Annotated in this window: 117 protein-coding genes, 1 tRNA gene, 3 pseudogenes and 2 riboswitches (1 of these 123 running past the window's edge); of the genes and pseudogenes, 66 read left to right on the forward strand and 55 right to left on the reverse strand. The window is 59.7% G+C overall.

Annotation, left to right across the window (positions count from 1 at the left end):
- Positions 1-831, forward strand: an 831-nt coding sequence (locus ACIOWL_RS17185; protein ID WP_400387840.1) for an HNH endonuclease, incomplete at its 5' end; no start/stop codon positions are given.
- Position 832: 1 nt separating this feature from the next.
- Here ACIOWL_RS17185 and ACIOWL_RS17190 read toward each other — a convergent pair.
- Positions 833-1,663, reverse strand: a complete 831-nt coding sequence (locus ACIOWL_RS17190) for an HAD family hydrolase (protein WP_400387843.1) — start codon at positions 1,661-1,663, stop codon at positions 833-835.
- A gap of 125 nt (positions 1,664-1,788) precedes the next feature.
- Complete coding sequence (gene serS, locus ACIOWL_RS17195; protein ID WP_400387846.1) at positions 1,789-3,066, reverse strand: serine--tRNA ligase; 1,278 nt, start codon at positions 3,064-3,066, stop codon at positions 1,789-1,791.
- Positions 3,067-3,104: 38 nt separating this feature from the next.
- On the opposite strand from serS, the gene ACIOWL_RS17200 reads away from it, so the two are divergent.
- Entirely contained in the window at positions 3,105-4,151 is a 1,047-nt protein-coding gene (locus ACIOWL_RS17200) for a diacylglycerol/lipid kinase family protein (RefSeq protein ID WP_400387849.1), read from the forward strand.
- On the opposite strand, the gene pheA is transcribed toward ACIOWL_RS17200, so the two are convergent.
- Complete coding sequence (pheA, locus tag ACIOWL_RS17205; RefSeq protein ID WP_400387852.1) at positions 4,148-5,071, reverse strand: prephenate dehydratase; 924 nt, start codon at positions 5,069-5,071, stop codon at positions 4,148-4,150. The two genes, ACIOWL_RS17200 and pheA, sit on opposite strands and share 4 nt — an antisense overlap.
- Positions 5,068-5,394, reverse strand: a complete 327-nt coding sequence (locus ACIOWL_RS17210; RefSeq protein ID WP_400387855.1) for a rhodanese-like domain-containing protein — start codon at positions 5,392-5,394, stop codon at positions 5,068-5,070. Before ACIOWL_RS17210 ends, pheA begins: the two co-directional genes overlap by 4 nt.
- A gap of 66 nt (positions 5,395-5,460) precedes the next feature.
- Here ACIOWL_RS17210 and ACIOWL_RS17215 point away from each other — a divergent pair, with 66 nt between their 5' ends.
- On the forward strand, positions 5,461-6,813 hold the full coding sequence (locus tag ACIOWL_RS17215) for an amidase (RefSeq protein WP_400387858.1): 1,353 nt from the start codon (positions 5,461-5,463) through the stop codon (positions 6,811-6,813).
- A gap of 52 nt (positions 6,814-6,865) precedes the next feature.
- Positions 6,866-8,323, forward strand: a complete 1,458-nt coding sequence (locus ACIOWL_RS17220) for a peptide MFS transporter (RefSeq protein WP_400387861.1) — start codon at positions 6,866-6,868, stop codon at positions 8,321-8,323.
- 60 nt (positions 8,324-8,383) lie between these two features.
- Here the strand turns inward: ACIOWL_RS17220 and ACIOWL_RS17225 are convergent, their stop codons facing one another.
- The 3 genes from ACIOWL_RS17225 to ACIOWL_RS17235 all read right to left on the reverse strand — a co-directional run bounded on the left by ACIOWL_RS17225 (position 8,384) and on the right by ACIOWL_RS17235 (position 9,748).
- Positions 8,384-8,593: a helix-turn-helix domain-containing protein gene (locus ACIOWL_RS17225; protein WP_400387864.1), complete on the reverse strand. Its 210-nt coding sequence runs from the start codon at positions 8,591-8,593 to the stop codon at positions 8,384-8,386.
- Between the two features lie 3 nt (positions 8,594-8,596).
- On the reverse strand, positions 8,597-9,352 hold the full coding sequence (locus ACIOWL_RS17230) for a hypothetical protein (RefSeq protein WP_400387867.1): 756 nt from the start codon (positions 9,350-9,352) through the stop codon (positions 8,597-8,599).
- 66 nt (positions 9,353-9,418) lie between these two features.
- A complete protein-coding gene (locus ACIOWL_RS17235; protein ID WP_400387869.1) occupies positions 9,419-9,748 on the reverse strand; it encodes a DUF4190 domain-containing protein in 330 nt (109 codons plus the stop codon).
- 55 nt (positions 9,749-9,803) lie between these two features.
- Between ACIOWL_RS17235 and pgm the strand changes: the two genes are divergently transcribed.
- Complete coding sequence (pgm, locus tag ACIOWL_RS17240) at positions 9,804-11,402, forward strand: phosphoglucomutase (alpha-D-glucose-1,6-bisphosphate-dependent) (protein WP_400387872.1); 1,599 nt, start codon at positions 9,804-9,806, stop codon at positions 11,400-11,402.
- On the opposite strand, the gene ACIOWL_RS17245 is transcribed toward pgm, so the two are convergent.
- From ACIOWL_RS17245 to ACIOWL_RS17255, 3 genes are all read right to left on the reverse strand, one after another.
- Complete coding sequence (locus tag ACIOWL_RS17245) at positions 11,399-12,847, reverse strand: amino acid permease (RefSeq protein WP_400387875.1); 1,449 nt, start codon at positions 12,845-12,847, stop codon at positions 11,399-11,401. The genes pgm and ACIOWL_RS17245 overlap by 4 nt on opposite strands.
- Before the next feature lie 79 nt (positions 12,848-12,926).
- Positions 12,927-14,360, reverse strand: a complete 1,434-nt coding sequence (locus ACIOWL_RS17250; RefSeq protein WP_400387878.1) for an aldehyde dehydrogenase family protein — start codon at positions 14,358-14,360, stop codon at positions 12,927-12,929.
- An 86-nt stretch (positions 14,361-14,446) separates the two neighbouring features.
- Entirely contained in the window at positions 14,447-15,112 is a 666-nt protein-coding gene (locus ACIOWL_RS17255; protein ID WP_400387881.1) for a GntR family transcriptional regulator, read from the reverse strand.
- A gap of 81 nt (positions 15,113-15,193) precedes the next feature.
- Between ACIOWL_RS17255 and ACIOWL_RS17260 the strand changes: the two genes are divergently transcribed.
- The 8 genes from ACIOWL_RS17260 (at position 15,194) to ACIOWL_RS17295 (ending at position 22,973) form a co-directional block, all read left to right on the forward strand.
- Complete coding sequence (locus tag ACIOWL_RS17260; RefSeq protein ID WP_400387884.1) at positions 15,194-15,910, forward strand: fumarylacetoacetate hydrolase family protein; 717 nt, start codon at positions 15,194-15,196, stop codon at positions 15,908-15,910.
- A gap of 3 nt (positions 15,911-15,913) precedes the next feature.
- A complete protein-coding gene (locus ACIOWL_RS17265; RefSeq protein WP_400387887.1) occupies positions 15,914-16,672 on the forward strand; it encodes an SDR family NAD(P)-dependent oxidoreductase in 759 nt (252 codons plus the stop codon).
- Positions 16,673-16,718: 46 nt separating this feature from the next.
- The gene (locus ACIOWL_RS17270) at positions 16,719-18,332 is read left to right on the forward strand and encodes a hypothetical protein (RefSeq protein WP_400387890.1); all 1,614 of its coding nucleotides are present in this window, start codon (positions 16,719-16,721) and stop codon (positions 18,330-18,332) included.
- Positions 18,329-18,694 (forward strand): GntR family transcriptional regulator, encoded by a 366-nt coding sequence (locus ACIOWL_RS17275; RefSeq protein ID WP_400387892.1) that lies wholly within the window; start codon positions 18,329-18,331, stop codon positions 18,692-18,694. Before ACIOWL_RS17270 ends, ACIOWL_RS17275 begins: the two co-directional genes overlap by 4 nt.
- A gap of 37 nt (positions 18,695-18,731) precedes the next feature.
- Positions 18,732-18,826: riboswitch (TPP riboswitch) on the forward strand.
- Complete coding sequence (gene thiM, locus ACIOWL_RS17280) at positions 18,816-19,610, forward strand: hydroxyethylthiazole kinase (RefSeq protein ID WP_400387895.1); 795 nt, start codon at positions 18,816-18,818, stop codon at positions 19,608-19,610. It overlaps the preceding riboswitch by 11 nt.
- Positions 19,603-20,244, forward strand: coding sequence for a thiamine phosphate synthase (thiE, locus tag ACIOWL_RS17285; protein WP_400387898.1), 642 nt, complete (start codon positions 19,603-19,605; stop codon positions 20,242-20,244). Before thiM ends, thiE begins: the two co-directional genes overlap by 8 nt.
- Positions 20,241-21,668 carry a bifunctional hydroxymethylpyrimidine kinase/phosphomethylpyrimidine kinase gene (gene thiD, locus ACIOWL_RS17290; RefSeq protein WP_400387901.1) on the forward strand — a complete coding sequence of 476 codons (1,428 nt, stop codon included), beginning with the start codon at positions 20,241-20,243 and terminating at the stop codon, positions 21,666-21,668. Before thiE ends, thiD begins: the two co-directional genes overlap by 4 nt.
- 33 nt (positions 21,669-21,701) lie before the next feature.
- On the forward strand, positions 21,702-22,973 hold the full coding sequence (locus tag ACIOWL_RS17295) for a uracil-xanthine permease family protein (protein ID WP_400387904.1): 1,272 nt from the start codon (positions 21,702-21,704) through the stop codon (positions 22,971-22,973).
- On the opposite strand, the gene ACIOWL_RS17300 is transcribed toward ACIOWL_RS17295, so the two are convergent.
- From ACIOWL_RS17300 to fepB, 5 genes are read right to left on the reverse strand one after another with little or no spacing between them, the layout of a single operon-like run.
- Positions 22,970-23,800, reverse strand: a complete 831-nt coding sequence (locus ACIOWL_RS17300) for a siderophore-interacting protein (protein WP_400387906.1) — start codon at positions 23,798-23,800, stop codon at positions 22,970-22,972. The genes ACIOWL_RS17295 and ACIOWL_RS17300 overlap by 4 nt on opposite strands.
- A gap of 15 nt (positions 23,801-23,815) precedes the next feature.
- Complete coding sequence (locus ACIOWL_RS17305) at positions 23,816-24,631, reverse strand: ABC transporter ATP-binding protein (protein WP_400387909.1); 816 nt, start codon at positions 24,629-24,631, stop codon at positions 23,816-23,818.
- 8 nt (positions 24,632-24,639) lie between these two features.
- Complete coding sequence (locus ACIOWL_RS17310) at positions 24,640-25,677, reverse strand: FecCD family ABC transporter permease (RefSeq protein WP_400387911.1); 1,038 nt, start codon at positions 25,675-25,677, stop codon at positions 24,640-24,642.
- Entirely contained in the window at positions 25,677-26,720 is a 1,044-nt protein-coding gene (locus ACIOWL_RS17315) for a FecCD family ABC transporter permease (RefSeq protein WP_400387913.1), read from the reverse strand. The genes ACIOWL_RS17310 and ACIOWL_RS17315 overlap by 1 nt, the downstream gene beginning before the upstream one ends.
- Positions 26,721-26,723: 3 nt before the next feature.
- Positions 26,724-27,722 carry a Fe2+-enterobactin ABC transporter substrate-binding protein gene (gene fepB / locus ACIOWL_RS17320; RefSeq protein WP_400387915.1) on the reverse strand — a complete coding sequence of 333 codons (999 nt, stop codon included), beginning with the start codon at positions 27,720-27,722 and terminating at the stop codon, positions 26,724-26,726.
- A gap of 84 nt (positions 27,723-27,806) precedes the next feature.
- On the opposite strand from fepB, the gene ACIOWL_RS17325 reads away from it, so the two are divergent.
- Positions 27,807-29,219: a helix-turn-helix domain-containing protein gene (locus ACIOWL_RS17325; RefSeq protein WP_400387918.1), complete on the forward strand. Its 1,413-nt coding sequence runs from the start codon at positions 27,807-27,809 to the stop codon at positions 29,217-29,219.
- Positions 29,220-29,309: 90 nt separating this feature from the next.
- On the opposite strand, the gene ACIOWL_RS17330 is transcribed toward ACIOWL_RS17325, so the two are convergent.
- Together ACIOWL_RS17330 and ACIOWL_RS17335 are read right to left on the reverse strand one after the other, a co-directional pair.
- A complete protein-coding gene (locus tag ACIOWL_RS17330; RefSeq protein WP_400387921.1) occupies positions 29,310-29,870 on the reverse strand; it encodes a hypothetical protein in 561 nt (186 codons plus the stop codon).
- Positions 29,854-30,159: a type II toxin-antitoxin system prevent-host-death family antitoxin gene (locus ACIOWL_RS17335; protein WP_400387924.1), complete on the reverse strand. Its 306-nt coding sequence runs from the start codon at positions 30,157-30,159 to the stop codon at positions 29,854-29,856. Before ACIOWL_RS17335 ends, ACIOWL_RS17330 begins: the two co-directional genes overlap by 17 nt.
- A gap of 1,126 nt (positions 30,160-31,285) precedes the next feature.
- Between ACIOWL_RS17335 and ACIOWL_RS17340 the strand changes: the two genes are divergently transcribed.
- Positions 31,286-31,690 (forward strand): NUDIX domain-containing protein, encoded by a 405-nt coding sequence (locus ACIOWL_RS17340; RefSeq protein ID WP_400387927.1) that lies wholly within the window; start codon positions 31,286-31,288, stop codon positions 31,688-31,690.
- A gap of 131 nt (positions 31,691-31,821) precedes the next feature.
- Complete coding sequence (locus tag ACIOWL_RS17345) at positions 31,822-32,511, forward strand: M24 family metallopeptidase (RefSeq protein WP_400387930.1); 690 nt, start codon at positions 31,822-31,824, stop codon at positions 32,509-32,511.
- A 114-nt stretch (positions 32,512-32,625) separates the two neighbouring features.
- Here the strand turns inward: ACIOWL_RS17345 and ACIOWL_RS17350 are convergent, their stop codons facing one another.
- Positions 32,626-33,405 (reverse strand): PaaX family transcriptional regulator, encoded by a 780-nt coding sequence (locus ACIOWL_RS17350; protein WP_400388205.1) that lies wholly within the window; start codon positions 33,403-33,405, stop codon positions 32,626-32,628.
- The gene (locus ACIOWL_RS17355) at positions 33,405-33,989 is read right to left on the reverse strand and encodes a GNAT family N-acetyltransferase (RefSeq protein ID WP_400387933.1); all 585 of its coding nucleotides are present in this window, start codon (positions 33,987-33,989) and stop codon (positions 33,405-33,407) included. The genes ACIOWL_RS17350 and ACIOWL_RS17355 overlap by 1 nt, the downstream gene beginning before the upstream one ends.
- A gap of 35 nt (positions 33,990-34,024) precedes the next feature.
- Here ACIOWL_RS17355 and ACIOWL_RS17360 point away from each other — a divergent pair, with 35 nt between their 5' ends.
- Positions 34,025-35,035, forward strand: coding sequence for an alpha/beta hydrolase family protein (locus ACIOWL_RS17360; RefSeq protein WP_400387935.1), 1,011 nt, complete (start codon positions 34,025-34,027; stop codon positions 35,033-35,035).
- 146 nt (positions 35,036-35,181) lie between these two features.
- Positions 35,182-35,625: a GNAT family N-acetyltransferase gene (locus tag ACIOWL_RS17365; RefSeq protein ID WP_400388208.1), complete on the forward strand. Its 444-nt coding sequence runs from the start codon at positions 35,182-35,184 to the stop codon at positions 35,623-35,625.
- Between the two features lie 321 nt (positions 35,626-35,946).
- On the opposite strand, the gene ACIOWL_RS17370 is transcribed toward ACIOWL_RS17365, so the two are convergent.
- Positions 35,947-36,375, reverse strand: coding sequence for a GNAT family N-acetyltransferase (locus tag ACIOWL_RS17370; RefSeq protein WP_400387938.1), 429 nt, complete (start codon positions 36,373-36,375; stop codon positions 35,947-35,949).
- 387 nt (positions 36,376-36,762) lie between these two features.
- On the opposite strand from ACIOWL_RS17370, the gene ACIOWL_RS17375 reads away from it, so the two are divergent.
- From ACIOWL_RS17375 to ACIOWL_RS17425, 11 genes and pseudogenes are all read left to right on the forward strand, one after another.
- Positions 36,763-37,071, forward strand: coding sequence for a hypothetical protein (locus ACIOWL_RS17375; protein ID WP_400387941.1), 309 nt, complete (start codon positions 36,763-36,765; stop codon positions 37,069-37,071).
- 1,230 nt (positions 37,072-38,301) lie between these two features.
- Positions 38,302-38,538 carry a hypothetical protein gene (locus ACIOWL_RS17380; RefSeq protein ID WP_400387944.1) on the forward strand — a complete coding sequence of 79 codons (237 nt, stop codon included), beginning with the start codon at positions 38,302-38,304 and terminating at the stop codon, positions 38,536-38,538.
- 243 nt (positions 38,539-38,781) lie between these two features.
- On the forward strand, positions 38,782-39,879 hold the full coding sequence (locus ACIOWL_RS17385) for a fatty acid desaturase family protein (RefSeq protein ID WP_400387947.1): 1,098 nt from the start codon (positions 38,782-38,784) through the stop codon (positions 39,877-39,879).
- A 467-nt stretch (positions 39,880-40,346) separates the two neighbouring features.
- Entirely contained in the window at positions 40,347-40,550 is a 204-nt protein-coding gene (locus ACIOWL_RS17390) for a cold-shock protein (RefSeq protein ID WP_400387950.1), read from the forward strand.
- A 275-nt stretch (positions 40,551-40,825) separates the two neighbouring features.
- On the forward strand, positions 40,826-41,143 hold the full coding sequence (locus ACIOWL_RS17395) for a hypothetical protein (RefSeq protein ID WP_400387952.1): 318 nt from the start codon (positions 40,826-40,828) through the stop codon (positions 41,141-41,143).
- Between the two features lie 159 nt (positions 41,144-41,302).
- On the forward strand, positions 41,303-41,998 hold the full coding sequence (locus ACIOWL_RS17400) for a fasciclin domain-containing protein (RefSeq protein ID WP_400387955.1): 696 nt from the start codon (positions 41,303-41,305) through the stop codon (positions 41,996-41,998).
- 148 nt (positions 41,999-42,146) lie between these two features.
- Entirely contained in the window at positions 42,147-42,419 is a 273-nt protein-coding gene (locus ACIOWL_RS17405; protein WP_400387958.1) for a sigma factor, read from the forward strand.
- 129 nt (positions 42,420-42,548) lie between these two features.
- Complete coding sequence (locus ACIOWL_RS17410) at positions 42,549-42,695, forward strand: sigma factor-like helix-turn-helix DNA-binding protein (RefSeq protein WP_400387961.1); 147 nt, start codon at positions 42,549-42,551, stop codon at positions 42,693-42,695.
- Positions 42,696-42,724: 29 nt separating this feature from the next.
- On the forward strand, positions 42,725-43,531 hold the full coding sequence (locus tag ACIOWL_RS17415; RefSeq protein ID WP_400387964.1) for an anti-sigma factor domain-containing protein: 807 nt from the start codon (positions 42,725-42,727) through the stop codon (positions 43,529-43,531).
- 506 nt (positions 43,532-44,037) lie between these two features.
- Positions 44,038-45,228, forward strand: coding sequence for a molybdopterin-dependent oxidoreductase (locus ACIOWL_RS17420; RefSeq protein ID WP_400387967.1), 1,191 nt, complete (start codon positions 44,038-44,040; stop codon positions 45,226-45,228).
- Positions 45,229-45,236: 8 nt separating this feature from the next.
- Positions 45,237-45,409 (forward strand): annotated as a pseudogene (locus tag ACIOWL_RS17425) (cold-shock protein); the annotation flags it as partial.
- A gap of 242 nt (positions 45,410-45,651) precedes the next feature.
- On the opposite strand, the gene ACIOWL_RS17430 reads toward ACIOWL_RS17425, so the two are convergent.
- Positions 45,652-46,788 (reverse strand): ferrochelatase, encoded by a 1,137-nt coding sequence (locus tag ACIOWL_RS17430; RefSeq protein WP_400387970.1) that lies wholly within the window; start codon positions 46,786-46,788, stop codon positions 45,652-45,654.
- A 142-nt stretch (positions 46,789-46,930) separates the two neighbouring features.
- Here ACIOWL_RS17430 and ACIOWL_RS17435 point away from each other — a divergent pair, with 142 nt between their 5' ends.
- The 5 genes and pseudogenes from ACIOWL_RS17435 (at position 46,931) to ACIOWL_RS17455 (ending at position 50,348) form a co-directional block, all read left to right on the forward strand.
- On the forward strand, positions 46,931-47,179 hold the full coding sequence (locus ACIOWL_RS17435) for a type II toxin-antitoxin system Phd/YefM family antitoxin (protein WP_022876888.1): 249 nt from the start codon (positions 46,931-46,933) through the stop codon (positions 47,177-47,179).
- Positions 47,176-47,442, forward strand: a pseudogene (locus tag ACIOWL_RS17440) (Txe/YoeB family addiction module toxin). Before ACIOWL_RS17435 ends, ACIOWL_RS17440 begins: the two are co-directional and overlap by 4 nt.
- A gap of 489 nt (positions 47,443-47,931) precedes the next feature.
- The gene (locus ACIOWL_RS17445) at positions 47,932-49,032 is read left to right on the forward strand and encodes a fatty acid desaturase family protein (protein WP_400387973.1); all 1,101 of its coding nucleotides are present in this window, start codon (positions 47,932-47,934) and stop codon (positions 49,030-49,032) included.
- Positions 49,033-49,483: 451 nt separating this feature from the next.
- Positions 49,484-49,864: a hypothetical protein gene (locus tag ACIOWL_RS17450; RefSeq protein ID WP_400387976.1), complete on the forward strand. Its 381-nt coding sequence runs from the start codon at positions 49,484-49,486 to the stop codon at positions 49,862-49,864.
- Positions 49,865-50,117: 253 nt separating this feature from the next.
- Positions 50,118-50,348, forward strand: coding sequence for a lipopolysaccharide assembly LapA domain-containing protein (locus tag ACIOWL_RS17455; protein ID WP_400387978.1), 231 nt, complete (start codon positions 50,118-50,120; stop codon positions 50,346-50,348).
- A gap of 50 nt (positions 50,349-50,398) precedes the next feature.
- Here ACIOWL_RS17455 and ACIOWL_RS17460 read toward each other — a convergent pair whose 3' ends face one another.
- Entirely contained in the window at positions 50,399-50,875 is a 477-nt protein-coding gene (locus ACIOWL_RS17460) for a PGPGW domain-containing protein (protein ID WP_400387981.1), read from the reverse strand.
- A gap of 274 nt (positions 50,876-51,149) precedes the next feature.
- Between ACIOWL_RS17460 and ACIOWL_RS17465 the strand changes: the two genes are divergently transcribed.
- On the forward strand, positions 51,150-52,121 hold the full coding sequence (locus ACIOWL_RS17465) for a diacylglycerol/lipid kinase family protein (protein WP_400387984.1): 972 nt from the start codon (positions 51,150-51,152) through the stop codon (positions 52,119-52,121).
- 253 nt (positions 52,122-52,374) lie between these two features.
- Positions 52,375-52,942: pseudogene (locus ACIOWL_RS17470) on the forward strand (recombinase family protein).
- Between the two features lie 38 nt (positions 52,943-52,980).
- Here the strand turns inward: ACIOWL_RS17470 and ACIOWL_RS17475 are convergent.
- Positions 52,981-53,214 carry a hypothetical protein gene (locus ACIOWL_RS17475; protein WP_400387987.1) on the reverse strand — a complete coding sequence of 78 codons (234 nt, stop codon included), beginning with the start codon at positions 53,212-53,214 and terminating at the stop codon, positions 52,981-52,983.
- Positions 53,215-53,546: 332 nt separating this feature from the next.
- Positions 53,547-54,089 carry an RNA polymerase sigma factor gene (locus tag ACIOWL_RS17480; protein ID WP_400387989.1) on the reverse strand — a complete coding sequence of 181 codons (543 nt, stop codon included), beginning with the start codon at positions 54,087-54,089 and terminating at the stop codon, positions 53,547-53,549.
- Positions 54,090-54,202: 113 nt separating this feature from the next.
- Here ACIOWL_RS17480 and ACIOWL_RS17485 point away from each other — a divergent pair, with 113 nt between their 5' ends.
- The 9 genes from ACIOWL_RS17485 (at position 54,203) to ACIOWL_RS17525 (ending at position 60,479) form a co-directional block, all read left to right on the forward strand.
- A complete protein-coding gene (locus ACIOWL_RS17485; RefSeq protein ID WP_400387992.1) occupies positions 54,203-54,709 on the forward strand; it encodes an Asp23/Gls24 family envelope stress response protein in 507 nt (168 codons plus the stop codon).
- Between the two features lie 38 nt (positions 54,710-54,747).
- On the forward strand, positions 54,748-54,924 hold the full coding sequence (locus ACIOWL_RS17490) for a hypothetical protein (protein WP_400387995.1): 177 nt from the start codon (positions 54,748-54,750) through the stop codon (positions 54,922-54,924).
- A 5-nt stretch (positions 54,925-54,929) separates the two neighbouring features.
- Complete coding sequence (locus tag ACIOWL_RS17495) at positions 54,930-55,301, forward strand: Asp23/Gls24 family envelope stress response protein (RefSeq protein ID WP_400387998.1); 372 nt, start codon at positions 54,930-54,932, stop codon at positions 55,299-55,301.
- Complete coding sequence (locus tag ACIOWL_RS17500; protein WP_400388001.1) at positions 55,298-55,849, forward strand: DUF6286 domain-containing protein; 552 nt, start codon at positions 55,298-55,300, stop codon at positions 55,847-55,849. The genes ACIOWL_RS17495 and ACIOWL_RS17500 overlap by 4 nt, the downstream gene beginning before the upstream one ends.
- A gap of 2 nt (positions 55,850-55,851) precedes the next feature.
- On the forward strand, positions 55,852-56,442 hold the full coding sequence (locus ACIOWL_RS17505) for a hypothetical protein (protein WP_400388003.1): 591 nt from the start codon (positions 55,852-55,854) through the stop codon (positions 56,440-56,442).
- Positions 56,443-57,702: 1,260 nt separating this feature from the next.
- Positions 57,703-57,909 carry a hypothetical protein gene (locus ACIOWL_RS17510; RefSeq protein WP_400388006.1) on the forward strand — a complete coding sequence of 69 codons (207 nt, stop codon included), beginning with the start codon at positions 57,703-57,705 and terminating at the stop codon, positions 57,907-57,909.
- Between the two features lie 9 nt (positions 57,910-57,918).
- A complete protein-coding gene (locus tag ACIOWL_RS17515) occupies positions 57,919-58,341 on the forward strand; it encodes a transposase (RefSeq protein WP_400388211.1) in 423 nt (140 codons plus the stop codon).
- Between the two features lie 417 nt (positions 58,342-58,758).
- Positions 58,759-60,159, forward strand: a complete 1,401-nt coding sequence (locus tag ACIOWL_RS17520; protein ID WP_400388007.1) for an IS1380 family transposase — start codon at positions 58,759-58,761, stop codon at positions 60,157-60,159.
- The gene (locus ACIOWL_RS17525; RefSeq protein ID WP_400388010.1) at positions 60,156-60,479 is read left to right on the forward strand and encodes a hypothetical protein; all 324 of its coding nucleotides are present in this window, start codon (positions 60,156-60,158) and stop codon (positions 60,477-60,479) included. Before ACIOWL_RS17520 ends, ACIOWL_RS17525 begins: the two co-directional genes overlap by 4 nt.
- Positions 60,480-60,486: 7 nt before the next feature.
- Here ACIOWL_RS17525 and ACIOWL_RS17530 read toward each other — a convergent pair whose 3' ends face one another.
- Positions 60,487-63,675 (reverse strand): HAD-IA family hydrolase, encoded by a 3,189-nt coding sequence (locus tag ACIOWL_RS17530; protein WP_400388013.1) that lies wholly within the window; start codon positions 63,673-63,675, stop codon positions 60,487-60,489.
- 95 nt (positions 63,676-63,770) lie between these two features.
- On the opposite strand from ACIOWL_RS17530, the gene ACIOWL_RS17535 reads away from it, so the two are divergent.
- Positions 63,771-64,748: a hypothetical protein gene (locus ACIOWL_RS17535; protein WP_400388016.1), complete on the forward strand. Its 978-nt coding sequence runs from the start codon at positions 63,771-63,773 to the stop codon at positions 64,746-64,748.
- 76 nt (positions 64,749-64,824) lie between these two features.
- Here ACIOWL_RS17535 and ACIOWL_RS17540 read toward each other — a convergent pair whose 3' ends face one another.
- The gene (locus ACIOWL_RS17540; RefSeq protein ID WP_400388019.1) at positions 64,825-66,138 is read right to left on the reverse strand and encodes an ABC transporter substrate-binding protein; all 1,314 of its coding nucleotides are present in this window, start codon (positions 66,136-66,138) and stop codon (positions 64,825-64,827) included.
- Positions 66,139-66,320: 182 nt separating this feature from the next.
- Positions 66,321-67,340, reverse strand: coding sequence for a LacI family DNA-binding transcriptional regulator (locus ACIOWL_RS17545; RefSeq protein ID WP_400388021.1), 1,020 nt, complete (start codon positions 67,338-67,340; stop codon positions 66,321-66,323).
- A 143-nt stretch (positions 67,341-67,483) separates the two neighbouring features.
- Here ACIOWL_RS17545 and ACIOWL_RS17550 point away from each other — a divergent pair, with 143 nt between their 5' ends.
- Genes ACIOWL_RS17550 through ACIOWL_RS17570 form a run of 5 tightly spaced genes read left to right on the forward strand, consistent with a single transcriptional unit; the run spans position 67,484 to position 74,080 of the window.
- Complete coding sequence (locus ACIOWL_RS17550) at positions 67,484-68,650, forward strand: Gfo/Idh/MocA family protein (protein WP_400388024.1); 1,167 nt, start codon at positions 67,484-67,486, stop codon at positions 68,648-68,650.
- Positions 68,647-69,900, forward strand: a complete 1,254-nt coding sequence (locus ACIOWL_RS17555) for a dihydrodipicolinate synthase family protein (protein ID WP_400388026.1) — start codon at positions 68,647-68,649, stop codon at positions 69,898-69,900. The genes ACIOWL_RS17550 and ACIOWL_RS17555 overlap by 4 nt, the downstream gene beginning before the upstream one ends.
- Positions 69,897-70,805, forward strand: coding sequence for a sugar phosphate isomerase/epimerase family protein (locus tag ACIOWL_RS17560; RefSeq protein ID WP_400388029.1), 909 nt, complete (start codon positions 69,897-69,899; stop codon positions 70,803-70,805). The genes ACIOWL_RS17555 and ACIOWL_RS17560 overlap by 4 nt, the downstream gene beginning before the upstream one ends.
- A 33-nt stretch (positions 70,806-70,838) precedes the next feature.
- A complete protein-coding gene (locus ACIOWL_RS17565; RefSeq protein WP_400388032.1) occupies positions 70,839-72,956 on the forward strand; it encodes a DUF6807 family protein in 2,118 nt (705 codons plus the stop codon).
- 5 nt (positions 72,957-72,961) lie between these two features.
- Positions 72,962-74,080 carry a M24 family metallopeptidase gene (locus ACIOWL_RS17570; RefSeq protein WP_400388035.1) on the forward strand — a complete coding sequence of 373 codons (1,119 nt, stop codon included), beginning with the start codon at positions 72,962-72,964 and terminating at the stop codon, positions 74,078-74,080.
- A gap of 890 nt (positions 74,081-74,970) precedes the next feature.
- On the opposite strand, the gene ACIOWL_RS17575 is transcribed toward ACIOWL_RS17570, so the two are convergent.
- The 4 genes from ACIOWL_RS17575 to ACIOWL_RS17590 form a co-directional block, all read right to left on the reverse strand.
- Entirely contained in the window at positions 74,971-75,888 is a 918-nt protein-coding gene (locus ACIOWL_RS17575) for an NAD-dependent epimerase/dehydratase family protein (protein WP_400388037.1), read from the reverse strand.
- A 2-nt stretch (positions 75,889-75,890) separates the two neighbouring features.
- Positions 75,891-77,246: a Gfo/Idh/MocA family protein gene (locus ACIOWL_RS17580; protein ID WP_400388040.1), complete on the reverse strand. Its 1,356-nt coding sequence runs from the start codon at positions 77,244-77,246 to the stop codon at positions 75,891-75,893.
- A gap of 86 nt (positions 77,247-77,332) precedes the next feature.
- Positions 77,333-78,313 carry a carbohydrate ABC transporter permease gene (locus tag ACIOWL_RS17585; RefSeq protein ID WP_400388042.1) on the reverse strand — a complete coding sequence of 327 codons (981 nt, stop codon included), beginning with the start codon at positions 78,311-78,313 and terminating at the stop codon, positions 77,333-77,335.
- Positions 78,306-79,232, reverse strand: coding sequence for a carbohydrate ABC transporter permease (locus ACIOWL_RS17590; protein WP_400388045.1), 927 nt, complete (start codon positions 79,230-79,232; stop codon positions 78,306-78,308). The genes ACIOWL_RS17585 and ACIOWL_RS17590 overlap by 8 nt, the downstream gene beginning before the upstream one ends.
- 274 nt (positions 79,233-79,506) lie before the next feature.
- On the opposite strand from ACIOWL_RS17590, the gene ACIOWL_RS17595 reads away from it, so the two are divergent.
- Positions 79,507-80,718, forward strand: coding sequence for a mandelate racemase/muconate lactonizing enzyme family protein (locus ACIOWL_RS17595; RefSeq protein WP_400388048.1), 1,212 nt, complete (start codon positions 79,507-79,509; stop codon positions 80,716-80,718).
- On the opposite strand, the gene ACIOWL_RS17600 is transcribed toward ACIOWL_RS17595, so the two are convergent.
- The 9 genes from ACIOWL_RS17600 to ACIOWL_RS17640 all read right to left on the reverse strand — a co-directional run bounded on the left by ACIOWL_RS17600 (position 80,715) and on the right by ACIOWL_RS17640 (position 87,798).
- Positions 80,715-81,440 carry a glycerophosphodiester phosphodiesterase family protein gene (locus tag ACIOWL_RS17600; RefSeq protein ID WP_400388051.1) on the reverse strand — a complete coding sequence of 242 codons (726 nt, stop codon included), beginning with the start codon at positions 81,438-81,440 and terminating at the stop codon, positions 80,715-80,717. The two genes, ACIOWL_RS17595 and ACIOWL_RS17600, sit on opposite strands and share 4 nt — an antisense overlap.
- Positions 81,437-82,231, reverse strand: a complete 795-nt coding sequence (locus tag ACIOWL_RS17605) for an HAD family hydrolase (protein WP_400388054.1) — start codon at positions 82,229-82,231, stop codon at positions 81,437-81,439. The genes ACIOWL_RS17600 and ACIOWL_RS17605 overlap by 4 nt, the downstream gene beginning before the upstream one ends.
- On the reverse strand, positions 82,232-83,131 hold the full coding sequence (locus tag ACIOWL_RS17610; RefSeq protein ID WP_400388057.1) for a carbohydrate kinase: 900 nt from the start codon (positions 83,129-83,131) through the stop codon (positions 82,232-82,234).
- Positions 83,132-83,141: 10 nt separating this feature from the next.
- Complete coding sequence (locus tag ACIOWL_RS17615; protein ID WP_400388060.1) at positions 83,142-83,807, reverse strand: alpha/beta hydrolase; 666 nt, start codon at positions 83,805-83,807, stop codon at positions 83,142-83,144.
- 2 nt (positions 83,808-83,809) lie between these two features.
- Positions 83,810-84,598, reverse strand: coding sequence for an enoyl-CoA hydratase/isomerase family protein (locus ACIOWL_RS17620; RefSeq protein WP_400388063.1), 789 nt, complete (start codon positions 84,596-84,598; stop codon positions 83,810-83,812).
- 53 nt (positions 84,599-84,651) lie between these two features.
- Positions 84,652-85,374, reverse strand: a complete 723-nt coding sequence (locus ACIOWL_RS17625; protein ID WP_400388066.1) for a LysR family transcriptional regulator substrate-binding protein — start codon at positions 85,372-85,374, stop codon at positions 84,652-84,654.
- Positions 85,375-85,472: 98 nt separating this feature from the next.
- On the reverse strand, positions 85,473-85,904 hold the full coding sequence (locus ACIOWL_RS17630; RefSeq protein WP_400388069.1) for a universal stress protein: 432 nt from the start codon (positions 85,902-85,904) through the stop codon (positions 85,473-85,475).
- 57 nt (positions 85,905-85,961) lie between these two features.
- Positions 85,962-86,660 (reverse strand): dienelactone hydrolase family protein, encoded by a 699-nt coding sequence (locus ACIOWL_RS17635; RefSeq protein ID WP_400388072.1) that lies wholly within the window; start codon positions 86,658-86,660, stop codon positions 85,962-85,964.
- A gap of 154 nt (positions 86,661-86,814) precedes the next feature.
- The gene (locus ACIOWL_RS17640; RefSeq protein WP_400388075.1) at positions 86,815-87,798 is read right to left on the reverse strand and encodes a nucleoside hydrolase; all 984 of its coding nucleotides are present in this window, start codon (positions 87,796-87,798) and stop codon (positions 86,815-86,817) included.
- Positions 87,799-87,936: 138 nt separating this feature from the next.
- Here ACIOWL_RS17640 and ACIOWL_RS17645 point away from each other — a divergent pair, with 138 nt between their 5' ends.
- Positions 87,937-88,986 carry a LacI family DNA-binding transcriptional regulator gene (locus ACIOWL_RS17645; protein ID WP_400388078.1) on the forward strand — a complete coding sequence of 350 codons (1,050 nt, stop codon included), beginning with the start codon at positions 87,937-87,939 and terminating at the stop codon, positions 88,984-88,986.
- 2 nt (positions 88,987-88,988) lie between these two features.
- Positions 88,989-89,144 (forward strand): hypothetical protein, encoded by a 156-nt coding sequence (locus tag ACIOWL_RS17650; RefSeq protein WP_400388081.1) that lies wholly within the window; start codon positions 88,989-88,991, stop codon positions 89,142-89,144.
- A gap of 4 nt (positions 89,145-89,148) precedes the next feature.
- On the opposite strand, the gene ACIOWL_RS17655 is transcribed toward ACIOWL_RS17650, so the two are convergent.
- A complete protein-coding gene (locus ACIOWL_RS17655) occupies positions 89,149-89,685 on the reverse strand; it encodes a YdeI/OmpD-associated family protein (protein ID WP_400388084.1) in 537 nt (178 codons plus the stop codon).
- A gap of 127 nt (positions 89,686-89,812) precedes the next feature.
- Between ACIOWL_RS17655 and ACIOWL_RS17660 the strand changes: the two genes are divergently transcribed.
- Together ACIOWL_RS17660 and ACIOWL_RS17665 are read left to right on the forward strand one after the other, a co-directional pair.
- Positions 89,813-90,574, forward strand: a complete 762-nt coding sequence (locus ACIOWL_RS17660) for a Pr6Pr family membrane protein (RefSeq protein WP_400388087.1) — start codon at positions 89,813-89,815, stop codon at positions 90,572-90,574.
- 39 nt (positions 90,575-90,613) lie between these two features.
- Positions 90,614-91,210, forward strand: a complete 597-nt coding sequence (locus ACIOWL_RS17665; protein ID WP_400388090.1) for a hypothetical protein — start codon at positions 90,614-90,616, stop codon at positions 91,208-91,210.
- A 131-nt stretch (positions 91,211-91,341) separates the two neighbouring features.
- Here ACIOWL_RS17665 and ACIOWL_RS17670 read toward each other — a convergent pair whose 3' ends face one another.
- Entirely contained in the window at positions 91,342-92,265 is a 924-nt protein-coding gene (locus ACIOWL_RS17670; protein ID WP_400388093.1) for a DMT family transporter, read from the reverse strand.
- Between ACIOWL_RS17670 and ACIOWL_RS17675 the strand changes: the two genes are divergently transcribed.
- The gene (locus ACIOWL_RS17675; RefSeq protein ID WP_400388096.1) at positions 92,264-93,670 is read left to right on the forward strand and encodes a PLP-dependent aminotransferase family protein; all 1,407 of its coding nucleotides are present in this window, start codon (positions 92,264-92,266) and stop codon (positions 93,668-93,670) included. The two genes, ACIOWL_RS17670 and ACIOWL_RS17675, sit on opposite strands and share 2 nt — an antisense overlap.
- Positions 93,671-93,711: 41 nt before the next feature.
- Here the strand turns inward: ACIOWL_RS17675 and ACIOWL_RS17680 are convergent, their stop codons facing one another.
- The 7 genes from ACIOWL_RS17680 to ACIOWL_RS17710 all read right to left on the reverse strand — a co-directional run bounded on the left by ACIOWL_RS17680 (position 93,712) and on the right by ACIOWL_RS17710 (position 98,301).
- Entirely contained in the window at positions 93,712-94,965 is a 1,254-nt protein-coding gene (locus tag ACIOWL_RS17680; protein WP_400388099.1) for an MFS transporter, read from the reverse strand.
- A gap of 77 nt (positions 94,966-95,042) precedes the next feature.
- On the reverse strand, positions 95,043-95,738 hold the full coding sequence (locus ACIOWL_RS17685; protein WP_400388102.1) for a TetR family transcriptional regulator: 696 nt from the start codon (positions 95,736-95,738) through the stop codon (positions 95,043-95,045).
- Between the two features lie 341 nt (positions 95,739-96,079).
- Entirely contained in the window at positions 96,080-96,214 is a 135-nt protein-coding gene (locus tag ACIOWL_RS17690; protein ID WP_400388105.1) for a hypothetical protein, read from the reverse strand.
- Positions 96,207-96,548, reverse strand: coding sequence for an RNA polymerase sigma factor (locus ACIOWL_RS17695; protein ID WP_400388214.1), 342 nt, complete (start codon positions 96,546-96,548; stop codon positions 96,207-96,209). The genes ACIOWL_RS17690 and ACIOWL_RS17695 overlap by 8 nt, the downstream gene beginning before the upstream one ends.
- Positions 96,549-96,743 carry a hypothetical protein gene (locus ACIOWL_RS17700; RefSeq protein WP_400388107.1) on the reverse strand — a complete coding sequence of 65 codons (195 nt, stop codon included), beginning with the start codon at positions 96,741-96,743 and terminating at the stop codon, positions 96,549-96,551.
- Between the two features lie 284 nt (positions 96,744-97,027).
- Positions 97,028-97,945, reverse strand: a complete 918-nt coding sequence (locus ACIOWL_RS17705; protein ID WP_400388110.1) for a DUF1963 domain-containing protein — start codon at positions 97,943-97,945, stop codon at positions 97,028-97,030.
- Positions 97,946-98,217: 272 nt separating this feature from the next.
- Positions 98,218-98,301, reverse strand: a tRNA-Leu gene (locus tag ACIOWL_RS17710).
- A gap of 279 nt (positions 98,302-98,580) precedes the next feature.
- Between ACIOWL_RS17710 and ACIOWL_RS17715 the strand changes: the two genes are divergently transcribed.
- From ACIOWL_RS17715 to pknB, 7 genes are read left to right on the forward strand one after another with little or no spacing between them, the layout of a single operon-like run.
- Entirely contained in the window at positions 98,581-99,414 is an 834-nt protein-coding gene (locus ACIOWL_RS17715; RefSeq protein ID WP_400388114.1) for an FhaA domain-containing protein, read from the forward strand.
- Positions 99,411-99,890, forward strand: coding sequence for an FHA domain-containing protein (locus ACIOWL_RS17720; RefSeq protein ID WP_400388117.1), 480 nt, complete (start codon positions 99,411-99,413; stop codon positions 99,888-99,890). The genes ACIOWL_RS17715 and ACIOWL_RS17720 overlap by 4 nt, the downstream gene beginning before the upstream one ends.
- A gap of 3 nt (positions 99,891-99,893) precedes the next feature.
- The gene (locus ACIOWL_RS17725) at positions 99,894-101,288 is read left to right on the forward strand and encodes a PP2C family protein-serine/threonine phosphatase (RefSeq protein ID WP_400388120.1); all 1,395 of its coding nucleotides are present in this window, start codon (positions 99,894-99,896) and stop codon (positions 101,286-101,288) included.
- Positions 101,285-102,682, forward strand: a complete 1,398-nt coding sequence (locus tag ACIOWL_RS17730) for an FtsW/RodA/SpoVE family cell cycle protein (protein ID WP_400388122.1) — start codon at positions 101,285-101,287, stop codon at positions 102,680-102,682. The genes ACIOWL_RS17725 and ACIOWL_RS17730 overlap by 4 nt, the downstream gene beginning before the upstream one ends.
- Complete coding sequence (locus tag ACIOWL_RS17735; protein ID WP_400388124.1) at positions 102,679-104,139, forward strand: peptidoglycan D,D-transpeptidase FtsI family protein; 1,461 nt, start codon at positions 102,679-102,681, stop codon at positions 104,137-104,139. The genes ACIOWL_RS17730 and ACIOWL_RS17735 overlap by 4 nt, the downstream gene beginning before the upstream one ends.
- A complete protein-coding gene (locus ACIOWL_RS17740) occupies positions 104,136-105,971 on the forward strand; it encodes a protein kinase (RefSeq protein WP_400388127.1) in 1,836 nt (611 codons plus the stop codon). The genes ACIOWL_RS17735 and ACIOWL_RS17740 overlap by 4 nt, the downstream gene beginning before the upstream one ends.
- Positions 105,971-107,875, forward strand: coding sequence for a Stk1 family PASTA domain-containing Ser/Thr kinase (gene pknB / locus ACIOWL_RS17745; RefSeq protein ID WP_400388129.1), 1,905 nt, complete (start codon positions 105,971-105,973; stop codon positions 107,873-107,875). Before ACIOWL_RS17740 ends, pknB begins: the two co-directional genes overlap by 1 nt.
- 57 nt (positions 107,876-107,932) lie before the next feature.
- Here pknB and ACIOWL_RS17750 read toward each other — a convergent pair whose 3' ends face one another.
- Genes ACIOWL_RS17750 through ACIOWL_RS17760 form a run of 3 tightly spaced genes read right to left on the reverse strand, consistent with a single transcriptional unit; the run spans position 107,933 to position 109,529 of the window.
- Positions 107,933-108,577, reverse strand: a complete 645-nt coding sequence (locus ACIOWL_RS17750) for an anthranilate synthase component II (protein WP_400388132.1) — start codon at positions 108,575-108,577, stop codon at positions 107,933-107,935.
- Positions 108,574-108,744, reverse strand: a complete 171-nt coding sequence (locus tag ACIOWL_RS17755; protein WP_400388135.1) for a hypothetical protein — start codon at positions 108,742-108,744, stop codon at positions 108,574-108,576. The genes ACIOWL_RS17750 and ACIOWL_RS17755 overlap by 4 nt, the downstream gene beginning before the upstream one ends.
- A gap of 8 nt (positions 108,745-108,752) precedes the next feature.
- Entirely contained in the window at positions 108,753-109,529 is a 777-nt protein-coding gene (locus tag ACIOWL_RS17760) for a class E sortase (protein ID WP_400388138.1), read from the reverse strand.
- A gap of 220 nt (positions 109,530-109,749) precedes the next feature.
- On the opposite strand from ACIOWL_RS17760, the gene ACIOWL_RS17765 reads away from it, so the two are divergent.
- Positions 109,750-110,004: a cell division protein CrgA gene (locus ACIOWL_RS17765; protein WP_400388140.1), complete on the forward strand. Its 255-nt coding sequence runs from the start codon at positions 109,750-109,752 to the stop codon at positions 110,002-110,004.
- Positions 110,005-110,010: 6 nt separating this feature from the next.
- Here ACIOWL_RS17765 and ACIOWL_RS17770 read toward each other — a convergent pair whose 3' ends face one another.
- A complete protein-coding gene (locus tag ACIOWL_RS17770) occupies positions 110,011-110,328 on the reverse strand; it encodes a DMT family transporter (protein WP_400388143.1) in 318 nt (105 codons plus the stop codon).
- 14 nt (positions 110,329-110,342) lie between these two features.
- Positions 110,343-110,410: riboswitch (guanidine-III (ykkC-III) riboswitch) on the reverse strand.
- Between the two features lie 3 nt (positions 110,411-110,413).
- Positions 110,414-111,298 carry an ArgP/LysG family DNA-binding transcriptional regulator gene (locus ACIOWL_RS17775; protein ID WP_400388146.1) on the reverse strand — a complete coding sequence of 295 codons (885 nt, stop codon included), beginning with the start codon at positions 111,296-111,298 and terminating at the stop codon, positions 110,414-110,416.
- A 71-nt stretch (positions 111,299-111,369) separates the two neighbouring features.
- Between ACIOWL_RS17775 and ACIOWL_RS17780 the strand changes: the two genes are divergently transcribed.
- Positions 111,370-111,987: a LysE/ArgO family amino acid transporter gene (locus ACIOWL_RS17780; RefSeq protein ID WP_400388149.1), complete on the forward strand. Its 618-nt coding sequence runs from the start codon at positions 111,370-111,372 to the stop codon at positions 111,985-111,987.
- Positions 111,988-112,468: 481 nt separating this feature from the next.
- Here ACIOWL_RS17780 and ACIOWL_RS17785 read toward each other — a convergent pair whose 3' ends face one another.
- Positions 112,469-112,643: the 3' portion of a rhomboid family intramembrane serine protease gene (locus ACIOWL_RS17785; RefSeq protein ID WP_400388151.1), read on the reverse strand. It continues 683 nt past the right edge of the window; only the last 175 of its 858 coding nucleotides appear in the window; its start codon lies beyond the right edge, outside the window — the gene reads right to left on this strand; the stop codon is at positions 112,469-112,471.

Raw genomic sequence — 112,643 nt, forward strand, 5'->3', positions numbered from 1 at the left:
GTGAACATCAGCGGCAAACTCCCCCTGGCCACCGGCATCGCCCTGCAACAAAGCCTGCGCAAAAGAGCCCGCAAACTCCGCCAACACGGCGACCCACGCACCCTCGCCCAACTCGAAGCAGACCTGTTCATCGGCCACGCCGTCCAAGGACACCCCGACAAACTCCCCCTGAAACTGGACATCCGGCTGATCATGACCGACAAAACCCTGTTCCTGGGCACCCGCACCCCCGCCTACCTCGAAGGCTACGGAAACATCCCCGCCCAACACGCCAGGGAACTGATCGCCGCCGCCGAAATCCGCAACGAGAACTACTTCCACCAATACCCCAAGGACCACGACGACCTCGCCCGCCGCATCGAGTCCTTCCCCGAAATCCAACGCCTCTACACCGCCCCCGGAGACACCGAACTGATCGCCATGGACTCCAAAGCCAGGATCTTCCCCAAATCCCTGCGGGAGTTCATCAAGATCCGCGACAAGCACTGCCGCACCCCCTACTGCGACCAACTGGTCGAAGAAACCGACCACGTCATCCCCCACCACCTGGGCGGACCTACCAACGTACTTAATGCTGATGGTCGCTGTAGTCTGTGCAACAAGGCCAAAGAATCCCCGAACTGGATCGAAGTGCCCATCGAAGAATGCTTCCCCCTGCACACCATCAGGATCAACCCCGGCACCGGGGCGTACTATCAATCGGTCGCTCCACCGGTGACCGGGTACCGGCACCGGAAATTCCCGGAGTTGCTAGCTCGCTCGAAGTGGGTCCGCGGGAGAAAACTGGTCCGTGAAGTGTTTATCGATCCTCACCCGGACCCAGAAGACTAACTCACCGTTGCAGGAGTTCCTCGAGGACTACCGCCAAGCCATCGTCGTCAACACCATCGGTAATTGCATCCGCGACGTCCTTGACCTCGTCCGGAGCCTGCCCCATGGCGACGCCGAGCCCGGCCCACTGGAGCATCTCAATATCGTTGCGCCCGTCGCCCACGGCCAAGGTGTCATCGGTATCGAACTTCAGGATGGCCCTCAGCCGTTCCAAGCTGCTGGCCTTGGTCGTTCCCTCCGCGGCGATGTCCAGCCACGCGGTCCAGCCGACCGAGTACGTGACCCCGGAGAGTCCCAGGCCCTGCACCGCACGCCCGAAGTCCTCCGCCGTGGCATCGGTTGAAAACACCACCACACGCACGGCCATGCTGTTGACCAGCTCGTCGAAGTCCACCACCTGGGCTTGCGCCCCGAAACTTGCATCGGTGAAAACATCGCTGGACAGAAATTCTCCGCGTTCATTCTCCAGCGCGTATTTGGCGTTCGGCAGCGAGCGCCACAGCGCGGCCAGAGCCAGCGAGGGATCAAAAACTTCGCGGTGGAGTACTTCTACTTGCTCGCCGCTGACCTTGGCCAGGACGCCGCCATTGCTGGCCACCACGTAGCCGTGGTCTATGCCCAGCTCGCGGACGATGGGCAACGCGGCACCCAGCGAACGTCCGGTGGAAATCACCACCTCGTGTCCGCGGTCCACCACCTGGCGGGCACTGCGGCGCACGCGCTCGCTCATCTGTCCCTGATGGTTGACGATCGTTCCGTCAACGTCGAGGCAAATCATCAATTTTCGTGTGTTCAACCGGTCATCGTTGCCGGTTCTAGTTAAAACTGTCATGTCCCCAGTGAACCATCACCGGAGGAATAATGCGATGATCCGCAGCACAAGCGCGGGTGAACAACAGGTGAAACACCACCTGCCTTAAGCAGAAAAGCCGGCCCGAAGGCCGGCTTTCCCGTTTTTTACTTGAGGACTTCCAGCCCACCGAGGTATGGCTGCAGCGCCTTCGGCACGTTCACGGTGCCGTCCGCGTTCTGGTGCGTTTCCAGGATTGCGACGATCCAGCGGGTGGTGGCCAGCGTGCCGTTCAGGGTGGCTACCGCGCGGGTCTTGCCTGGCTTGCCGTCAACGATCTCGCGTTCGCGGATGTTCAGGCGGCGAGCCTGGAAGGTGGTGCAGTTCGAGGTCGAGGTCAGTTCGCGGAAGGTCTCCTGAGTCGGAACCCACGCCTCGCAGTCGAACTTGCGGGCGGCGCTCATGCCCAGGTCGCCAGCGGCCGTGTCGATGACACGGTAGGCAAGCTCCATGCGGCCGAGCATGTCTTCTTCCATGGCCAGCAGCTTCTGATGCTCCGCCTCGGCGTTTTCCACCGCGGTGTAAACGAACATCTCAAGCTTGTTGAACTGGTGCACACGGATGATTCCGCGGGTGTCCTTGCCTGCCGAACCGGCCTCGCGGCGGTAGCAGGAGGACCAACCGGCGTAACGGATCGGTCCGTCGGACAGGTCCATGATCTCGTTGGCGTGGTACCCGGCCAGGGCCACCTCGGAGGTGCCGACCAGGTACAGGTCATCACGCTCCAGCTTGTAGATCTCGTCGTCGTGCTCGACGTCGAAACCGGTGCCCTGCATCGTTTCCGGGCGAACCAGGGTCGGGGTGATCATCGGAATGAAGCCGTGCTCCATGGCCACGTCCAAGGCCATGTTCATCATGGCGATTTCCAGGCGCGCGCCAATGCCCTTGAGGAAGTAGAAGCGGGAGCCGGAGACCTTGGCGCCGCGTTCCATGTCAATGGCGTCGAGCTTCTCTGCGATCTGCAGGTGGTCAAGCGGTTCGAAGCCCTCTGCGGCAAAATCGCGCGGGGTGCCCACGTGTTTGACCACGGTGAAGTCGTCCTCGCCGCCGGCAGGAATGCCGTCGATGATCAGGTTCGGAATTGAGCGCTGCAACGCCACGGACTTCGCACCTGCCTCATCGGAGGCGGCCTGCGCGGATTTAACCGACGCGGCAAGTTCTTTAACCTCAGCAAGCAGCGCGGTGCGCTCCTCGCCCTTGGCCTTGCCTACCTTTTTGGAGAACGCGTTCTGCTCTGCACGCAGGCGCTCAAAGGTGGCGATGGTCTCTCGACGGGCTGTGTCAGCTTCAATGAGCTGGTCGATCAGCGACTCGTCGGCACCGCGGGCACGTTGCGAAGCGCGGTACAAATCCGGATTTTCGGTGAGCATTTTCAGGTCGATCACACATTAAGCGTAGCAACCATGAGTACGATGAGAGCACTATGCAGACAAATAGGGCGATCATTTTCTCTGCCGCGGCCGCGGCCGCTGCCGCCGCGGCGACCAGCTGGTATTCGGTGCGCAAGCTTTCGCAGTCGAATAAACCCCTGAGCAGGCCTGCCGAGGCGGTCGCCCAGGCGGAGCCCCGCAAGGTCGCGCTGATCATCAATCCCTCCAAGTCAGGAGGGGAGAATGCGACTCAGGCGGTCGCTCGGGTGTGCGCCGAAGCGGGGCTGGACGAACCGCTGATTTTTAACACCACCGTGCAGAACGCCGGGCAGGATGCGGCGCAGAAAGCGCTGGCAGCCGGGTGCGACACAATTGTTGCCGCCGGCGGCGATGGAACCATTCGCGCCGTGGCCGAAGCCCTGGAAGGCACCCAAACCACCTTGGGAATCATCCCGCTGGGCACCGGAAACCTGCTGGCGCGCAATGTCCAAATCCCCCTCGACGACCTGCAAACCGCCGCCTTTGTGGCGGTGCGCGGCACCGTGCGGCGCATCGACGTCGGCCACATGAAACTGAATCTGCTTGACGGCAGCACCGCGGATCACGCATTTTTGGTGATTGCCGGGGTGGGAACCGACGCCGACCTGTTTGACGACACCGATGAAGAGATGAAGTCCAAGGTCGGCTGGCTGGCGTACTCGCAGGCGGGTTTGCGCCAGCTGCCGGGCCGGCGCAAACGGGTGCACTTCAAGCTCTCCGGGGACTCCAATTGGCAGACCCGCAAGGTCCGCTCGGTGCTGTTCGCCAACGTGGGCAAACTGCAGGGGCTGGACTTCGTGCCGGATGCGAAACTTGATGACGGGGTGCTCGACGCGGTGGTGTTATCGCCGCGGTCGGCCGCCGGGTGGACCTGGATCTTCCTGAAGACCGCGTTCCGGGCGAAAAACAAGATCCCGGTCATGAGTTTCTACCAGACCAGCGGGATCTCCCTGCGCTGCGCTGAACCAATGAACACGCAGATCGACGGGGATCCCACCGGCCAGGTCAACGAACTTGAGGTGTCGGTCAGCCCCGGTTCGTTGCGCCTGCGAACCCCCTAAAGGCGATCGCGCAGCGCCTGCACCCATTGGCGCGCTTCGATAAACGCGTCATCCGAGTTGTGCGTATCGATGAACGGGCGGGTACCCGCGGCGGCCGGGTAAGACCCCAGGAACCGCAGTTCCGGGCACAAGCGGTGCAGCCCGGACAGGGCCGCGGAGACACGTTCCTCGGCGACGTGGCCTTCCACATCCACCGAGAAGAAGTAGCTTCCCAGCCCCTGGCCGGTCGGACGGGATTCGATCCGCGAGAGGTTGACCCCGCGCGCGGTGAACTGCTCCAGGATCCCCATCAGGGCACCCGGGCGGTCCTCGGTCAGCGGCAGAATCAATGTTGATTTATCCACCCCGGTAGGTTCCGGGATTTGCCCCGGGCGGGTGACCAGGATGAACCGGGTGACCGCGCCGAGGTTGTCTTCAACCCCGCGCACCAGCACGTTGAGCCCGCGTTCGTCGGCGACCAGGGGGCTGCAGATGGCCGCGTCGTGGTGCTGCTCGGGATCCAGCAGTCCCAGCGCGCCGGAGGCGGTGGAGGAGGCCGGGGTGAAAACCGCCGCCGGGATATTGGCTTCGGCCCACAGCCGGCACTGCGCCCAGGCGTGGCCGTGGGTTGCCACCTGTTTGATCTGGCTCAGCTCGGTAATTCCGGCGCGCGCCGCGAGCACAAAGGTGATCGGCACCAGGATTTCGGCCACGATCTGCAGCGAGTCTCCGGTGGCAATGGAGTCAAGTGTCGCCGAGACCCCGCCCTCCACGGAGTTCTCGATGGGCACCACGGCCGCGTCCACGTCCCCCTCGCGCACCATTGACAGGGCGACGTTGACGTTGGCGGCGGGAATCCGCTCGGCCTCGCGGGCACCGTCCAGCTGCAGCAGCGCGGATTCGGTGAAGGTTCCCGAAGGACCAAGATAGGCGTATTTCATCGAACGCTAGGCTCCTGACCATTTTCTGATTCCATGGGCAAATTGGCTTCGATCCAGGCGTCGGATCCGCCGGCAATGTTGAACGCGGTGTAACCCAAACCGGTCAGCCAGGCGGCGGCCTGCGCCGAACGCCCGCCGGTGCGGCAGATGACGTAGGTGTCCACGTCCGGATCCAATTCGGAAACGCGCTCGGGAAGCGTGCCCAGCACCACGTGGGTGGCTCCCGCGGCATGCCCGGCTTCCCACTCGAAGTCCTCGCGCACATCCAAGATAAATGCGTCCTTGGGGACGTTGTTCACTGTGACGGTTTCGAAGTCGCTCATGGCTGGAATTCCTTTTCGATTGGGTGTTTGCTTTAAAGACTAGTCATTCCTGCGTCGAAAGCTGATATGTTGCCCTCAAGCGCCGTGAGATTGCGTGATCAGTTGGCCAGCGGTGAAATCTCCAGCCGCGAGGCCACCGCGCACTACCTGCAGCAGATCGACAAGCAGCGCGCCCTGGGCGCCTTTGTACATGTCAGCGACGCCGCCATGGATGCGGCCGCGCGGGCCGATGAGGTGTTTGCGAAACACCCCGAGCAGCTGGGCAGGATGCACGGGATGCCCACCGCGCTCAAGGACCTGAACGACGTGGCGGGGATGCCCACCAGTTATGGCTCGGCGGCGGTGGAACACGTGAGGGCGCCGCGGGATTCGGCGCTTGCCGCCCGGCTGCGCGCCGACGGGGTGGTGTTCCTGGGCAAAACCCAGGTGCCGGAGTTCGGGTTGAGCAGCTATTCGGAAAACCTCATTGCCGCCCCCTCGCGCAACCCGCACGACCCGACCCGATCCTCCGGCGGGTCCTCCGGCGGGCAGGCGGCGGCGGTGGCCGCGGGCCTGATCCCGCTCGGCCCCGGCTCGGATGGCGGGGGCTCGGTGCGCATCCCGGCCGCGGCCTGCGGGCTGGTGGGGCTCAAACCCTCGCTGGGCCGCGTGCCCAGCGATGTGCTGGAAGGCTACAGCGACAGGTTTGGCGCTCCCAAACTCACGGTTTCGGGTCCCTTGGCCCACGACGCGCTGGATGCGGCCCTGCTGCTGGACACCATGCGCGGGTCGGATCACTACCTGCCGTTGCTGCGCGGCGGCTACCCGCAGGAGCTGGCAAATCTGCGGATCGGCTACAGCACCCATTCGCCCTTCCAGAGCGCCTATGAGATCACCGTGTCCCCCGAGGCGCAGGAGGCGTTCACCGCGGGGCTCACCCGGCTTGGACAGGCGCACCATGTCGAGCTGGCGCGGCTGGCCTATGCCGAGGACTACCCGGAGGCGTTCGCCGCGGTGTGGACCAACGGGCTGAAGGACCTGGTGCTGGATGATGAATCGAAGTTGGGTGTCCTGGCGCGCGACTTCCGGCGCCGTTCGCAGGAGCGCAGCGCCAAGGACAGCGCCCAAGCGGCCACCCGCATCAGGCAGATCGCGGCCGACTTCATCCGGCAGTGGTCGGCGTACGACGTGATCGCGACCCCGGCCCTGGCTGGAGTCCCGCCGCTGGTGGGGCACTATACCCAAGGTTCGGCGCAACGCGATTATATGTTGCAGTGCCAATACTCCCCCTTCAGCTCCATGGTGAACGTCGCCTCGGCCGCCGCGATTACCGTACCCGTGGGTACCAGTAAAGAGGGCCTCCCACTGGGGATTCAGCTGATTTCTCCGCGTTCGGATGAGGGGATGCTGCTGGCTTTAGCGTTGCAGATCTCAATGTGAACTTTCCGACAGAAGTAGGTACTCGCCTGTCGAAAGGCGAAAAATATTACGTATGTCTACTGCAACACCGAGCACTCAACGCCCGGCCAAAACCTTTTTTGGCCATCCGGGCACGCTCGCAAACCTGTTCAGCGTCGAGATGTGGGAACGTTTCTCCTTCTACGGCATGCAGGGTTTGCTGGCCTACTACATGTACTATTCGGTCACCGATGGCGGCCTCGGCATGGAGCAGGGCCTGGCCCTGTCCCTGGTGGGAGCCTATGGCGGCGCCGTCTACCTGTCCACGATCCTGGGCGCCTGGTTCGCCGACCGCCTATTCGGTTCGGAGCGGGTCTTGTTCTGCTCGGCCGTGGCCATCATGCTCGGCCACATCGGCCTGGCGGTGCTTCCGGGCTACGTCGGTCTGGTTGCCGGCCTGGTCCTGGTGGCAGTCGGTTCCGGAGGCCTGAAGGCCAACGCCGTCGCCCTGGTCGGCTCGCTGTACGCCAAGGACGATCCGCGGATCGACGCCGGGTTCTCGCTGTTCTACATGGGTGTGAACATCGGCGGGTTGATCGGCCCGCTGCTCACCGGCTGGCTGCAGGTCACCTACGGCTTCCACGTGGGCTTCGCCGCCGCGGCGATCGGCATGGGCATCGGCCTGGGCATCTACGCCGCCGGCCGCAAGAACCTGCCCGGGGCCGGGCGCATCCCGAACAACCCGCTGCCGGCGTCCGAGCGCAAGCGCTACGTGGTGATCTACGCCGCGGTTCTAATCCTGATCATCGCCGCATTCGCCAGCAAGATCGTGACCCCGGAAAACTTGGCCAGCACCATCGCCTACGTTGTCATCGGCGCCTCGGTCATCTACTTCGCACTGATCCTGCGCAGCAAGAAGGTCAATGCCACCGAGCGCAAGCAGGTCTGGGCGTTCATTCCGTTCTATATTGGTTCGGCCGCCTTCTGGGCCCTGTTCCAGCAGCAGTTCACCTTCATCGCCGCGTACTCCGATCAGCGGCTGGACCGCCACCTGGGCGGCTGGGAAATGCCGCCGAGCTGGGTTACCTCGATCAACCCGGTCTTCATCATCATCTTCGCCGGCGTTTTCGCCGCGTTGTGGACGAAGCTGGGCAAGCGCCAGCCGCGCACCTCGATTAAGTTCGGCCTGTCGCTGGTGATCGTGGGAGCCGCGTTCCTGCTCTTCATTCCGCTGGAGTCCTTCGAGAAGACCCCGCTGCTGGCGCTGGTGGGAATCCTGTTGCTGTGCACCTTCGCCGAGCTGCTGCTTTCACCGGTCGGCCAGGCCATCGCCACGAAGCTGGCTCCGGCCGCCTTCGGCACCCAGATGATCGCCCTGTTCTTCCTGTCGGTATCGCTAGGCACCACCCTGTCCGGGGTGCTCGCCGGCTACTACACCGAGGGCAACGAGATCCCTTACTTCATCGCCATGGGCGGCACCGCCGTCGTCCTGGGTCTCGCCATGATGGCAGCCACCCCAGGCCTGAAGAAGCTGATGGGCTCGATCCACTAGGCTCTAAGAACAGCAATACCGCGGCGCGGACCTTCCTGGAGGAGGTCCGCGCCGCGGTTTTTAACGCAGCACCAGCAGGTCGCCGATCTCGCAATCCAGCGCATGGCAAATGGCGATCAGGGTACTGAACCGGATCGCCTTGGCGCGGTCATTTTTCAGGACCGACAGGTTCACCACCGACACGTCGACCAATTCGCTGAGCTGAGCCACGGTCATCTCGCGTTCGGCAAGCAGTTCGGTCAACCGGCAATGCACACCGCGAAGTTCCACCAGCTACACCAACCCGTCGGTATCGTGCTTCAACCGCTCGTTCTGCCGAGCCAAGCGCATTCCAGCATTCACCAGCTCAACCACGACTAAAATGGCCAGGGCCATAAACAACGGCCCGAATTCATAATTGATGGAGAAGGTCGGCTCCGGCCAGGGGGAGGAACCGGGAAATTCTTGCTCGCCCACACTCGCATACCCGTCGACCCTCAGTGTTTCTTCGCCCACCCGGTAAGTGCCAATACCGGTAAGCGTCTGGCCGAGCAGGGTTCCAAAGGCCAGAGCGCCGGCAGAGAGCCTGCCCATTCGCAGCAGGGAGCCGCTGAACGGCTTGGCGGAAATAAGTTTGTTGCACAGGGTGATGACCGCCGCCAGCACCGCGGCCGCGGCCAGCCCGGAGACCAGCATGCCTGCGGCCAACAGTCCACGCGTTGCAAAGCTCAGGTTCGTTGCGGTGACCGAGACCGTCGTGATTTCGCTGTGCACGGTTCCTGCATGGTCAGGAGTGACGCTGATGACCGAAGGATACTGCGGCCAGTAGGGCTCAACCGGCACCTGGACGTTCATCTCCCCATTGGCAAGCGCGGTCACGATGCCAAGGAGCGCCGAACCGCTGATCAGGATCAGCCCGATCCATGCGATGACCCTGGTGAAGGCGAGAACACCGCCCGCGCTGGATGCCCTGCCGCGCAGCGCGTAAGCAATTCCGAGAACGACTAGCACCGCCAGCAGGCAAAGTATCAGCAGCGATGAAAATAGCATGATCGCAACAGCCCTATCGATATTCGTTAACAACGATTATCGATAAGATAGCACACCGCGGTCTTTTTAGGTGTAGTCCAGATCTTCGTACACGTAATCCGAATACTCGTAGAACGTCTCCGGCACCCAGAAGATCAGCCAGATGATGAACGCATAAACCACCACCGCGATCACCAGGGAAATCCAGGAGGTGATCAGGCCTCCCAGGGCCAGGCCCCGAGAGGCCGGTTCCCGGCGGTAACCTAGGTGCCCGGTGATGACTCCAGCCAGCGGAACTAGGATAATAAAGGCGAAGCCCAGTATCGAGAGGATGCCGAGCACCAACGACGCCACCGACAGTCCGGAGGATTCCGGAGGTCGCTGGTAGGGGTTTTGCGGGTATGGGTAGTAGCTCATCACTTTCTATTGTCTATGAACTTGTGGACATCGCACCAGCTAGGAGAGACACACAGTGGCACACGAACGAGCCGGCCTGCCGGCGCAGGAAACCGATCTGATCGACCTCGACGCGGTTCTCAAGGCCTACGCGGACATTGTCCCTTCCTCCAGCAACCCGGATCAGGCAGTTATTTTCGGTACCTCCGGCCACCGCGGCAGCTCGCTGAACGGCACGTTTAATGAGGCGCATATCGCGGCCATCACCCAGGCGGTGGTGGATTACCGCACCGCGGCCGGCATCACCGGACCGATGTATGTGGGCAAGGACAGCCACGCATTGTCCGAACCCGCCTACCGCACCGCGCTTGAGGTGCTGGCCGGAAACGGGGTCCGGGTGCTCGCCGAAGACGGCCTGACCCCCACCCCGGCGGTGAGCCACGCCATCTTGGTCCACAACGCCCCCAGCGGCGAGCAGGCGGACGGGTTGATCATCACCCCGTCGCACAATCCTCCGGCCGACGGCGGCATCAAGTACAACCCGCCGCACGGAGGGCCTGCCGAATCCGAGATCACCGGCCCCATCGCGGCGCGCGCCAATGAACTGCTGGGAAGCGAGCAGATCAAACGCGGAACCCCGGATGCCACGGCATTCGACTTCCGCGAGCTGTATATTGCCGATCTGGCGCAGGTGATCGATTTCCAGGCGATCGCCGACTCCGGAATCTCCATCGGCGCAGATCCGCTGGGCGGCGCCTCGGCGTACTACTGGGGTGAGATCGGCCGTCGTTACGGGCTGAACCTAAGTGTGGTCAATGAGGCGGTGGATCCGCGTTTCGGTTTCATGTCCCTGGACAAGGACGGCAAGATCCGGATGGACTGCTCCTCGGCCCATGCCATGGCCTCGCTGGTCGCCAACCGGGAAACCTACGACATTTCCACGGGCAACGACGCGGATGCCGACCGCCACGGCATTGTCACCCCAGATGCCGGGCTGATGAACCCGAACCACTTCTTGGCGGTGGCCATCGACTACCTGCTCACCCACCGCCCGCAGTGGCCGGCGGATGCGAAGATCGGCAAAACACTGGTTTCCTCGGTGCTGATCGACCGCGTGGTGGCGGCCCAGGGGCGCGAGCTGTTGGAAGTCCCGGTGGGCTTCAAGTACTTTGTGGAGCCGTTGGCCTCCGGCGACGTGGCTTTCTGCGGGGAGGAATCGGCCGGGGCAAGCTTCCTGGACCTGGCCGGGCGGGCCTTCAGCACGGACAAGGACGGCATCATGCTGGCCCTGCTGGCCAGCGAGATCCGCGCGGTCACCGGAAAGAGCCCAAGCCAGATCCATGCCGAGCTGGTCGCCCGCCACGGGGGAAGTTTCTACGACCGTTTCGACGCCCCGGCCAACCGCGAGCAGAAGGCCCTGCTGGGCAAGCTGAACCCGGCAATGGTCAGCGCCACCGAGCTTGCCGGGGATCCGATCACCGGCAAGATCACGCAGGCCGCCGGTTTCGAGATTGGCGGGCTGAAGGTTTCCAGCGAACACGCCTGGTTCGCGGCGCGCCCCTCGGGCACCGAAGACATCTACAAAATCTATGCAGAGTCGACAAAATCACCCGAGCACTTGGCGCAGGTGCTGCGCGAGGCCCGGGTGATTGTTGATGCGGCGTTGAACGCCTAGTTCAGCTTCGTGCTCCAGGGGTCGATCTTCACGGCTGGCTGCTTGCGGGTAGCCAGCCAGTGCCCCAGCCACAGCAGCAGGAACAGCGGCAGGCCAATGTAGCTGGAGGCCATCTGCAAAAGATTTCCATCGAGCACCGCCTGGTAGTTCTGGCCGGCGATGACAACAATCAGGATCACAAAGGCCAAGATCGGCCCCAGCGGGAACAGCGGCGCCTTGTAGGGCAGGTTGGCCAGGTCCTGGCCACTGGCAAGATACTGTTTGCGGAATTGATAGTGGCAGACCGCGATCCCCACCCAGGCGATGAATCCGGACAGGCCCGAGACATTCAGCAGCCAGGTGTAGGCCGCGCCCTGCCCGATGATCGCGGTCAAAAAGCCGAAGAGCCCTACCGAGGCGGTCATCAGCATGGCCGGCAGCGGCACTCCGCGGCGGTTCAGCTTGGCGAAAATCTTGGGCGCCTTGCCGTCGAGGGCCATCGAATACAACATGCGCGACGAGGCATATAAGCCAGAGTTGCCGGCCGAGAGGATGGCGGAGAGGATTACCGCGTTCATCAGCGCCGCCGCGAAGGCGATGCCTGCACGCTCGAACACCATGGTGAATGGCGAGGCCGCGATGTCCGTCGCCTCGGAGGACAGCAGCGTCGGGTCGGTGTACGGAATCAGCATGCCGATGATGAAGATCGCGCCGATGTAAAACAGCATGATGCGCCAGAAGATCGCCTTGATCGCCTTGGGGATGTCGCGTTTGGGGTTTTCCGCCTCGCCGGCGGCCACGCCAACCAGTTCGGTGCCCTGGAAGGAGAAGCCGGCGATCATGAAGACCGAAACGATGGACAGCCAGCCCCCGACGATCGGCGCCTCGCCCTGGGTCCAGTTGCTAAAGCCCGGCGACGTGCCGCCGAGGATGCCGAAAATCATGGCCACACCGCAGATCAGGAACACGATCACGGTGATGACCTTGATCATCGCCAGCCAGTATTCCCCCTCGCCGAAGGCCTTGGCGGACAGGGCGTTCAGCCCCGTGAGCAGCACCAGGAAGAGCCCGGCCCAGATCCAGCTGGGTGAATCCGGGAACCAGTAGGACATGATGATGCCGGCGGCCACCAGCTCGGCCGCCACAGTAATGGCCCAGTTGAACCAGTAGTTCCAGCCGATCGCAAACCCGAAGTGGCGATTGACGAAGACCGTGGCATAGGTCTGGAAGGAGCCAGCCACCGGCAGCCGCGCGCTCATTTCCCCCAGCGACTGCATCAGCAGCAGCACCATCAGGCCGATCAGGCCATAGGCGATGAGCGATCCTCCCGGACCAGCCTGGGCGATGGTGCCGCCGGAGGCGACAAATAATCCGGTTCCGATCGATCCGCCAATTGCAATCATCTGCAAGTGGCGGGCCTTGAGACCACGCGTCAGACCGTCCTTGGACGGTGCGGGCTCACTCATGCGTTACAGCTCCTGGTGCCTAGAAAATTTCAACCTTTCAATCCAAGCACCCTGGCAAGCTAAAACGCTATGAACCGCGCTACAGTAAGCGATCAATAATCTTTCGCTTAGCCCATGAATATGGAGGATATATCGCGCTCAAGGTGTCAACCACCGTAGTTTTGCTCAGTTCTGAGCGCATTTGCGAAAGACGGTCGAATCCATGCTTGCCATGGTAGGAGCCCATTCCGCTGGCCCCAACACCACCGAAGGGCAGGGATGGAACAATCATCTGGGCCAGCGGCGCGTTGTGCACGATCGCCCCGGCGCGCACCCGGTCGGAGAAGATCGACTGCAGGCGCGGGCTTTCACTCATCAGGTACGCGGCCAGCGGGGTGGGTCGGGCCGCGATGAATTCAAGCGCCTCCTCGAAGGACGCCACCTGAATCACCGGCAGGATCGGGCCGAAAATTTCCTCGTGCATCAGCGTGCCGTCCAGCTCGACGTTGCGCATGATGGTAGGGGCGATCCGCAAGGTCGCCTCGTCGAATTGGCCGCCGTGCACCACCTCGCCCTGCTCGAACATGTCCAGCAGGCGTTGGAAATGCCGGCGGCTGGCAATCCGCCCGAAGTCCGGGTGGGTCAGCGGCTCCTTGCCGTAGAAGCTGGTGATGCTCTGGCCCAGGCGATCAATCAGCGGCGTCGAATCCCCGATGCTCAGCACATAGTCCGGCGCCACACAAGTTTGGCCCGCATTCATGAATTTTGCGTAGGCCAGACGTTTGGCGGTGGCCGGCAGCTGATTGTCCACCACGGCCGGGGACTTGCCGCCCAGCTCAAGGGTGGTGGGGGTCAGGTGTTTGGCGGCCGCGGCGGCAACCACCTTGGCGACCTTCTCCCCTCCGGTGAAAAAGATGTGGTCCCAGCGCGCGGCCAGCAGCTCGGTGGCGGTGTCCACCCCGCCCTCGATCACCGCGAACACCCGGTTATCCAAGTACACCGGCAGGAACTTGGCCAGTGCGCCGGAGGTTGCGGGGGCGATTTCCGAGGGTTTGAGAACCGCCGCGTTTCCGGCGGCGATGGCCGCGACCAGCGGGGCCAGCATCAGCTGGAGCGGGTAGTTCCAGGGGCCGATGATCAGCACCACACCCAGCGGGCGCGCCTCGATCTTGGCCATGGCAGGCTGCAGGGCCAGCGGCACCTTGACGTTGGTGTGATCCATCCACTCGGCCAGGTGGCGCAGCGCAAAATCGATCTCCGCGCGCACCACGTCGACCTCTGAGAATTTGGCTTCGGTGGCCCCCTTGCCAAGATCCTCGTTCAGCGCGGTGAGGAAATCATCCAGGTGCTCGTCAAGCATCTTTTCCAGGGCGCGCAGCTGTTGCACACGGAAGCGCCGCGGATGGGTAATGCGGCTGTCGGCCGAGTGCCGCAGGTGGCTTAGCGTGGCGGCGATTTTTGACGGATGCTCATCCACCGGCGGCGCGAAGTCGCCGACGGGATCGGGCAGCGGATTGGAAGTAAACAGACCCATAAACCGAGACTACGTCAACGGGCCGAAGATGACCCGCTTGCAACCGGTTTTCTTGGTTAACAACCATCGATTCGCGCGGGGAGAGGTCACTGCCCGGCGGAATCCAATGCCGCGGTGATGTGTTCCAGGCTGGCACCCAAGTGGCTGCGAATGGCCTGGTCCGCCGCCTCGGGATCATTGTTTTTGCAGGCATCCAGGATGTTTTGATGCTCTTGGGCAATCCGCGGCGAAGCGCTGTTGGTGCTTGCGTAAATCTGCAGGTACGCGCTGGAGGAGACACGCAGGTTGTTGATGAGGGCCGCTAGCTGATGCATGCCCGACAGCCCGTAGAGGCCGGTGTGGAATTGGTTGTTCAGCTCCACGGTGCGCGCCGGATCCGCGCAAACCGCCAATTCGGCCAGGATCGCCTCCAGGGCTGGCGCGTCGTGCGGGGTGAAAACTTCGGCGGCCTGGCGGATGGCCAGCGCTTCGAGTTCGATGCGGATCAGGTATTGCTCGCGGACTTGGGCGACGGATGGCTTGAACACCGTGGCTCCGCGCTGCGGTTCGAAACTGACCAGGCCTTCGATGCGCAATTGGGCGATTGCCTCACGCACGGGTGTGCTGCTGACTCCAAAACGTTTGGCCAACTCGTTTTGGCGTAATTTTTCCCCGGCAGGGATCTGCCCCGAGGTGATCTCGGCTCGCAATTGCGCCGCAATGCTTCCGGCGATTGTTCTCGCTAATTGCGGGGCAGGGAGGGTTTCGGCCATACAAAAATCCTACCGCGCTCGGCATCAGGCTCTCGCGACGAGGTATTGACGCGAAATATCGAATATGCATATTATTCTTCCATGACAAAATATGCATATTCTGAGCTTCAGGCTCCGAGCCTTGCCCTCCAGCAGCAGAACCTGCCCATCACCCGCCCCTCCAAGGTCATCTGTGTCGGGTTGAACTACCTGGACCATGCAATCGAGGCCGGAGTGCCAGCACCGGCTTCACCGTTGCTGTTCGCCAAGTGGCCGAACACGCTGATCGGCGACGGGGCGGAAATCCACATCCCCGAGGGTATTCGCACCGACTACGAAGCCGAACTGGCGGTGGTGATCGGGCGGACCGCACGGAACGTCGCGGAAGAAGAAGCGCTGGACTACGTCGCAGGGTACTTGTGCGCCAACGACATCTCGGCGCGCGATCTGCAGTTCAACGACGGGCAGTGGGTTCGCGGAAAGTCGCTGGATACCTTCTGCCCGATCGGTCCGCAGCTGGTTCCCGCCGCCCGGATCCCGGATCCGCAGAATCTTGTTATCACGCTGCGGCTCAACGGCGAGGTGCTGCAGAGCTCGAACACCTCCCAGATGATTTTCTCCGTCGCCCAGCTGATCAGCTTCGCCTCGCGCACCGCCACCCTGGAGCCAGGAGACGTGATCCTCACCGGCACCCCGGCCGGGGTGGGAGTCTTCCGCAATCCGCCGGTCGGCTTGAAGGAAGGCGATGAAGTGAATGTCGAAATCCAAGATATCGGCACGCTGTCCAATACCGTGCGCATCGTTACCCAAGGAGCCTAGAAAATGAAATTGCAGGGAAAAATTGTGCTGGTCACCGGCGGCGGGCAAGGCATCGGCCGCGGCATCGTTGAACGATTCCTGGACGAAGGTGCGCTGGTGGCCATCGCGCAGCGCAACATCGCGAGTATCCAGGACCTCCCCGCCGACCGGGTGCTGCTGGTGAAGGCCGACCTGAGCAACACTGTTTCCATCGCCTCGGTGGTAACAGAGGTTGTCGAGCACTTTGGCGGGCTCGATGTCCTGGTGAATAATGCGGGAATCATGTTCGAACGGAGCGTGGATGAGATCAGCCTGGATGAATGGAACCAGATGATGTCCGTGAACCTGACCGCGCCGCTGTTTTTGGTCCAGGCCGCCCTGCCCCACCTGAAAAACAGCGGGGAGGCAAGCATCATCAACATCGGTTCAATCGAAGGAATAGCCGCCAACCCCGAGCATGCGGCCTACTGCGCGTCAAAGGCGGCGATCCATGGCCTGACCAATGCCCTGGCGGTGGATTTGGGTGCGTTCGGCATCCGCTGCAATGCCATCGCGCCGGGCTGGATTACCTCCGCCTTGAGTGAAAACTACATCCAGGCGCAACAGAATCCAGCCCAGGCCCAGCAGGAATTAATCAGGATGCATCCGGTAGGTCGCGTGGGGAAGCCGCACGACATTGGCGACCTGGCGGTTTTCCTCGCGTCGAGCGCCTCGGCATTCATTACCGGGCAGATTATCGTGGCAGACGGGGGACGCACCTCAAAACTTCCGCTGCCGTTCTGATGGCGGATCGAGGCTGGAGGTCCGGCATCACCCGTGAGGCTCGGCGGTGGGTGGCGGCGGTGCCCGTCCTCCTGCGAATACCTTTCTTTTGTATCAATTAGTTGATACATTAACGAGCATGCAGGATATTTCGTCGACCACTTTCGGGCTAGCCCTCATGGCCGGAATCATCTACGTCTGGCTCAGAGCTGTGGCTCGTAACAGGAATTCACCCCCACTGGCTCGCGCCAAATCGCATTCTTTCTGGTGCGCCCTGATCGCGTTCTTCGCCAGCACCTCGACCTCAGGTGAGTCCTTCTGGTCGACCACCGCCGAAAATTCTGCCCAATTCTCCACGCCGGGTTTCTGGCTCGACGTGCTCAGTCCGGCCCTCTGGCTCGGGACCGTGTACCTCATCGGACTCTACAGCTGGCCGCGTGAACTCAAAAGCGTGCGCAGCGCGTCGCTTGAGTCGCGTTCGTTGACCACCCCGATACCCAGACGCTTGCTCGCTACCGTGAGCGTACTCGTCGCATTATCGGTAGCCAGCTTATGGCCCATGCTTCACCAACCGGGTTTCGCACCGGTACCTGCCGTTGAGATTGTCGTCGCCGGACAAATAATGACAATGGAGGCCCAGAGCGGCGTCCTGTCCGGTGAGCGGACACTGCTCTGCTCGGCACTGCTGATTGTTGTGCTGATAGCTACCATGGCGATTCTGGCACTGGTGACCCTGCGCCGCCGACCGTTAAACGGAATCACCCATCACGATAATCAGGTGATACGTTCACTGTGGCTGAACCGGTTGTTGCGCACCGGCGGGTTCCTTTTAACAGTGATCATCGCAGACAATCTCCGTTTTGCCGCGACATCCCCCTGGGCGGAAGTTGCCGACAGCAATTTGATGAATCTCGCAAATGTCGTCATGCTGGCAGTCAGCGCGGTGATGTTCTTTTGGGCGCCGAAATCATCTTTTGAAGGTGAACGTCAACGTGCCGCACGCAACGGGTTCGGACGTGCTCGCGACCACCTTTTGGCCTTGGCTTTTGTCGCCACCACGGTAGCCTTGTTGTCCGTGTATGTTTTCGGTGTGTCCATTACCTACGTCTGGGAGACCGAGGAGTTTTGGGAACGCCCGGTCATCGGCGAATATGCATTCTCCACCCTGCTCGTCATGCTGCTTGCCTCCCTGTCTTACCTGCTGACCACCAGCGCACTGACCTTCTATGGACACTTCATGGCCGGGGCCGCGCGGGATCTTCCACGGCACTCCCGCGCACTGCCCCGTTACCTCTACTGGGTTGCCGGGATACTGGCAGCAACTGGAATCTATCTTTTATTCGCCCCGCCACACGATCCGCAGACGCTGCTGCTCACCGCAACACCAGGGGCAACAGCTGGCGTGATCACGGCGCTTGCAGCCGGCGCTATTGCCGCGATCTGGTGGGTTCGCCATTGCGCGATCCCATGGAAACTCAGTTCGGAGGAAGAGATCTGGTACCGGCAGGTCCTTGAGTTCCGGTTCCTTCGCACGATGTGCAGCGTACTGTTATTGATGCCCACCTGGACTTACGATCTTGGCCCATTGCTCACGGCAATCGGGCTGATTCCCTTCTGCATTCCTTCTATGGTGGTTCTGAATAAACCCACGGCATCAATTCCTTACAGGCAATTTGCATGAGCGCCCAGATCACCGTTGATCTGGACTCGGCGCTGCCGCCCTATGAACAGATCCGCACCCAGATCGCCTCGCTGATCTCGCTGGGCGAGCTGCGCGCCGGAGACAAACTTCCAACGGTGCGCGCGCTGGCCACCGACCTGGGGGTGGCCGCCGGAACCGTGGCCCGCGCCTATAAGGAACTGGAAGCCGAGGGGCTGATTTCGTCGCGGCGCCGCGCGGGAACCGTGGTTAATGAGCTGGCCGGAAGCCAGGTGCTGAACGAGGATCTGGTGCAGGCGGTGGACCGGGTCTGGGAATTAGCCGCGAGCCTGGGGGTGGATGCGGCGACGGTGAAGGCGCTGGTTGAGCGTCGGGCGCGTTAAGAATTTGTTCTTGCGCGCTAACCTGCGTACCCTCGGGAACAGTGACACGGGGTGTCGGAAAAGCCGACTGAGATAAAACCCGTTGAACCTGAACTAGGTCAAGCTAGCGGAGGGATGTCGCATGACTCTACCTGTTGTTGCCCGTAAATACCGGGAAAACTCCCCCTTGGTGTTCTGCCTGACGAACGCCGTGGTCACCAATTTCACCGCCAATGTGCTGCTTGCCTCCGGCGCCGCACCGGCCATGACCGACCTTCCCGGGGAAGCCGGGCCCTTTGCCGCGGCGGCGTCCGCGGTTTTGGTCAACCTGGGCACACCGACCACCGAGCAATTGGCGGCCATCGAAGAAGCCGTCGAGTCGGCGAGCGCCGCCGGAACCCCGTGGGTGCTGGATCCGGTGGCCGTCGGCGCATTGCCGGTGCGCACCGAGTTCGCCCGACGCATCGTGACCCAGCGGCCCACCCTGATCCGCGGCAACGCCTCGGAGATCATGGCGCTGGCCGGGTGGGAGTCCGCAGGGCGCGGGGTGGACTCGCTGGACAGCGTGCATCAGGCTATTGCCGCCGGACGCGAGCTGGCCGTGAAATACGGTTCGGTGGTTGCGATTTCCGGTGAGGCCGATGCGATCATCGATGCGCGGCGCACCGTGCTGGTGCACACCAACGGCATCGGGCTGACCCGGATCACCGGGGGCGGCTGCGCCCTGGGTGCGGTGTGCGCGGGAATGCTTGCGGTGCATGAGGACCCCTTCGAGGCCGCCGTGGCGGCTCACGGGTTCTACGGCCTGGCCGCCGAAAAGGCGTTGCAGGCAAGCACCGGCCCGGGCAGTTTTGCCGTGGCATTCCTGGATGCACTGGCGGCCGTTGAGCCCGCCGACCTTGAGACCCTGAATTGTGAGGAGAAGAACCATGCGTGATCTTGGAGCCTACCTGGTGGCGAACACCGCCAGCTGCACCCCGCACAGCACCCTTGAGGTGATCGAAGCCGCCGTGGCCGGCGGGATTCACTGGGTACAGCTGCGCGCCAAGGACGAAAGCGCGCGCGAATTCTTCGGGCTGGCGCTGGCGGCCGCGAAGCTGACCGAAGGCAAGGCGGAACTGCTGATCAACGACCGGATCGACGTGTTCCTGGCGGCCCGGGCCGCGGGTGCCGCGGTGAGCGGCATCCACATCGGGCAGAAGGACGTGCCGGTGCGGTTGGCCCGCGAGCTGATCGGCCAGGGGATCATCGGGCTCAGCGCCTCCACACCGGAGCAGATCGCCCAGGCAAACGCCGACGCGCAGTTCATCAACTATCTGGGGGTTGGCGCGGTGCGCGCGACCCCCACCAAAAAGGACCACCCCACGCCGCTGGGTCTTGACGGGTTCGCCCACCGGGCGTCGTTAAGCGACCTGCCCTGCGTGGCGATCGGCGCGGTGACTGCGGATGACGCCGCGGCTATTCGCACGGCCGGCGGCGCCGGGCTGGCCGTGGTGCGTCCGGTGTGCCAGGCCGATGATCCGCGCGCCGCCAGTGCGCTGCTGGTGTCCGCGTGGGAGGGGGCTAAATGAAAAACATCCTCTCCATTGCAGGCTCCGATCCGTCCGGCGGCGCCGGGATCCAGGCTGATCTGAAGTCGATCGCCGCCAATGGCGGTTACGGCATGGCGGTCATTACCGCGCTGACCGCCCAGAACACCCACGGGGTCAGCGGGGTGCAGGCAATTGGCGGTGAGTTTGTCACCGCGCAGCTGCAGACGGTTGCCGCTGATGTGCGCATCGACGTGGTGAAGATCGGGATGCTGGCCAACCAGGAGATCATCAACGCGGTGGCCGACTGGCTGGATACCCTCAGCGTCCCGGTGGTGCTCGACCCGGTAATGGTGGCCACCAGCGGCGATGCGCTGCTGGAGGACGCCGCGGGACTGCACCCGTTGCTGCAGCGGGCCACGGTGATCACCCCGAATATCGCCGAGCTCGGCGCCCTGCTGGGTGCCGCCCCGGCGCAGGACTGGGATGCGGTGCTGGAGCAGGCCGAACGTTTGGCCGCCGAGCATCAGGTGCTGGTGCTGGCCAAGGGCGGGCACCTGTCCGGGCTCCAATGCCCGGATGCGCTGGTGGCGGCAAGCGGGGTGCTGGCCCAGTTCAGCTCGCCGCGGATCGCCACCGAGAACACCCATGGCACCGGGTGCACCCTTTCCAGCGCGCTGGCAACCCATTTCGCCGCCACCGGGGACTGGGTCCAGGCCCTGGCCGCGGCCAAGGGCTACCTTGAGCGGGCCATCGGCGGAGCCGATGAACTCCAGGTCGGTACAGGGCACGGCCCGGTGAACCACTTCATCGATTTTTTCCCTGGCGCCGATCCGATGGCCGCCTGGTGGGAGGACATCGCGGTGCTGCGGGCGGGAATCGATGAGCTGCAGTTCATCACCGAACTGGCCGACGGCAGCCTGGAGCGTGAGAAGTTCGACTACTACCTGGCGCAGGATGCGTTGTACCTGCAGCGTTACGCGCAGGTGCTCGCGCAGGCCAGCGCGCTGGCTGACGAGCTGGATTCCCAGCGTTTCTGGGCCAAGGGCGCCGGGGAAATCCTGGAGGGCGAGCTGCAGCTGCACCGCAGCCACCTGGGCCAGGGTTTGGCCAACCCGTCGGCCACCACGCTGAATTACGTGAACCACCTCTCCTCCTGCACCGGGAGCTACCCGGAGCTGATCGCCGCGATCCTGCCGTGCTACTGGCTGTACCAGGACATCGGCAAACGCCTGGCCGCGGCCAATCATGCGGGCCACCCTTACGGGGACTGGCTGAAGACCTATGCCAGCGTGGAGTTCGATGAATCCACCGCGCAGGCAATCGAGCTGGTGCGCGATGCCTGGAAACGTGCCGATGGTGCGCAGCGCGAGCGGATGCGCCAGGCGTTTATCCGTTCTTCCCAGCATGAGCTGGCGTTCTTCGCGCAAGCCCATGAGCACAGCGTAGAATTCTCTACGGCCTAAAACCCGTTGGGGCCGCGATATCTGGAGGAACGCATGAGTTGGCGCATTCACGGTGACGGCAAAAGAATCACCCCTGGTGAAGTTGTTGCCCCGGATGAGCGGCTGCATTGGCCGCAAACCATCTCCATTGGCACCCAGCACATCCTGGCGATGTTCGGCTCCAGCATCCTGGTGCCCACCCTGACCAAGTTCCCGGTAACCACCACGTTGCTGTTCACCGGGGTGGCGACCATCTTGTTCCTGCTGATCACCCGCAACAAGGTGCCCAGCTACCTGGGTTCGTCCTTTGCGCTGATCGCCCCGGTCCTCGCCGCCACCAAGGCGCATGATATGTCCGCGGCGCTGGGCGGCATTGTGATGACCGGGGCGCTGCTGTTCATCGTGGGTGTGGTGGTCGCGAAAACCGGCACCGGCTGGATCCATTCGTTGATGCCTCCGGTGGTGATGGGCACCATTGTGGCGCTGATCGGCCTGAACCTGGCCGGTTCCACCCTGAAGCCGATGCAGCACTATCCGGTCACCACGTTTTTGACGGTGATTGCCACGGTGCTTGCCACCGTGGTGTTCAAGGGCCTGCTGGGACGCCTGTCCATCCTGGTGGGTTTGCTGGCAGGCTATGCGATCGCGCTGGCGCAGGGCCAGGTCAACTTCGCCAAGGTTGGCGAGGCGGCCTGGTTCGGCCTGCCGGTCTTCAACACCCCCAGCTTCCACCTGGACACCGCCTTGCTGTTCCTGCCCGCGGTGTTTGTGCTGATCGCGGAGAACATCGGGCATGTGCGCACCGTGGGGGTGATGACCGGACGCGATTTATCTTCCTTCAACGGCCGCGCGCTGATGGCCGATGGCGCCGCCAGCATGGTGGCGGGTTTCGGCGGCGGCTCGGCCACCACCACCTATGCGGAAAACATCGGGGTGATGGCCGCCTCCCGGGTGTACTCCACGGCCGCCTACTGGGTGGCGGCGATCGCCGCGATCGCGCTGGCGTTCATGCCGAAGTTCGGCGCGCTGATCGGCACCATCCCGGAAGGGGTGATCGGCGGGCTGGGTATCGTGCTCTACGGCATGATCGGCATCGTGGGTGCGCGGTTGTGGATCGAGTCAAAGGTTGATTTCAGCAACCCGATCAACCTGATGACCGCGGGCACCGGGTTGATCATCGCGATCGCGGTGACCGGTGCGCTCACCTTCGGGCAGTTCCAGCTCGGCGGCATCGCGCTGGGAACCATCGCCACCCTGGTGGTGTTCCACCTGATGAGCTTCGCGGCCAGACTGCGCGGAAACACCGAGGTGCAGCACTCCCGCTAGATCTGAAGCTCCAGGTCGTCGAGTTCCGCCGAGCCGGACCCGGCGGCCAACAGCTTGGAATACGCCTCGAGGCGCACCTGGTCGATGCGGGTGTTCGACACCCCGCGTTTCCAGTAGCCGAACACCGCGACCCGGTCCTTGCCCAGCTGGGCCCGCTGCCGGAAAAACGAGCGGACCTCACGCATGTCATCACGTTCCCCGGCGCCCCAGACCACCAGCGATTCGGGGTGCTCAAGGCTGCGCAGCTCGCGGCCGAACCCCTTCCCCGGTTCGATTCGCTCCAGGATGAAGTGCTCCAGCTGCGGCAGCTCGTCGAAGGCCAGCTGATCGGTGGTGGCGACCCACCCGCGGCCGCGAAGCTGCGCCGGGGCTTGGGCCAGCAGCGAATACAGCGCGGGGATCGCGGTGGAATCGGCGAAAACCACGGTGTCACGGCCCTCCGCCGGCGGGAAGTGCACGTGGGGGCGCGGACCGATGATATTCACCTGGTCGCCAAGCTGCAGGGAATCCAGCCAGCGCATCATGGGGCTGTGCTCGCCGTGGCGAACGATATCCACCTCGATGTCATTGCTTCCCTCGATCACCCGGCGCACGGTGTAGACCCGGGCGGTTTGCTCGAATCGTTCATCCAGCAGGAAACGGAATGCCACATTGGGGCGCAGCCACAGGGGTTCCGTGTCCAGCCCCGGCAGCCGCAGCACCAGCCGGGTCAGCTCTTCACTCACCGGCAGGATCTGTGTCACGCTGGCCGGCACGTGCTGCAGGCCTTCGCGGTGATCGGCTGATTTCAGCGCTTCATGCTCGATCAGTGGGGTGTTCTCGCTCATCGTGTTCTCCTCGGGTTATGAGTTGATTGGTTCGGTAATCCGGGCACGCGGAATGACCAGCGGCCTTCCGGTTTCCGGGTCTTGGATGATCCGCGCGTCTAGGTCGAAGACCTCGCGCAGGGTTTCTTCTGTCAGCACCTGCTGCGGGGTGCCGCTGGCGATGATGCGCCCATCGCGCATGGCGATCAGCTCCGTGGCGTACCGCGCGGCCAGAGCCAGGTCGTGCAGCACCGCGATCAGGGTGCGCCCGCTGCCGCGCAATGCCTGGCACAGCTCAAGCACCTCCAGCTGGTGGGAAATGTCCAGATAGGTGGTGGGTTCATCAAGCAGCAGCACCCCGGTCTGCTGGGCGAGCACCAGCGCGATCCAGGCGCGTTGGCGTTGGCCGCCGGAGAGCTCCTGGACCTGGCGGTGGGCGAAGCCGGTCAACCCCACGGCGGCCAGAGCGCGGTGGACGATGTCGGCGTCTTCGCCGGAGAACTGCTGGAACAGCCCTTGGTAGGGGGTGCGCCCCCGCAGCACCAGATCCGCCACCGTGATCGAGTCCGGGACCTGCGGGGATTGGGCCAGCAGGCCGATACGCTGTGCCACCTGCTTGGGCTTGAGCCCCGCCAGATCGGCGCCGTCGAACATTACCTGCCCGCCCTGGGGTTTCAACAGGCGGCCCAGGGCGCGCAGCAGTGTCGACTTTCCGCAGCCGTTGGGTCCGATGATGACGGTGAAGCTTCCCGGGGTGATGCTCAGCTGGACGTTGCTGACGATCTGCCTGGTTCCATACCCCAGGCTCAATCCGGCGGCGCTCAGGATCGGTTCATTGTGTTGTTTTTCCATGTGTTCCCCTAGATTCTGCGGGCCAAGAGCCACAGCAGGTAGAGACCGCCCAGCACGCTGGTCACCAGGCCGACGGGTGTGCGCACCGGCAGGCTCAATGACTGCGCCAGCAGGTCAGCGGCGCATAGCAGCACCGCCCCACCCAATGCCGATAACCAGATTTGGGTTTCCGGGCGCGGGGCCAGCCGGCGGATGATCTGCGGACTGGCAAAAGCGATGAATGCGATCGGCCCGGTGGCCGCGGTGGCGGCGGCGGCCGCGGTCACCGCCAGCAGCACACTGAGCATCCGCAACCGCTCGATGGGCAAACCCAGCGCCAGCGCGGTGTCATCCCCCATTTCACCCAGCGTCGCGCCGCGCCCCATCACCGAGAGCAGCGGCAACAGCGCCAGCACCGCGACGCCGACCGCCACGGCATGCGGCCAGCCCCGGCCGGTCAGCGAACCGGCGGTCCACAGCGTGGCAAGGGTTGCGTCCTGGGTGTTGGCGCGCAGCAAGATCAAGCTGGTCGCCGCGGTGGCCAGGGCCCCGACCCCAATGCCGACCAGGATCAGGCGCAGTCCCCCGGTCACCGCATCGCGCAGCGAGAGCAGGTACACCAGCAGGGCGCTGAACACCCCGCCGGCCACCGCGGCCAGCGCCGTGGGAAGCACCCCGCCGCCGAATAGCACAATCTGCGCCACCGCGCCGGCTGCCGCACCGGAGGTCAAGCCGATCACGTCCGGGGATCCCAGCGGGTTGCGGGTCAGCGATTGGAACAACGCCCCGGAGGCGCCCAGAAGCATTCCGACCCCGGCGGCGGTCAGCACCCGCGGCAGGCGGCGGCCCAGCACCGAACGCTGGGCCGAGTCCGAACCGCGGCCGGCGAACACCTCAAGCAGCGCGCCGAAATCCATCCGGATTCCGCCGAACATCAGCGACGCGGCAATGAGAGCCAGCAGCAGCCCGGCAAGGGCGGTGCCCAGCAGCAAGATCCGGCGGTGCAGGCGTACCGAGCGGGTTCCCACCCGCAACACCCGTTCCCCGGTAAGCAGTCCCTGATCCATCACACCCCCGCACTGCGCGAGCGCACCACGGCGATGAATACCGGAGCCCCGAACAGGGCCGTCGCAATGCCGGTCTGCAGCTCGGCCGGCGCCACCAGCCAGCGGCCCAGGGCATCAGCGCACACCAGGCACGCCGCCCCGAAGACCGCAGAAGCCGGAATCAGCCAGCGGTGGGCCGAACCTACTACGCGGCGCGCCAGATGGGCCGCGGCGAGCCCCACAAAACCGATCGGCCCCGCGGCGGCGGTGGCCGCGCCGGCCAGCAGCACGGCCGCGAGGATCGCCAGGGCGCGGACGCTTCCGGCCCTGGTGCCCAGAGCACGCGCGGTCGTATCCCCCAGGACCAGGTTGTCCAGCGGGCCGCTCAGGGCATAGGCGAACAGCAATCCGGCCACCACCAGCGGCAACACCGCGGCACTGGTTTCCAGGCCGCGCCCCTGCAAGGAACCCACCGCCCAGAAACGAAAACTCGCAAAGGAGCCCTCATTGCCAAGCAGGATCATCTGCGTGAGCGCGCCGAGAACCAGGCTCAGCGCGGTGCCGGCCAAGGCGATCCGGGCCCCGGTGGCCGCCGCGCCGCGGCTTGCCCCCAACAGGTGCACCGCGCCGGCGGCCAGCGCGGCACCGAGCAAAGCGAAAACCAGATAACCCTTGACGCTGGTGATCCCCAGAAAGGCGATGGCCACGCACACCAGCAGGGAGGCCCCGGCGTTGATCCCCAGAATGCCGGGGTCGCCCAACGGGTTGCGGGTCACCGACTGGATGAGCGCACCTGAGACACCCAGCGCCACCCCGGCGATGAGCCCCAGCACAATTCGCGGCAGCCGCGAGGAGATCACAATCAGGTGCTCGTTCTGCGTGGGGTCGTAGGCAAAAACTGCCTGCAGCGCTACCCTCGGCTCCACCGGGTGGGAGCCCACCCCCAGCCCCAGCACGCTGACCACCACGGTCAGCAGCAGCACCGACAGGATGACCACCGCGCCGCGGCGTTTCCCCGCCAGCGCGGCGGCCGGCGGGGCGGCAAGGTCTTGGGCGATGCTCACCTGCTACTTCCCAAAGGTTTCGACCAGGCCGGACACGGTGTCCTTGGCGCTGTAGTAATCCAGGCGGAAGGAGGTCGACCCCAGGTCGTAGACCCGGTGGTTTTCCACGGAGGGGAGGTTTGCCAGCAGGGCGTCGGAGCTGAACGCGTCGATCGGGGCCGCGGTACCGGTGCCCACCAGGAAAGCGGTGTGGGTATCGGCCAGCGCAGCTGGGACGTTCTCGCTGCTGAGGATATCAACGCCGTTGGTGGCGGCCTGCTGCTGGCTCAGCTCGCCGGGCACGGCCAGGTAGTCGAACCCCAGGGATTCAAGCAGTGCCGCCTGCGGGCTGGATTCGTCGTACGCCCAGACCCCGTCGGCCCCCAGGTAGGCCAGCGCGGTCACCGGCTGGGCGGGCAGTGAGATGTTTTCAGCCTGTTCGGCGACGAAGTTGTCATAGTCCTGCAGTACGGCGCTGGCCTCGGATTCCCGCCCGGTCGCCTCTGCCAGCGTGGTGGTCAGCTGCTGCCAGGTCTCGGTGCCGTAGTCCAGCAGGATGGTAGGGGCAATCTCGGAGAGCTGGTCGTAGGAGTCGAGCACCGAGTCTCCCCCGTTGACCGAACCGATGATCAGATCCGGTTCCAAGGCATCCACCGCGTCCAGATCCAATTCCAGGTTTTGGTAGGCAACCTGGACGTTGGCGTCGTCGGCTTCCTCGGCCCACTGCGTAAAAAATCCCTTGTCATCGGTCATGCTGGTGACCATGGTGGCGCCGGTGCCGATCAGCGGGGCGTCGATGGCCAGCAGGCTTCCGGTGATGGAAGGGGAGGTTGAGACAATACGCAGTGGTTCAGCCTCCAGCTCGGTGGTGCCCGCATCATGTTGGATCTGCCGCGGCCACTCCCCGGACTGGGCACTGGGGCTCGTGCTGTTCTGGGTCGCTGCGGTGCTCGTGTCGGAGCAGCCGGTCAGAGCGAAAATCATCAAGGCGGCCGCCGCGGCGGGGGCGATCAAACGGGACATGAAAGTAGCAAGGCCTTCCGGGAAAGTGGTGCGCGGACACCTCAGTCCGCCATAATTAGGTTAGACAAGCCTTAGGTAAATGGGATGACAGGGACGGACAAGTTGTTACCACTTCGCAAACCGACGTTGTATTGGGCCATGCGGGGAAGCTTCCACTACCGGGTCGACACCAGCACCGGACTGGTTCAGGACGGTCACGGTTTATGGGTTCCGGCCGGTTCCGAGGTGGTGCTGGCGCCCCGGCACGGTGCGGTGGTGATCCCGATCCCGGGACTGGATATTCCCGGGCAGGCAAACCACCGGGTCTTCCGCTTTTCACCGCCCTGGCGCGAGGCACTGCTTCACGCCTATGCGGTGTCCATCGGCCACCTTGAGCATCAAGCAAGCCCCAGCGATCCGGTGCATAGCGAATTCACCAGGGTTTTCACCCGCGGCCAGCAACCGCTGGCCCCGCCATTCCCCCGCAGCCAGGACCTGGTGCAGTGGTGCTCCCGGGTTCTGGACACCCCAGGCACCGAACCGCCGCCGGCCGGCTGGCACACACGGACCTTGCACCGATGGATGCTCAACGAAACCGGGCTCTCCCCGCAGGCGTGGACCCGGGCTGCCCGTTTGGCTCGGGCCGCGCAGCAGTTGACGCAGGGCATCGACCCCGCCATGGTGGCAGTCACCGCCGGGTACACCAGCACCAGCGCCTTCAGCCGCGCGTTCGCCCGGCATACCGGGGTGAGCCCCGCACGCTGGGTGGATCAGCCTGCCCCGGACTGCGATGGCGAGAACGCCGATCCGCGGGCGGCCCTGGCCCGGATCCCTCCGGGTGGAACCTGGGCGCGTATCAACGGAGCCCATGTGGCCATCTGGATGGCAAGCGGTCGTGCGCGAGTGGAGGTGGGCCAGCGTGTGCTGGTCCTCGAAGCCGGACAGGGAGTGGTGCTGCCCGCCGGGCATCCGAACAAGATCACGTTCCTGGACCCGGGCACCGTGTTGCTGCCCGTCGGCTACCGTCCCGGTGCCAGCCTGGAACTTGCCGCCCCGCGCCAGGCCACCGACTGCGCACCGGAAGACGCCGAGTTGATGATCGGCTCCAGCGCCGCTTGCTACGGGGGCTTGCCGCATCCGGGGATCGATCCGGGTTATGCATTCAACAAACTCAGCGAACCCCAGCAAGCCACCGACTTGCACGGCGATTGGCGGCTGCTCTCCCGGCTGGCCAGCGCAGTGGGGGAGCAAAAAACCAGCTCGCTGGAGCAGTTGGCACGCACCGCAAGCTTGGAACCTGCGCGGCTGAGCCAGGTGCTGGAGCAACACACCGGTTTGCGTTTTGCGCAGTGGAAGAGGCGCATCCGCATGACCCGTGCGCGCGGCATCCTGCTACGCGGCGCCAGCCCAGGGCACGTGGCACGCTCCCTGGGTTATGCCCACCCTTCGGCGTTCACCCGGGCCTTCAGTGCAGTGCATGGGCGCGCGCCCTCAGGCCTGGCGCGGGATGGCGACTGACCACTGTGGTTTGCCCTGCTCATACAGGATCGGAGAGGCCGCGTTGCGGCGGTCATGCCTATGACCCTGATCGAGCAATCATTTTTGTGGTCACCGGCGTCCGCGATGGGCCCCCGCGTGACCCCTCACACGAATGCAGGGTGTTTTCAACTTGGGCATGACTTCCCCGCATCCAGGTTCGCGTCGGCTCGCAAAGATACGGTCTGGTTGAGCGCTTGTTGCGATACGACCAAGGGCTGTCGCGATGGCAGCTTCATGGTTCATTTTACCGTTTACCCATGCCGCTGACAGGGCTTCGACAATCTCATCCTTGGACAAAATTTTGACGAAGTCCTCATCGAGTGCCCCCGAGGCAACAGCCACCTTGCTGGGTTTGCCGGATTGGATCAGCCCAACAACTTTCTGCGCACTCACCCCGTAAATGGTGTGGAAGTCTCGTTGCGTCGCCTCGACGGTGTTGAAACCGAGCAAGTTCATCTTGTTCTGATGCGAAAAGGGGTGTTGGCCCTGCAGTGCGGCGAACAGCGAAACACTGGCTTCCGCCGCGTTTTCCCGCTGCGCGGCTACGACGTTCCGGATCAACCAGACGACACTTTCATCGATGAAGACAACCTCGTCTTGCTGTTGTGGTGGTTCACCGTTCGCCGGCAAGGAGTCGTTCCCGAGCCTGGTCCGCCGTCAACATTGCCGAACGGTCGGCAACAAGGTTGGCTGCCATGTCCAGGACCTTCAGCTCAACATCGCGCAGAAGCTGGCGTTGTTCATCACGTTCAGCCGCGCTCATGACGACGGCAACTGGCTTTCCATGACTCGTCAAAATCACTGGGCGCTCCTGCGCCTGAGTCATAATGAATCCTACCCCTCGGCGCGCGGCCGCAGTAGACGAGATCCTTAGAGGCTGAGTTGTTGCCATGGAACTAAGGTACTGATAAATGTGCATAAATACATCGAAAATCGGCAGTGGTGTCGACTGCCTTGTCGGATTGTCAATACCTTCGGTGCTTTCCGACCGCCGATTCCATAGCAACAAGCGCGGGCGAGGAATACGCCGCAGGCGAAGACAAAGCTTCACCTTCGCCCTATGCGGGGCATAAGTAGAGGTGAACAACCAACTCGCGATCGCTCCCCGGGGCCACAAGCTCAAGAATGCGAACGTGAAAAATTGCAAATGAAAACCGTAAGACAGTATGGACGGTTGGCATCATTCACCGTTTTCAGCCTCTTGGCTCTTTCTACAACCATCAATCCTTGGTTACTGGGAGTACTAGCACTTACCTCAGTCGCGATAATTCATTTTGCTGCCAGCCGGGCAGAGCGAAGAGCACCTGGGAAAACACCCTCTGAATAGGCAATTTACCCATTCAAGTCGACTACTCTTGGCAACCGATCGGTAATCATCCTCGTATGTTCAGCGGACCAGTTTGGCGTCAAGAGATATCCTACTGCGGTAGTCATGCACTGGTCCCGCTTTGCGCAAACAAAGCACTTCACCCATCGTTAGATGCTCTCATTGGGGACTCAGCACGTAGGTCCCCCGCGATCCTGTTAAAAGTTCCTCTCCACCCACTGGCTGATCAGCCTTTTGATCAAGAATGATTCGGCCAATATTCCAAGCCAAATCAGCCACCGCTGTATTGACCAATCACCTTGTCCACTAACAGGCCTCATGGATCGGCTTAGTTAACGCCCATAAAGCTTCGGTGTGGTCAACGGGACGCTGGCCTTCGATTTGAGATTCGCATCAGCGAGAAGTCCCGCTGGTGGCGCTCATCGAAAATGTTCACCTACACACTGGCATCTTAGTGAGAATTGGTTCCGCTCTCGTGTCAGAAACGGTCGATTTCGATGTCCACATAACGCCCCTTCACCGGGCGTTTTCTCGGGCGGGGTATACGGGAAAACCCAAAGTACGAGCTTTCAAAGGTGTTAGTCAGAGTGGGGTGTTCCCGTAGGAGGAACGTCATACGGGATAGGCGTGACCAGCTCCCAAAATTACCTCACTCACCCCTGTCAGAGCGGCCGCATCCTTGTAATTCAATTCGTAACGACATCTGTAGACTCATCTCATGGGAGAGCCTATGAAACACTATGTGTCCTGCGGATTGCTCGTACGCTCGGGGAGAATTTTTCTTGTGCACCGTTCCCCTTCAAAGGCCAAATATCCGAATGTCTGGGATCTTCCAGGAGGCCATGTTGAAGAGTCCGAGAACAGCCGACAAGCGATTGTGCGTGAACTTAGCGAAGAGTTAAACGTAGAAATAGTCCCGCCAAACACGGAAGACCTACTTGCCACTCATCAGGAAGAAAATCTCTTCCTAGAAATTTGGCGGGTCTCTGAATGGGACGGCGAGATTATTAACGCTGCACCCGAGGAACATGACGATTTCGGGTGGTTCACCTTGGATGAGGCAATCGGTTTGGATCTGGCCAACGAAGAGTATCAAGCTCTTTTCAAACAGGTACTCGCCTGATTTCTGTCCCGAAGAGGGGTACTCTTACGGAGAGCTTCATGCAGTCCCATCCCAAGCCATCGTGGCCTTGACGGATAGGATCGACAAAACCATTCAGTACGTGCAATTGGAGCGGAACGGGCAGGATCAGCGTGTCTCATCGAAAAGTTCAAGCAATCGCTCGGGAAACAATGGACGTTGCCCAGCAAAGCATTTATCCGGGACAGCATCTAACTGCAGTTCGCGACCTGTGTGAAGAGACGATGCTGTCCCTGGGCGCTGATTCATTTTGGTATTGGGGCATCGGTGCATTTGTTTTCTGCGGAAAAGATACGACTCTTTCTGTCCCGGGCAAAAGTTATGAAACTGCAGACCGAACCATCGCGTCGGATGACATTATCACCATAGATCTCAGTCCACAGAAAGACGGCTTGTGGGGAGATCTTGCCCGAACGATTATCGTCGAGGGCGGAAAACCACTGCTGGATTCGAAGCTGACTCAGAACGTGGAGTGGCGTGCAGGGATCCTTGCCGAAGAACAACTGCACACAATCCTCAGCAGCGTGGCCAGACCAGAAATGACTTTCGAGGAGCTGCATACTCGGATGAACGCTCATGTGATTGAACTTGGATTTGAGAACATCGATTTCTTGGGCAATCTTGGGCATTCAATAGAACGGAATAGTGCCGACCGGATATACATCGAGCCAGGTAACACACGGCGGCTCGGTGAAACTGAATTTTTCACTTTCGAACCGCACATTAAACGATCTGACGGCGAGTACGGTTTCAAACACGAAAATATTTACCAGTTTCATGGCTCTACGCTGGCGGCGATCTAGATACTGACTCTATTTATCATGGGCTGACGCGCTGATGTCCCGCAGACGGTTCCGCTTACAGGGCATCAACAATGATCGATTTCGAGGTGTGATCGAGGGTATCGATTCAGTTGCTCAGCTTTCAACGATAGACCACTGCGCATATGCGGTAGCGGGACCGATTTCCTTCCATTTTCGCCTCCATTGCTGGCGCAGCTGCGCTGGGCGCCATGGTTGCGGACGCAGCTCTGGCGGGATGAGCGGGTCCTTTCGAATCGCATCTTCGAGCGCGGCTGCAAGGAAAATCCGGCGTACGTCAGCCGAGACGTTCGGGGCGTTCGATGCTAAAGCTTCTTCGACGGCTTTATAGCCCTCGACAACGGGGACTGCGGGCCAGAGGGTCTCTGCGATCTCGATCGGATCGCACACTCCTCGCACGTTGAGGTCTGTTGCGCGTGCCGTCACCATATAGCGGTCTGCTTGATCGGGGAGAAGACTTCCGAGGTCGTGAGGACTGATGAACACGCCGGTCGATAGTGGTGCCGCACCGAATGCGATGAGCATACGTCGTAGGGAGTCACGCGCGGAGCGGTCGCTCTCGGGCGCGCTGACCGTGAACAGACGCCATGCCCCGTCCCAGCGTTCCTTCCCTGCATCTTGTTCCGCAGCGAGCTCCAATGCGAGGCGATCGTGCCTGATGCGCTCGCGCCCAGCAGCAGTCATCACTAAGCGGCCGGCTCGCCCGCGGCCCTCTTGTTGAAGGTCGCCTGCGGCCTGCATCCGTCGTATTGCAAGACGCAGTGTCTGATCATCAAGTCCGGAGGCATTCGCCGCGTCGTACACCACTGCCAATGGCACATCCCCCTTAATTGGGAGAAACGCCTCGACGACTGTGCGAGCGGAGACGGGGTTCATCAACTTACCTCCTTTTCCATAGTGGTGTAGCGATCGAAACCGTAGATCGACGCCAGAGTCCCCATTCTCCCACCATCAACAGGAAGGAATCCCTGACGACGGTAGAGGGCCTCGGCACGGGGATTGGTGTCGACAACAGTCAATTGAACTGCGTGCAAACCCGAAGCGCGTGCATATTCGCTCGCGGCTTCCAGGAGAGCGGAACCCGTTCCACGTCCACGCTGATCCTCTGCGACGCAAATCCCGTCAAGCACCAGCGCATCGCTCACGTCTGAGCGCGCCAGTGGTGAGAGCACAAGTCTGGCGCGTAGCGCTGCCAGAAACGGCAGCTGTCCACGCAGCATCGCGAATGTTGGAGACACTGCTCCAAAGCCGGCTTGACGGTAACCGCACATGCCCACAACGCTTGCGTCTGCACGGGCCACGAAGGTACGGTCAGCACGCAAAGATGCTGTGACATTCAAGAGCCCGCGCTCATCCGACGAAAATGCAGGTTTGAGCTTGCGGCGGAACGCCTGCCAGTAGAGTGCCCCCACGAACGGACGCTCATCGTCCGAGAAGCCTTGGCCAATCTGAATCACCATGACACAAATCTATCGCATCATGTACGATCGTGCACATGAAGTTAGTTTTTCGTGTTGTCGCAACCATAACCTCTTGCCTCGTCGCCCTGGCGATGGCCGCGACGGGTGTTTCCGTCATCGGTAACTCGTACAGCTTCGAGGAGCGCGAGGTGCAGATCCCCACAGAAAAGGGTTACCTCGCTGGGATACTGACCACTCCGAAGAACATGGAGGCCAGAGGCTTGGTCGTAATGATCCACGGGGATGGTCCGGTCGACGCAACCCAAGGAGGCCTGTACGATCCATGGTTTGATGGCGCCGCGGCAAGCGGTTACGCGACGCTGTCATGGAGCAAGCCCGGAATCAACGGCTCTTCCGGCGATTGGCTCTCGCAAAGCATGACCGATCGAGCGGAAGAAGTGGAAACCGCGATCGCTTGGGCACGCGCGCAGCCGGATGTCACCGTGACGCGACTGGTGCTTTGGGGTGCAAGTCAAGCAGGCTGGGTGCTACCTACGGTTGTCGCAGACCGAGTCGATATCGATGGTGTCATAGCAGTGGGAACAGCCGTGAACTGGCTTCGGCAAGGTCACTTCAACCTTGAGTCTGAGCTTACCCTCAATGGGGCCTCACCAGAGGAACATGCTCTAGCCACTGCCGCAAGCCGGCGCGTCAATAACCTATTGGCCGCCGGGGCGAGCTATGAAGCATATGCTGGCACGACAGTCGACCCTATGACGCGGGAACGATGGGAGTTCGTGTCCAAGAACTTCACCGTTGACGCGACCGGTGAGCTAACCCGCGCCGCTTCCCGTGGAATCCCGTGGCTGCTCCTGGCCGGCGAACATGATCGAAACGTAGACATGGCAGAAACTATCCGCACCTATCACGATATCTTCGGCGATGCGCTGACGGTAACTAAGGTAGATGCCGCCCACTCCACGGCTCGACCAGTCATGGAAGACTCCGACCTGATCGGATTCTCCACCGCAATTCTCTGGCCCCGCGCTTTACTGGCCAACGGGGTTATCGACACTTACCGTGAGTTTTTGAACGAACTATTTTAGGGCGTAGGCAACTCCTGGCTGATTCAAAAACGGCTGTTTTTGATGTCCCGTAGCTGGATGAATACCCGGGACCGGAGAATGGCTAGCAGCATAATGGTTCCATGACTACAAGTTTGATTCGAGCACCACGTGAAGATGAATGGGCAATGATCGCTGATCTTCACCTCAGGACGTGGCAAGAAACTTATTCAGGGAAATTCCCCGAATCGGAATGGGGTCCGGAAGCCCGGATAGCGCGAATCGGTATGCGGAAAGCTATTGGTTCTGCACCACGACCAGGAGACAGATTTGCAGTTGCTGAGCGAGAAGGACAACTGGTTGGTCTAGCCGGTTCCGGGGCATCTCAGGACGACCCTGCCCCTAGAACGACACAGCTCTGGTTCATCTATCTGTTATCTAGCGAGCAAGGCACTGGCGCTGGACAGGAATTGCTTGACCACGTCCTCGGAACGTCGCCTTCCAGCTTGTGGGTGCTCGAAGACAACCCGAGAGCCATATCGTTCTACAGGCGAAATGGATTTCGTCCAGATGGGGCACGGAAGCCGACCGGGTTTGAAGCAGCAGGGGACGAAATTCGAATGGTCCGCTAGAATCTCAGCTTTGCACGGCTTGACCCGATGCCAGTGAAAGCTTTTCCGCAAGCTAGTCGCTCACCGGGGCACGCACTGTACTGACTCAGTTTGCGAGCATTTCCAATATTCATGGGCAAGGCAAGTGCACCAAATGCCCCGTCGGAAAACTGCCCGAAGAAGGTGCGCGCCTTGTGCGGACACCTAAAACGGTAGTTTTCGAAGCGTTTACGCCGAGCGCTGTCAGACGGTTCTCGCGTCGATCAGCATTCGCGCGCTGACCAGACGCCGTGATTCGAAAAGAGTGCGATTGAGCAATCATCGTGGTCATTCCGGACATTACTAGGCGCGCAACGTCATGAAGACATCGATCTCGTCCTCAGTGTCGATCACGAAACCGAACCGCTCATAGAGGCGACAAGCGGCGCTTCCCTGCAATACGTTTAGCCGGGTGTCGCCATGGTGCGGTTCATCCAGCACCGTCCGCAAGATCGTAGATCCGATCCCTTGGCCCTGAACATTCGGCGACAAGTAAAAATGCTCAATCCAGCGGACATCCCCGTCGAGTCGGGTTGTGATCGATCCGACATCGGCCCCATCTAGTACAACGATTCTTGACCAAGCGGGCACGAAACTTGCTCTCATTCTTTCCCGCACACGCACACTGTCGTAGCGGTCGAGACGCTCAAGGTCAGCCCGGAGGACTGCAGCCCGGAGCTCTACTAGCCAATCGATGTCATCGGGAACACTGGGGCGCAAAGAGACAGTCATGAGGTAAAAGATATCGAATCTGACGCATCCACCGCACTTCCAAATGAGGCGACGAGCAAAACGTGAGATACCGAAGCGCGTTGCATTACACCCAGCCAACCGTGAGGGGGAAACCCTGCAGGAACAATGTGTCAGGTATCAGTGGTTACTGGCGTCGCCTACCTGGCCAATTACGTTTTGCAGATTCCGGCTGTCCAAATTTGGTTGAATGAAGCGCCAAGATTACGCTTGCATTCATTCCCCCGCATGTCGGCGTGGACGCCCCCCGACGTGGACGCGATCCACCGGGTGACCTCGACGTATTACCGGTTGATCTTCATTGACTCGGGCAATGACGAGTCAAATCCGATGTGGCGGCGCATGATCAACCACACTGATTAGCTCGTCTTGGCCACCACGACCCGTGATGACCACGACGAAGCCGGTGCGCTGCTGCTGGAAGCGCTCGGACAGCAGAACGACAAAGCCCACTCCCTGGCGCAGAACGCGGTGGCCGTGGTGACTCAGGCTGATTCTAAAGCCACTGCTGCTGACGTGAGGCGCGTCACAGATGAATACGGGCCCTTGGCCCGTGATGTGGCAAGTGTTCCGTTTGATCCAGCAATGGTGGACGGGATTCTGCGGTACGACGCACTACGCCCGAGCACGCAACGAGCATGGCTTGCCGCCGGTTCGACTGTCGCGCGGGGTCTTTAGGACCACTTATGGGTGTAGGTAGAAGTGTGGCGGATATCGTTTCTTACATTCCAAGGGATTTCGCGGATCACCGCGTTCTCTGTCCATCCAGCTATACGGAAGAGCCCAGTTGGTAGTTCTCGGATGTTCTGGCAGAACTCACGGATAGTAATCCCTCGTGGTTGAGGTTGCACCGGTCGAATCTTAGAGATGGGACGTGAGATGAGCCAGAGAGTCAAGTCGTCGGTAGCTGCATCAAACACGGCTAGAATTAGCGACGTTTTGAGTTTCAGTGGCATTCCTAGAACGCCAGTGAGTAGCTCATGCGGTGGCGTGAAAACTTTGGTCTTATCGGTTAATCCGCCATGGGCGGCAAGGTGGTTCCGTGTCTCTGGAACATCAAAGAGTTGACGAAGTTCTTGGGTAATCCGAGCAGGTGGCTGTATCTGGAACATGTGGGTCTCCGTTGTTTACGGTTTCAAAGGAGATTTCCTTTGTTTACCGGCGGTCGATGACTTCCTACATGCCGTGTGCTAATACAGTGTGCAGAGCCCATCGAGGGCATCTTTTTAGCATACGCCTATTCGGATGAGACTCCTACCGCCCGTCTGGCCTGAGCCACGGCGAACAGTGAGCTTCTTTGTTGCTGGCAAGGAAGATCTCTCATACTCCGATAGTGCATCCGGGTGCGCCGCCTGGATGTCACCTTTGCGAAATTATTTTCGCGCAGCGCCGCACTGTTGGTGTGTATTCACTCGTGATAGATGATGTCTTCGGCGAAGCACCAGATACCGAAGACTTCGTCTGTGTCATCTGTCGCGAGGACTATAGACCAGCCCTTGGGCACGCTTGGTCGCTTGGGCTTCTAGGCAAACGTTGGCGCCCAAAACGGGCAGGGTGGCCGACACTCGCTTAGAGGGGGAGTAGAAGGCCGTTTGAGCATTCATCTTTGGGCTAAATCGCAACACATCGTGTTTTGTCCCGCGATAGTTAAATTTGCGCCCAAGTGGTTCTTCAACAGGGGGCGGACTCTTTGGTTCACTCACACCTGAAACTGTAGACCTACAAACCGAAACGTGGCTGTGGCGCGCAGGTAACGCGCAGGTCCACTGTGAAGCGCGTTTTACCCCGGCCCAGAAGAACACAAGGATCTGCGAGCTTCAATACCCTGCTAGGCTCAAGTAGCCGCTGACGTTACGCCGCAAATACTGAAGAATCATCCGATTTCATCTTCACCGACGGGAATATCTCATGGGCAACAGCCCTGAAGCAGCACTAGGCATCGCCCTACTCACCTCACTCGTTCGCCAAGACCGCGAAGCCTTCCTGATCATCGCTTCCGAGCTTGAAGGTGGCAATACCCAAGCCGTGGCTATCCTTGCCCGACTGGGCGAAGCAATGGTCGCGATGATCGCAGAACTGCTGCAAATCAGCAATGAGGAAGCGCTCACGCGCATTGCAGCATCCCTCGCACTGAACGCTGAATAAATTCCGAAGAACCAAGTATCCAAACATACTCTGACACCAGACGATAAACGAGCTTAAGCACCCACAGTGGATGTGTGATTCGGTCAGTGAATAACCATTCCGATCCACTACTTTCGCGAGAAAGAATGAAAACTACGGAACTGTCGCTGAACACACCGCAAGTCCACGTAGACTATGAACTACAGGCTCGGTCGGGAACCACATTTCCACGACGTCGCGAGTACTTTCAATCAAGGACTTTATTTGCCTCGCAGTTCTCTGCTGGAATCTCCAGCACCCACCGTAAAACCCGGTGATCCTCAAAGTTTTTTCCACGTCAAGAAACTGGTTGGCGAAGCTGGACTGCTCCGCCGCCGGCCGGGGCACTACCTTGGCATCGGCATCGTGTTGACCGTGCTGCTATCGGGCACTATGGCAGGAGTGGTATTACTGGGAGACAGCTGGCTCCAGCTGCTCATGGCCGCAGCGCTGGGCCTCCTGCTCACCCAATTCGCATTCCTAGCCCACGAAGCGGCACACCGCCAGATCCTGGCTTCCGGCAAAACCAACGACAAGCTCGGCCGCTTCCTCGCCAACTTCGTGGTTGGCATCAGCTACCAGTGGTGGATGAACAAACACAGCAAGCATCATGCAACACCGAACACCATTGGCAAGGACCCTGATATTGAGTGGGACACCATCTCGTTTCAGCCGGCCGACGCCCAGCGCCAGCGCGGCCTGCTCAAGTGGATCACCCAACGCCAGGGCTACCTGTTCTTCCCGCTGCTGACCCTGGAGGGGCTGAACCTGCATATGCAGTCGATCAAGTACCTGTTCGTCGGCCAGCGGGTGAAGCACCGCCGCCGAGAACTGATCTCGATCAGCCTGCGCATTGCTCTGTACTTGGGTGCCGTCTTCTTCCTTCTGCCGGTAGGCATGGCCTTCGCCTTCCTCGGCGTGCAGCTGGCGGTCTTCGGCATCTACATGGGTGCCTCGTTCGCGCCAAACCACAAGGGTATGCCCATGGTGCCTGCGGACGCCCGCATCGATTTCTTCTCGCGCCAGGTGCTCACGGGGCGCAACGTGATGGCTCGCTCCAACTTTGGCAACAGCGTGCTCTCCCACGTATACGGCGGGTTGAACTACCAGGTGGAACACCACTTGTTCCCTTCGATGCCGCGAGCCAATCTGGCCGGAGTTTCACAGATCGTGCGCAGCTACTGCGCCGAGCACCGGATCCCCTACACCATTGCCAGTGTTCGCGAGTCCTACGCCCAGGTCATCTCCTACCTGAACAAGGTCGGACTCTCGGCCCGCGACCCGTTCGAGTGTCCCATGATTTCCGGTTATCGGCTCTCTTAATCAGCATTCTTCCAGCAGGCGAAACGCTGAAAATGGCTCCATGAATACTCACCGAATCCGCCTAACCGCCGATCTGGGAAAGCCAACCGCGCTAAGCATGGTAGGCTCACTAATGGATGCTATGCTGCTGAGCAAAAGTTGTATCGCCTCTTTTTGGATTTTTAATAAGCGCCTCCTCGGAAGAAAATTCCATGTGAGCGAATCGCGTCTCTTGAAATATTCGTCCTGACTTCTTGTGTCGGGCATTCGGTTGGAAATCGGGTTTCTATAGGACCTATCCGACCGCTCACACATGCTTCCTCATTGAGATTTCTTTACACCCGGGCTCAGAATTCGATGTTCTGGTCGTAAAGATTGATCAGGCTTGATGAAAAATCATCGGAGGCATCACAGACTTATCTCGTGCCGCTCTGGCGACACATGCTCAAACCACCGGCTACCCGATGGCATAAGATTTAGGAATACACATGGCTACTGGCACTGTTAAATGGTTCAACTCCGAAAAGGGCTTCGGTTTCATCGCACCATCGGACGGATCCGCAGATGTATTCGCACACTATAGTGCGATTCAGAGCTTCGGATTCAAGAACCTTGAAGAAGGCCAAAGCGTTGAATACAAGCTCGAAGCTGGCCCTAAAGGCCCTCAGGCTACCGAGATCCAGGTGCGCTAAGCACACCTAGGCAATCTGCGAATGAAGATCGGGATGGGCTCATAGCCCATCCCGATCTTTTTGTGCGCCCGGCATGGGCATTTACTTGGATGTGAAAGCCCTCTGGCCGAGAAGGTGGCTTAAGGCCAAGCTAATGGCAACTGCGTCACGAGCGAGGTGGATGGGACGGAAAACAGTATCCCCAAGCTTGTGGGAAGGACACGTCGAGAACGATCCTTTGATCGCCCACGCAGTAAAGGTTGGCGAGGGCAGGCAAGCCATTCTTAGGATATCTCGTGTTCGTTGATCCAGAAACAGTACAACTGTGGGCCTCAAGCCAAGGGATCACAGGCATCTCCCTGCTTCCGGTTCCCACGGACGGATCAATTATCAGGATTAGAAATGAGCGACTGAACCAAGCCATCTCCGACTCCGTCAGAGCAGCCAATCAACGGGTAGCTAGAAGCGAACAAGTCAAAAGAATCATTGTACTTGCCACCGATTTAGGGGAAAACAGTGAACTGCTGACCCCGACCTTGAAACTCAAGCGAAGTAAATTTCTTGAAAGAGCAAACGACTTCGTCGACGAGCTCTATACCCCTGCTATGAGCTAGCTGTCAGCAATGATGCGAATCCTCAACTGACGGAACGGAAAAGTTTTTCAAGGAAAACCAATCCGGGTGACGTTCGGTCCCGAATACCTCGTGACAGCCCAAGCCAAGAGGTTTGGAACACCGACTGACCCAGTGGGGTCGCCAGGTAAGGAGAACGACATGAAAAGCATGCAGCGAAAGACAGTAGGGCTACTCTCGATTGCCGCGCTGGCCGCGTTCGGGTTGAGCGCTTGTTCCATGGACAACGCCTCCGAATCCACTCCAAGCAGTGAGTCCTCTGCCTCGAGCATGGCTCCCAGCAGCTCATCGATGTCTGAAGAGACTGAAATGGCCAGCGAATCGGCCATGGATCCAGCAGCTAACCTGGTCGGACCGGGCTGTGCAGCGTACGCAGAAGCAGTGCCCGAGGGCGAGGGCTCAGTCGCAGGGATGGCTAAGGACCCGGTGGCCGTTGCCGCCTCCAACAACCCCTTGCTGACTACCCTGACGAAGGCCGTTTCGGGTGAATTGAACAAGGATGTTGACCTCGTCGACACCCTCAACGGCGATGAATTCACCGTCTTCGCACCAGTGGACGATGCTTTCAAGGCAATTCCGGAGAAAGACCTGAACGCTGTCGTGTCGGATGCCGACATGCTGACCAAGGTGTTGACCTACCACGTGGTGCCTGGTCAGATGACGCCGGACGAGCTGAAGGGCGATCTTGAAACCGTTGAAGGCGACACGGTCAAGGTCAGCGGTAGTGGGGATGATCTGATGGTCAATGACGCCAAGGTCGTCTGCGGAGGAGTGCAGACTGCCAACGCGACTGTTTACCTGGTTGATTCGGTGCTGATGCCGCCAGCCAAGAAGTAACACGGGGACACTGTTGAAGAAGCCAGGGAATGAGCGGTTGATATCTAGCGGCTGTTCGTTCTCTGGCTTTTGTCTACCCAAGATCTGACCTGCACGAATTATTCTGAGCAAAACAAATGATCCTTAGCGGTGTAAGATCCTTGAATCCATGATGCCGAATCGATCAAGCGAACCTTCCGACGGTTCGACGCCGGATGAAGCTCTCGTGCTTCAGGTAGCGCGAGGAGACGAAGCAGCTTTTGAGCAGCTCTATGATCGGTTTGCCCCTCAGGTCTTCGGTCTAGTTAGCCGTCTGCTGCGCGATGAGGCTCATAATGAGGAAGTCACCCAAAAAATCTTCGTCAATGCTTGGCAGTATGCCGCTAGCTTCGACCCTCGGCGAACTACAGCGCTCACGTGGCTGTTGACGATCGCCCATTGATGCGCTGTGGATCAGATCCGATCGAAATCAGTGTGTCCGGAACCTGACCTGATATTCGACGTTAGAACCCTTCAGGAAGGCGATCACCGTTTGGAAGACGGGGCGGCATTCCAGAATGAGGGCGAGCGTATGTCTACGGCACTCCGTCAGCTGACTGAACTGCAACGAGAGGCGATCCAACTGGCCTATTTCGGGGGTCTAACGCATTGTGAGATCGCTGATCATCTCCAACTATCTGTGGGGATCGTGAAGGCTGGCATACGAGACGGAATGTAGAAACTACGAGATTTGATGGGAGTCGCGTGATGGGCAAGCACGATAGTGAGCTGTTCAGCGGCTTCGCACTGAACGCGCTGAGCCAGGCTGAACGCGATGAGGTGCTGCAGCGCGCGGCCATCGACGATACGAACGGCCAAGAGATTAACTCTTTGCAACAGACCGCCGCTTATCTCGGTCTCACTGTTCCCGAGATCCAGCCGCCACCGAAAATCAAGGCCAACGTCATGGATGCGATTCGCACCGTTGAACAGGTCCCTGCCAACGTCGCTGAAACTTTATCGGAGGGTTTGACAACGCAATCAAGAGCTCTGTCCTACCCCGTTGACGAACCTACCGAAAGTAGGCAGGGCGTTCGCAAAAAGTCGCAGAAGTTCTTTGCGCTGGCTGTGGGGATGTTACTTGTCACTTCTGGTGGTCTAGGCGCGATGGTGTGGAATCTGAATACTCAGCAGCAGCAGATGAGTACTCTGATTCAGGCTGTGAAGAGCGAGCGGGACACCATGATGCAGATCTTGAGCGCCCCAGACATGCAGTCCAAATCCCAGACGCTAGATGACGGTGCAACAATTAGGCTTTCGTACTCTGCAGAGTCTGGCGCCATGGCCGTGATAACTCACTCAATGCCTGAACTTCCAGAAGGGAAAGGCTATGAACTGTGGCTCATCTCCGCTGAGAAAGCTACCCCTGCCGGCATGCTAGACCTTTCAAACGCTTCAGCAACCGCAATGATTACCGGCTCAATGGAAGGCATCACCCACTTCGGGATCACCGTGGAACCCGCCACAGGCTCACAGACTCCCACGACAGAGCCAATCCTCTTGCAAAGTCTATAGAAACGCCGACAAGCATACGGTGCTGGTGTGCCATTTCTTTGAAATCCAATCCAGGCACCGGATGACTCCGAATAGGAGTTATCCGGTGTTCGAGTAACGCATTCGAACACTCTGCAACGAAGTGTGGGGTTCAGTGACATGGAGCAAAGCCAAAGAAAAAACAAGCGTCATATCTGGCGCTATCCTATAGCTGGCATCTGCTCAGCCATGGTCCTGTTCACCACCGCTCAAGCAGCGTCTACATTTTTCGGTACTGCTTCAGCCCCCTCGTCGCCCTCGGGTCAACAATCATTGATTTCACTCCGCCATGGCTCAAAGACCTAGCCATCGGCTTATTCGGCACCAACGACAAGCTCTTTCTATTCATCACTTTATCGATCACCGCCGCCCTCTTAGCCGCCGCCGTAGGACTTGCCGCAGCGCGGAGCCTGGCACTCGGATTGATCTTGGTTTCGGGGTTATCCGTAATATTAGGTGCTTCGGTGCTAAGTCGCTCGGCGACAAACGTGCTGGATCTGATTCCGACGATCATTGGCACCGTTCTAGGCCTGGGTACACTCACGCTTCTTAGCAGCATGGCTGCCCGCGCCGCTGCACCAACGGACCAGCTCCAGGCCGAAAACACAACATCACGAAGAAAATTTCTCCTCGGATCCGTTGGTACGGTGGCGCTTGGCCTGCTTGCCGTTGTCACTGCCCAAGCCTTGCAGAGCATTAGAAATACCGCAGAGTCAGCCCGCGCAGCCCTTGGTCTTCCCTCAGCGAAAGTGAAAGTCCAAGCCCCACCTCCTGGCGCTGAACTGAACGTCCCTGGTGCCTCTAGATTTGTCACACCGAACCAGGACTTCTACCGAATCGACACGGCCTTGTCTGTGCCGCAGATCGATCCGCAAGACTGGTCACTAAGAATTCACGGGATGGTCGAGAAAGAATTCACACTTACGTTTAATGAACTTTTGGATTTGGACCTTGTGGAGCACTACCTCACCTTGACCTGCGTTTCCAATCCAGTGGGTGGCGATCTCGTCGGTAACGCCAAATGGCTTGGTTACCCACTGCGAGAACTACTTGCCCAAGCCAAGCCTTTACCAGGTGCCGATATGGTCCTTTCCACCTCTTTCGACGGTTTCAGCGCCTCGACACCGCTGGAGGCTCTCACCGATAGTCGCGAAGCACTGCTGGCCATTGGGATGAACGACGAACCTTTACCACTAGATCACGGTTTTCCGGTGCGCATGGTGGTTCCTGGACTCTACGGGTATGTTTCGGCGACCAAATGGGTGGTTGATCTTGAAGTGACAAGGTTCCAAGACAAGGTGGCTTATTGGACTACTCGTGGTTGGTCGGAACGAGGTCCGATTAAGATGTCATCTCGAATTGACACTCCAGGATCCTTCGCCAAGCTGCCGGCCGGAAAAGTTGTCTTCGGTGGCACCGCCTGGGCTCAGACGACGGGGGTTTCCAAAGTAGAGATCCGTATCGATAACGGTCCGTGGCAAGAGGTCGAACTCGCCACCGAGCTCTCCGCAGACACCTGGCGTCAATGGCGGTTCGAATGGAATGAAGCTACTGCGGGAAATCACTCGGCGACTGTCCGCATGACCAATGCTGAAGGTGAATTGCAGACAGAAGAAACCGCGGCGCCTGTTCCTAACGGTTCGTCCGGCTGGCACCGGCTGCAATTCAGTGTCGAGTAGCAAAAACCATGCACAACGAACTAGTAAGCCAGCATGACCTTGAATCGTCCACTCTGTTCAACTCCGAAAAGGGCTTCGGCTTCATGGCTCGTTCAGACGGATCCGCCAACGTTTTCGCACACTATATAGTGCGATCCAGCGCTTGGGCTTCAAGAACTTCGAAGAAGGCCAAAGCGTTGAATAGAAGCTTGAAGCTGGCCTTATTGGGCCTCAGGCTACCGAGATTTAGGCGAGCTGAACACGCGCCTAGTAATTCTATGAAGAGTGGGGCGGGATGGGCTGTAATCCCATCCCGCCACTCTTTATTTGAGTAACTCGTTAGGCTCTTCCTTCCATGAAGCAACACGCCAAGTCATCAAGATTTAGGGCGCGCAGTGTCTTCACTTCTCACAAATCTCGAACTCGCAGATACCCCTCGGGTTACTAGGATCGATGACTCGCCGTTAGGGAATCCCAGTTAGGTGTTGTCGGGTTCTGATCCCTTCCCATACAGCAGGTCGTAGCACAGGATCCACTGCCTGGGCTCAACGGGCCTTCGGGAGTGACCGCCGGAGAATCGACTGGTTCCCCGCGATACTGAGCTACCCGCTCCAAGGTGGCATCGACAAGCCCCGATACAAACACCGGATCAACTCCAACAGTCGCGGCCCGCACGTAATCCAGTCCAAGATCTTTGGCAGTCTGCGCTGCTTCGGTATCAAGATCGTATTTCACTTCCATATGATCGGACACGAATCCCAGCGGGACAACGACCACACCCTCCACCCCTGAGCTAGCGAGCTCCTTGAGTCGATCATTGATATCAGGCTCCAGCCACGGAGTACGGGGTGAACCAGAACGAGAACAGAAGACAAGCTCAGCATTCAACGGCTGCTTTTCGCCCAGTTCTTGATTGATCCATTCGATCAGCTGCAGATGCTGTTCGCGATACCCAACAGTCTGCCGCTGCGAGGCTTCCTGCATGGATAAAGGGATCGAATGGGTGACATAGAGCAAGCGGTGCTTCTGCGGATCCAGTACCCCGACTTTCTGGATCAATTCGGTGAGTCCGCGATGCACGCAATCGAATTCCGCGTAGGCAAAGCCGGGATGGTTATAGTACTGGCGGATTTTCTCGAAAGATGCCTCGATACCTTCCTGAGCCAGGACGTTTTGGGTGTGGGCGAAATCTTCGCGATACTGGCGGCACGAGGAATAGGAAGAATATGCGGAGGTATCGATAGCAAGGAATCGAGAGCCGCCTGTCTGCTTAGCAAAATCGCGAACGGTGTCGGTGAGGTAAGGATCCCAGTTGCGGTTTCCCCATAGTACTGGCGTCGTGATTCCGCGCCGTTCGAACTCTTGACGTAGGGCTTCTAGTAGCCGGAGGTTTTGGTCGTTGATGGGGGACTTCCCGTCGAAACCGTAATAGTGTTCACCTACCTCGACTAGTCGCTCGTCGGGGATGCCACGTCCCGCAGTGACATTCTGAAGAAACGGTAGGACATCTTCATCTTTCTCCGGGCCGCCAAAAGACATGAGGATGACTGCATCGAAGGGGGTTAGGTTGCTGCTTTCCATGCCTGAATTTTACGTATGGTAGAAAAAGCGTGAGTCCATCGTTCAGGATGCCTCCAGCTTTGTTGAGCTTGTTGTTTCATTCTTGAAGGTGCCTGGGAAGGAAGTTAGAATGGTACCATATCTAGTACCACTAGGAGGCGGAATGGCAATCACCACCAGCGAAGCGCGACGCGACTTGTTTGGTCTTATAGAACGAGTGAACCTGGACCACACCGAGGTTGAGATCATGTCCAAGCGTGGGTCCGCAGTGCTCATGTCGAAGGATGAGTACGATTCCCTCGTTGAAACCAGCCACCTGTTGCGCTCACCCAAAAACGCAGTACGTCTACTCGCAGCTCTTGAAGCTGCACGCAATGACCAGACTGCAGAGCACGGGCTCATCGAACCGTGAGCGACAGGCTGCTGACCTGGACTGCTGGTGGATGGGAAGACTATGTCTACTAGCAGACCCAGGACCGCAAAACACTCAAGCGCATCAACCTGCTGATCGAGGACGTGCTACGCGACGATCCTTTCGAGGGCATCGGGAAACCTGAACCACTGAAGCATGCCTTGGCTGGCGCGTGGTCGCGACGCATCGACGACGTCAACCGACTGGTGTATATCACTGATGACCGATCCGTAACGATTCTTCAAGCAAAATACCATCACTGACAAGGATTTTTGTCTATTGCAGTCTATTCTGAACACCCACTCCCCTAAGCAGATTCTTCTCGCCGATAACCTCCGTTATGTAAAGTAATAGATTTGGCACTGTACGCGCGGCGCGGAAGAAGGCAACTAATCTTTATAGCCAGATTACCAACGGTCGTTTAGTTTTGTGAGTCTGACCACTCACTTAATCTATCGTCGCCCGCCTAACTGGGTATCACGTTGGAAGCTTAACTATCAGCAACTTGGCAGAATAATTTCCTGAGAAACGGCGTACACTGAAAAGAGAGATTCAAACACCATGGCCATAGTGGTGCTGAAGAGTCTCGCCGGCGTATAGCTTTTGTGTCACCCACCGCGCGTGGTATGACGTTCAGATCAAAGCATCAGTGTTGAACCGGAAAATGACCGTCCGCGGTCAAACGGATCCACGAGCTTTTACAGGTCTTTGTGGCCTTCTCTGAACAAATTTTCTTATCAGCGGATTCTCCGATGAACACTTCGTACAGCGCCCCCAATCCCCCTACCCGGATGCGGGACTTGGTCACGCAGGCTAAGGAACAGAACCTACTTCGACTGCGTCAGCTTCAGTACATCCTATTGGCTCTCGGTCTGTGTGCACTCCTGACCTTCGCTATTATCGCCTTCATCCTAATCGGTGATTCGTGGTGGCAAACCGTTACAGCCGTGTGCAGCGCGTTCCTACTTGTGCATTTCGCTTTCCTTGTCCATGATGGGGCCCATTTCCAAATTTTCCGCACCCCCGCACATAACGAGGTTTTCGCCGTCGTGACGGCTGCACTTATTGTTGGGGCCAGCTATAGCTGGTGGCAACACAAACACTCAGAGCATCATCGCAACCCAAACCATATGACTTTGGATCCCGATGTAAAACTCCCCATCATCCACGCCAAACCACAAAGCACAGGCTTCAGGAGCTGGAGACTAATCCGACTCTTTTCCACACATCAGGGTGTGCTGCTCTTCGCCCTCATGCTCTTAGAGGGTGTTTCCATTTACGTCGCCAGTTGGAAGCACCTGCTTCGTCCAGGAACTGTAAAGTACCGTGCCTTGCAGATTACCCTCATTGCAATCAACCATTCAGCGGTCGCAATTTTGATGATTTGGATCCTTTCCCCCGCAATTGCTGGCGCCATACTCGGAATTCACCTGGGGCTCTTCGGATCCTATTTAGGCATGGTCTTTGCACTGAATCATAAGGGAATGCCCCTTATCACCGACACACGAAAAGGTGATTACCTGCTACGACAAGTTCTTGTCAGCAGAAACATTCGATCTAATGCGCTCTTAGCCTGGCTGATGGGAGGACTCAACAACCAGATAGAGCATCATCTGTTCCCTACCGCTCCACGTTTTACCCTACGAAAGCTCGCTGTTCTCGTCGAACAGCATTGCCATCGCGTCGGCGTTCCATACAACATAGTTTCACTCACCGAAAGCTATCGACGCGTCTATCAATATGTGAACCGGGTAGGCATCGGACAAAGCAATGACTACATCTGCCCGCTAGGAACGTTTCAATACTCCCCTCAGGTCATCCAGACAACAGCACCAAAAGCTGACACAACATAGACGAAAGGAGCAGTGTGACGCTCATGGAAAAACCCAACAGATGCCCACGTTGCCTTAGAAATTCTCTCGTGGAAACTGAAACACGTCGCTATCAAGACGACGAAAACCAGCTACGCAGATGGGACAACGACGGAGGTCACGATGAAGGAATGCGCCAAGACCTGGAAGTCACTATGCGTGAAGTGTTGTGGACTTGCACCTTCTGTGGCTGGCACCGAGTCGCATATAGCGCCCAAGAGCCACACCTAGGACCTGAAAAACACCCAGGCAAGCCAAGCACCACGCCTGTTGATCCAGCAATTCCACATTCACACAGCTAAGCGGCTCCTTATACCTCCAACCGAAAGATCAGAGATGATGACCTATGAACCACGAACCAATCTCCATCCCCACAGCCCGTGACCCTCTCACCGTGGGGAGGGTGCTGATGGACTCACTGCCTGCAACTCTCTTGACCGCTAAGGCACCAGAAAAATACACGGTCGCCGCAGTATTCAACCGCCGGCCTGAACCTGAAGAGATTCAGAACATCCTCAGCCCGACCGTCAAACAAGAGCTTGCTTCCGCGGGGTACACCGACGTTGAACTGGGGGTCTCAAACCGGCGCCTAGAAATTTCGAACACTTCTCTCGAAGAACTCCGTGACGGCTTGGCCTTCACGATTTCCTGTGTCCTCACCCAACAAAGCGAAGCATTTCAACAGCACCGCCGCGCAACTGAAGCACAGCTCAAAAAAGAAACCAACGAAGAAACCCACCGAGCTCAGGCCGTCCAAGCCCTAGCCAGTTCCATTTCATTCAGTCCAAAAGAAATGACTGACCAGATTATCTAGACGTTTGCCATTGCCCCGAGACAATGCGCCCGACCCATAACATACCCTCTATTCGGATCGAAAAGCAACCATGAAAAATCATCCAGCATCCCGCAACAACCACCCCCCTACGTCAGCCGCTGGCCCACCTCGGGGACATAACGTAGCCTCGAATCTCTCTGATGCGAACCACATCGACACAACCTCAGGAAGAGCAGTCTCACCAGATACCCGCGCCCACCGACCACTCGTCACTCGAACAGCAGTGGTGTGGATGTCAACGGTCATCGGGCTAGTACTCTTGGTGCTCCTGATCATTTTCATCGCACAAAACCAAGCCATAGTCCCATTGCAGTACTTCGGATGGAACGGCTCGGTCAGCCTAGGCCTGACGCTGTTTATATCCGCTGTTGCAGGTGGACTGGTCATTGCCGTTGTTGCCGTCGCTCGCATCATACAATTGCGTTCCACCGCCGCCGCACAGCGGAAAAAACTCAATCGTTGAGGCCCTCGAAGCAAAAAGTCACCCACGTTTGGCGAGAATGCGGAAATAAATTACGTTGCTCCGTCCTGCCTCTCAGGCAGGGCATGGGGACGAAAATGACGAAAGCTGTAAACCACCGTTCCCAGAGCTACCGCACCAGAAACCAGCAGAGTCATCCCAGTGCCCCACCCGCCGAACAACCACCAGTGAGCATCGACTGGCCACCAACCCGGCACCGGCAGCCCCACACCCCACAAAATACCTATCCCTACAAGAAGACCAGAAGCCATCAGGCTAAAGGCTATACGAGGCCAAGTTTGTACGCTTTGATGAGCTAAATGCAGGGCGCGACGTTTGATAGGGCGTAAAAGCTTTCTGGCCCATTCGTAACGCATCGCTAACAGCGCCAGGCCACCAGCAATCAATAACAAACCAGGACCAGGAAGGACCAGCGCGGCAACTCCGGCTGCTACTAACATCCAGCCAGCGACCTCAATTAGCCGAAATTTCAACCATACCGGAAACCACCATCTTGGCTTCTTCATCATTACCCCCGGCCTCCCGTCTTCTGCAACAACACCCAAGGCGTCGCGAGGATTTTAGCTTAGCCTCCAACAGCAATCTCGCCTGCCAATCCCGTAGACTCACAGTCAACACGCATTCAGCAACGTGTCGGATAACAACAATTCGACGCGTCCTTCCTCGCAGAAGCACGATATACGAATCGATAAAAGCACAGCTAGACGTTATAGATATTTGGGAAGGGAAACCATCTCAAAGCCCATCATTCTAAAACTCACTCAACGCTTCAAGGGATAGCCAATGACAACTCCCCGCGCTGCCGTCATTTACAACCCTGCAAAAGCGCCGCTAAATGAGCTAGAAAAATACGTTCGGATCCAAGAAAACCAACAACATTGGGCACCAACAACCTGGCATCCCACCGATGCTGACGATCTTGGTCTCGGGGCCGCACGACAAGTGCTGAGCAAACAGCCGGATGTCGTAATAGTCGCAGGCGGCGACGGAACTATACGAGCTGTTGCCAATGTGCTGACCAATACCAAAATCCCCGTAGCCTTAGTGCCTTGCGGCACCGGCAACTTACTGGCGCGGAATCTCAAGACACCCCTCAACGACTCCGAAACCTGCATCACCGCCGCTTTCCAAGGAATCACAACACGCATGGACGTAGGTCTCATCGATCTCGAACAGCCACAAGGCCCACGCTGCACCCAAATATTTCTCGTCATGGCCGGCCTCGGACTGGACGCAGACATGGCCGCGCACACCAACACTCATATGAAAAAATACTTAGGATGGATCGCTTATAGCGTACCGATCGCCCGCTCAGTGATCTCCCACAAGCTTTTCCAACTAACGTACCGAATCGATCACCAAGAACCAGCTAGAGACCATGCCCACACCGTCATCGTCGGAAACTGCGGCACCCTGACAGGCAACATGTTGTTGATCCCCACGGCAAGCCCCACCGACGGTTTCTTAGACGTTGCGCTCCTAAAACCCAAAGGACGACTCGGTTGGGGAAGGATCGCTACCAGATTAGCTCTGCAAGGCATGATCCGGAATTCACCTCTCAGCCAAGAAATCCTTTCGTACGCCCTGAAACACCACTCGCTGGACTACCTCCAGGGACGTCGTTTCGAAGCAACCTTCGATAACCCCAGGGCCATAGAGCTAGACGGCGATAGCTTCGGAAACGTCACAGGAATTACAGTCAAAATCCTGCCCGGAGCCCTGATGATCAAAACCGCTCCGAAAGAACATAAGTAGATCCAAGACCGCGCGATCTACCCATATCGGCAAAAGCAACAATTCAACTTTGTCGCGTCACTTGATAGCTGCAACCTTATTAACGCGGTCTCGAAAACATTCGTTTTTGACACACCGAGCAGTCGGTCATGATGAAAATTTCTGACGGTTGAGAATTCAACAGATTTCGACGGTCGTTTGGTCTCAAAATATAGTGCCTAAAACTATGCGTCGAAACAGTGACCATTGCACGAGTATTGATACATTTGTACGCATGGGACACCTCCTCGGATATGCCAGAGTCTCTACTGGCGACCAAGACGCACAACTCCAGCTCGATGTATTGTCTAAAGTTGGCTGCTATCGAATCTTTACCGACACGGCCTCCGGTGCCCTCGAGTCACGCCCCCCAACTCGATAAGCTTCTGGACCAGATGCGACCCGGTGACACTCTCGTAGTCTGGCGGCTGGACCGTCTCGGCCGATCCATCCGCCATCTCATCAACCACATGGACGCGTTGCAGCAACAAGGAATCGAGTTCAAATCCCTGCAGGAGAACATCGACACCAGTTCTTCCGGTGGTCGACTCGTGTTCAACATATTCGCTTCCCTGGCTGAATTCGAGCGCGATCTCATCCGTGAACGAACCAATGCTGGCCTAGCCGCGGCCCGTGCCCGCGGCTGCACCGGAGGCCGCCCCTCGTCCCTCTCCCCCGACAAACTGCACACCGCGAAGAGACTCTACGAGCAGCGTGACATGACGGTCGCACAAATCGGTGAAGTGCTGAGTGTCAGCCGCAGCGCTGTTTATCGGGCACTGAAGCGCAACGCTAAGAAATAATCCTTTCGAATGCAACGGATACTCTTGGATCGAAACAATCAGGTCCCGATCTCCGAATAACCGAGAATTTCTCCATGAACATCCTCGACCGTGATCTCGACCCGCAAACTTTCAATGAGTAGCTGGTCACCAAGGCCCCTCTGAACATATTCCAAGATCTCCCGTTCGACCTGCTGAACGGTAGCCTCAGTGAGCATGCTGACAGTGCATCGGACAAGCCACTGAACATGAGGTATCTTCGTGTCCGTGGTCTTAACCTCCGTGTAGTTCAACTGGGCAGTTTGGGATCGCGAGAACTGCTGCCTAATGCTACTAATAATCTCGCTCGCGGAGACACGTACAATTTCCCCCGTGCCGAGTAAGGCAGCTTCCCATGTTCTCCGCATAGGCCGCAGTTTGGAAATCTTGTCCAGGACATTGCTAGTTAGGTCAGAGCTGTCGGCGGAACGATCTTCGCCTCTGAGTCGATCCAGAACAGTACCGGTTTGATCCTTGAGACGGCGCCGTTCTTGATGGCACCAGCGACATTCGAGCTCATGTAAGTCTGGTGCGTCATCAAGTTTATGAAGTACGTCCTCTATCGTGCGTCCGCAGGGAAGAGTTTTCATGACACCGCCTCAATGATTGCCTTGCGGGCCCGGGCGACCCGTCCGCGAATAGTGGATTCTGACGTGTTGGCGATTGTGGCCGCTTGCTCATAGGTCATTCCCTCAAGGCATACCAGAACAAACGCCTGCTTCAAGGTCGAAGGAAGCTTAGCGACGATACTCCACGCCATATCAACCTCACTTCGTTGTACGGCCAGATATTCGGGCGAAAGATGCTCCGGCGCCGGCTGGCCAGAGAATTCTTCAGCATCAACTACTTCAACCCGATTTTGAGCAGAACGAACACGATCCAGACAAACATTCCTTGTCATTCGGAAAAGCCACGTTTTGAAGGCGCCGTTCTGCTTGAGTGTATGCATGCTTTTCCACACTTTGATCCAAACTTCCTGCACAGCATCGTCCGTGTCCTGCCAATTCTCAAAAAAGGAGCGGCAGTACCTCCTGAGGCTGGGCGTCAGGTCGGAAACAAGCATCCCGAAAGCTTCTGGATCGCCTTCGCGGGACCGACCTACGAACGCCAGCCGTTCTAGTTCGTCCACACAACCCCCTTAGTGTGATGCAGATCACTTAAATTTTGTGTGAGGATATGACTACGGACCTCGTCTGTATGAGTGTAAGCGAAAAAGTTTTCCTCGATATAGGAGCGAACAACATGGCACAGCCAATGTCGAACGACAAAATCATCAAACCAACCGGCGAGGAACTGGAACGCCAGGCAAAACGCGAAGCGAACCACGACACTCAGGAAGAGCGGCTTTCCGGTCCACTGCACACCGAGCTGGGTAAGACCACCATCGAAGACCGTGTAGTTCAGAAGATTGCCAGCATCGCAGCTCGAGAAGTGCCGGGTGTCTACGCAATGGGCAATGCGGCCCGGCGAACTTTCAACTCACTGGCCGAACGCATTCCAGGAGCGTCGGCAAATACTTCCGGTGGAGTGAGCGTTGAGAAGGGCGAACAGCAGACCGCGATCGATGTCTCCATCGTCATTTCTTACGGTTTCTCCATCGTGGAAGTTTCGAACGACATCCGTTCCAACATTGTCGCTCAAGTTGAGCGTGCCACCGGCTTGGAAGTCATCGAAGTGAACATCGATGTGACCGACGTGCACCTACCAGAAGACGATGAAGATGACGAGCCACGCGAGGACCTGAAGTAGTCCCTGGCACCACCGGTGAACAACGAAAGGAAAAACCCATGAATCAACTCAGGTGGGGACTAGTTGTTGGACTAGCGGCCGGGTTGCTTATCGCGTTCGGCTCATTCACGCAGTTCATAGTCGTAGCATTTTTCGTGCTCATCGGTGGTGTGGTCGGCTGGTTCTTGCAGACGCGCGTCGACTGGGAGCGTGTTTTTATTAGCCGTCGGAGGTAACTCTCATGGCAACAGATAACAATCGCGCAGGTGTAACGACTATAGACACGCAGGTGTATTCGAAAATTGCCGCTAAGGCAGCTTCGAAAGTTCCCGGAGTCGGCGCCAGCTCCGGCGGTCTACTTCATTTGGGCAAACCCCGCGGTATCGAAGGAAAACCCGAGGTAACTGTGGAGGTTCTTGGGGGCACTGCAGCTGTAGAACTGAAAGTTGGAATCCGCTACCCACTCAACCTACCGCAGACGTGCGACGCGATCCGACAACAAGTGATTGATGAGCTAATAAAGTACTTGGGGGTCTCATCAGTCCAAGTCGACATTGAAATTGTCTGGCTCCATGCCAAACCGTCCACAGCGAGGGAGAGGGCTTTACGATGAGCAGATTCTGGCATGTCCGAAGCGCCCGAACCGCGACCTTGTTAACCAGTTCTCTCGTACTACTGGGTGTTTCAATAACCGCATTAGTGGTATGCCTGATCCGGCTAACTAGCGGTGCGTGGCCTACCTGGCTCGCAGGGGCGCTAGATGACATTAAGAACATTGCGTGGTCCGACAGCAGAGTGCTTGGTAGTGCCGTCGGCGTGAGTATCCTCGGATTGCTTCTGCTTGTCGCAGCTTTGAGTCCAGGAAATCGGAAGACAACTTTGCTGGACTGGGACTCCCTGGATTCACGTGAAGAATGGGTGATCGAAAATCGAGGCCTAGCCCGTCTCGCGCGGCACGAAGCACAACGCACCGATGGGGTGCATGATGCCTCACCCGTGTTAAGAGGAAAAAGAATGCATATCAGCATCTCAACGCCGGTGCATGAAGCCAGCTCTATTTCAAAGTCAGTGCAGAGGAACGTCCAAACGGCGCTCGAGTCTATCCCGCTGGTTCAGAACTTCAGCGTCGAAACACACACTAACTCTCGAGGAGGGCAGTAGATTTGTGGAAACCAAACGGTATCCGGCAACGGATCTTTCTGGCGCTGATAGGTCTGACCCTGCTCCTTGCTGGAGGCGCGATGGCTTGGATGAGTTGGATCGCAAGGACAGCTGAAAACGTTGGGGGGCAGGCACGAGTACGTGATTCGCTGCTAGTTCAAATGCCTGAACTGGCCACATTTACTGCAGGAGCACTAGCAGTGATAGTCCTGGTAGCTTTACTGAGTGTATTTTCAGCGCTTCCGCAAAAGCCTAGTAAGAGAACTTTCATCTACCGATCCGAAACTGGCAACGGTATAAGCAGCATGGAAACGGAAGTCCTTGCACGGGCCGCGCAACAAGCCGCTCTCCACTCTTCGGGAATCAGCAATGCCGAAATCCGCATCGGCGGCAGATCCCAGTACCCGGTGCTCTATGCCCGATACACCTTGCGGGTCGAAGCACGGCCATTGGATGGAATGAATGTCATTCGGGAAACTCTGATTCCAGAGTTGGAACAGGCCCTTGGTGCTCAGTTCATAGAAAAGCACATCAGCATTGATTTTCTGCCCAAGAAAGCCGACGCCAGCAACAAAACTACATTGACTGTGTAAGTTCTGGCCGAACCTTCCGAGATGTAACGACGCGGATCTCCCATGCAAGACCAAAGACGGAGCCCGGGTCGCAGACACGACCAAAGAACGAGTACGCGAAACTCCTGGTTTCCGTGAATCATTGATACAAGCGGTCCTTGCCGCTCGCGGCAGAGCGGCAAGGACCTCTTATTTCCGGGGCTTCCATGTCCACTTGGGGGTTGGACATGGAATTTAGACCACTGTATTGGTTTCGACTAGGGGGAACGAAACCAAATGCCCGGTTTGGTCTGTGGCTAGGCTAGCCTATGTATTTCATCGAATACTCAACACCCGCGTGCTCAAAAGCCAGAAGGAACTCCTGATCAGAGATAATTAAGTCGTCAAACACAAATCACACACGATCAGAGAGCACCCTCTTGGGGGTTCAACACCACCGAAAACTACACCCGATTTCCATTCGACATCAACGCAGCTTTCGCCACCCACGCCGGGGCCAGCCTCCTGACTGAAACCATAGACCTCACCGGGCTCAGCCACGGCCTGCAACACCTGAAGCGATACACTCCAGAAACCGCGACCCACCGGGGTGCGAGGATCCTCACCGAGATGACTACCATGATCGCCTTCGGTGGGGACTGCCCGCAGAACATCGACCTACTGCGCACCACCACCGGGCAACACCCCCTGTTTGGTCAGGTGACCTCCGCACCGACCGAAGCAAGATTCTTTGAACAACTCACCACCCAGGCACCAGTTAGCGCGGTCACCGACTTCAATGCTGCGGTCAAAGCCGCCCGCGCCAAGGCATGGGAACTGGCTGGAGAACGCTCACCAATGCACGAGGTCAGCGAACGCAACCCGCTGCTCATCGACCTGGACGCGACAGTGATCATCTCCCACAGTGAGGATAAAGACGGTCGGTGCCTCTGGCGCGTGGAAAGGAACCTACGGGCGCCACCCGTTGCTCACCTTCGTAGACTACCGGGCGAAGGCCACCGGCGAACCCCTCGAGTTTTTACAACGCACCGGCAGTGCCGGGTCCAATACCGCCAAAGACCATTCCCAGATCAGTGCCATGGCAGTCAACTCACTGCCGGCGGATCACCACGTGGGGGAAGAAACTGTTGTTCCGAACGGATTCGGCAGGGTGCAACTACGAATACCTCTCCTGGCTTACCGCCCCTGGTCGGGGTTATCAGTTCTCCGTGACCAATGCGGAAACTACACAAACCAAGGCCGCAGTGGAAGCTTTGGATCCGGAATCGTGGAACGTGGCCCGTGATGATCACGGCCGGAAACAAAGATAACGTCACGTCGCTTCAGATTACCTTGCTGATGGGCAAAGACGTGTTGGAGGGTTATCCGAAAGGGTCACGCTTGTTCGTCCGGCGTGAGCCGTTGCATCCAGGCTCCCGGCAGGCCCGCAAGCAGGCCCGGAACCAAGACACGCTGTTCACCCCGGCTTTGGAGGGTAGTTTCCGGTAAACGTTTTTCCTGACGAATCAGCGCCACCCGGACATGGTGGTGTTGGATCTGCGGCATCGGGCCAGGGCCAGGTGCGAGGACAGGATCCTTAACGCGAAGGACACGGGCTTGCGTAATCTTCCGTGCCAACAGTGGGCTAAGCATGAGTGGTGGACTCGTCTCGCGTTCCTTGCCGGTCAGGTGACCGCGTGGATGCAATTACTTTGCCTTCAGGCGCATCAGGCGGCCAAGTGGGAGCCGAAGAAACTACGCGCCAGGCTTTATGCGATCGCGGCGAAAGCGGTGAACCATGCACTGCGGGTGAAGATTAGTTTTGATTCCACCGCTCACCAGACGGGGTCGCTTCACCGGGCACGGATCCGGCCGCCGTCATTACGCGAGGAAACCCGCACCATGAGTCGTAGTGGCGCTGGCATAAGGTTGCGGACCTGATTTTTGGTCAGTTCCTGTGCGCTGCGATGTTGAATGTCCACGTAAATCGTATTCGGGTGTTCGGTCGAAGCGCACAATTCTTGGCGATTCTGTCTGGCGGCCGGGTACTTTGTTGCGTCTTCACTCTGCGGGCATGACAGGGGTTTATCCAACTCCTTAGGTTAATGCGGTGCTTTTTGGGCTGCCTCATGAAACATCGAGGCTAGCAATAAATCTGGATACGCGGAATAAAAACTGTAGAGAACCTCGCCATGAGTGAGCCGGGAATCAAGCGTGAAATGCCTCTCTACCTAAGCCTGAATCCACCGATGAGCTCGTCGTCATTAATCCGTCATTAAAGCAGTAAATGCCCTTCGACATGGGAAAATAGTGTTTGTCTAGAACATCATTTACACCCAAAAGAAGGACATCTACCAGATGCAAGTATCCCACAATCTCACCTCGATCAGCGCATCGTTCAGCGAGGTGAACCTCACCGGTGCCGCAGGACTGGTTCCAGTTATGGCTCTTGCCAAGCAGGCAGGATTACGTGAAAGCGTGGATCAGAAAGTCAAACTCCCCACCGACAAGGGCGCGAATGCCGGATTGAAAGTCACCGCACTAGTTGCCGGGATGCTCTCCGGCGCTGACAGCATCGATGATATGGGGATCTTGCGTCACGGAGCGATGGGCAAATTGTTCACCGGCACTTACGCACCTTCCACCCTAGGCTCCTTCCTGCGCACGTTCACATTCGGTCATGCCCGTCAGCTGCAATCCACTGCTGGGGAGCTGCTCGTGAACCTGAACCAGCAGGTCCCATTGCTGGGTAAGCCCAGCAAGGAGCAGTTTGTGTTCTTGGACGTGGATGACACCATCATCGAGGTCCATGGATACATGAAGCAAGGCGCCGGGTATGGGTACTCGAAGGTTAGGGGGTTGAATGCCTTGCTGGGAACCGTGAGTACCGACGAGTATGCCCCGGCGCTCGTGTCGCAGCGGCTGCGCAAAGGAGCGACTCATTCGGCGCGGGGTGCCGCGCATTTCATCGCCGGCGTGGTGGGAACCGTGAAGAAAATGAATCTGGGTGGGCGGTTGATCACCCGGGCTGATTCGGCGTACTACAGTGCCACCGCGGTCGCCGCCGCGTTGGCAGGTGGAGCGCAGGTCTCGGTCACGGTACGGATGAACAAACACATCAAGGGAACAATCGGCACCATCGATGATCAGTCGTGGGTGAAGATCGCGTACCCGAAGGCGATCTTCGATGAGGACACTAAACAGTGGATCTCTGATGCTGAGGTCGCCGAGATCCCGTACACCGCTTTTTCTTCGAAGAAGAAGGCCCTGCGGGTCCCTGGCCGATTGGTGGTGCGACGGGTCGCGCAGCGCAACGAAACGAAACTGGCGATGGAAGGTCAGGAGCCAATGTTCCAGATCTACCGGTATCACGCGGTGTTTTCCACCATCCCTCAGGAGTGGATGGATACGGTTGCGTTGGATAAGACGCATCGGCAGCACGCGGTGATCGAGTCCGTGAACGCCGAACTGAAGTCGGGGCCCTTGGCCCACATGCCTTCGGGAAACTTCACCGCTAACACTGCGTGGCTGCACGCTGCAGCGATGGCCTACAACCTGACCCGGGCTGCCGGTCTGCTGGCCGGTGGACGATTCACTCGGGCCAAGTTGGCAACGATCCGCCAGAAGTTGATTCTGGTTCCGGCCAGGGTAGCGTCCAGTGCCCGTAAGCAGGTGTTGCACCTGCCGTGGAACTGGCCCTGGGCTGGGGCGTGGATGCGGCTATTGACCAGCGTGCAGGCCTTACCCCAAACTGTTTGACACTCTCTTATCCGCCCAGTCGTTTGCTGCGTCACCTTCAGCATTTGTGGGACATCATCGGCAGCGAGGCCGACTGTTTTGGCGACTCTGAAACCGTAAAACCCGTGCGTTTATACCCGAGTAGCGCCGCGATTTCAGGTTCTCACTGGTTTCGGATGCCAATCGGTGGATTCAGGCTAAGAGTTGCGAGACGTCTGGGCGGAAAAATCAGCGCGCTGGTGCTGTACCTGGCCAGCGACGAATCGAGGTTTGTTTCCGGCTCCTCGATCGCCATAGATGGCGGCGAGACCGCCGGAAACAACCTCAGAAACGATTCCTGACACCCACTCACCAGGGTTTGATCGGCACCTCCGCACCCGCATCGGCCTGCAGCGAAAGCACATGATCAAGGGTTGGCCGCCCGTGGCGAACCGGGCCCTGATCCTCCAGCTGCACCACCACGGTTTCATCCGGCAGCAGATCCAGCTGTTGGCCGCGCACCCAGACCGGGCGCGAATGCGGCCCGCGAAGCGTAAATTCGATGGACTGCGCCCGCACCACCACCTGGATACGGGTTCCGTGCCAGGAAAGCTTGAAGTCCATCGAGCCCCAGGCTTGGGGCAGCCGGGGATCAAAACACAGCCGGTCATCGTCGTCGCGCAGGCCGGCGAAACCGTAAACCAGCGCGGCCCAGACCCCGCCGGTCGAGGCGACGTGCACCCCGTCGGCGGTATTGCCGTGCAGGTCCTGCAGGTCCACATTCAGCGCATGCTCAAAGTACTCCCACGCCAGGTCCCGGTACCCCACCTCGGCGGCCAGGATCGACTGAACCGTGGCGGAAAGTGTTGAGTCCCCGGTGGTCAGCGGGTCGTAGTAGTTGAAGTCGGCAAGCTTCTGCTCGGGGGTGAAATCGCTGGAGCGCAGCCACAGCGCCAGCACCGTATCGGCCTGCTTGATGACCTGGAATCGATAGATCACCAGCGGGTGGTAGTGCAGCAGCAGCGGACGTTTGTCTGGCCCGGTTTTCTCCAGATCCCAGACCTCGCGGTTCAGGAAGTGCTCGTCTTGCGGGTGGATTCCGGCGCTTTCCGAGTACGGAATATGTATACACGAAGCGGCATGTTCCCAATTGGCGAGCTCTTCTGGTTGAACATCCAGGCGTTCGGCCAGTTCTGCATAGGCCTTTGGATGGCGTTGCGCAAACTCCCCGAGCAGCTGGGCGCTGCGCCGCAGATTAAAGCGCGCCATTACGTTGGTGTACAGGTTGTCGTTCACCACCGCGGTGTATTCATCCGGGCCGGTCACCCCGTGGATGTGGAAACGTTCATGCTCCCCGCGGCCGCGCCAGAATCCCAGCGAGGCGAACATCCGCGCGGTGCCCACCAGGATTTCGGCGCCGCCGGCAATCAGGAATTCATCGTCTTCCACCGCGGTCACGTAGCGGTTCAGCGAATACACCACGTCCGCATTGATGTGATACTGAGCGGTACCGGCGGGATAGTAGGCGCTGGCCTCTTCGCCGTTGATGGTGCGCCACGGGAAGAGGAGGCCGTCCTCGTTCATGATGCCCGCACGGCGTTTGGCCGCCGGAATCATTGCCACCCGGGCGCGCAGCGTATTACGCGCCCACTGCTGATTGGTGTAGGTCAAAAACGGCAGGACATAAATTTCGGTGTCCCAGAAGTAGTGCCCCGAGTATCCGTTGCCGCTGACGCCTTTGGCGCTGATACCCAAACCATCGGCACGCGCGGAGGCTTGGGCCAGCTGGAACAGGTTCCAGCGGATCTTGCGCTGCAGGGTTTTGTCATCGCTGCTCACGCTCACATCGCTGCGTTCCCAATAGGAGGCCATAAAGTCGCGTTGGGCCCGGAAGTGCGCATCGATGCCGCGCGGCACCAGGTGATTCAGCGCGCGGTTCGAACGCTGCAGCATCTCCTCGGCCGGGTGACGGCGCGAACAGTGGTACACCGCGAACTTGGCAACACGCAGCCCCTGGCCGGCCTCCAAGCGCGCGTTGACCACTTCTTCGGCCCGTTCCTCGGTGACGCTGCGGGTCAGGTCCACTCGCGGCGAGCCGCCGCCGGTGGTGCTCATCTGGTGTTCAACCATGGCGGCCACCGACATTCCGGATCCCGCCACGTCATAGGAAATCCCCATGCGGGCTCCCTCGCGGCGGTGCCCGGCGGGAGCCAGCGGGTTCACGCTGGCTTCCTCGGCACGGCGTGGATCAAAACCAGGCCCCGAGGCGTCCAGTTCTTCCGGGGACGCCACCGGGCGTTGCGAGCGATAACCGATGAGCGCGGACTGCACAATCACATTGGCCGGGGCGTCCAGCAGGCGCACGTGCAGGTCCTGCAGCGCCAGGTGCCGGTCCGAAAAGGAAATCATGGTGCGCGCCGTGACCGCTACCCGGTGCCCCTCCGCGGTGCGCCAGAGCGTGGTGGCGAGCAGCGCGCCGTCGCGGAAGTCCAGGCGCAGGTCATCGCGGAGCATTTCGGTGCGGCCGACCTCCAGCGCCTCGTCGTTGATGAATACCCGCAGGGTGCGGAAGTCGGGGGCGCTGATCATGGTTTGCCCGGTTTCGGCCAGGCCGAAGGCGCCTTCCGCGTGGCGGATCTGCCAGGTCTCATGCAACCCGTTGATGAAGCTTCCGCCAACCTGCTCACCGAGGCCAATTTGCGCCGATCGGCACCCCAAGAATCCGTTGCCCAGCGAAAAAACCGTATCCTGGGTTCCGGTGTCATCCCGCCCGGCGTCGCGGGTGATGGACCACGGGTCGAATTCCCAGGCGTCAACGGCCTGCGCGGAAACCAGTTCGGACAGATCGGTGACCACAAAGTGGGCTCCGGAAGCCAGCAGGTCGGCTTCGTTGTCCTCGCGCGCCACACCGATGACCTTGAAGCCGCCGCGGCGGGCCGCGGAAACGCCGCTGGTGGCGTCCTCGATCACCACACATTCCTCCGGACGCCATCCCAGGTCGCGGGCGGTGGCCAGGAACGTATCCGGCTCGGGTTTGCCGGCCAGTTCGCGAACCTGCGCCTCGACGCCGCCCATGACCGTGGGGATCAGCTGGGATAACCCTGCCCCGGCAAGCACCGCCGCGGCGTTGCGTGAGGAAGAGACCACCGCGACGTCCAAGCCGGCGGTGAGCACCTGCTGCAGATAGGCCAGGGAACCGGCGTAGGGTTCAATGCCGTCGCGCTCCAGCACGGTGGTGAACACGCTGTTTTTCATATTTCCCAGAGCGCAGACGGTCGCGTAGCCCGGCGCATCATCCGGTGCGCCCCACGGAAGGTTGATGCCGCGCGAGCCAAGAAGGGCGGCCACCCCGTCATACCGGGGACGGCCGTCCAGCAATCGGAAATAGTCGGATTCCGTGTAGGGATCCGATTCCGGGTGTTCAGTTGAGAGATAGCCGGCAAAAAGTTCGTGCCAGGCGGCGCGGTGGAGCAGCGCGGTGGGGGTCAGGACACCATCCAGGTCGAAGAGAACGGCCTTGTAATCACGGTGCCGGTAGCTAGGGCGAAAAGCATTCACGATCGAAATCCTTCGAAAGAGGAGCAAATTACTGGCCGTGAGTCCTACGGTAGCAACTCATTGCCCACTTGACCCGGCATACTACGATTAAGAACGTGGCTCAGTGGATAGATGTGTGGAATAGCGATGACTGGCGTGACGCTGCCGCCGAATGGATCGACCAGGCGTGCAGCGCCTATAACATTTCGCGGGTGGGCGGCCCGGACTTTTGGCCTGCCACCTTGCATCAGATTTCTGCGCTGGTGCAAACCGACGCGGCGGATCTGATTTTCAGCGCCAACGCCCCGGGGCTGGCTTCCGAAGCGGCTACCACGGTCAAGGCCGGTGAGCTGCTGCCCGATCGTGTGGTGATGCCGTTGGCGATCGATCGGATGGCCGGTTACATGCTCAGCCCCGACTTCGGGCACACCATGATCGACCTGGGCGACTCGCCGGAGAATTGGGAACTGGCCTTGGCCTCGCTCGGATCCTTCCAGGTTGCGCTCATGGGCCATGAAGAAGACTTCTTCAACGCCGGGGTCCCCGTGGTGGATCCGCAGTTCCTGCCCGAGCAGTTCGAACAAGCCCTGATGCTGCACGTCTCACTGGATCCAGCACACCCGCTGTACCTGGACCCGGCTCAGGCCGATGCACTGGTGGCCAACATCGATGCGCTCTCCCACGCGGCCCAGGTCCTTCATGCCGGGCCGATCCCGCTGAGTTTGGAACATGGCGGTTTTGATTTGGCGCAGGTTGTGGTCCCGGCCGAACCCGGTGAGCACGGGCGAATTCTCAATCTCGGGGCCGCCCACTGGGCCCACCCGTTTTCCTCATTGGCCGCGCCGTTGGCCGCCATGACCGAGGCCTGGAACTGCACCATGGACGACGAGCGGGTGATGCGGGTGCTGGCGGCCTACCTGAACGAATTCTCCGCCTACGGCACCCCCGATGAACTCTACGATCTGATCGCTCCGGCCTGCCTGGTGGCCCCGCTGTCGCAGCATGAAACCTGGCTGCGCCTGTTGCTGGATGCCGATGATGAGCAGCTGCGCACCCACGCCTCGCTGGTGCTCGATACCCTGGCCTTAAACTAGCGCACCGACCACGCCAAACGGCCGCTGGCCCGCACCTATTCGGTGCGGGCCAGCGGCCGTTGTGCCTCGGGCGAGCCTAGGACACTGCGTTGGTGATTTCCTTGAAGGCGTTTTGCGCGGCGTCATTCACCGACTGCCGGGCGAAAAATACTTCCATTTCGTAGCGGTACAGAATGTCCTGGACCTCACTGAAGCCCATCGGCGGGATGGCCTCGGTTTCGGCCAGCTCCGGTTCCAGGCTGGTCACAAATTCTGCAGAGGTCGCTTCGACGCCCTCCAGGTCCTTGGTCACCAGCTCGCGGATTTCCATGTTGGCAGGAAGGCCGCGGTCCATCTGGTTCAGCTTGCCGGCTTCTTCGGAGTTGACCATGAAGTCAATGAACTTCTTGACCTCTTCCGGGTGCTTGGACTTGGAGTAGCCCGACATCATCATCGAGGACTTGTACCACAGGCCGTTGTCCTCGGCCTTGCCGGTGTTGCTCGGCAGGCGCAGCGGCACCAGGTCGGTTCCGGCTGCAGAGGACAGTGCGCCGAGCTGGTTGCTCCACCACATGCCGAAGGCCGCGGTGCCGGTACCGGTCATCGAACGGTCCGGGCCGGCGTTCTGGTTTTCGGCCAGGACCGAGGCGACCGGGTAGGAGCCTCCGTCAAGCAGGTCCTTGTGGTGCTGGAAATAGCCGGCCAGGTCTTCCGCGGTGAAACCCACTGCCCCGTCGGCGTTGGTCAGGTGCTTGTCGCCCTGACGCAACCAGGTCTGCAGGCCTGCCGGTTCGTTCGGGGCCTCGGCGCCGTACTTGCCGTCGTTTTTCTCGGAAACCGTCGCGGTGATCTCGCGGTAGTCGTCCCAGGTCCAGGTTTTGTCATCCGGCACCTCGATCCCGGCCTCTTTAAGGACTTCCGGGTTGGCGGTGAGGGTGAAGGAGTTGATGCCGGTGGTGATGCCGACCAAACCGTCTTCGGTGGTGCCGTTCTGAATCGAAACTTCCTCGAAGTTCGACACGTCCACCCCGGTCAAATCCAGCAGCGCGCCGCGGTCCGCGTATTCGCGAAGGTATTTGTCATCCATCTGAATGATGTCGGGAGCATCGTTGGAGGCGACCTGCGTGGCCAACTTGTCCCAGTATCCACCCCAGTCGGAGAACTCGCCCTGGACGTCAATGTCCGGGTTGGCCTTCTCGAAGGCCTCGATAATTTCGTTAGTGGCCTGTGCCCGGGAGTCAGATCCCCACCAAGCAAAACGCAGAACCGTCTTACCATCGGCATTCTCGGCCGCATTGCTGCCACCGCAGCCAGTGAGTGCCAGAGCTGCTACGGCGGCGAACGCGACGGCCTTGCTGAGACGTGAACCTGCAACACGACGTACGGTGCCGTGCTTTTTCTGCTGGGACATTGGATTCCTCCTTGGGTCGTCGGGTACCGGCGACAACGATTGTGAGTGAGCTCGGGACCCGCTTCAGTTCCTTTTTTGGAAAGCGCTTCCCCAGTAATCTAAGTGTGACTGTGATCACGAGTCAAGCCCCTTGCAAGAATTTCTTCTGCACACAGTTGGTATCATTCGATACCAAAAAGGCATCAATCGGCGGTGGCGAGTTCTGAGCTACCGCGCATCATCGGAACTCCGGAAACCACCACCAGCTTCGCACCGGAGTGGCTCAACACCATCTCCCCCGCCATGCGGCCGATCTCCTCCAGCGGCAGGCGCGCGGTACTGACCGAGGGGGTCACGTCAACCAGCGTGGGGATGTCGTCGAATCCCACAATCGCGATATCTTCAGGCACCCGCAGACCACGCTCGCGGATTGCATGCAGCGCACCGAGGGCCATCACATCAGAGACGCAGAAAACACAGATCTGACCAGATTCTTTGCGTTTTTCCCGGGCCGTCAGAAAGTCGCTCATGGCAAGGTAGCCGCCCTCCCGGGAGAAGGCTCCGTGCAGCGTCTGCTCCACCGCAATTCCCGTGCGTTCCAGCTTGTCGCTGAACCCCTGGGCGCGGTGCCGCGGCGTCGCCAGCTCCGGGTCTCCGGCCAGGATCGCAAAGCGGCGGTGCCCCAGCCGAACCAGCGCGGACGCCAGGTCCGCGGCGGTTCCGTCGTTGTCGATCTGGATACCGCCGGTCAGCGCCAGCGGCTGGCCGATCATGATGGCCTGGCCCCCGTTGGCCTGGTAGTTCTCAAGCAATTGCTCGAGCTGCTGGTCCCCCTCCAGGAGGCGCGAGCCGGAAAGAATGATTGCATCGGTGCGTTGGGACATAAAAGCGCGAATCGTTTCCAGTTCGCGTTCATGGTCGGATCCAACGCTGGCAAGCAGCAATTGAATTCCGCTTTCCCCTAGTCCCCGCTGAACTCCACGCGCGATAGACGAGAAATACGGGTCGGCGATATCCCGCACGATCAACCCGATCAGCTTGGTTGAGGAACGGGCAAGCGCTTGCGCTTGGGCATTGGGAAAATACCCGAGTTTCTCAGCCGCCTGGCGCACCTTCAGCGAGATTTCCTCGGCCGGTTTTCGCGCAGACCCATTGAGCACTCGGGACGCCGTTGCCAATGAAACACCGGCCTCGTTAGCCACATCCGTTAGTCGAATCGCCATCTGAAATCCTTCACATCCACTACAACCCGACTCAAGCCTAACTTCTGCTGGCGTGATGGTTGACACTCTAATTCTGCATCACTATCGTGGAAAGCGCATTCCCATAATTTTTCTCATCAGCACAGACCACAAAGGAACACCCCATGACAGAAAACCGAGTCCTACGCATTGCCATGAATGGCATCACCGGCCGCATGGGTTACCGACAGCACCTGTTGCGCTCGATCCTCCCGATCCGGGACCAGGGCGGCATCACCCTTGCCGACGGGTCCAAGCTCACCGTCGAGCCGATCCTCATTGGGCGCAATGAAGCCAAACTCAAAGAGCTTGCCGCGCTGCACAACGTCGAGCACTACACCACCGACCTTGAGTCGATGATCAACGATCCAAGTGTGGACATTGTTTTCGACGCCTCCATGACATCCCTGCGGTACGACACCCTGTCCAAGGCCATCGCCGCCGGAAAACACGTGTTCACCGAGAAACCCACCGCGGAAACCCTGACCGAAGCCGTCGCCCTGGCTCGCCAGGCCAAGGACGCCGGCATTACCGCCGGCGTGGTTCACGACAAGCTGTACCTGCCCGGGCTGGTGAAACTGCGCCGGTTGGTCGACGAAGGGTTTTTCGGCCGCATCCTCTCGCTGCGCGGCGAGTTCGGTTACTGGGTTTTCGAGGGCGAGATCCAAGAAGCCCAGCGCCCCTCCTGGAATTACCGCCTGGCCGACGGCGGCTCGATGACCACCGACATGTACTGCCACTGGAACTACGTGCTGGAAGGCATCATCGGCAAGGTCAAGTCGGTCACCTCCACCACCGCCACCCACATCCCCACCCGCTGGGATGAGCAAGGCCAGGCCTATGAGGCCACGGCAGATGATGCCGCCTATGGAATCTTCGAACTCGAGACCCCCGCCGGGGATCCGGTGATCGGCCAGATCAACTCCTCGTGGGCGGTGCGTGTCTACCGTGATGAACTTGTTGAATTCCAGGTGGACGGAACCCATGGGTCCGCCGTGGCCGGGTTGAACAAATGTGTGGCCCAGCAGCGCGCCCACACCCCCAAGCCGGTCTGGAACCCGGATCTTCCGGTCACCGAATCCTTCCGCGAACAGTGGCAGGAAGTTCCGGCCAACACCGACCTGGACAACGGCTTCAAGTTGCAGTGGGAAGAATTCCTGGCCGACGTGGCCGCCGGACAGGAACACCGTTTTGGCCTGCTGTCCGCGGCCCGCGGTGTGCAGCTGGCCGAGCTCGGCCTGCGTTCAGCGGCCGAACGCCGCACCCTGGACATCCCGGAGATCACCCTATGAGCCAGCTAGCCTACCCGCAGATCCTGCTCCCCAACGAGCACGGCGAATTGTTCACCTACCAGCTCAAGGGTCCAGGAGAATTCCAGCGCCCCAGCGCACCGATCCAAACCCGCAAGGTCTACGCCGCGGCTCATGTTATTCCGGTGATGGACGCGGACAACACCCCCGGCGCACCGGCGAGTGTGGACTGGGAAGCCACCTTGGCCTACCGCCACGAACTGTGGTCCTACGGTCTGGGTGTGGCCGATGCCATGGACACCGCCCAGCGCGGCATGGGTCTTGACTACGCGGCAACCTGCGAACTGATCAACCGGTCCGCCGCGCAAGCCGCCGCGGTGGTCGCAGAGAACCGCTACCCCGCGGTGGCCGGCCGCACCGTGCGCGATTTAATCGCCTGCGGCGTGGGAACCGACCAGCTGGACCCAGCCCAGGTGAACCCCGGAGACCTGCAGCAGGTCACCGACGCCTACCTGGAAATGCTCCGACTGGTTGAGGCATCCGGAGCCAAATCGATCCTGATGTGCTCGCGTGCGCTGGTTAAAGCGGCCAGCAGCGCGGCGGACTACCTGCAGGTGTACTCAACCCTGCTCGAAGCGGCCAACGAGCCGGTCATCTTGCACTGGCTGGGCGAAATGTTCGACCCGGCGCTCTCCGGCTACTGGGGAGACACCGACCTGCAAGCGGCCACCGCAACCTTCGAACAGCTGCTGCAGACCCATGCCCAGAAGATCGACGGGGTCAAGGTCTCCTTGTTGGATGCCGAGCATGAAAAACGCCTCCGCGCCAGCCTTCCGGCCGGAGTCCGCCTGTATACCGGGGACGACTTCAACTACCCGGAACTGATCGACGGCGACGGCCAGCTGTACTCGGACGCGCTGTTGGGCATCTTCGCCGCGATCTACCCCGCCGCGTCCGCCGCCCTGCAGGCATTCGACGCCGGCGAGCAGCACCGCGGGCGCGCCACCCTCGATTCCACCCGGGACCTGGGTCTGCATATCTTTTCCGCGCCGACCTTCTACTACAAAACCGGGATCGCGTTCCTGTCCTGGCTCAACGGACACCAGCGCGGATTCCAGATGGTTGGCGGGCTGCACGCCGGAAGGTCGTTGCCTCACCTGGTACGCACCTTTGTGCTAGCCGATTCGGCAGGCCTGCTGCTGCGCCCCGAGCTGGCGGCCGAACGAATGCATCAGCTGCTTGCCGTCAACGGGATCACCTCCCCCGTTTCCACCCTGACAGGAGTCTCATGAGTTTCGAGCTGGCACTAAATACCGGAACCACCCCCAACCTGGACCTGGCTGCAGCCGTTGAAGCCGCCGCAACCGCCGGCTTGAGCCACATCGGCCCGTGGCGCCACCTGATTGAACAGGCCGGCGGACCTGAAAAGGCCGCGCAGATCATCAGCTCCGGCGGACTGCAGGCCAGCACCCTGTGCCGCGGCGGGTTCCTCACCTCGAATTCGCCCGAGGGCCAACGCGCGGCGTTGGAATCCAACCGCCGCGCCATCGAAGAAGCCGCGATCATCGGCGCGAACGAGCTGATCATGGTGGTTGGCGGCCTTCCGGCCGCGGCCCACATCCTGGGCGGCGAAGGGGAGAAGACGGACAAGGACATCGTGGCCGCCCGCGACCGGGTGGCCCGGGCGCTTGGCGAGCTGGTGCCCTACGCGTTGGAGCACGGGGTGCGGCTGGTACTCGAAGCCCTGCACCCAATGTATGCGGTGGACCGGGCGGTGCTTTCAACCCTGGGCCAGGCACTGGATTTGGCCACCCCGTACCCCACCGCCGCCGTGGGTGTGGTGGTGGATACCTTCCACGTTTTCTGGGATCCACAGCTGCAGACCCAGATCCAGCGTGCAGGGCTTGAGGGGCGGCTGGCCAGTTACCAGATCTGCGACTTCAATCTTCCAATTGCCGCCGATGCCTTGCAGTCCCGAGGCATGATGGGTGATGGATACGTAGATTTCGCCACGATCTCCCGCTGGGTCTCCGCCGCGGGTTACCGTGGTCCGGTGGAGGTTGAGATCTTTAACCAGGAAATCAATTCCCAGGATGCCGCGCTCACCCTGGCGCAGATGAACCAGCGCTACGGTTCGCTGGTGCTGCCGCACCTGCAGCAGGCGGCCGGCATGGTTCCGGCGCACGCCACGAACTAGGTTCACGCACCACACGGTTACCAAAGGAGAGAGATGACACAGCAAACCACCGCTTCGGGCACGAGCACCGGCGCACCTTCTACGCCCCAGGCCGTGCCCGCGGTGGTGCTGGTTGGGCTCAACGGCTTCGGCCGCCAGCACCTGATGAACATCGAACGTTTGGTCGCCGAAGAGAAAATCACCTTCCTGGCCGGGGTGGATCCGCAAGACCCGGGCCCGGAGATCCGCGGGGAACGCAGCACCATCTTTTCCTCCTGGGACGACTTTGAGAATTCGGGGCTTCACCCCGACATCGTCATTATTTCCACCCCCATCAACACCCATGCGCCACTCGCGTTGCGAGCCTTGGAAACCGGCGCTGATCTCTACCTGGAGAAACCGCCAACGGCCACACTGGCCCAGTATGAAGAACTGCTGGACGCCGCACAAGCTTGCGGCGCCCGGGTGCAGGTGGGATTCCAGGCCCTGGGCTCGCAGGCCCTGGCCGCGATCGATGATTTTTTTGCCAACGACGCACTGGATTCACCCATCGGAAAACTGCGGGCCGTCGGCGCCAACGGCACCTGGGTGCGCACCACCGGCTACTACGACCGGGCCGTCTGGGCCGGGCACCGGGTGCTGGACGGGGTGGACGTGGCCGACGGGGTGATCACCAACCCGCTGGCCCACGCGGTGGCCAGCGCCCTGCATATTGCCGGCGCCCGCAGCGCCGAGCAGGTGGCGGAGCTATCCACCGAGCTGTATCACGCGCACCGTATCGAAGCCGATGACACCTCGATCGTTCAGCTGCGCACCACCGCCGGAATTGAGTTGACCGCCGCACTGACCGTCTGCGCCGAGGAACAAACCGATCCCTGGATCACCATCTATGGGACCGAAGGCACCGCGATCTTGTATTACACCCGCGATGAACTGGTCATCCGGCCCAATCCGGATCTCGGCGGTGTGGAAAGCCGGAAGGTCTACGGCCGGGTCAACCTGCTGGAGAACCTGGTTGACGTCCGTCGCGGCGCTGCCAGCGAGCTGCTCAGCTCGCTGAAATCCGCCGGAGCGTTCATGCGGGTGCTGGAGCAGGTCCGCACCGCCCCCGAACCAGCTCAAATTCCGGAGCAGTCCATCATCCCGGTGGGTTCCGGTGCAGATTTTCACCCGGTGATCCCCGACATTGATGAATTTATCCGCCGCGCGGTGGCCGCGCAGAGCGGGTTCTCCTCCCTCGGTGCGCCATGGGCCGCGCCCGCGGCGCGCAGCGGCCAGCTGGCCCTGGCGCATCCTGAAGGCCAAACGATCGAGGTGGCCGCGCTGCGCACCGGTGCGGACATCGCCACCACCAACTCCCCGCGCCCATTCCTCGATTCCCTGCGCACCTTGAACGGCGTGGTGCTCAGCGACCAGCAACCGCTGGACCACACCTGGCATTTGGGTGTCGGTGTGGCGCTCCAGGATGTTAGTGGCACCAACTTTTGGGGTGGGCGAACCTACACCCGGGACGCCGGACGCTACATCTGGCGCCGGGATCATGGAGCGATCCGGACAGTTTCCAACGAGTTCAGCCGCGATGGCGCCGCGGTGCTTTCACTGAACGAATGGGTTGACCAGCACGGCGTGGTGCTACTCGATGAGCAACGCCAGGTGAGGGCCGAAGTTTTCAGTGATGAGAGCACCGGGCGCCAGGGGTGGGCCCTTGATTTCGAGTTCAGCCTGATCGCACGCTTGCAGGATCTTTCTTTGGGATCCCCGGGGTCCAACGGCCGCGAACGCGGCGGCTACGGAGGATTTTTCTGGCGCCTGCCGAAGCTGGGCGACGCGAAGATCTACACCCGCCAAACCCAGGGCGAGGAACAGTCCCACGGAAGTGTCAGCGACTGGCTGGCGTTCAGCGCGGACTTCCGCGCACCCAGCGTCGGATTATCCCAACGCGCTGAGGGGCACGGCGAGGCAACACTCGTTTTCTGCTCGCAAGACAACGATCCCTGGTTTGTCCGCTGCGCCGGATACCCCGGTGTCGGCGCCTCGTTGGCCTGGGACGCCGCGGTGCGTGCCGAACCGGGCAAACCGGTGTCGCGTCGGGTGCGGGTGCTGATCATCGACGGAATTCTTTCCGCCGCAGAAAGTGAAATTCTCGCCGAAAACATCGGCCGTAGCAGCTAGGACACATGATGCCGGGAACCGCACTACAGACCGAGCACGCAGTGAAACATGCCCGTCTGATGCAGGTGGTGCATGACCTCGGCGGCGACGCCGTGGTGCTCTCCACCCCCGCCTCGCTATCTTGGTATCTGGGCGGGGCGCGGACCCACGTCTCGTTGGCGGGCGCTCCCATTGCCAGGGTTGTTGTTCACGCCGCTGGGTGCGATATCGCCACGTCAATCAGTGAGGCCGGAAGGCTCTGTAGCGAGGAACTCACGGGCTTGGACTCCGCGCGCCTGCATGTCCTTGACTGGCATGCTTCGCTGGATGAGATTTCCGCGTGGTTCACGGCGCCCGAAGGTTTCACGGTGCTCGACGAAACGAGCCTTGAACCGCAATTGCGGGCCCTGCGGACACGGTTGTGTCCAGCGGAAATTCAGCGGTACCGGCAACTATGCGCCGACACGGCCCGGGTTTTCACCGATGTGCTGAGCCGGGCCCGCGCCTCGGACAGCGAGCACCTGCTGGCCTCCAAACTTGTCGCGGGGGCCACCGCCCAGGGCGGCGAGGTAGTGGTCGCATTGGTCAGCGGCGAATCACGGGCCGCTCACCGGCATCCGCTGCCGACGGACGCTAGCCTGGGGCGCCGTGCCATGGCGGTGTTGTGTGTGCGCCGGCACGGGCTAATCGCCAACGTCACCCGCTGGATCCGTTTTGGCGCCCCGCTTCCCGGCGAGGAGCAGGGTGATGCGGACATCTTGGCCGTTGAAGCCGATATCCTGGCCGGGATCACCCTCGGCTCAACCCTTGGGTCGTTGCTTCCAACAGTTCAGCAGGCCTACCCCGACCACGGTTTCGATTCACAGGAGTGGAGCAACCACCATCAGGGCGGCCTGGCCGGCTACAACGGACGCGACCCGCGCCTGAGCCCAGGCGCGCCAGATGTGTTCCAGCAAGATCAGGCCTTCGCCTTTAATCCCAGTGCCGTCAGAGACTCACTGACATACAAGGTGGAGGACACCATGCTGTTAACCCACGATGGCGAGCACCAACGTATCGAGGTCCTCAGCGTGGATCCCCGCTGGCCCAGCGTGAACATCAATGGGCTGCCCCGCCCGCAGGTACTTCAGCTTCCAGGTGACTAAGTGCCAAGCCTTTGCCACGAGCTGGCCGGTTCGGCCGCGTGCCAGAAGGCAAAGTTGGCTTCCTGATTTTGTTGTTAAATCCCCGTATGTGGAACCACTAGTCCACGTACCCGGTCATCAGCGCTCATGAATGGTTCCATTTCTTGGACCTCTTTTTCCAGCAGCAAAAAATCAGAAGCAACATATCGAACTTACGCTCTTGGTACGAAGTCGATCTACGAGTTCAGGAAGTTGAAGGGTGTGAAGGCTCTAGGGCAAAATACACCAAGGTGGACAACGGAAAGCACCTCGGGGACCATGACCGTTTATTCGCCAGTTGTTGGATTCGGCATCAAGAAATAAGGAACGCAATTGAGCACTTACACAAGGTTGTTCCAACTTCTCGGGTGGGTCATCGCGACGCTTTCAACGGTGCTTGGAATCTTTTTCGTTTCAACGAAGGATGCCATCGCATGGGAACCGCAGCAAGGTTCAGCGGAAGTATTCACCTCGCGAGTGGTTTCTTTGGAACCCGTAGGCCTCGTGCTCCTAGCAGTCGGCATCCTTTCAGTTGTAGCGTTATGCATCACGGAGACTCTTCGTAAGCGCTAATTTGGGGGATCCGATTCATAAGCACGCGCTTGTGAAGTTCTTGATTTCCATGCGTCGTGGTGAACGAAAATGAGTGCGTCTCATTGCGTTTTCGCACGTATGCGGTCAAACCCCGCACGGGCGGAGAATTCCCCCACGATGATTTTTAACTCCGCGGTGAGGCCCAGCTGCTTCACCAGGGAAGATACCTGGCACACCCGCTAACCGCGGACGGCTTCACCGATCTAAGAAGTATGGCGCCCTCACCGTTGAATCGAAGAGGGCGCCATACTTATATTTCAGTAGCGGAATATTTTGTTTCAGCTCAGTGCCGGGGCCAGTTCCGTGCGCCAGCTGCGTTGCGGTTCCCAGCCAAGAACCTCGCGAGCCTTCTGGATGCTGAAGGCCGGGCTGGTTCCGGTCAGCGTGGTGGCTACTTCGGCCAATTCCGGGTAGATCCGCGGAATCAGTTCACTGAGCGGTTCGGTGGCCATGGCGTCTGCCGCACCCACAAAAAACACCGACCCGTTCTCAACCCGGTCAAACCGTTCAAGCAGGAGCTGCAGAAAATCTGCCACGTCACGGGCGTCGACATAGTTGAACAGCGCCGGGGCCGACAGGCTGGGATCGGCGAGCCGTTCGGCGACGGTGTGCCCCTGCTGGGTGGGAGCCCCGGACCATTCCTCCGGCGCAATCACGTAACAGGGACGGAAGGAAGCGAACTTCACCGGGCTGTCCGGACCCATTTTTGCGGCGAACATCGCCGCAACCTGCTCCGCAACATACTTGGACAGGCCGTAGGCATGCCATGGGCGTGGTGGCTCGTTCTCATCCAGCGGAAGCTTGGACGGTTTCCAGCCACCCGGGGAACCGTAACCCATGATCGAAGGGCTGGAGGCAAGAACCACCTTGCTCGCTCCGGACTGCACGGCCGCCGAGGTGACGTTGTGGGCAATGGTGGAATTGGTGTGCAGCAATACTTCCTCGGGGGCCATAAAGGGGACCGCCATGGCCGCCAGGGACACCACCGCATCGGCGCCAATCTGCTCAAAAACCTCATGGGTCCGTGCGGCATCCATCAAATCGATGCTCCGGTACTCCACCCCGGCCACCGGGTCCTCGGGGACGCCTCGGTCAAGGCACACCACGTCATGTCCGGCCGCGGCAAAACCGGAGACCACCGCACGCCCCAATCGTCCTGCACCACCGGTGATGATGACCTTCGTCTTCACCGCCATGCTTAGATCCCCGCCGTGGCACGCAGTGAAAGATCCACCTCAAGACCGGCGTTGTCGACCTCGATGGCCTGCCCGGTGCGCAGCGACTGATTGCCGCAGATGCCGATGGCGATGGCTCGGACCCCGTCGATGAATCCCGCCTGGCGGGCGTAGCGGTCGGCCTGGGAGCCGCGGAATAGTTCCGCCAGCAACAGTTTGTCGCCCCCGCCGTGCGAACCTTCCCCGTTGATGATTGGAATTTCGGTGGCCTCGCCCCAGTGGCGCTGGACGACCAGGCGTTCGCCTTTGGCCCGGGTGCGGGTGTCCTGCCCGTCATCGGAGAAGGACGGATCCACCGGAGAGCCTCCGGCCGCTGGGAGCACCGCTGCGCGTTCAACCACATCCAGCTCCAGACGGCCCTCGGTGCCGTTAACGGCCACCCGGTAGCCTTCCCACGGGCTGTGGGCGTTCAGCGAGTAGGAGAGCACCGGTCCCCCGGCGTATTGCACGGTGAGCGCCAGGTTGTCCTCGATGGTGATCTCTCCGCTGAAAACTCCCTGGTCGCGGCGGTACCCGTCAAGATGTTCATTCTTCAGGTACAGCTTCTCCAGGCGTTCATCGCTGCGCAGGTCAAGGTCGAAGGGCTCGGTGGCGCTGTGTTCATTGGTGCCACGCTCACTGGCGTTTTGTCCCCGTTCCTCAGCATTCTGCGCGCCGTAGAACTTCAGCCCGCCAGCGGCATAAACGCTGTGCGGGGTATCGGAAAGCCACCAGTTGACCAGGTCGAAATGGTGGCTGGATTTATGCACCAGCAGGCCACCGGAGTTCTCCTTGATCCGGTGCCAGCGCCGGAAGTAGTCGGCTCCGTGCACGGTATCCAGTACCCAGCTGAAATCGATCGAGGTGACCTCGCCGATCAGCCCTTCATCAATCGCCTGCTTGAGTGCCGTGTTGCGCGGCGAATACCGGTAGTTGAAGGTCACGATGATTTCACGCCCGGAACGTTCAACCGCCTGAGCGATCAGCGCGGTGCTGGCGGCATCCACGGTCAGCGGTTTTTCAACAATTACATCCGCTCCAGCGTCAAGTGAGGTGCAGACCAGCTCGGCGTGGGTATAGTCGGGGCTGGTGATGATCACCCGGTCGATCTTGTTGGCGGCAATAAACTCGGCCAAATCCTTCGGATCAAAAGACTCAACGTGCTCACCGAAGGTCTGCTCCACTACGTCCTGGTAGTACTCAATTCGCCCTGGGTTGGTATCGGCCAATGCCACTAATTCGGCGACGTCGTGATGCTCCCCGAGCATGGCGGTCAGGTACATTTCGCAGCGGTTCCCGGTACCGATCAATACATAACGGGTTCGGTTGGCGGTGCTCATCAAAGTTGCTCCTTCAAATTTCGGGTGTAGTGTTCGGCGACAAACTAAGGGGCCCGCTGCTTGCGCTTCGGACCCCTTGGCGGTTTCTACTTCAGGCCTGTGGTGGCGATTCCCTTGACCAGGTATTTCTGGCCGAAGAGGAAGGCCAAGAACACCGGAACCAGTGTCACGATCGACATGGCAAACAAGGCGCCCCAGTTTGATTCACCGGTCGAGTCGATAAACGCGTTTAGTGCGACCTGTACGGTGTAGTTGCTCGGGTTGGTCAGGTAGATCAGCGAGGTGAAGAAGTCGCTCCAGGTCCAGATGAACGTGAAGATGGCGGTGGTAGCCAGCGCCGGAACCATCAGCGGAAGGATCACCTGGAGGAAGATTCGCGGGTGGCCGGCGCCGTCGATGCGTGCGGCCTCGTCCATGTCCTTAGGAATGCCGCGGATGAACTGGATCATCAGGAAGATGAAGAAGCCATCGGTAGCCAGCAGTTTCGGAACGATGATTGGCCAGAAGGTATTCACCCAGCCGATCTGCGAGAACATGATGTACTGCGGCACTATAATCACGTGGATCGGCAGCATGATGGTCATCAGCATCAGCACGAACATGATCTTCTTGAAGCGGAACTCAAGTCGGGCGAAGGCGTAGGCGGCCATCGAGCAGGACACCAGGTTGCCGATGATGCAGCCGGCCACCAAAATGAACGAGTTCAGCAGATACTTGGTGAACGGTTCCGACAGGGCGTTCCAGCCGTTGGGGTAGTTGCTCCAGTCGACCTCGGAGATGACCAGTCCGGCCTCGCGGAAAATCAAGTCATTGGGGCGAAGCGAGCTGGCGACCATCCACAACAGCGGGTAGATCATGATCGCGGCGGCGATGATCAGCAGCGCATGCTTGATGATTGAACGCACCGGGCTGCCGCTTCTGGCCTTGTAACCCTTGACCTTTTTGCCCCGGTTATCCGTTCCGCCCTCCGGCGTTGCGCCCGAGAGCAGCTTCTTTTCATCCAGCGAATCGGTCGGTTCGGATGTGTTGTGCAAATCCTTGCGCGAAACTGAAGTCTGATTAGTCATCGTAGAACACCCAATACTTAGAGGCGAAGAAGTTCACTGCGGTAAAGGCGCCGACGATCAGCACCAGGAGCCAGGCCATGGCCGAGGCGTAACCCATATCAAATTGTTTGAAACCCTGCTGGTAGAGATACAGCGTGAAGAACATCGTGGAGTCCGCCGGTCCACCGGAACCGTTGGAGACGATAAACGCTTGGGTGAAGTTCTGGAATGCACCGATGATCTGAAGCACCAGGTTGAAGAAGATGATGGGACTGAGGATCGGCAGCGTAATGCTGCGGAACTGGCGCCATTTGCTGGCCCCGTCGATCGAGGCGGCCTCGTAATACATGGCGGGCACCTGGCGCAGGCCGGCCAGGAAGATCACCATCGGGGAACCGAAGGTCCACACGTGCAACAGGATCAGGCTGGCCAGCGACGTGCTTGGGTCGGAAATCCAGCCGATGCCTTCGATACCGAAATTCGCCAAAACCTGGTTGACCAGACCGGTGGTGCCGAAGATCTGCTTCCACAACACTGCCACGGCAACCGAGGAGCCGAGCATGGAGGGCAAGTAGAAAACCGAGCGGTAGAACGACAGGCCTCGCATGCCGCGGTCCAAGAGGATCGCCACACCCAGCGCCGCCGCCAACTGCAGCGGAACACCGATCAGCACGTAGGTGAAGGTCACCCGCAATGAGTTGTGCAGCCGCTGGTCCTCAAGCATCCGCTGGATGTTTTCAAATCCGGTGAATTCCGGCGACTGCAACAGGTTGTAGTCGGTGAAGGAGAGATAGAGGGACATGGCCATCGGTCCCAGGGTGATGAGAAAAAGGCCGACAGTCCATGGGATCAGGAAAATATGGGCAGCCTTGTTGTCCTTGGGCGGGATCTTTTTGCCCTTGGTCTTGTTCAGACTCTGTAGTTCGGCAATGGCACTCATGCTTTACTACCCCCTTTCGGCGGAACCTGATGTTCCCATCGAGTTTGGACAGACATGGCTGACTCCTTGATTCAGTGCTTCGGAAACTGTGTGTTGGATCAAAACCTTGGAATGCGCTTTCCAACTTCCATTCCATAACGCTAAACTAAAGAGCAACGTGAGGTCAACCACATTTGAAAAATGTTGTTTGAGTGATCAGTATTCCACCGTTTCCACGCCCCCACTCGGCCTTCGCGAAGATCCGCGCGCACCCCATGATGAATGGACTAGAAATATGTCTTCACAAGTCATAGACGATATTGATGATTCGATAACCTCGGTTGAGCTCTTTATAGTGTCCCTGCCGTTTGATGCTGCGCGCCGTGAGGCCAAGCATTCCAAAGACGAATCGATCGATTCCTATAACGCATCATCACGCACTTTCACGCACATGCAGTCCCTGCTCGTGAAGGTGAACACCGCAGACGGATTTTCCGGCTGGGGCGAAGGATTCGGGCACAAGTCCAACCCGGCCACGTGGGCTGCCCTGGAAGAAGTGGTGGCCCCGTTTTTTCTCGGGCGCAGTTCGGTGCCGGAGCAGATCATGCCCGAGGCAGAGTACGCATTCCATGCATTCGGGCGAACCGGTCCAGTGCACTATGCGCTCTCCGCCATGGACATTGCCTTGTGGGATGTGGCTGCGCAGCGCGCCGGAAAAACCCTGAGGGAATTCATTTCCCCGCAGGCACGCGATGAGATCAGCGCCTACGCCTCACTGGTGCACTACGCGGAGGATCCCGGGGAGGTCGCCTTTCACCTGACACGGGCGGCGCAGCAGGGGTTTAACGCCTTCAAATTACATGAGTCAACGGCACCAGCCATTGCGGCGGCCCGCGAGGCCGTGGGGTCGCGCCCGCTGATGGTCGACGTGAACTGCAAATGGACCACCGAGCAGGCCACCAGAGCCTTGGCCCAACTCGAAGAGCTGTCCTTGCTGTGGATCGAAGAACCTGTTTTCCCGCCGGATGATTCGCAGGCGCTGCGCGAACTGAACACACGGTTCGGCAATGTCTCCGGGGGCGAAAACCACTCGGGGCTTCAGGGGCTGCTGCAGGACATCCGCTCGGGGGCACTGGCCTTCGCCCAACCCAGCATCGGAAAAATTGGCGGCATCAGCGCCATGCTCCAGCTGCGCAAGGCCACCAAGGACATCGACACCCACGTGGTTCCGCACTGTTTTTACTACGGGCCGGCGCTTTTGGCCACCGCACAGATCATTGCCCTGGATCCTGAACTCCCGCTCCCGGATGGGCAAACCCGTCCCGAACTAGAGGTTCCCTTCCTCCGGTGGCCCGAGGTGCTGCATCCCTGGCATGCGCCGCACCAGGGCCTCATGGATGAAACGGGCCGCCTCCCGCTGCCCACACAGGCCGGGCTGGGATTCGACCCGGACCTCGACGTCCTGCATCGCCACCTGGACAAACACGTGGTGTTGACCGCCGGCTAAGCCTGCGAACCCAGCACCTTCACCAGCAGCGGCGCGTTATCACTCATGATGGCATCAACCCCGCGCTCCATCAGCAAACGCATTCTCGGCTCATCATCGATCACCCAGACATGGACCTGGGCCCCGGCGCGCTGCACCGCCCGGATGAAACGCCGCGTTGCCACCGGGAGGAAACCTTGTTTCAGCGGGACCTGCACGGCCCAGAAATTGTGGATCAGCCGGCGCGGAACCCAACCGAACAGGTGGGCGCACAGCCAAATCAGCACCATTTCGCGTTGCCCCGGCGAGCGCCTGATGGGCGCGGAGAGCAGGTTGGCGACCGCCGTGGTGCGGGCGGTTGCAAAGGCGGCCAAGGCAATCTGCCGGTGCGCCGCGCGTCGTTCAATCAGTTCGGCCAGCGGGCCGATCACCCGTTCATCCTTCACATCCACATTCACCAGTGCGTGCGGGAAAGCATCCAGCAGCTCATCCAGGGTGCACAAGGGCTCGTCCCCCGCACGGACCGCGGCCAGCTGGGTGTCGGAAAAGGTGCTGAATTCGCCCGTGGCGTCGGTGACTCGGTCCAGGGTTTCGTCGTGGAACAGGTACACCGTGCCATCCGCGGAGGCGTGCACATCGGATTCCAGGTGGGTGATTCCCAGATCCACCGCTCGCTGGAAGGCGATCAGGGTGTTCTCTTCGAGCCCGGTCCGCACCCCGCGGTGGGTGAACGCGTAGGTCATGACAGCAAGTTTTCGATCACCTGGGCCACACCGTCTTCATCCAGGGCCGGGGCGATGTTCCGGGCGGAGGCGCGGGCCAACGGGTGGCCCGACGCCATGGCATATCCGTGCCCGGCGAACTGCAGCATCTGGATGTCGTTGGGCATATCCCCGAAGGCCATCACCTCGTGCGCGCTGATACCCAACCGGTCGCAGTATTCGTTCAGGGTGTTGGCCTTGTGGATATCCACGTGGGCCATCTCCAACAGCGACACGTCGAAGGCCGAATGGGTCACCGAAAGCAGGTTTCCCAACTCCGGGGCAACGGCCGCGTAGAACTCGTCCATGGGCATCCACGGGGAGCGCGCCAAAAACTTGACGATGCCTTCCGCGTCGATCTCATCGCTGTCCAGATCCAGCGGGGCTTGGATCCCGAAGTTGTGGTGGCGGTCGGCGAATCCCTCCCCGAGGTGCAGCCCCTTGGTGGTCTCGGCGGCGAACTTGGCCTGGGGTTCGTGCCTCAGGATGATGCCCGCCGCCTGCCGGGCGGTTTTCATGGGCAGGGTGCGCGACCAGATCACCTGGTCGTGCTCCAGGTCGTAGAGCAGCGCGCCGTTGGAGCAGATCACGGTTCCCAGATCCCCGAAGGCTTCAATCACCGGGGTCAGCCACCTGAAGGGACGGCCGGTGACAAAAACTATCTGGATCCCGGCCTCCCGGGCGGCCAAGAATGCCTGCCGGGTGCGGTCGCTGATCGAACCGTCGTGGTGAACGATGGTCCCATCAAGGTCCGAGGCAATCAGCTTGATCATTTACAGCTCCTCGCGCCGTGGCGGATTGGCGCCGGCCCGCTGAACCGTCACCGAGGCGGCTCGGGAGGCGAAGTCCAGCGCGCGGGCCAGTTCATCAACCTGCAGGTCCGCCAGCTTGCCGCGGTTGGCGGCGCCCAGCGTGCCGTGTTCGGCCAGCCAGCACAGCAGCGCCGCGGTGAAGGTGTCTCCGGCTCCCACGGTGTCGGTGACTTCCACCGCCGTTGCCACGTGCGCGACGTCCCCGGCGCGCACCACACCCCAGGAACCGCGCGAGCCGGAGGTCGCCACGATCAGGGCGGGTCCCAGCTGCAGCCAGGCGCGGGCCGAGTCCTGCACCGAACGCAGCGGGTAAAGCCACTTCAGGTCGATCCCGGAAACGCGGACCACGTCTGCCTGGGCAACAAATCGTTCAACCTGGGTGACGGTCTGCGCGTGGCTGGAGACCAGCGAGGGGCGCAGGTTCGGGTCGTAGCTGATGGTTGCGTGGTGCCGGGCGCGGGCCAGCAGGGGCAGAAGTTCGTCGGGGCTGAACAGCGTGGCGATGGAGCCGGTGTGCACCAGTTCGGTGTCCTGCGGCAGTTCCGAGCCGATTCTCGGCATCTGCCAATAGGCGTTGAAGGTGAAGCTCGCCCCGCCGGCGGGATCCAGGATGCCGTGGCCCAGCACGGTTGGCTCGCTGTCCTTGCCGCCGATGTATCGCACGTCGTTGCCGGCCAGGTAGGACTCGATCTTCCGGCCGTTGTCGTCGTCCCCCCACCGTGAAATGAGGGTTCCCGGGTAACCGAGCCGGGCGAGGGATACCGCCACGTTCAGCGGGCTGCCGCCCACAAATTCCTGCGCTGGGGCGATGCCTGAGGCCAGCACATCGACGAGGGCTTCGCCGATGACGGTCGGGTTCATGTTGCTCCTTTTAATAGTGCACGGGGGATAACGCCCGCACGCAGGCGGCCCATTGGCTGCTGTGCGGGTCGATCCAGGTGAAGTGGTCGCCGTCGAAGAGCGTGAAGCTGTGTTCCTGCCCCAGGGCGGCGGCCCGCCCGGCGGCGCGTCGCGCGATTTTCACCGGAACATCGGTGTCATCCCGTCCATGAAAGATTATGACACGCGCACGCATGGGCCATAATTCCACCGGGTCGTAGGAGGCCAGCGGCAACGGGCCGAGCAGCTCGTCCACCGCCGCGTTGCTCAGCCCCAGGCTCTTGGCCAGGCCCACGTCCAGCAGCCCGGCCTGGCTGATGACCTGGGTGATACGTTCATCATGCGCGGCCAGCAAACAGCCCAGCTGCCCGCCGGCCGAATGCCCGATGACCGTGATGGGCTCCTCTTCCTTGATCAGTCCCACCGCTAGTTTGGCGTCGGCCAGCATCTGGGCGGCGGAACCGGGCCCGCGGCGGTATTCCAGGTTGTAGGCCGGGATGCCGCGGGCGGCCAGGTCCTGCGCCAGCGGCGCGCCGAGGCTGGCGGTGTACTTTTCGCGCCAGTACCCGCCGTGGATGATCATCACCGCGCCGCGGGCGCGCAGCTGCTGCGGCGGGTAGTATTCCAGCCACTGATCCCGGTGCGCACCGTAATGCATGGCTAGTTCCCCGGAAAGTTCGCGGCGCGTTTTTCCACAAATGCCGCGCGGCCTTCCACCGAATCTTCGGTGTGAAAGGCGCTCATGAAGGCCTCGGCTTCCACGGCCAGGGCCTCATGGGTGTTCAGCCCGTCCATTTTCACCATGGCGCGTTTGGCGATCCCCACCGCGCACGGGGACACCGCCGCGATCTGCTTAATGGTTTCCACTGCCGCGTCGATCAGCTCGGCGGGGGCGGTCACCCGGTTGACCAGGCCGACGCGCAGCGCCTCGTCGGCCTTGATCCGCCGGCCGGTGAAGATCAGTTCGCGGGCCATGGCTCGCCCCACCCGCTGCGGCAGGCGCACCGAGCCTCCGAAACCCGGGACCAGGCCGAGGTTGACCTCTGGTTGGCCAAAGCTGGCTCGCTCGGACGCGTAAATGAAGTCGCAGGCCAGCGCGAGTTCGCAGCCGCCGCCCAGGGCGAAGCCGTTCACCGCGGCGATCACCGGAACCTGCAGGGATTCAAGACGCTCGGTGACTACGTGCATCTGCCGCGCGTAGGCCAAGAAGGTGGCCTCATCCATCGAGTTCATCTGCACGATGTTCGCCCCGGCGACAAATGATTTCTCCCCCGCCCCGGTGATGACCAGCCCCCGGTATTCATACCCGGTGCCCTCAAACCAGTCGAGGAATTCTTCAAGGTCGTTGACCACCTCACGGGCCAGCGCGTTCAGGCTCTGGGGCTGGTCGATGGTGAGGATCAGGGCCTGGTCCCGGGCAGCGAGGGTGAGGGTCTCAAATTGCTTCATATCCAAACTCTCTCATGAGTTGCGGATCACGTCCTAGGAGATTTCGCTTGGTCCTAGCGGCGTTTGCGCGGTTTGGAACCCGCGGACCGCGCTTTGCTCTTGGCCTGCTGTTTTGCCTTTTTGGCAGCTTCTTGGGCCTTGGCCTTGGTTTTGGCCTTTTGTTTGTCGTTGACCTTCTTGGCCTGCTGCTCGCCAGCGCGTACCGAGGCCTGGCGTGAGGAGTTGGCGCTGCGGCCGCGGACGATGCCGATGAATTCATCAACCAGCGCGGTATCCTCCATGGCGGTGGGCCAGGCGATGCCGACCTGCGTCGGGTTGCCGTCGGCAATGACCCGGTAGATCACGTCTTTGCGGTGGAAGAGCCGGGCAATGCTCTGCGGCATCCGGGCTACCTGGGCGCCGGAGGCGATAACTTCCATGGCGGTGGGGATACCGCCGACTTCCTCGGGGTAATCCGCCAGGTCCAGTTGCGGGAAGGTTTGCACCACGGAAGCCGGAATGTCCTCTTCGTAGTACTCCACGTCGTGGTCCTTGGCCGCGCATACCACTTCCAGCTCTTCGTACAGCGGGATCACGTGACGGGTCGTGTCCTTGGGAGAGGTGGATCCGTAGCGCACAAAAACGGCGTCTGCCGTGTCATCGGCCAGCAGCTGCAGGATGTCACCCTGGTCGTACCGTGCCGCCACGAGCTCAACATCCGGGTAGCGTTCGACAAAACGGTCCATCCACTTGCCCGGGGTGACGCCGGCAACATAGGAAACTCGAAGTTTTTGCACGGTTAAAGCCTACTTGTCTTTCAGGGGTCGATTCTCAGGTTAAACACCCTTGGCGGGCACCGGGATGACCCGGTGCCCGCCAAGGAGTGAAATCTGGACTACTTGTCGGTCTTGACAACCAGCACGTCGCACGGAGCCGAGTGGGCTACCGAGGAAGCCACGGAGCCAAGGACACGGCCCAGGCCCTTCATCCCGACGTTTCCGACTACGATCAGCGAGGCGTTGCGGGCCTCGGCCTCGGAGATCAGGACATCGCCTGGCTTGCCGTGACCGGCTGCGGCGGTGATGTTCACACCCGGTACCGCGCTCTGCACGTCGTTGGCCACACGCTGGGCCAGCTTGCGGGCCTGCTCTGCGTCGTCCAGGATCCAGGTGTCGGAACCAATGGAGACGACCTCGGTGTTATCCGATGCGTGTGCGGTGACAACTACCAGTTCGGCGTCCAGCTTGACTGCCAGGTTGGCGGCACGACGTGCGGCGCGCTGGGCAGTTTCGGATCCGTCGACGCCAACGATGATGGTCTCAGACATGTTTTCTCCTCTATGTAGTGATGCTGCTCTGATGTGATGAATACCACTTTATGGGTTTCAGGCGACTTTTTCTTGCAAGAAATCCACGGCGCGCGTCCACGCGGCGTTTGCCAGGGCCGGATCGTAGTTTCCGGCCGGGTTTTCATCATTGTGGAAGGCATGTTTGCCGTCGTAGTAAAAGTAGGTGGCCTCGGCCCCGGATTCGCGGCGAATCTGCTCTTCTTGCAGGTGCGCCTGGTCCACCGGGTAGAAGTCGTCGAAGTTCGCGTAGTGCCCTTGGATCGCGGCGCGCACGCCGCTGAAGTTGTTCGGCACACCCTGCCCCACACCGTAAAACGGCACGGCGGCGGCGATGCGCTCCCCCTGCTGCGCGGCGAGCTGCAGGACAAATCCGCCGCCCATGCAGAAGCCGATGGCGCCGAGCTTGGCGCTGGTGACGTGCTCGCTGGCCAGCAGGTAGTCAACCGCGCCGGCCAGCAGCTGGGCACCCTTTTCCTCGGGAAGTTCGGACATCATTTGCGCGGCTTCTTCACCGTCGTGGGTGATGCTGCCGCCGAAAAGATCCGGGGCAAGCGCCACAAATCCCTGGACCGCCAACCGGTCGGCAATGTCCCGAATATGGTCGGTCAATCCCCACCATTCCTGGATGACGATCACCCCGGGGCCTTTGCCCGATTCCGGCAGCGCGAGATATCCGTGCGCCTGGGTGCCGGCAGATTCAAATGCAACGTTCTGGTGCGGTGTTTGTCCTGCCATCTCACAGCCTTCGTTTCAATGAATATCGCTTCATATTCAGTTTATTGAACCCAAGGCGGAGATTGCATTGACCGCTGTCACAAATCAGCGATTCTCCAGTGTGTTGACCACTACTTTTTGCCATCAAACGATGCAGCGGTCCGTGGCACGCAGCTTAGCTGGAGGCCGGCTGCTGAATCTGGACGTCCCCAATGCGCTCTAACGCGTCAATCACCAGGTTCCAGAATCCGGCATGGTCCAGGTCCACCGCCACCGAGGTGTGGCAGTCCTCCGCGGCCGGCGCGCGGAAGTCGGCAACCGTCATACCCAGCGTGAGCTCGCCGCGCAGCTCCACGCTGACCGGGGCCTTGACGGTGCGGACCACGCTGGGGTCGATCACGTAGGCGACGGCGCACGGATCATGCACCGGAGGGGCGTCGAATCCCTGGTTGTCGTGATAGGCCTGGGCGAAAAAATCCATCAGTTCACGCACAAAACGGGCCGGGCCGGTGCCGATCTTTTCGATCCGTTCAACCACCTCGGAGGTCGCCAGGGCCTGATGGGTCAGGTCCAGGCCAACCATCACCACCGGCCAAGGCTCGTTGAACACAATGTGTGCGGCTTCCGGGTCGATCTTGATGTTGAATTCAGCGACCGCGCTCCAGTTGCCCACATGATAGCCGCCGCCCATGAGCACCACCTCGCGCACGCGCTGCACGATGCGTGGTTCCTTGCGCACAGCCAGGGCGATATTGGTCAGCGCGCCAGTGGGAACCAGCGTCACCTCACCGGGTTCGTGCGCCATGATGGTCTCGATGATCAGATCCACCGCATGGCGCGAATCAAGCACAATGTTCGGTTCAGGCTGGGCCGGGCCGTCCATTCCGGAATCCCCGTGGACATCCCCGGCGGTTTCGATCTCGCGCACCAAGGGGCGGGCGCAACCTGCGGCGAAGGGAACGGAGGTGATGCCGGCAATGGTTCCCACGGCGAGCGCGTTCGCGGTGACCTTGTCCAGCGTCTGGTTTCCCGCCACGGTGGTCACCGCAAGCAGCTCGATCTGGGGATTTCCGTGGGCTAAGAGCATTGCGACAGCATCGTCATGGCCCGGGTCGCAGTCGAGGATGATCTTGCGCGGGGCAGGTGCCTCTTGAGTCATGTGTGCTGTCCTTCGAACGCCGGCGGTCAGCGCCGGGCGTGGATTACGGTTATTCCTTGATTCTCCCGGCAACTACCCCGATCGTCAAACGCTTAACTGATGCCCTGTTTTCCGATGAATCCACACTAGTATGGTTCCATGAACATTGGGGAAAAGTCTGCGGGCAAAAAGCCGCCACGCCGCGTCACCGCAGCGATGGTTGCAGAGCACGCCGGGGTCTCAACAGCGACGGTCTCACTGGTGGCCAACGGGAAGTCCGCGGGCCGCGTGTCGAAACACAACGAGGAACGTGTTCGCGAATCCATCCGCGAGCTGGGCTACTTTGTTGACAGCATCGGCAGCTCGCTGGCCAAGGGTGTCAGTTCTCTGGTCATCCTGGTGGCCCCGGATATCTCAAACCCGTTTTTCGCCAAGGTGATTGCCGGGGTGCGTTCGGTGTTGGGAGATGACTACCAGCTGTTGCTCTCCGTGACGGATGCCGGCATCTCTCCCAGTGCGGATGAGACCAGGCGCCTGCTGGGCCTGCGCCCCGCGGGGCTGCTGGTCCACGCGCCAACCAAATCTTTTTTGGAAGACCTGGCCGGGCCCCTGCCGCTGGTAGCGCTGGACGCGCCGGGCATCAACCCGGAAATTCCCGCCGTGAACATGGATGTGGCGCAGGGTGCGCAGGCAATCGTGGCCCACTTTGCCCGCTTGGGACACACCAAGGCCGCCTACCTCGATGGAAGCACCGGCACCGACACCCTGACGGTTCGCCGCGATGCCTTCCTCAGGGCCGCCGCGCGGCACGGGATCGAGGTTCTCCCCACCAACGTTGCACGTTCCATGATCGACGTCAGCGCCGCTTCCACCGAGTTCACCCGCAACTGGCAGGACTGGGAAGATCAGGGGGTCACCGCCCTGGCCTGTGCCACGGACACCCAGGCATTCGGCGTCCTGCACGCAGCACGCCATTTGGGGATTCGGATTCCCCACCGCTTAGCGGTGACCGGATTCGACGACCTGCCGTATTCGGCGACCTCCAACCCCTCGATTACCAGTGTGCAGCTGAACGCGACCGAGGTCGGCCGGCAGGCCGCACTCAAACTTCGCGAGCTGATCGACGGGCAAACACCGATCTTGCTGCAGTCGATGCTCCCCAGCTCGCTGGTGGTGCGGGGATCTACGACCGCCGACGGAGGTTTGTGACGGTGCGCGATTCCAAATTCTTCACCGTGGCCACCGCGGTGATCGCGCTGTTGGTGGTGCTGGGAATGCTGGTGATGAGCAGCGGCGTCCTGAGCCTGATTTTTGATCCGGAACCGGAAATCGACAGCTACTATCTGCTGAAGGCTGTTGTCCCGTGAAGTCCTAGCTGATCAGTTTTCCGCTTTTGGCCAGTTCCGGGTCGGTGCACGAAGACAAATCAAAACAGCAGGGCCGGCGTTTTCCGTCCTGCAGCTTGGAAATGCTGACCTCCACCCGGCGCGCCCTGGTATCGACGTTTTTGGTTGCCCCCACCCAGCGCACCCATTCCCACCGCGCCATCGGGGTTAACCCAAGCCAGGTCTCATCTAATTCGGGTGCATCTTTGAGCGCCTGAAAAAGGTCCGCAGGAACGTCAGTTTCCGGCCAGAGTTTGCTCAGTTGAGCTTCGAAGCTGAGCACCGAGCCTTCCTCGGCATCGACGTGCACCGCTCCACTACCGTCAATCGCCAGCCAGTGCCCCTTGCGACCATCCGGATCAACAACCACGAGCTGGTTTTGCCCCGAGATACCCAGCACCACGGCAACCTGGCCGCGGCTCGGAAGCCGATCACTGGATTCCTGATCAAAAACGACGATCCGGCGCTGATCAATGATGCGCACCGTTCCGGTCAGTTCGAATACTTCACCCTTGGTATCCATCAACTCATCCGTTCTTCTAGGTTCGGCGTCCGACTTCATTTCACCACGAGACACGTCCGAACACACCCGTGTTGCTAAGATCGCGACTATCAGATCACTTTTCGCCACTGGATGCCGCAGGTAAACCATGAAGATCGCTGAACCGACGAACACCTCCCGGATCGTCTGGGTGGCACTTCGTGCCGTGATGGGCTTACTCATCCTCGCAGCGGTTGCAGCCCAAGCTCAGGTGACCGTTGCACGAACACTGAGCCTCGGCCGGGATTTGGCCACCACGATGGTCAACTTTTTCAGCTACTTCACGATCCTGTCCAACCTGTTTTGCGCGGTGGTTTTGTTGTGCGCCGCCGTGTGGCTGGCCAGAACTTCCTCGAAATCACGCGCCGGGTTGCCGATGCCCCTCCTGCTTGCCTGCGCGAGCACCTACATGATCGTCACCGGGCTGGTTTACAACCTTCTGCTCCGAGGCATTGTCCTTGACCAAGGTGCCACGGTGCCCTGGTCCAATGAGGTGCTGCATCTTTTTGGTCCCGTGTACATGCTCATTGAGGTCCTTTGTGCTCCCCAGATCCGTTCACTGCCTTGGAAAGCTGTTGCACCGGCCTTGGTTTTTCCGCTGCTGTGGCTGGGATACACCTTCATTCGCGCTCCATTCGTGACAGCTCCAACCACCGGGGAAGCCTGGTGGTATCCCTACCCATTCCTTGATCCGCATCTCCAAGGCGGCAACGGGCCAGTCATCGGCTACGTGGTGGGTATCGCCATCGTTATTTCCCTCGCCGCCTGGGGTGTTATAGCCATTGGCCGTTGGCGCTATAACCGCCAGGTGGGCTCGGGCATCGCAGAGTCCAAACCCGGGCTTGCGCAGCAAACAGCGCCTACGGACTAACCACGTCTGCGTCCCACCAGAACATAAGGAAAATGTTGAATGAAGCAATACGTCGTCGCAGTATTGGCTGGTTGCCTAGCCCTCGGACTGGCTTCGTGCACCGGCCAAGGAAACACTCAAAGCGAAAAGGCTACCGTGCCAGGTCCGACGCCATCCGCTTCTTGCGACCAACCGTATGTGGTCAGCGACGGCGAATCCGCGGGGACTGCAACGTTCGTTCGAATCGATAAGTACTACGATCAGGATCTACCTGAGACACTGCTCGATAAGAAGGCCGCATCGTCTATCAGCTGGGACCCGCAGCCAGCATGGGACAACCATGATGATGTACTCAGATCTGTCGCTGAAGTTTCACCGGTCGACGTTGCAGTACAGCCATTCCCGTACGTTGAGGGAATTAATACTCTGGTCGAAAGCACGGATACGTTCCCCGGGCTCCTGGGATACTACGCGGCAACACCGACAAGCTACGAGTTCAAAATTCAGTGCCAAAACGATCAGGAGAATTGGTATAAGTTGAGCTTCTCCACGTGGACGGATTCCGACCTGGGTCTGCTTGATTGCAACGTGGAACTGGACTCGAAAGCCCCCTCGGCTGCACGCACGGCATACGAGGAGTACTGCCAAGAATCGTAGGCCAATAGTTTTCCCCGATATTCAGCAAAGGAACTGCGCTCGACACCGGAGCGCAGTTCCTTTGCAGTAACGGCAATAAGCAGCTTCCCCACCCAACGCCTTCAGTTGTCTTTCTATGACCGAAAAACCTTCTAGCCGCGGACCCGGGCACGCACCGCAAGCAGCGCGCACGCAATGACGACGGCGCCACCGATCACGGTCTGCCAACCGATATGCTCGCCCAGCAGCAGTCCCGCCCAGAGAATACTCATGACAGGTTGTGAGAGTTGGACCTGGCTGACCGGGGCCATCGGGCCGATGGCAAGACCGCGGTACCAAGCGAAAAATCCGAGGAACATGCTCACCACCCCCAGATAGGCGAAGGCAGCCCATTCACTGCGCGTACCTGTGGGCGGATGTTGCACCATGGCAAGGCCCGTCAAGAGGATCATCAGCGGCGAAGCAACCACCAACGCCCAGGATATGGTTTGCCACGAACCCAACGTACGCGAGAGCACCCCTCCCTCGGCATAGCCGATCGCACAAACTATCACCGCGGCGAACAACAACAGATCAGAGATCTGCAGCGCACCGATTCCACCGCTTTGCACAACGGCAAAACTCACGGCCGCAATCGCACCGGCGGTGACGGCAACCCCAAATGATCCGGTGGGACGTTCTGAGGTGCGCACTACGGCACACACAGCGGTCATCGCGGGCAAAAGGGCCATGACCACTGCACCATGACTGGCTGGTGCGGTGGTGAGTGCGAACGAGGTGAGTAGCGGAAATCCCACCACTGCGCCGGCTGCCACGACAGCCACCTGCCGCCACTGTTTTCCCTGCGGAAGTTTCTGTCGTGTCATCGACAACGCGAGCCCGGCGAGCGCGGCGGCAATCACCGCTCGCCCTGACCCGACAAAGAGGGCAGACATGTGCCCGTTCTGAACCGCCACACGAGTGAATGGAACCGTGAATGAGAACGCGGTGACTCCGAGCAATCCCCACCACAGGCCTGCGCGGGATCGAAGTAGCGGTTTCGCAATTTTTATAGTAGCGGTATCATTGTGCTTCATGTCCAATAGTAGCAGTGAACGTATCGTTGAAGCACTCCGCACCTGGATCGCCACTGCACCTGCGGGGGCGCAGCTGCCTTCAACACGTCAGCTTGTTGCACAGTACGAGGCCAGCCCGGTCACCGTGCAAAAAGCCCTCAGAACACTCATTGGACAAGGGCTGATCGAATCACGCCCCGGCGTGGGAACCTTTGTGCGCGCCATCCGCACCGCACGTCCACACGACTACGGTTGGCAGACTGCCGCCCTGGGCACACCTGCGCATCACATCCCGAATTTATCTTCGGCGCTACGCACCACACCAAATGATGTGATTTCATTGCATTCCGGGTACCCGGACAAGGAACTGCTCCCCCAGCGGCTGGTTCGCGCGGCGTTCACCCGGGCCGCGCGCGGTGATTCGGTGGTGGATCGTCCCGCAGCGGCCGGCCTGCCGGAACTTCAGTCCTGGTTCGCTTCCCAGCTCGGTGCCATGATGCCCGCGGGTCTCACGGCGCCGGTTGCCAGCGACGTGGTCATACTCCCGGGCAGCCAGAGCGGGCTGAGCACCCTTTTTCGCGCGCTCATTGGAGCCGGGCGACCGCTACTCATCGAGTCTCCGAGTTATTGGGGAGCCATACTTGCCGCGGCTCAGGTCGGGGTCCGGCTTATCCCGGTTCCTTCCGGGCCGAACGGTCCAAACCCCGAGGACATTGAGCGGGCTTTCGTCCAGACCGGCGCCCGGGCGTTTTACGCCCAGCCAAACTTTGCCAATCCCACCGGTATCCAGTGGTCGACGCAGCTTTGCGAGTCGGTGTTGCAGATCGTGCGCAAACACGGAGCTTTCCTCATCGAGGACGACTGGGCCCACGATTTCGGGATCACCGCGGATTCGGCGCCGCTGGCCGCCCGCGATGACAGCGGGCACGTGGTCTATCTGCGCTCACTGACCAAAAGCGTCTCCCCCGCCGTGCGGGTGGCAGGGTTGATCGTTCGCGGACCGGCCCGCGAGCGTATCCTGGCAGATACCCAAGCCCAGAACATGTATGTCAGCGCGGCACTGCAAGCCGTGGCTCTTGACGTAGTGACCCAACCTGCGTGGCGCACCCATTTGCGCTCGGTCCGCCAGCAACTGGCCGCACGACGCGATCTGCTGATCACTGCCCTAGCCGAGCACGCCCCGACGGCCCACCTCGAATCGGTGCCTCGTGGCGGGTTGAACCTCTGGCTACGTCTGGCGGATGAGATAAATCTGCATCAGCTCACCGTTGATTGCGAGTCCCGGGGTGTGATCATCGGGGCAGGCGATCACTGGTTTCCCGCCGAGCCGGCTGGGCGTTACCTGCGCCTGAACTACTCCGGTGCAAATCCCGGTGCGTTCACCGAGGCCGGGCGGCTCATCGGCCAAGCGATTCAGGCCCAATAACTCTTCCAGCGGTGGCCGCCGGCTAGAACAAACACTGCAGGTCATCCACGTGCTGCTGGTTCTCCAGCTGTCAGGTTTCGGAATCGTGGGTGAACAAAAACGAACACCGCAACACAAAACATCATCAGCGCACCGATGATAATTGGCAGTTGATCCCACAGTCCGTAGAGCACGGTTCCCGCGGTGGGTGCAATCACGAAGGTCAGCCCGGTAGTCGCTGCGATGAGCCCCGCCAGGCCTCCCTGTTCTTCGCGGCTGACCAGCAGGGTCGGCCCGGCGCTGTACCCGGGCATGGCGGTACCCAGGCCAAGGCCGATCAGGAAAACAGCTGCGAAAAGCAGTACCGGGCCGGCAATCACAATCAGCAGCGCGAACCCGGCAAGCGCCACCAGCGAGCCGACGCGCAACAACGTCGGCGGTGTCCATCCGCTGCGTGGCACAATCACGGCCTGGGCCAGCACCATGCCGACACCTGCGGCAAGCAGCACCGCGCCGGTGACCAGGCCGGTGGTGCTGGCATTGAGGTTCAGTCGATCCTGGACGATAAAACCGGTAATCACCTGAATGAAGCCGAGCGCGGTGAACATGCCGAAACCGGCAACAAGAAATGGCCACACACGGGCATCGCGGGGACTGACACGTGTTGGTTCGGCAATCAGTTCGTGGCGCGATTCGCGGCGCAAACGGAAGCTGATCACCAGCAGCCCCGCCAGGAGCAACACCGGGACAACAATCAGCGGCGTGATCAGCCCCGCGGCGGACAGGGCTCCACCCAGGACCGATCCTGCGATCATTGCAATACCCTGCACGGCACCAACCCCGGCCATTCCCTTAACGCGGGCGGCCTCATCGGTGGTGACATCGGCAATGTAGGCCTGAGCGGTCGGAGGCACGGCGGCCAGCGCCGCACCGAAACCCAACCCGCGCAACAGGACAAAGAGCACAAAGAGGCTGGTGCCGGTGATTAGCCCCTGCATGCCAAACCCGGCGACCAGGGCGAACAGGGCCATCACCAGCGTGCCGAGCGTAAATGCGGCGATCAAAACGGGCTTCCGGCCCCAGGACTGCGAACGGCGTCCCCAGAACTGGCTGGTGGCAACCACCATGATGGCCGCGGCGCTGATGGTCAACCCGATCTGCCATTCGGCCAGCCCCACTTCTCGAGACAGCGGGGCAATAATCGGGTTAAGCGTCATCTGCCCAAGATAGGCGAGAAATACCGCGCAGAGCAGCAGGGGGATCTGGGATTTCTGCTCCCCCAGGGCAACGGTGGAATGCGGCTCGAGATTGGTCATTCGGCAACTTCTTTCTGGTTCTCTGGTTGCGAAGCGCCGCCAAGGCACGGGCGGCGACGCTGGTCTTTGTTTGATGGCTACGGCCGGTGAGGTGCAAGCTCCTGCTCGATCCCGGCCAGGACAATACGCAGCTTGCCGCTGAACCAGGCCGCCGGATCCGCGTGGATCGCTTTGACCATTTCGCCGCGGAATTCGGCTGCCACCCCATCCTCGCCTTGATGGTTGGCCCATTCTTGCTGCATGCCTTGGCGCACCGAGGTCGACTGCGAATCCAGTGTCACCGCCAACGCCTCCACACCGCGGCGGCTATCTGCCGCGAGGTCAAACACCAGGTCAACCGCGAGCACCGCATCGCGCGGGGTGAAACCGCGCTCAACGAGCGCAACACCAACCCGGTCGGAGAGGTCAACCAAGGACGCGGGAACAATGCCGCGGGTCACCTCGAATACCGCTCCCGGATATTGGGCCCACGCATGCCATGAGGCAAGCGACCAGCTTTCCAATAACTCTTTCCAGGAACCGTGCACTTCTGGCCATCGAATGCGGCGTATCGCAAGATCAATTCCCAAACGCACTAGTTCATCGCGGTTGGCGGCGTGCCGGTACAGCGTTGCCTGCCCAACACTCAGGCGTTCGGCCACCGCGGCGAAGGTTAGTCCTTGGAACCCCAGCTCAAGCACCGCCTCGGCAATTTCTTCAAGGCCGATGGCAGGTGGGCGGCCGGGACGCCTTTTGGGTTTGCGTGCAGGCAGGTCCTTAGAACTTAGTATCACCTAAGTAGGTTATGATAGTTAACTCTCATAATCAAGATATTTTTAAACTCGAGGCTCACCAGGCATTAGAGACCATGGAAGATCGCTGGCTCGGTAGCGCCAGCGGAAGAATCAAAATATAACCACAAGGGCAGGTTCGACCCCAGACCGGAATGCGGAGCCGTCGCGAAGACCGGTACTACCGCCAACAGTGATGGGGTCGAGGCAAAAGAAGCTGAAGGGCGGATGACGCTCGTCAACGCGCGCACAGCGACAAGCAGAAAAACGACGAACGCGCCATCTGTCGCGAGTGAGGCAGAACGCTGCACTCGCCATCACCCAACCTTGTACATATCGTGATGTTAAGGGTGATTAAGGGCGGCCTCTTTGACTTCGTATTCGGCGAGCTCGCGCAGGCCACGCTCGGACAGCGGGTCACCGCGTTTCACGGTCCCGGGGTCGGCGGCGCGCAACAGCCTGCTCAACAGATCATTCACGAGTGGGAACCTTCTCGTCAACCAGGTCCCCCAACGCATTCAGCACCGCCTGCAACATGCGCCTCGCACGCATCATCCGGGCACGAACGGCGGTAGTGTTCACATCTAGCGCGACAGCAATCTCCCGAGCAGCCAGGCCTTCCCAGTAGGTCATTATCAGCACCTCGCGATGCATTTGCGGCAGCCGCTCGACCGCATCACGGACGTCTGTGTACAGATCATCGGATGTCGAGATGCGTAGCGTGAAGTCCTCATTGAACTGACGCTGCAACTCGGCGCGCCGACACCGGCGCCGGTACTCGTCACCAACCAGGTTCCGCGCGACACCATACAGCTAGGGAACGCTCAACGCCTCCCCGACGTCATATCGTTGCCAAGCGAGGCGAAAAGCCTCGCTTGCGATCTCTTCCGCGTCCACCTTCGAGTCCAGGCGACGCTCAGCGACACCGACGACGAACGAGTAGTTCGCGCGGAAAACGTCGAAAACGTCTTCACGCCACGTTATCTCTCCCACAATGCTGAAAGCCACTGTGGGCCGCCTCGCGGAGCCTAGCCAGATATCGAACATGCAACGCGAAAATGGCCCTCGATCAAGAGACTGAATTCTTGATCGAAGAACTTCGATCATTGTTCCGAGGAGAATCAGTTGACCACGCCCCTCACTTCACGAATCTCAACAGAGAGTTCTTGCCCCTTAAACCAATGGCCTACGGCATATGACCCGTAGATAATTCCACGGCCATAGCCGAACTACAGGTTACTTAGCGCCTTTCAGGGCGCAGACTGATGACATACGGTCGTGGGCAGAGACAGTCAGTGGTCGGTGCGGATCATGCACCAGGCGTGCTCGAAGCGGTGCTCGGCTAGGTCGCTGCTGCGCATCCACACCTCGAAGTTCCCGGCGTCTCCGAACCAGCCTTCGAAGTGCGTCCAGCTCTCCGCGGACAGGATCAACACATACGAGTCTGATTCATCGCTCAGTGGGCGCACTTCGCGGAGGACATCGTGGGCATACTCGGTACCGGAGTCACTGTGTCCGTAGAGGTGCGAGACGGGGAACACCGGTCCCGGCACTTTCTCGACGCCCCGTCGCCATGCCGTCCAAGCAGCATTCGTTTCTTGTTCGACGCGCTCAACTGCATCGAACGACCAATCCTCTGAATCCATGAAGTCAACCGCACGAGGCAGACTGAATCCGGTCGCGAGCAGCACCGGCTGACACACATCCTGCGGGAGATCGAGGTCGTCAGGGGCATCAATCAGCGGCGGAATGGTCTCGCCGTCAAACGGGATATGACGGACGAGCCAACCGCCGGTGCCGTCGTCCTCAGGGTTCCCGTAAGTACCGAGGTGGTGGAAAACTTCCAGGTACCCGTTCGCGGGAAGGCGTGCTGATGGCTCAGGCCAGTCCAGCTCGGTGAAGTCGCGCGAATCAACGAGCGCCTGCGCCTCACCCAGCACGATCGTGGCAATGTGCGCCAATGGTTCTCCGCCCGGGGTTCGAGGCCACTGCAATGGGCCGAGAGCCGGGCCGCCGAGCCAGGACAGCTCGCCGAGCTCGGCCCGTTCGGCGAGGATACGTTCCTTGCCTGCCTCGTACTGATCTAGCAGCAGGAGCGAGAACTTGAGGTCATCGGCGAGGAATCCGGCACCGATCGGAGTTGAGTTCAGCCACGTGATGATCTTTTCACGCGATGCAGCCGTCACTCCGGTTCGAGGCAGTTGGCTCATGTCGAATCCTTTCGGGCGGTTCGGCACGGTAGGTGCGGTGAGAAAGTGATGTCGCCATGTTCAAGTATTGCCAAAAACCAGAAAAATAAATATCTCCGACTCCTACTTCATGTAGGTCGAATCCTCACCGGCTTGCAACATGGAAGCTGTCCTGCTGATTCAGAGTCGGCATAGAAGGCCTCTCGGAACCTAACCAGACGTCGAACGCCCCGACGCGAAAATGGCCCTCGTTCAAGAGATGAAACTCTTGATCGAAGACCATTTTCCTATTGTGCGCGAGGGGGGACTTGAACCCCCACGACCTTGCGATCACTGGCACCTGAAGCCAGCGCGTCTACCAATTCCGCCACTCGCGCATATTCTTTTTTCATTGCCCACCGGCTCGGCAACAAGAATTAGCTTACACACTCTTTTGACGATCACCTAATCGACAGAGCACTTTGTGTTCAGTGACACATGTCCAGCCAATTTGTTCCGCGGGTAGGGCCTATTGCACCACGTGTTCGCCAGCAAATTTCCGGGAATTGCACAGCTGAAAACAGTAAGATCGACAATGAAGTTCCGTGTTTAGACCGAAACGGTCGGTTCGCACGCGACTAAACACATATCCAAAAAGGTAGGAAGGAGCGCGAGTAATGGGCTTTCTCGACAAGGTCGAACGAGGCTTGGAAAAGGTCGTCACCAGCTTCTTCCGTGGCACCAGCACCAGTGAGATCAAACCCGTCGAGCTGACCACAGCTCTGCGCAATGAGATGGATCGCGGCATCCTGCCCATCAGCGAGGGCCGCAGCCTGGCGCCAAACGACTTTGTTGTCACACTCAGCGAACAAGACTTTGAGACTGCCAAGGGGTGGGGCTCTACCGTTGTTAACGAACTAGCCAAGGTGACCGCCGAACACGCAAGCACCCAAGGTTACTCGGTTCAAAGCGACATCATGATCCACTTCGTCTCCGACCCAAACTTCAAGGTCGGCGAAACGGAGATCAGCGGCTCCATCAAGGATGCAAGCTCCAAACCAGCTGCTTCTGCTCCAGTTCGAGAGCCAGCTCCAAAACCCTCGGGCGCAGCCGCGGTCCCTAACGACTCATACTCGCCAAAAACGACCGCGCAGCCACGGCCAACTAGCCGCCCGAAGCCGGAGCCGGCCGCGCCTTCCATCCCCAAGCAGGCGATTTTGGAGGTTGACGGTCAGCGGTACGCGCTGCACCATCACTCGATTGTTCTCGGCCGATCCGCCAGCACCGACATCCCGGTGGATGACTCGGGTGTGTCGCGCCAGCATGTCCGTGTGGAGACCCGCGGACAAAACACTTATGTCGTATCCGATCTTGGGTCAACCAACGGAACCTACGTCGATGGAAAGAAAATTTCCGCGGAAACCCGTATATTTGACGGTTCAATCATCAATATCGGACAGACGAAGATCGTCTTCAGATTGATTACCACGAACAACGGAGACCATGCATGAATGACCTCGTTCTAAGCCTGCTCCGTTTGGGCTTCCTTGTATTGATCTGGCTCCTGGTCCTCAGTGTTGTCGGATCGATGCGTCGCGACTTGGCCATCGGTTCGCGATCGCGCACCGGAAAGGTCAGCGCTCGAGCGCTGAAAAAGAACCCTGAACTGGCAGAACCAGAACCGAGCACACGCAAGGCAGCCAGCGCGCTGCAGATCCTCGAGGGTCCTTTGGCTGGACGAACCATTGATCTGCAGGGCCAGCCAATCCTCTTTGGGCGCGCCCAAGACGCCACGGTAGTTCTTGAAGATGACTACGCTTCGGGGCGACACGCCCGCCTCTTCCCGCAGGGCTCGCGGTGGTTCATTGAAGATCTGGGTTCCACCAACGGAACGTTCGTCGGCGATAGCCAGCTAACCCGAGCCCAGGCAGTTGAGCCCGGGCAACGCATCCGCATCGGGAAGACTGTCCTGGAATTGAAGGCTTAGCCTATGGCTTTGAAGCTTAAATTTGCCGCCAAGTCCGACGTCGGACGAATCCGCAAGAAGAATGACGACTCGGCCTACGTCGGCGCATACCTCGCGGTTCTAGCCGACGGCATGGGCGGCCATGTAGGTGGCGACGTCGCCTCGGCCTCCACCGTGTTGGACCTGGTGCATCTTGACCGCGCGGTCACAGCCGACCCGCAAAATGCCCTGCCCGATGAAATCCAGGCAGCCAATCTTGTTTTGAACGAACTGGTCGGCGCCAATCCCAAACTCTCCGGCATGGGCACCACCGTCACCTCGCTGTTGCTCTCAGGTTCGACGTTGCACATGGCCCACATTGGCGATTCACGCGCCTACCGCCTGAAAAACGACGTCTTTGAACAGATCAGCACCGACCATACCTTTGTGCAGCGCCTGGTCGATGAAGGTCGCATCAGCCGGCAAGAAGCAGAAGTCCACCCGCACAAAAACGTATTGCTCCGGGTGCTGGGTGATTCGGATGCGTCTCCCGAACTTGATGTCCAGCAGCTCGAGGCAACCGAGGGCGAACGCTGGATGCTCTGCTCGGACGGGTTGACCGATGCGGTTCCCGTGGCCGTCATCGAAGAAATCATCCGGTCAACTCCTGATATGGATCAAGCCGTCAACGACCTGGTGGCAATCACGCTGAAGAATGGCGCACCGGACAATGTCACGGTAGTCATGTTCGAGGTTGTTCAAGACCAGCGCCAGGAAAACGACGAGTTTGCGGAGCTGGAACCGGCACCGGACACCGCGCAGCTGGCCATCGCCGCAGAAGGTGACGTCGAAGCCAGCGCTTCGCTGTTGCGCCACGAAATCTCCCAGCGCCCGCACTTGCTGGTGGGTGCGGCGCAACTGGCCACGCAGACCGGGCAGATTCCGGTTGTCACCCAGCACACCGGCGAGCGTCGCGCTGCGGCGCTGCTGACGCACCGCTCCCCTGCGGCCAGTGATGTGCTCGACCCCATCGACGAGTCGGTTCCGCATCGCCGTTGGCTCATGCCGATCTTGCTGACCTTGACCGCCGTTTTGGTGGTTGTCCTCGGGGCTTGGGGATACGTCTGGAGCCAGACCCAATACTTTGTCGGTCCCGTCGATGGGAAGGTCGCCATCTACAAGGGCGTGCCTCAAGAGTTGGGTCCAATTTCCCTCTCAGAAATCGATACGGTCAGCTCGGTGCCCCTCGAGGCGTTACCCGAGTATTCGCGACAGCGAGTTGAATCCTCCATCCCCGCCGACAGCCGGGAACACGCTCAAGCGATCATCCAAGAGCTGCTGGTCACGGCAAAGCAGAATTGCCCGGTCCAGGTACCGGGCAGCAGCGACCAACCAACCCAAACACCACTACCGGCGTACTGTCAGGAGATCATGCAATGACCGAAGTGCAAACCGCACCGGTGCCTCGGCGCAATCTCGAGCTCCTGCTCCTGCTGTTGGCCCTGTGTGTGGGTGGCGCCGCCTTCTTCCTAGTTGGTAGTGCAACCGAAAACAACGACAACAAAAATTTCATCATCCAGATGAGCATCATGGCCTTCCTGGCTTTGATCATCCACGTACTTCTGCGGATTTTTGCAAAGTATGCCGATCCGGTAATACTTCCAATTACCGTCGCGCTAAACTCCTTGGGTTTGGCCATGATTCACCGCATCGACTTGGCCAAGGGAACCTCTCAGTCAAGTAGGCAGCTGATGTGGACCGCCATCGCCATCCTGGTTGCAGCCTTAGTCCTCTGGGCAGTCAAGGATCACCGCCTCCTTCGTCGATTCACCTATATTGCCCTATTGGCATCTATTGTCTTGTTGCTCTTGCCGCTGATTCCAGGACTCGGCAGAACGATCAACGGTGCCCGCATCTGGATCCACGTTGGTCAGTTCTCCTTCCAGCCCGGTGAGCTGGCAAAAATTACCTTGTCGATCTTTTTCGCCGGCTATCTGTCATCCAACAGGGACTTGATTTTGATGGCTGGACGAAAGTTCGGCCCGCTGCAATTCCCCCGGGTACGCGATCTGGCGCCGATGATCATCGCTTGGCTATTGTCCATTGGCGTCTTGGTGGTTCAGCGGGATCTCGGTTCGGCCATCTTGTTCTTCGGCCTGTTTATCTTGATGATCTACGTGGCCACGGCTCGTATTTCCTGGGTACTCATCGGGTTGCTCATGGTTGCAGCCGGCGGTGTTTTTGCCGCCTTGACCATGAGTCACGTTGAACGCCGAGTGAATGTCTGGCTTAACGCCTTCGATCCTGAGATCTATCAGGCTAGAGGCGGCAGCGCACAGATTGTTGAAGGCCTCTTCGGGATGGCTGATGGAGGCCTGTTCGGAACGGGCCTTGGTGGCGGATCTCCCTATCGAGTGCCCCTGGCGAACTCGGACATGATTATCGCTTCCTTCGGTGAAGAGATCGGCCTGGTCGGTGTCACCGCCATCATCTTGCTGTTCATGTTGTTGGTCTCGCGTGGACTGCGTGCGGCCCTGGGTTCCCGGGACACCTTCGGCAAGCTGCTTGCCAGTGGCCTGTCCTTCACCCTGGGTTTGCAGTGTGTGGTCATCATCGGCGGTGTCACCCGGCTTATCCCCCTCACCGGTCTAGCCACACCGTTTATGGCGGCCGGCGGTTCATCATTGCTGGCCAACTGGATCATCGTCGCTCTGCTCCTGCTCATTTCCCACAATGCCCGCCGCCCTATGAGCGGCACCGTAGGACCCACCGATGAAATCGCAACTCCCGGAACCACCAAGCTCTCCAACCGAAAGGCGGTGACTAATCAGTGAATCAGGCAATTAAACGTGTATGGATAGCCCTGACGATGCTTTTTGTCATCTGCCTGGGCGGCTTGAGCTACATCCAGTTCTTCAATGCCGAGACCCTCAACGACAATGCGCTGAACAAGCGCCAGCTGTTCCGCGAGTTCGATTTGCCTCGAGGCGCGATCCTGGTGGATGGCAAACCGATCGCAGAATCGGTGGAAACCGATGACGGCCAGTTCAATTTCCAGCGCAAGTACACCGATCCGGAGCTTTATGCGCACCTGACCGGTTACTACTCGCTGGCGAATGGCACCACCCAGCTGGAGTCGAAACTCAACGACTGGTTGACCGGCTCGAGCTCGGATCTGCTTTTCGACCGGCTTGCAGGGATGTTCACCGGACAGAAGGCGGAGGGTGCCTCGGTTGAACTCACCATCGACGGTAAACTTCAGCAGGCGGCCTTCGACGCAATCCCTGACGGCTTGCGTGCCAGCGTGGTGGTGACCGATCCCAAGACCGGTGAAATCCTGGCAATGGTTTCCAAACCTACGTATGACACCAACGACCTGGCAGTTCATTCGACGTCCAAGGCGGCGGAGAATATGAAGAAGATCAGTGATGTTGAAGGGCTGAGCCCATACGTCAATCCGGCAATCGGCGATCTGGTCTCCCCCGGTTCCTCGTTCAAGATCCTCAGTACGGTCGCCGCGCTCGAGTCCGAGCACTACGACATGGATACCGTGATCAGCAATCCTGCCTCGGCGACGTATCCAGGCTCGAGCGACACGATGAACAACTTCATGGAAGGTATCTGCGGGCGCCGTTCCGAAGCGACTTTGGAGTTCATTTTTGCTCAGAGCTGCAACACCCCGTTCATGGAAATCAGCCAGAAGCTGGGGTTGGACACATTTGCTGATGTGACCGAACGTTTCGGTTTCGGACAGCAGCTGGATATCCCGCAGTCGGTGACTCCGAGCCAGTTCCCGACCAAGGACATCACCGCTGCGCAGCTCGCGCAGATGGCAATTGGTCAGTACAACAACAAGGTCACTCCGTTGCAGATGAACATGGCCGCCATGGCCATTGCCAATGACGGGGTCATTATGAAACCGAATATGGTCAAAAAGGTCACGGCTCCGGACCTGCGGGTGATCGAAGAACCACAGCCGGAGAAATTCTCCACGGCCACGACTCCTGAGGTTGCAGCCGATTTGAAAGAGCTCATGAAGGGTCCGGTTGAATCCGGTACCGCGATGAATGCGGCTGTTCCGGGTGTTGACCTTCGTGCCAAAACCGGCACGGCTCAGGTGCGAACCGAGAACGGCACACCAATCGTGAACTCCTGGATCACCGGTTTCGCACCGGCGGATGATCCACAGGTCGCCATCACGGTGACCATCCAGCAAGTAGACTACAACACTGGCCACAACACGGCTGGGGCAATCATGAAGAAGATGGTAGAGGCGGTGTTCAACAAGTGAGGCCAATAACCGGCACCACCTTGGGCGGTCGTTACAAGTTGACCGATCGCATTGCAATCGGCGGCATGGGCGAAGTATGGAAAGCACGGGACCAGGTCCTTGGACGCCTCGTGGCGATCAAGATCCTGAAAGAGGAATACACGAACAACGAGTCATTCCTGACCCGTTTCCGTGTTGAGGCCCGGCACACCGCGTTGCTGAACCACTCCGGCATCGCCGGAGTCTTCGACTACGGCGAAGAAGACGGCTCAGCGTACTTGGTCATGGAACTTGTTCCGGGCCCGCCGCTGTCAACCATCATCGAGCGCGAGCGCAAGCTCGACGTGGACCGGACCCTGTCTCTGATTGCCCAGACAGCCCGCGCCCTGGCCGCGGCGCACGAACACGGCCTGGTGCACCGCGATGTGAAACCCGGAAACATCCTGGTGATGCCTTCGGGCACCGTGAAGATCACCGACTTCGGCATCGCCCGCCTGGCCGACCAGGTTCCGCTGACCGCCACCGGACAGGTTATGGGCACCGCCCAGTACCTGGCACCCGAGCAGGCCACCGGTCAAAACGCCACCGGCAGCTCGGATATCTACGCATTGGGTGTCATCGGTTACGAGTGCTTGGCCGGCCGCCGGCCATTCACCGGCGAATCCCAAATTGCCATCGCCCTGGCCCAGGTCAACGATGCTCCGCCGCCGTTGCCGGAAACCATCCCGGCTCCGGTGCGCCAGCTGATCATGTCCATGCTGGCCAAAAACCCTGCGGATCGCCCGGAGAATGCCACCGCCCTGGCCCAGGCAGCCGATGCCCTGCGCGCGGGTGACACCAACACCGCCACCCTGGCCGTGCCCGGGATGCTCGCTACCGGAATTTCCGAGGATGCGACCCAGGCACTGAACCTGGATGACGATGCGACCCAGGCATTCGCAGCGGCGGATACCGCGCCGGCTATGACCAACGCTATGCCAACCGTTGTCTCCCCGGCCAGCCCCGCCCAGGATGAGTTCTCTGTCTCCAGCGCCGACGCGGATTCCGCCGAAGGTTTTGACGACGAAGATGTGGATGTCCAAGATCCCGAGGACGACCAGGAGCACAAACGCAGCCCGTGGCTGATCCCGCTGATCGCCATCATCGTGGTTGCGGCGCTCATTGGCTTGGGCGCCTGGTTGATCCCGGCGCTAACCGGTGGATCGGATGACGAAACCCAGCCGACCACGGAAGTCACAGAAAGTACGCAGACTACCGAGTCCAGTCAGAGCACTGAGTCAAGCGACCCAACCACTGAATCAAGCCCGGAGACCACTGCTCCAACCCAGCCCTCCAGCACTCCTACTCCGAGCGCAACCCAGGATCAGTTTGTCCAGGTCAGCACCTCCCTGGTGGGCCAGGATATTGATTCTGTCACCGCTGAATTGGAGGGGCTGGGATTGAACGTGAACGACGTCGCCCAGGAGACCTCCGATGCGGAACCGCGTACCGTGCTCTCGGTCAGCCCCTCGGGCAGTGTCGAAGCCGGTTCAACCATCAAGGTGGTTTATGCCATGGCCGCGCAGACCGTTGATGTTCCTTCGGTGACGGGCATGAGCTACAGTGCCGCTCAGGAACTGTTGCAGTCTGCCGGACTTGCCGCGGCCAAGGGCTCCGAGCAGTACGATAGTTCGGTGGCCGGGACCGTGCTCTCCCAGAGTGTTCCGGCAAATAGCGCCGTCGCACCCGGAACCAGCGTGAGCCTGTCGGTTTCCTTGGGCCCGGAGCCAGCGGCGTCGCCAACTCCCAGCGCAACCCCGTCGCAGACGAGCACCGCCACGGATTCTGCGCAGGATGAGGCTACGGGCGAGTAATGAGCGAATTGGAACCGCTGCCGGCGGGCTTGCCGCGGCTCATCAACGACCGTTATGAGATCCAGTCGTTGATTGGTCGCGGCGGCATGGCCGATGTGTATCTTGCCACCGACCATGTATTAGCACGTCAGGTAGCGGTCAAGGTGCTGCGCCAAGACACCGCGAGCAATCCCATGGTGGTCAACCGCTTCCGCCGCGAGGCCAAGGCCGTGGCGGGGCTCAGTCACCCGAATATTGTCGCGGTGTATGACTCCGGGCTGCTGCCGGCCACCGATCAGGCAGTTGAAGCGCTGCCGTTTATGGTCATGGAGTATGTCACCGGGCGAACCCTTAAACAGGTCATCGCAGACGATGAAGTCAACGAACAACAGGCCGTTGACCTGATTCGCGGTGTGTGCGCGGCGCTGGATCACTCGCACTCCAAAAACGTGGTGCACCGCGATATCAAACCCGCCAACGTCATGGTGACCGATTCCGGTCATGTGAAATTGATGGACTTCGGCATCGCCCAAGCCCTGGATAACTCGGCCACCATGACGCAGACCGCCGCCGTGGTGGGTACCGCACAGTACTTCTCCCCCGAGCAAGCCCGTGGCGAGCAGGTCGACTACCGGACCGATATCTATTCGGCGGGTTGCCTGTTTTATGAATTGTTGACCCACAAGCCGCCCTTCACCGGTGATTCCCCGGTATCAGTTGCCTACCAGCACGTTGGAGAAACCCCGCTGACACCCAGCGAGGTCAAACCAGACATCAATCCGATCTATGATCCGATTGTGCTCAAGGTCCTCGCCAAGGATCGAGACGAAAGGTTCCAGTCCGCCGGGGCATTCGCCCAGGCGCTCGAAGATGCTTCCCATGGCGTTGAGTTCCACGAACACACGGTTCCGGCCTACACCATGCCGATTTACGGGACTCACGATTCCACGGAGACCATCTACGAGGCTGAAGCCGCACCGCACACCAATGAGCATCCGGTGTTCGACTCCCACTCGCGTGACCGTCCGCACAAATCAAATCGCGGACTGATTGCGTTGTTGACCATTATCGCGCTGCTCGCGGTCGGCATCGCCGGCTTTCTGGTGATTCGTTCCATCCAGGCAGATCAGGAACGCAAGGCACCCGTGGCGGTTCCCAATGTGCTGAATCTGTCCGAGGACGACGCGACGAGGGTGCTGCGCGATGCAACCTTCAACGTGAATGTGAAAACCGAGTACAGCGATGAGGTTGACGAGGGAAAAGCGACCCGCACCGATCCGGTTGCTGGCCAGGAGATCGTTAAAGAATCCACTGTAGACCTGTATATTTCTTCGGGTGCCGAACAGCGCACTATCCCGGAGAGTCTTGAAAACCAGTCCGAAACCGCTGCCCGCGACGCCTTGCGCCAAGCCGGGCTGGAGGTAGGGGATGTCAGTCGCGAAAACTCGGCCACCATTCCAACCGACTGGGTTATTGGAACCAGCCCGGAGCTTGGTTCCAAGGTGAAGGCCGGGTCCAAGGTTGACTTGATCCTGTCGACCGGGCAAGTCACCGTTCCCACGGCTACCAATATGTCCAAGGACGAAGCAACCAAGGCGCTGACCGCTGACGAGTTCCAACTGAAGGTGCAGTTTGTCGATGTCGAAACCGACGAACATGATCCAGGCACACTCTTTGCGCAGGAACCTGCAGCCGGTACCGATGTCGCACAAGGCAGCTTGGTCAAGATCTCGGTCGCCAAACAGAAACCGGAGCCCACTCCGAGCCCAACACCATCGCCAAGCCCTTCTGAGACTGAGGAACCCCAGGATTCACCTTCCCCTTCGGAAGACAGCTCAAGCAGCAGCAACGAGTCGAACAACGGAAATAACGGGAACAACGGACGAGACCGCACCCGCCCCACCGATGAACCGCAAGACGACTAATCGCACTTAAACCAATCGCGCCGGATGATCATCCGGCGCGATTGGTTTATGACCTATTTATTCTCCGCTGAACAGCGGGCTGAGCGTGGAGGCTTTCTCCGCAGCCCCGGACAACCCGATGAACTCAAGCCAATTGCCGAGCATCTGATAACCCTGTTCGGTCAGCACCGACTCAGGGTGATACTGCAGACCCCACAATGGTGCCGTGCGGTGGGCCAATCCCATGATGACCCCGCCAGCGGTTTCGGCGATGATCTGAAGTTCTTCAGGGATTGTCTCCCGCAACGCAGCCAACGAGTGGTAGCGAGTGGCGGTAAAGGGATTGGATACTCCGGCGAAAATCTGATGGTTTTCGTGGCTGACCAATGAGGTTTTGCCGTGCATCAGTTCCTCGGCGTGTGTCACCGTGCCACCATAGGCCTCTGCCAGCGCCTGATGGCCCAGGCACACACCCAGCATAGGTTTGGACTGCTCCCCGCACCACTTGATCAAATCGATGCTTACGCCGGCTCCTGCGGGGTCACCAGGACCCGGAGAGATCAGCACCCCGTCGTGCTCCGCGGCCAATGCAATCGCCTGTTCGAGGGTGAGATCGTCATTGCGGTAGACGGTAGTCTGCGCACCCAGCTCCTGCAGGTACCCCACCAAGGTGTAAACGAAGCTGTCATAGTTATCGATCACCAGGATCTTAATGCTGCTCACGGCGTGCTTTGGCCAATCGTCGAGTCGGTGAACGGGCTGATGTACTGATTCAGCCACGGAAATGCATACATCATTAGTAATAGCACGATGGCGGCAATGAGAATCAATACTTCAATAATACGAAGCCACACCGGGCCGGGCAGATTACGGAAAATCCAAGCGTACATCTTCTCCCCTAGCTGGTTGCCTTGGCAACAAGGTCACGAATTTCTGACGGCGGTCCGGCATCCAGCGGCCGCCAATTGGTCAGTTCCGAATACGCAATCATGCGCTGCTTCGTTGTGTACTTCGGATGACAGGTCGTCATGGTCAGGATAGACGTGGTTGGTTCAACACCCCACTGGTGCGGAACCGGGAGCAGCACCTCGCCATCCGAGGGAGACACAATCTCCGTCTTGGACCAGGTATAGGTGTAATAGCCTTCCTTGGTCTGCAGGTAGATTTTGTCGCCTTCATGAAGTTTGTCGATATCCCAGAACACCTGGCCGTGGGTCTGCCGGTGTGCGGCTACGGCGAAATTCCCCTTCTCACCAGGAAGCTGGGTGTTCGGGTAATGGCCGATACCCAGGTTGTCGATGACCTCGTCCCCCACGCCGTTCGTCACCGGGTGGTAGGTTCCGTTATTTCCCCAGCTTGGGAAGTACATGATGCCGAAGGTCTCCCCCGACTCAATTTCGGTCACCGGTGCCGGGCCGAAATCCTTATCGTCGTCGTTGTCATCCGCAGCATCTGGGATCACCACGTCACCCAAGTTCTGGACGAGGTTGTTTGTTACCTCTTGCTGGGCTTGGGCCGAATCAATATTCGTCCACCATAGTTCCCACGCAACGTAGAGCATGAGTACGATGCCGAGGGTAATCAGCAATTCACCAAAAAATCCGGCAATTCGACCGCCCACAGTCTGCCGTGGACGACTCACACGGCGGCCTGTCGCGGTTGCGGCGCGGTTCACGTCGATCTTGCTCCTTGCTGAGGGACGACATCAAATAGGTAGGCGTTCCCACGGTGGGGCAACATCCCGACTCTCTGAGCAGGGCACATTACCGTTAGTATGGAAGCTACGCAGGAAAACTGAGAAAATTCGGAAGTTCTCCTGCACCTAGCGTACCGGGAAGACCCAATCGTCTCCCACATTTACTACATTATGCGGAAGAAGCTAAGGGAGCATTCGAGTGCCGGAGTCAAAACCACGACGCAAGAACAAGCCACAGCCCCAGGAGAACACTGGGTCCCACGCCGTGGATAAGCCAATGCCCGTTTGGTACAAGCCGGTCATGTTCGGCCTGATGCTTCTGGGCTTGGCCTGGATCATGGTGTATTACCTATCCCAGACTCTTTTTCCAATTCCGAATATCGGCGGTTGGAACATCGTTGTCGGCTTCGGCATTGCCATGGTCGGCTTCTTCATGACGACGGGCTGGAAATAGCTGACTTCAGTGACTCACTGACTTCAGGCCAATCACGCATCCCACGAGGCCGAGAATAAACACCATCTTGAGCAGGGTAACCGGCTCTTGACCCGTGAGCATCGAGTAGACCACGGTCAGCGATGCACCAATCCCCACCCAGACCGCATAGGCGGTTCCGGTGGGGATTTCTTTCATTGCATAGGCCAACCCGCCCATGGACAAAAGAAGTGCAACAAAGAAAACGATCGTGGGAACAAGACGCGACAACCCGTCGCTGAGTCCTAGTGCGGTAGCCCAGACAGCTTCAAACATGCCGGAAACAATCAAAACAAGCCAGTACATAACCAGATTCCTTCTCTGGCCGTCTTGTCGTGTTTCCGGGTACGGCTCCATCGTCCGGCTGCGAACCGAACTGTCCGCTTGGTTTTTAGGTTAGCAAATCGATGCCGCTATCGCTGGCCACCTGCAACAAAACGGCTTCCAGCTTCCGCAGGATTTCAGAATCCACCGACCAGCGTTGAAAGTAGAGCGGTACATCGATGAACCATTGCTCATCTATTTCCTGAAGCCCTTCGACCTGTGCAAGCTGTTGCTCAGGGATCATCCCCCACCCCATACCCGCTTGGATGGCATGCACAAACTGCCAGGAATCCGGAACCATATGCATGGCGCTGCCCCGCTGCGATGGGTCCACACCCGCATGGGTCAGCAAACGATGCTGCAACCCGTCTTCGCGATCAAAAATTATCATCGGCGCCTCGAGCAAACCGCTGGATTGAGCTGAAGCAAAAAATTTCGCCGCCAACTGTGCGTTGCAGACCGCCCGGTAACGCAGTGCACCGAGTTTACGCACCGTGCAGCCCTGCGCAGCTTCAGCACTGTTAGTCACCACCGCACTGACTCGACCACTGCGCAACATATCAAGCGACTTGCCTTCATCCATTCGCAAAATCTCAACGGACACGTCAGTCCATCGAGCTAGCTCGTCGAAAACCGGCGTAAACCAAGTCGAAAGGGAATCGGCATTGACACCCACCGCAACATGCTGGTGGCCTGTTCGAGAGATTTCGTGGGAGAACTCTGCGCTTAATGCCGCAATCTGGCGGGCATATCGAAGGACCTTTGAGCCCTGTTCCGTCGGCACTACAGGGCGGCTGCGAACAACCAGGACAGTCCCTACCCTGTTCTCGAGTGCTTTAATTCGTTGACTTACGGCAGAGGGTGTTACCCCCAGATCAATAGATGCATCGTCAAAACTCCCTGCATCCACAACAGCCAGCAACGTCTGCAAGTGCTCTACGTCAAAATTCACATTAGCTACACTAATGTAGATTCAGATAATTAAGTTCGACATCAGATGTATGCCTTTCGTACTGTCGTTCCATGATCAATACCTCCCTCGCCCTTGGATTCACTACAGGGCTGTCACTCATCGTTGCCATTGGGGCACAAAATGCATTTGTCTTGAGGCAAGGTATTCGGCGTGAGCATGTGCTCCTCACCGTTGCCATTTGCACACTGTCAGATGTGGTGCTCATTTTGGCGGGCATCACCGGCGTGGGAGTTGTGGTTGAACAAGCACCGTGGATTTTGGTAATTGCTCGTATCGGCGGCACCATTTTTCTAACGTGCTACGCATTTTTTGCGTTGCGTCGCGCCATCGCACCCTCCGCCATGGACTCCACTACCGCCGCCGCCCCAACGACTGCCATGGCGGTGGCAACAACCGCCCTGATGCTGACCTGGCTCAATCCTCACGTCTACATCGACACGGTCCTCCTATTGGGTTCCATCGGAGCTTCGCAGGGTGAAGGGTCCACCGCATTCGCGGTAGGCGCCATAGTCGCCAGCCTGCTCTGGTTCGCGGCGCTCGGTTATGCCGCCAGGTTCCTATCCAAATTTTTCGCCAATCCCAAGTCTTGGCGAGTACTGGATGGGCTGATCTGCATCCTCATGTTGGTCTTCGCAGCACTGCTGGTGATGCCACTTTTCACCAGCTAAAACACTGATATCCACAGATATCCACAGGCTCTGTGGATTACGGCAAGGCACAACTTGTTCACAACGTTATCCACAGGTGGGGATAATGCCTCGATATTGCCTCACTTTGCAATGAATCATCTAGTCAAAGCGATTTTGCGCAACAAATTGGATGTGTATAAAAGTTATTAACACTGTGGATCAACACTGTGGAAAGTTCTACAAAGCTGCGATTTCCCCGTTCCAGACAGCGCTCGTCCAAAGATTCGAACGCGACGTAAATCGCTGGTTTCGAGTTCGTAAACACACTATCTACAACCGTGTTTAAAAGTTATCCACAGCTGGGGAGAAAGCTGTGAGTATTAGCCTAGCGGTGCCGAAATTACCCGAAAATCCGGTTGTTCCGGGCTGTTAATAACTTTGGCGCCCCAGAGTTACATGGCTGTAAGTTATTAACAGTGTGGATAACTTGTGTGGATATCTGTGGTGCTACGTATTCGAACTAGGCCAACGGCCACTTAGCTGACTCGACTGCCAGGTAAGTCGCAATCACCGTCAACACACTCATCACGCCGAGAAGTGACAGCTGAATCCTTGAACGCTGTGGATTACTTTTGGGGATGAGCACGATGCACGCTGCAGCCAGGATGCCGGCAATGGCTCCACCCAGGTGAGCC

This window comes from Glutamicibacter sp. NPDC087344, assembly GCF_044744225.1.
GTDB lineage: Bacteria > Actinomycetota > Actinomycetes > Actinomycetales > Micrococcaceae > Glutamicibacter.

Coding starts and splice junctions, on each gene's coding strand:
- ACIOWL_RS17360 (WP_400387935.1), top strand. CDS start 34,025: ATGAAGTTAGTTTTTCGTGTTGTCGCAACCATAACCTCTTGCCTCGTC.
- pknB (WP_400388129.1), top strand. CDS start 105,971: ATGAGCGAATTGGAACCGCTGCCGGCGGGCTTGCCGCGGCTCATCAAC.
- ACIOWL_RS17665 (WP_400388090.1), top strand. CDS start 90,614: ATGAAGCAATACGTCGTCGCAGTATTGGCTGGTTGCCTAGCCCTCGGA.
- ACIOWL_RS17465 (WP_400387984.1), top strand. CDS start 51,150: ATGACAACTCCCCGCGCTGCCGTCATTTACAACCCTGCAAAAGCGCCG.
- ACIOWL_RS17550 (WP_400388024.1), top strand. CDS start 67,484: ATGACAGAAAACCGAGTCCTACGCATTGCCATGAATGGCATCACCGGC.
- ACIOWL_RS17355 (WP_400387933.1), bottom strand. CDS start 33,989: ATGGTGATTCAGATTGGCCAAGGCTTCTCGGACGATGAGCGTCCGTTC.
- ACIOWL_RS17370 (WP_400387938.1), bottom strand. CDS start 36,375: ATGACTGTCTCTTTGCGCCCCAGTGTTCCCGATGACATCGATTGGCTA.
- ACIOWL_RS17200 (WP_400387849.1), top strand. CDS start 3,105: ATGCAGACAAATAGGGCGATCATTTTCTCTGCCGCGGCCGCGGCCGCT.
- ACIOWL_RS17585 (WP_400388042.1), bottom strand. CDS start 78,313: ATGACTAATCAGACTTCAGTTTCGCGCAAGGATTTGCACAACACATCC.
- ACIOWL_RS17680 (WP_400388099.1), bottom strand. CDS start 94,965: ATGACCAATCTCGAGCCGCATTCCACCGTTGCCCTGGGGGAGCAGAAA.
- ACIOWL_RS17495 (WP_400387998.1), top strand. CDS start 54,930: ATGGCAACAGATAACAATCGCGCAGGTGTAACGACTATAGACACGCAG.
- ACIOWL_RS17245 (WP_400387875.1), bottom strand. CDS start 12,847: ATGAGTGAGCCCGCACCGTCCAAGGACGGTCTGACGCGTGGTCTCAAG.
- ACIOWL_RS17570 (WP_400388035.1), top strand. CDS start 72,962: ATGATGCCGGGAACCGCACTACAGACCGAGCACGCAGTGAAACATGCC.
- ACIOWL_RS17415 (WP_400387964.1), top strand. CDS start 42,725: ATGGGCAAGCACGATAGTGAGCTGTTCAGCGGCTTCGCACTGAACGCG.
- ACIOWL_RS17435 (WP_022876888.1), top strand. CDS start 46,931: ATGGCAATCACCACCAGCGAAGCGCGACGCGACTTGTTTGGTCTTATA.
- ACIOWL_RS17250 (WP_400387878.1), bottom strand. CDS start 14,360: ATGGGTCTGTTTACTTCCAATCCGCTGCCCGATCCCGTCGGCGACTTC.
- ACIOWL_RS17580 (WP_400388040.1), bottom strand. CDS start 77,246: ATGAGCACCGCCAACCGAACCCGTTATGTATTGATCGGTACCGGGAAC.
- ACIOWL_RS17485 (WP_400387992.1), top strand. CDS start 54,203: ATGGCACAGCCAATGTCGAACGACAAAATCATCAAACCAACCGGCGAG.
- ACIOWL_RS17645 (WP_400388078.1), top strand. CDS start 87,937: ATGAACATTGGGGAAAAGTCTGCGGGCAAAAAGCCGCCACGCCGCGTC.
- ACIOWL_RS17615 (WP_400388060.1), bottom strand. CDS start 83,807: ATGCATTACGGTGCGCACCGGGATCAGTGGCTGGAATACTACCCGCCG.
- ACIOWL_RS17325 (WP_400387918.1), top strand. CDS start 27,807: ATGACAGGGACGGACAAGTTGTTACCACTTCGCAAACCGACGTTGTAT.
- ACIOWL_RS17715 (WP_400388114.1), top strand. CDS start 98,581: ATGGGCTTTCTCGACAAGGTCGAACGAGGCTTGGAAAAGGTCGTCACC.
- ACIOWL_RS17610 (WP_400388057.1), bottom strand. CDS start 83,131: ATGAACCCGACCGTCATCGGCGAAGCCCTCGTCGATGTGCTGGCCTCA.
- ACIOWL_RS17340 (WP_400387927.1), top strand. CDS start 31,286: ATGGGAGAGCCTATGAAACACTATGTGTCCTGCGGATTGCTCGTACGC.
- ACIOWL_RS17220 (WP_400387861.1), top strand. CDS start 6,866: ATGTCTACTGCAACACCGAGCACTCAACGCCCGGCCAAAACCTTTTTT.
- ACIOWL_RS17605 (WP_400388054.1), bottom strand. CDS start 82,231: ATGATCAAGCTGATTGCCTCGGACCTTGATGGGACCATCGTTCACCAC.
- thiM (WP_400387895.1), top strand. CDS start 18,816: ATGACTCTACCTGTTGTTGCCCGTAAATACCGGGAAAACTCCCCCTTG.
- thiE (WP_400387898.1), top strand. CDS start 19,603: ATGCGTGATCTTGGAGCCTACCTGGTGGCGAACACCGCCAGCTGCACC.
- ACIOWL_RS17620 (WP_400388063.1), bottom strand. CDS start 84,598: ATGAAGCAATTTGAGACCCTCACCCTCGCTGCCCGGGACCAGGCCCTG.
- ACIOWL_RS17780 (WP_400388149.1), top strand. CDS start 111,370: ATGATCAATACCTCCCTCGCCCTTGGATTCACTACAGGGCTGTCACTC.
- ACIOWL_RS17660 (WP_400388087.1), top strand. CDS start 89,813: ATGAAGATCGCTGAACCGACGAACACCTCCCGGATCGTCTGGGTGGCA.
- ACIOWL_RS17310 (WP_400387911.1), bottom strand. CDS start 25,677: ATGGATCAGGGACTGCTTACCGGGGAACGGGTGTTGCGGGTGGGAACC.
- ACIOWL_RS17500 (WP_400388001.1), top strand. CDS start 55,298: ATGAGCAGATTCTGGCATGTCCGAAGCGCCCGAACCGCGACCTTGTTA.
- ACIOWL_RS17365 (WP_400388208.1), top strand. CDS start 35,182: ATGATCGCTGATCTTCACCTCAGGACGTGGCAAGAAACTTATTCAGGG.
- ACIOWL_RS17265 (WP_400387887.1), top strand. CDS start 15,914: ATGAAATTGCAGGGAAAAATTGTGCTGGTCACCGGCGGCGGGCAAGGC.
- ACIOWL_RS17460 (WP_400387981.1), bottom strand. CDS start 50,875: ATGATGAAGAAGCCAAGATGGTGGTTTCCGGTATGGTTGAAATTTCGG.
- ACIOWL_RS17445 (WP_400387973.1), top strand. CDS start 47,932: ATGAACACTTCGTACAGCGCCCCCAATCCCCCTACCCGGATGCGGGAC.
- ACIOWL_RS17350 (WP_400388205.1), bottom strand. CDS start 33,405: ATGAACCCCGTCTCCGCTCGCACAGTCGTCGAGGCGTTTCTCCCAATT.
- ACIOWL_RS17705 (WP_400388110.1), bottom strand. CDS start 97,945: ATGAGCCAACTGCCTCGAACCGGAGTGACGGCTGCATCGCGTGAAAAG.
- ACIOWL_RS17305 (WP_400387909.1), bottom strand. CDS start 24,631: ATGGAAAAACAACACAATGAACCGATCCTGAGCGCCGCCGGATTGAGC.
- ACIOWL_RS17405 (WP_400387958.1), top strand. CDS start 42,147: ATGATGCCGAATCGATCAAGCGAACCTTCCGACGGTTCGACGCCGGAT.
- ACIOWL_RS17675 (WP_400388096.1), top strand. CDS start 92,264: ATGTCCAATAGTAGCAGTGAACGTATCGTTGAAGCACTCCGCACCTGG.
- ACIOWL_RS17755 (WP_400388135.1), bottom strand. CDS start 108,744: ATGTACGCTTGGATTTTCCGTAATCTGCCCGGCCCGGTGTGGCTTCGT.
- ACIOWL_RS17335 (WP_400387924.1), bottom strand. CDS start 30,159: ATGCACATTTATCAGTACCTTAGTTCCATGGCAACAACTCAGCCTCTA.
- ACIOWL_RS17490 (WP_400387995.1), top strand. CDS start 54,748: ATGAATCAACTCAGGTGGGGACTAGTTGTTGGACTAGCGGCCGGGTTG.
- ACIOWL_RS17655 (WP_400388084.1), bottom strand. CDS start 89,685: ATGGATACCAAGGGTGAAGTATTCGAACTGACCGGAACGGTGCGCATC.
- ACIOWL_RS17390 (WP_400387950.1), top strand. CDS start 40,347: ATGGCTACTGGCACTGTTAAATGGTTCAACTCCGAAAAGGGCTTCGGT.
- ACIOWL_RS17600 (WP_400388051.1), bottom strand. CDS start 81,440: ATGACCTACGCGTTCACCCACCGCGGGGTGCGGACCGGGCTCGAAGAG.
- ACIOWL_RS17720 (WP_400388117.1), top strand. CDS start 99,411: ATGAATGACCTCGTTCTAAGCCTGCTCCGTTTGGGCTTCCTTGTATTG.
- ACIOWL_RS17210 (WP_400387855.1), bottom strand. CDS start 5,394: ATGAGCGACTTCGAAACCGTCACAGTGAACAACGTCCCCAAGGACGCA.
- ACIOWL_RS17520 (WP_400388007.1), top strand. CDS start 58,759: ATGCAAGTATCCCACAATCTCACCTCGATCAGCGCATCGTTCAGCGAG.
- ACIOWL_RS17255 (WP_400387881.1), bottom strand. CDS start 15,112: ATGGCCGAAACCCTCCCTGCCCCGCAATTAGCGAGAACAATCGCCGGA.
- ACIOWL_RS17400 (WP_400387955.1), top strand. CDS start 41,303: ATGAAAAGCATGCAGCGAAAGACAGTAGGGCTACTCTCGATTGCCGCG.
- ACIOWL_RS17295 (WP_400387904.1), top strand. CDS start 21,702: ATGAGTTGGCGCATTCACGGTGACGGCAAAAGAATCACCCCTGGTGAA.
- ACIOWL_RS17565 (WP_400388032.1), top strand. CDS start 70,839: ATGACACAGCAAACCACCGCTTCGGGCACGAGCACCGGCGCACCTTCT.
- ACIOWL_RS17670 (WP_400388093.1), bottom strand. CDS start 92,265: ATGAAGCACAATGATACCGCTACTATAAAAATTGCGAAACCGCTACTT.
- ACIOWL_RS17260 (WP_400387884.1), top strand. CDS start 15,194: ATGACAAAATATGCATATTCTGAGCTTCAGGCTCCGAGCCTTGCCCTC.
- ACIOWL_RS17640 (WP_400388075.1), bottom strand. CDS start 87,798: ATGACTCAAGAGGCACCTGCCCCGCGCAAGATCATCCTCGACTGCGAC.
- ACIOWL_RS17590 (WP_400388045.1), bottom strand. CDS start 79,232: ATGAGTGCCATTGCCGAACTACAGAGTCTGAACAAGACCAAGGGCAAA.
- ACIOWL_RS17630 (WP_400388069.1), bottom strand. CDS start 85,904: ATGTCTGAGACCATCATCGTTGGCGTCGACGGATCCGAAACTGCCCAG.
- ACIOWL_RS17455 (WP_400387978.1), top strand. CDS start 50,118: ATGTCAACGGTCATCGGGCTAGTACTCTTGGTGCTCCTGATCATTTTC.
- ACIOWL_RS17430 (WP_400387970.1), bottom strand. CDS start 46,788: ATGGAAAGCAGCAACCTAACCCCCTTCGATGCAGTCATCCTCATGTCT.
- pheA (WP_400387852.1), bottom strand. CDS start 5,071: ATGAAATACGCCTATCTTGGTCCTTCGGGAACCTTCACCGAATCCGCG.
- fepB (WP_400387915.1), bottom strand. CDS start 27,722: ATGTCCCGTTTGATCGCCCCCGCCGCGGCGGCCGCCTTGATGATTTTC.
- ACIOWL_RS17190 (WP_400387843.1), bottom strand. CDS start 1,663: ATGACAGTTTTAACTAGAACCGGCAACGATGACCGGTTGAACACACGA.
- ACIOWL_RS17275 (WP_400387892.1), top strand. CDS start 18,329: ATGAGCGCCCAGATCACCGTTGATCTGGACTCGGCGCTGCCGCCCTAT.
- ACIOWL_RS17725 (WP_400388120.1), top strand. CDS start 99,894: ATGGCTTTGAAGCTTAAATTTGCCGCCAAGTCCGACGTCGGACGAATC.
- ACIOWL_RS17575 (WP_400388037.1), bottom strand. CDS start 75,888: ATGGCGGTGAAGACGAAGGTCATCATCACCGGTGGTGCAGGACGATTG.
- ACIOWL_RS17235 (WP_400387869.1), bottom strand. CDS start 9,748: ATGAGCTACTACCCATACCCGCAAAACCCCTACCAGCGACCTCCGGAA.
- ACIOWL_RS17230 (WP_400387867.1), bottom strand. CDS start 9,352: ATGCTATTTTCATCGCTGCTGATACTTTGCCTGCTGGCGGTGCTAGTC.
- ACIOWL_RS17595 (WP_400388048.1), top strand. CDS start 79,507: ATGTCTTCACAAGTCATAGACGATATTGATGATTCGATAACCTCGGTT.
- ACIOWL_RS17770 (WP_400388143.1), bottom strand. CDS start 110,328: ATGTACTGGCTTGTTTTGATTGTTTCCGGCATGTTTGAAGCTGTCTGG.
- ACIOWL_RS17215 (WP_400387858.1), top strand. CDS start 5,461: ATGTTGCCCTCAAGCGCCGTGAGATTGCGTGATCAGTTGGCCAGCGGT.
- ACIOWL_RS17730 (WP_400388122.1), top strand. CDS start 101,285: ATGACCGAAGTGCAAACCGCACCGGTGCCTCGGCGCAATCTCGAGCTC.
- ACIOWL_RS17545 (WP_400388021.1), bottom strand. CDS start 67,340: ATGGCGATTCGACTAACGGATGTGGCTAACGAGGCCGGTGTTTCATTG.
- ACIOWL_RS17560 (WP_400388029.1), top strand. CDS start 69,897: ATGAGTTTCGAGCTGGCACTAAATACCGGAACCACCCCCAACCTGGAC.
- ACIOWL_RS17555 (WP_400388026.1), top strand. CDS start 68,647: ATGAGCCAGCTAGCCTACCCGCAGATCCTGCTCCCCAACGAGCACGGC.
- ACIOWL_RS17635 (WP_400388072.1), bottom strand. CDS start 86,660: ATGGCAGGACAAACACCGCACCAGAACGTTGCATTTGAATCTGCCGGC.
- ACIOWL_RS17300 (WP_400387906.1), bottom strand. CDS start 23,800: ATGAGCGAGAACACCCCACTGATCGAGCATGAAGCGCTGAAATCAGCC.
- thiD (WP_400387901.1), top strand. CDS start 20,241: ATGAAAAACATCCTCTCCATTGCAGGCTCCGATCCGTCCGGCGGCGCC.
- ACIOWL_RS17410 (WP_400387961.1), top strand. CDS start 42,549: ATGTCTACGGCACTCCGTCAGCTGACTGAACTGCAACGAGAGGCGATC.
- ACIOWL_RS17540 (WP_400388019.1), bottom strand. CDS start 66,138: ATGTCCCAGCAGAAAAAGCACGGCACCGTACGTCGTGTTGCAGGTTCA.
- ACIOWL_RS17380 (WP_400387944.1), top strand. CDS start 38,302: ATGGGCAACAGCCCTGAAGCAGCACTAGGCATCGCCCTACTCACCTCA.